Origin of the sequence: Stenotrophomonas beteli, from assembly GCF_001431665.1 — a bacterium.
In the GTDB taxonomy this organism is placed as follows: Bacteria; Pseudomonadota; Gammaproteobacteria; order Xanthomonadales; family Xanthomonadaceae; genus Stenotrophomonas; species Stenotrophomonas beteli.
In genome coordinates this window covers 1-109755 of the sequence record NZ_LLXV01000033.1, presented here as the reverse complement: position 1 = coordinate 109755, position 109755 = coordinate 1, and the positions used below count along the sequence as shown (strand labels likewise).

General features: G+C 66.9%; 110 protein-coding genes, 4 tRNA genes, 1 other RNA gene and 1 pseudogene. 67 read left to right on the top strand and 49 right to left on the bottom strand.

Annotated elements, in window-relative coordinates; translation table 11 throughout:
• Positions 1 to 506: 506 nt before the first annotated feature.
• From ARC23_RS08780 to ARC23_RS08735, 10 genes are all read right to left on the bottom strand, one after another.
• A tRNA-Arg gene (locus ARC23_RS08780) sits at positions 507 to 583 on the bottom strand.
• A gap of 32 nt (positions 584 to 615) precedes the next feature.
• Positions 616 to 692, bottom strand: a tRNA-Arg gene (locus ARC23_RS08775).
• Between the two features lie 58 nt (positions 693 to 750).
• Positions 751 to 827 (bottom strand) — tRNA-Arg (locus tag ARC23_RS08770).
• The gene (locus ARC23_RS20435; protein ID WP_080393054.1) at positions 818 to 1744 is read right to left on the bottom strand and encodes an alpha/beta hydrolase family protein; all 927 of its coding nucleotides are present in this window, start codon (positions 1742 to 1744) and stop codon (positions 818 to 820) included. Before ARC23_RS20435 ends, ARC23_RS08770 begins: the two co-directional genes overlap by 10 nt.
• A complete protein-coding gene (gene thiD / locus ARC23_RS08760) occupies positions 1741 to 2550 on the bottom strand; it encodes a bifunctional hydroxymethylpyrimidine kinase/phosphomethylpyrimidine kinase (protein WP_057496891.1) in 810 nt (269 codons plus the stop codon). Before thiD ends, ARC23_RS20435 begins: the two co-directional genes overlap by 4 nt.
• Positions 2551 to 2685: 135 nt before the next feature.
• Positions 2686 to 3354 (bottom strand): YoaK family protein, encoded by a 669-nt coding sequence (locus tag ARC23_RS08755; RefSeq protein WP_057496890.1) that lies wholly within the window; start codon positions 3352 to 3354, stop codon positions 2686 to 2688.
• Positions 3355 to 3363: 9 nt separating this feature from the next.
• Complete coding sequence (locus tag ARC23_RS08750; RefSeq protein ID WP_057496889.1) at positions 3364 to 3870, bottom strand: hypothetical protein; 507 nt, start codon at positions 3868 to 3870, stop codon at positions 3364 to 3366.
• Complete coding sequence (locus ARC23_RS08745) at positions 3867 to 5267, bottom strand: PhoH family protein (RefSeq protein WP_049460205.1); 1401 nt, start codon at positions 5265 to 5267, stop codon at positions 3867 to 3869. Before ARC23_RS08745 ends, ARC23_RS08750 begins: the two co-directional genes overlap by 4 nt.
• Positions 5268 to 5351: 84 nt before the next feature.
• A complete protein-coding gene (locus tag ARC23_RS08740) occupies positions 5352 to 5831 on the bottom strand; it encodes a peroxiredoxin (RefSeq protein WP_057496888.1) in 480 nt (159 codons plus the stop codon).
• A 92-nt stretch (positions 5832 to 5923) separates the two neighbouring features.
• On the bottom strand, positions 5924 to 6484 hold the full coding sequence (locus ARC23_RS08735; protein WP_005409051.1) for a glycine cleavage system transcriptional repressor: 561 nt from the start codon (positions 6482 to 6484) through the stop codon (positions 5924 to 5926).
• A 163-nt stretch (positions 6485 to 6647) separates the two neighbouring features.
• Between ARC23_RS08735 and dapA the strand changes: the two genes are divergently transcribed.
• Positions 6648 to 7541, top strand: coding sequence for a 4-hydroxy-tetrahydrodipicolinate synthase (gene dapA, locus ARC23_RS08730; RefSeq protein WP_057496887.1), 894 nt, complete (start codon positions 6648 to 6650; stop codon positions 7539 to 7541).
• Between the two features lie 32 nt (positions 7542 to 7573).
• Positions 7574 to 8089: a hypothetical protein gene (locus ARC23_RS08725; RefSeq protein WP_057496886.1), complete on the top strand. Its 516-nt coding sequence runs from the start codon at positions 7574 to 7576 to the stop codon at positions 8087 to 8089.
• A gap of 174 nt (positions 8090 to 8263) precedes the next feature.
• Here ARC23_RS08725 and fdxA read toward each other — a convergent pair whose 3' ends face one another.
• Positions 8264 to 8587: a ferredoxin FdxA gene (gene fdxA, locus ARC23_RS08720; RefSeq protein WP_057496885.1), complete on the bottom strand. Its 324-nt coding sequence runs from the start codon at positions 8585 to 8587 to the stop codon at positions 8264 to 8266.
• Between the two features lie 191 nt (positions 8588 to 8778).
• On the opposite strand from fdxA, the gene ARC23_RS08715 reads away from it, so the two are divergent.
• Positions 8779 to 10203, top strand: coding sequence for a sugar porter family MFS transporter (locus ARC23_RS08715; protein ID WP_057496884.1), 1425 nt, complete (start codon positions 8779 to 8781; stop codon positions 10201 to 10203).
• A gap of 449 nt (positions 10204 to 10652) precedes the next feature.
• On the opposite strand, the gene ARC23_RS08710 is transcribed toward ARC23_RS08715, so the two are convergent.
• Positions 10653 to 10727, bottom strand: a tRNA-Glu gene (locus ARC23_RS08710).
• 53 nt (positions 10728 to 10780) lie between these two features.
• Here ARC23_RS08710 and pcnB point away from each other — a divergent pair.
• From pcnB to pgi, 6 genes are all read left to right on the top strand, one after another.
• Positions 10781 to 12160, top strand: a complete 1380-nt coding sequence (pcnB, locus tag ARC23_RS08705) for a polynucleotide adenylyltransferase PcnB (RefSeq protein ID WP_057496897.1) — start codon at positions 10781 to 10783, stop codon at positions 12158 to 12160.
• Between the two features lie 3 nt (positions 12161 to 12163).
• Entirely contained in the window at positions 12164 to 12649 is a 486-nt protein-coding gene (gene folK, locus ARC23_RS08700; RefSeq protein WP_057496883.1) for a 2-amino-4-hydroxy-6-hydroxymethyldihydropteridine diphosphokinase, read from the top strand.
• Between the two features lie 34 nt (positions 12650 to 12683).
• Complete coding sequence (gene panB / locus ARC23_RS08695; RefSeq protein WP_057496882.1) at positions 12684 to 13499, top strand: 3-methyl-2-oxobutanoate hydroxymethyltransferase; 816 nt, start codon at positions 12684 to 12686, stop codon at positions 13497 to 13499.
• Positions 13496 to 14335, top strand: a complete 840-nt coding sequence (gene panC, locus ARC23_RS08690; protein WP_057496881.1) for a pantoate--beta-alanine ligase — start codon at positions 13496 to 13498, stop codon at positions 14333 to 14335. Before panB ends, panC begins: the two co-directional genes overlap by 4 nt.
• Positions 14336 to 14496: 161 nt before the next feature.
• Complete coding sequence (gene panD, locus ARC23_RS08685) at positions 14497 to 14877, top strand: aspartate 1-decarboxylase (protein WP_008268179.1); 381 nt, start codon at positions 14497 to 14499, stop codon at positions 14875 to 14877.
• Entirely contained in the window at positions 14874 to 16388 is a 1515-nt protein-coding gene (pgi, locus tag ARC23_RS08680; protein WP_057496880.1) for a glucose-6-phosphate isomerase, read from the top strand. Before panD ends, pgi begins: the two co-directional genes overlap by 4 nt.
• Before the next feature lie 107 nt (positions 16389 to 16495).
• Here the strand turns inward: pgi and ARC23_RS08675 are convergent, their stop codons facing one another.
• Together ARC23_RS08675 and ARC23_RS08670 are read right to left on the bottom strand one after the other, a co-directional pair.
• Positions 16496 to 17065 carry a response regulator transcription factor gene (locus ARC23_RS08675; protein WP_057496879.1) on the bottom strand — a complete coding sequence of 190 codons (570 nt, stop codon included), beginning with the start codon at positions 17063 to 17065 and terminating at the stop codon, positions 16496 to 16498.
• The gene (locus tag ARC23_RS08670) at positions 17062 to 18288 is read right to left on the bottom strand and encodes an ATP-binding protein (protein ID WP_057496878.1); all 1227 of its coding nucleotides are present in this window, start codon (positions 18286 to 18288) and stop codon (positions 17062 to 17064) included. The genes ARC23_RS08675 and ARC23_RS08670 overlap by 4 nt, the downstream gene beginning before the upstream one ends.
• 114 nt (positions 18289 to 18402) lie before the next feature.
• On the opposite strand from ARC23_RS08670, the gene ispG reads away from it, so the two are divergent.
• From ispG to ARC23_RS08655, 3 genes are all read left to right on the top strand, one after another.
• A complete protein-coding gene (ispG, locus tag ARC23_RS08665; protein ID WP_057496877.1) occupies positions 18403 to 19668 on the top strand; it encodes a flavodoxin-dependent (E)-4-hydroxy-3-methylbut-2-enyl-diphosphate synthase in 1266 nt (421 codons plus the stop codon).
• Positions 19649 to 20398: a phosphatase PAP2 family protein gene (locus ARC23_RS08660; RefSeq protein WP_057496876.1), complete on the top strand. Its 750-nt coding sequence runs from the start codon at positions 19649 to 19651 to the stop codon at positions 20396 to 20398. Before ispG ends, ARC23_RS08660 begins: the two co-directional genes overlap by 20 nt.
• A gap of 200 nt (positions 20399 to 20598) precedes the next feature.
• Positions 20599 to 21246, top strand: a complete 648-nt coding sequence (locus tag ARC23_RS08655) for a response regulator (protein WP_057496875.1) — start codon at positions 20599 to 20601, stop codon at positions 21244 to 21246.
• A gap of 329 nt (positions 21247 to 21575) precedes the next feature.
• Here ARC23_RS08655 and ARC23_RS08650 read toward each other — a convergent pair whose 3' ends face one another.
• From ARC23_RS08650 to zwf, 5 genes are all read right to left on the bottom strand, one after another.
• Positions 21576 to 22235 (bottom strand): bifunctional 4-hydroxy-2-oxoglutarate aldolase/2-dehydro-3-deoxy-phosphogluconate aldolase, encoded by a 660-nt coding sequence (locus tag ARC23_RS08650; protein WP_057496874.1) that lies wholly within the window; start codon positions 22233 to 22235, stop codon positions 21576 to 21578.
• 232 nt (positions 22236 to 22467) lie between these two features.
• Complete coding sequence (gene edd, locus ARC23_RS08645) at positions 22468 to 24384, bottom strand: phosphogluconate dehydratase (RefSeq protein ID WP_057496873.1); 1917 nt, start codon at positions 24382 to 24384, stop codon at positions 22468 to 22470.
• A gap of 58 nt (positions 24385 to 24442) precedes the next feature.
• Positions 24443 to 25165 carry a 6-phosphogluconolactonase gene (gene pgl, locus ARC23_RS08640; protein WP_057496872.1) on the bottom strand — a complete coding sequence of 241 codons (723 nt, stop codon included), beginning with the start codon at positions 25163 to 25165 and terminating at the stop codon, positions 24443 to 24445.
• Positions 25162 to 26169, bottom strand: coding sequence for a glucokinase (gene glk, locus ARC23_RS08635; protein ID WP_057496871.1), 1008 nt, complete (start codon positions 26167 to 26169; stop codon positions 25162 to 25164). Before glk ends, pgl begins: the two co-directional genes overlap by 4 nt.
• Positions 26166 to 27602, bottom strand: a complete 1437-nt coding sequence (gene zwf / locus ARC23_RS08630) for a glucose-6-phosphate dehydrogenase (protein ID WP_057496870.1) — start codon at positions 27600 to 27602, stop codon at positions 26166 to 26168. Before zwf ends, glk begins: the two co-directional genes overlap by 4 nt.
• A 352-nt stretch (positions 27603 to 27954) precedes the next feature.
• Here zwf and ARC23_RS08625 point away from each other — a divergent pair, with 352 nt between their 5' ends.
• On the top strand, positions 27955 to 29037 hold the full coding sequence (locus tag ARC23_RS08625; protein ID WP_057496869.1) for an ABC transporter ATP-binding protein: 1083 nt from the start codon (positions 27955 to 27957) through the stop codon (positions 29035 to 29037).
• A gap of 117 nt (positions 29038 to 29154) precedes the next feature.
• On the opposite strand, the gene ygfZ is transcribed toward ARC23_RS08625, so the two are convergent.
• Positions 29155 to 30030 carry a CAF17-like 4Fe-4S cluster assembly/insertion protein YgfZ gene (gene ygfZ, locus ARC23_RS08620; RefSeq protein ID WP_057496868.1) on the bottom strand — a complete coding sequence of 292 codons (876 nt, stop codon included), beginning with the start codon at positions 30028 to 30030 and terminating at the stop codon, positions 29155 to 29157.
• Between the two features lie 39 nt (positions 30031 to 30069).
• Here ygfZ and ARC23_RS21295 point away from each other — a divergent pair, with 39 nt between their 5' ends.
• The 10 genes from ARC23_RS21295 (at position 30070) to ARC23_RS08575 (ending at position 37134) form a co-directional block, all read left to right on the top strand.
• Positions 30070 to 30240, top strand: coding sequence for a DUF1674 domain-containing protein (locus ARC23_RS21295; RefSeq protein WP_005409075.1), 171 nt, complete (start codon positions 30070 to 30072; stop codon positions 30238 to 30240).
• A gap of 56 nt (positions 30241 to 30296) precedes the next feature.
• Entirely contained in the window at positions 30297 to 30689 is a 393-nt protein-coding gene (gene sdhC, locus ARC23_RS08615) for a succinate dehydrogenase, cytochrome b556 subunit (RefSeq protein WP_005409076.1), read from the top strand.
• Positions 30686 to 31072 (top strand): succinate dehydrogenase, hydrophobic membrane anchor protein, encoded by a 387-nt coding sequence (gene sdhD, locus ARC23_RS08610; RefSeq protein ID WP_005409077.1) that lies wholly within the window; start codon positions 30686 to 30688, stop codon positions 31070 to 31072. The genes sdhC and sdhD overlap by 4 nt, the downstream gene beginning before the upstream one ends.
• Positions 31073 to 31103: 31 nt before the next feature.
• A complete protein-coding gene (sdhA, locus tag ARC23_RS08605) occupies positions 31104 to 32894 on the top strand; it encodes a succinate dehydrogenase flavoprotein subunit (protein ID WP_057496867.1) in 1791 nt (596 codons plus the stop codon).
• A 66-nt stretch (positions 32895 to 32960) separates the two neighbouring features.
• Entirely contained in the window at positions 32961 to 33746 is a 786-nt protein-coding gene (locus ARC23_RS08600; protein ID WP_005409079.1) for a succinate dehydrogenase iron-sulfur subunit, read from the top strand.
• Between the two features lie 98 nt (positions 33747 to 33844).
• Positions 33845 to 34093, top strand: coding sequence for an FAD assembly factor SdhE (locus ARC23_RS08595; protein WP_005409080.1), 249 nt, complete (start codon positions 33845 to 33847; stop codon positions 34091 to 34093).
• Positions 34044 to 34493 (top strand): hypothetical protein, encoded by a 450-nt coding sequence (locus ARC23_RS08590; RefSeq protein ID WP_057496866.1) that lies wholly within the window; start codon positions 34044 to 34046, stop codon positions 34491 to 34493. Before ARC23_RS08595 ends, ARC23_RS08590 begins: the two co-directional genes overlap by 50 nt.
• Positions 34494 to 34516: 23 nt before the next feature.
• The gene (locus tag ARC23_RS08585) at positions 34517 to 35758 is read left to right on the top strand and encodes a lipoprotein-releasing ABC transporter permease subunit (protein ID WP_057496865.1); all 1242 of its coding nucleotides are present in this window, start codon (positions 34517 to 34519) and stop codon (positions 35756 to 35758) included.
• Complete coding sequence (gene lolD / locus ARC23_RS08580; RefSeq protein ID WP_014036806.1) at positions 35751 to 36464, top strand: lipoprotein-releasing ABC transporter ATP-binding protein LolD; 714 nt, start codon at positions 35751 to 35753, stop codon at positions 36462 to 36464. The genes ARC23_RS08585 and lolD overlap by 8 nt, the downstream gene beginning before the upstream one ends.
• Positions 36465 to 36684: 220 nt before the next feature.
• The gene (locus ARC23_RS08575; RefSeq protein WP_057496864.1) at positions 36685 to 37134 is read left to right on the top strand and encodes a DUF6491 family protein; all 450 of its coding nucleotides are present in this window, start codon (positions 36685 to 36687) and stop codon (positions 37132 to 37134) included.
• 74 nt (positions 37135 to 37208) lie between these two features.
• On the opposite strand, the gene ARC23_RS08570 is transcribed toward ARC23_RS08575, so the two are convergent.
• From ARC23_RS08570 to ftsY, 3 genes are all read right to left on the bottom strand, one after another.
• Entirely contained in the window at positions 37209 to 37478 is a 270-nt protein-coding gene (locus ARC23_RS08570; RefSeq protein ID WP_057496863.1) for an oxidative damage protection protein, read from the bottom strand.
• A gap of 5 nt (positions 37479 to 37483) precedes the next feature.
• Positions 37484 to 38608 carry an A/G-specific adenine glycosylase gene (gene mutY / locus ARC23_RS08565; RefSeq protein ID WP_057496862.1) on the bottom strand — a complete coding sequence of 375 codons (1125 nt, stop codon included), beginning with the start codon at positions 38606 to 38608 and terminating at the stop codon, positions 37484 to 37486.
• Positions 38609 to 38690: 82 nt separating this feature from the next.
• Complete coding sequence (ftsY, locus tag ARC23_RS08560) at positions 38691 to 39977, bottom strand: signal recognition particle-docking protein FtsY (protein ID WP_057496861.1); 1287 nt, start codon at positions 39975 to 39977, stop codon at positions 38691 to 38693.
• A 129-nt stretch (positions 39978 to 40106) separates the two neighbouring features.
• Here ftsY and ARC23_RS08555 point away from each other — a divergent pair, with 129 nt between their 5' ends.
• A complete protein-coding gene (locus ARC23_RS08555; RefSeq protein WP_057496860.1) occupies positions 40107 to 40406 on the top strand; it encodes a flagellar basal body rod protein FlgC in 300 nt (99 codons plus the stop codon).
• A gap of 142 nt (positions 40407 to 40548) precedes the next feature.
• Here ARC23_RS08555 and htpG read toward each other — a convergent pair whose 3' ends face one another.
• Positions 40549 to 42441: a molecular chaperone HtpG gene (htpG, locus tag ARC23_RS08550; RefSeq protein WP_057496859.1), complete on the bottom strand. Its 1893-nt coding sequence runs from the start codon at positions 42439 to 42441 to the stop codon at positions 40549 to 40551.
• Positions 42442 to 43041: 600 nt separating this feature from the next.
• Between htpG and rsmD the strand changes: the two genes are divergently transcribed.
• The 6 genes from rsmD (at position 43042) to ARC23_RS08520 (ending at position 47860) form a co-directional block, all read left to right on the top strand.
• A complete protein-coding gene (gene rsmD / locus ARC23_RS08545; RefSeq protein ID WP_341271524.1) occupies positions 43042 to 43626 on the top strand; it encodes a 16S rRNA (guanine(966)-N(2))-methyltransferase RsmD in 585 nt (194 codons plus the stop codon).
• Positions 43627 to 43652: 26 nt separating this feature from the next.
• Positions 43653 to 44162, top strand: coding sequence for a pantetheine-phosphate adenylyltransferase (gene coaD / locus ARC23_RS08540; RefSeq protein ID WP_049413313.1), 510 nt, complete (start codon positions 43653 to 43655; stop codon positions 44160 to 44162).
• 59 nt (positions 44163 to 44221) lie between these two features.
• A complete protein-coding gene (locus tag ARC23_RS08535; protein WP_004153167.1) occupies positions 44222 to 44713 on the top strand; it encodes a hypothetical protein in 492 nt (163 codons plus the stop codon).
• 132 nt (positions 44714 to 44845) lie between these two features.
• Positions 44846 to 45127 (top strand): YfhL family 4Fe-4S dicluster ferredoxin, encoded by a 282-nt coding sequence (locus tag ARC23_RS08530; RefSeq protein WP_057496857.1) that lies wholly within the window; start codon positions 44846 to 44848, stop codon positions 45125 to 45127.
• Complete coding sequence (ggt, locus tag ARC23_RS08525; RefSeq protein ID WP_057496856.1) at positions 45124 to 46854, top strand: gamma-glutamyltransferase; 1731 nt, start codon at positions 45124 to 45126, stop codon at positions 46852 to 46854. The genes ARC23_RS08530 and ggt overlap by 4 nt, the downstream gene beginning before the upstream one ends.
• Before the next feature lie 118 nt (positions 46855 to 46972).
• Complete coding sequence (locus ARC23_RS08520; protein ID WP_057496855.1) at positions 46973 to 47860, top strand: MBL fold metallo-hydrolase; 888 nt, start codon at positions 46973 to 46975, stop codon at positions 47858 to 47860.
• 96 nt (positions 47861 to 47956) lie between these two features.
• On the opposite strand, the gene ARC23_RS08515 is transcribed toward ARC23_RS08520, so the two are convergent.
• Complete coding sequence (locus tag ARC23_RS08515; RefSeq protein WP_057496854.1) at positions 47957 to 48250, bottom strand: PsiF family protein; 294 nt, start codon at positions 48248 to 48250, stop codon at positions 47957 to 47959.
• Between the two features lie 60 nt (positions 48251 to 48310).
• On the opposite strand from ARC23_RS08515, the gene ARC23_RS08510 reads away from it, so the two are divergent.
• Both ARC23_RS08510 and ARC23_RS08505 read left to right on the top strand, forming a co-directional pair.
• Entirely contained in the window at positions 48311 to 48745 is a 435-nt protein-coding gene (locus ARC23_RS08510; protein WP_238985219.1) for an ArsR/SmtB family transcription factor, read from the top strand.
• The gene (locus tag ARC23_RS08505) at positions 48717 to 49196 is read left to right on the top strand and encodes an SRPBCC family protein (RefSeq protein WP_057496852.1); all 480 of its coding nucleotides are present in this window, start codon (positions 48717 to 48719) and stop codon (positions 49194 to 49196) included. Before ARC23_RS08510 ends, ARC23_RS08505 begins: the two co-directional genes overlap by 29 nt.
• Before the next feature lie 112 nt (positions 49197 to 49308).
• On the opposite strand, the gene upp is transcribed toward ARC23_RS08505, so the two are convergent.
• Positions 49309 to 49941 carry a uracil phosphoribosyltransferase gene (gene upp / locus ARC23_RS08500; RefSeq protein WP_005409099.1) on the bottom strand — a complete coding sequence of 211 codons (633 nt, stop codon included), beginning with the start codon at positions 49939 to 49941 and terminating at the stop codon, positions 49309 to 49311.
• A 170-nt stretch (positions 49942 to 50111) separates the two neighbouring features.
• Between upp and ARC23_RS08495 the strand changes: the two genes are divergently transcribed.
• Genes ARC23_RS08495 through ARC23_RS08480 form a run of 4 tightly spaced genes read left to right on the top strand, consistent with a single transcriptional unit; the run spans position 50112 to position 55777 of the window.
• On the top strand, positions 50112 to 52673 hold the full coding sequence (locus tag ARC23_RS08495) for a TonB-dependent receptor (RefSeq protein ID WP_057496851.1): 2562 nt from the start codon (positions 50112 to 50114) through the stop codon (positions 52671 to 52673).
• A complete protein-coding gene (locus ARC23_RS08490) occupies positions 52673 to 53788 on the top strand; it encodes an NHL repeat-containing protein (protein ID WP_057496850.1) in 1116 nt (371 codons plus the stop codon). The genes ARC23_RS08495 and ARC23_RS08490 overlap by 1 nt, the downstream gene beginning before the upstream one ends.
• Positions 53785 to 55152 carry a purple acid phosphatase family protein gene (locus ARC23_RS08485; protein WP_057496849.1) on the top strand — a complete coding sequence of 456 codons (1368 nt, stop codon included), beginning with the start codon at positions 53785 to 53787 and terminating at the stop codon, positions 55150 to 55152. Before ARC23_RS08490 ends, ARC23_RS08485 begins: the two co-directional genes overlap by 4 nt.
• Before the next feature lie 10 nt (positions 55153 to 55162).
• Entirely contained in the window at positions 55163 to 55777 is a 615-nt protein-coding gene (locus ARC23_RS08480; RefSeq protein ID WP_057496848.1) for an inorganic diphosphatase, read from the top strand.
• 19 nt (positions 55778 to 55796) lie between these two features.
• Here ARC23_RS08480 and ARC23_RS08475 read toward each other — a convergent pair whose 3' ends face one another.
• On the bottom strand, positions 55797 to 56462 hold the full coding sequence (locus ARC23_RS08475; RefSeq protein WP_238985218.1) for a hypothetical protein: 666 nt from the start codon (positions 56460 to 56462) through the stop codon (positions 55797 to 55799).
• 29 nt (positions 56463 to 56491) lie between these two features.
• Here ARC23_RS08475 and ARC23_RS08470 point away from each other — a divergent pair, with 29 nt between their 5' ends.
• Positions 56492 to 57907, top strand: a complete 1416-nt coding sequence (locus ARC23_RS08470; RefSeq protein ID WP_057496896.1) for a cryptochrome/photolyase family protein — start codon at positions 56492 to 56494, stop codon at positions 57905 to 57907.
• 139 nt (positions 57908 to 58046) lie between these two features.
• On the top strand, positions 58047 to 58742 hold the full coding sequence (locus ARC23_RS08465) for an OmpA family lipoprotein (protein WP_010484399.1): 696 nt from the start codon (positions 58047 to 58049) through the stop codon (positions 58740 to 58742).
• A 222-nt stretch (positions 58743 to 58964) separates the two neighbouring features.
• Here ARC23_RS08465 and ARC23_RS08460 read toward each other — a convergent pair whose 3' ends face one another.
• The gene (locus ARC23_RS08460) at positions 58965 to 59996 is read right to left on the bottom strand and encodes a LysR family transcriptional regulator (RefSeq protein ID WP_005416157.1); all 1032 of its coding nucleotides are present in this window, start codon (positions 59994 to 59996) and stop codon (positions 58965 to 58967) included.
• 146 nt (positions 59997 to 60142) lie between these two features.
• On the opposite strand from ARC23_RS08460, the gene ARC23_RS20425 reads away from it, so the two are divergent.
• From ARC23_RS20425 to ARC23_RS08430, 7 genes are all read left to right on the top strand, one after another.
• A complete protein-coding gene (locus tag ARC23_RS20425) occupies positions 60143 to 60370 on the top strand; it encodes a hypothetical protein (protein WP_080393053.1) in 228 nt (75 codons plus the stop codon).
• Positions 60367 to 61137, top strand: coding sequence for an SDR family NAD(P)-dependent oxidoreductase (locus tag ARC23_RS08455; RefSeq protein WP_057496846.1), 771 nt, complete (start codon positions 60367 to 60369; stop codon positions 61135 to 61137). Before ARC23_RS20425 ends, ARC23_RS08455 begins: the two co-directional genes overlap by 4 nt.
• 91 nt (positions 61138 to 61228) lie before the next feature.
• Positions 61229 to 62452 (top strand): efflux RND transporter periplasmic adaptor subunit, encoded by a 1224-nt coding sequence (locus ARC23_RS08450; protein WP_057496845.1) that lies wholly within the window; start codon positions 61229 to 61231, stop codon positions 62450 to 62452.
• A 112-nt stretch (positions 62453 to 62564) separates the two neighbouring features.
• The gene (locus ARC23_RS08445; RefSeq protein WP_057496844.1) at positions 62565 to 65735 is read left to right on the top strand and encodes an efflux RND transporter permease subunit; all 3171 of its coding nucleotides are present in this window, start codon (positions 62565 to 62567) and stop codon (positions 65733 to 65735) included.
• 66 nt (positions 65736 to 65801) lie between these two features.
• Positions 65802 to 66539, top strand: a complete 738-nt coding sequence (locus ARC23_RS08440) for an SDR family oxidoreductase (protein ID WP_057496843.1) — start codon at positions 65802 to 65804, stop codon at positions 66537 to 66539.
• Positions 66533 to 67954: an efflux transporter outer membrane subunit gene (locus tag ARC23_RS08435; RefSeq protein ID WP_057496842.1), complete on the top strand. Its 1422-nt coding sequence runs from the start codon at positions 66533 to 66535 to the stop codon at positions 67952 to 67954. Before ARC23_RS08440 ends, ARC23_RS08435 begins: the two co-directional genes overlap by 7 nt.
• A 150-nt stretch (positions 67955 to 68104) precedes the next feature.
• Positions 68105 to 68368 (top strand): hypothetical protein, encoded by a 264-nt coding sequence (locus ARC23_RS08430; RefSeq protein ID WP_057496841.1) that lies wholly within the window; start codon positions 68105 to 68107, stop codon positions 68366 to 68368.
• Between the two features lie 17 nt (positions 68369 to 68385).
• Here the strand turns inward: ARC23_RS08430 and ARC23_RS08425 are convergent, their stop codons facing one another.
• The gene (locus tag ARC23_RS08425) at positions 68386 to 69240 is read right to left on the bottom strand and encodes an endonuclease/exonuclease/phosphatase family protein (protein WP_057496895.1); all 855 of its coding nucleotides are present in this window, start codon (positions 69238 to 69240) and stop codon (positions 68386 to 68388) included.
• Between the two features lie 232 nt (positions 69241 to 69472).
• Here ARC23_RS08425 and ARC23_RS21205 point away from each other — a divergent pair, with 232 nt between their 5' ends.
• A complete protein-coding gene (locus tag ARC23_RS21205; RefSeq protein ID WP_238985217.1) occupies positions 69473 to 69607 on the top strand; it encodes a cytochrome P450 in 135 nt (44 codons plus the stop codon).
• 184 nt (positions 69608 to 69791) lie between these two features.
• On the opposite strand, the gene hchA is transcribed toward ARC23_RS21205, so the two are convergent.
• Positions 69792 to 70664 (bottom strand): glyoxalase III HchA, encoded by an 873-nt coding sequence (hchA, locus tag ARC23_RS08420; RefSeq protein WP_057496840.1) that lies wholly within the window; start codon positions 70662 to 70664, stop codon positions 69792 to 69794.
• 384 nt (positions 70665 to 71048) lie between these two features.
• Here hchA and ARC23_RS08415 point away from each other — a divergent pair, with 384 nt between their 5' ends.
• Entirely contained in the window at positions 71049 to 72272 is a 1224-nt protein-coding gene (locus ARC23_RS08415; RefSeq protein ID WP_057496839.1) for a cytochrome P450, read from the top strand.
• Positions 72273 to 72316: 44 nt separating this feature from the next.
• Here the strand turns inward: ARC23_RS08415 and ARC23_RS08410 are convergent, their stop codons facing one another.
• A complete protein-coding gene (locus ARC23_RS08410) occupies positions 72317 to 74296 on the bottom strand; it encodes an esterase/lipase family protein (protein WP_057496838.1) in 1980 nt (659 codons plus the stop codon).
• 227 nt (positions 74297 to 74523) lie between these two features.
• Between ARC23_RS08410 and ARC23_RS08405 the strand changes: the two genes are divergently transcribed.
• Positions 74524 to 75318, top strand: a complete 795-nt coding sequence (locus tag ARC23_RS08405) for a hypothetical protein (protein WP_057496837.1) — start codon at positions 74524 to 74526, stop codon at positions 75316 to 75318.
• A 35-nt stretch (positions 75319 to 75353) separates the two neighbouring features.
• On the opposite strand, the pseudogene ARC23_RS21380 reads toward ARC23_RS08405, so the two are convergent.
• The 3 genes and pseudogenes from ARC23_RS21380 to ARC23_RS21075 form a co-directional block, all read right to left on the bottom strand.
• Positions 75354 to 75568: pseudogene (locus ARC23_RS21380) on the bottom strand (hypothetical protein); the annotation flags it as partial.
• A 16-nt stretch (positions 75569 to 75584) separates the two neighbouring features.
• Positions 75585 to 76031 carry a hypothetical protein gene (locus ARC23_RS08400; protein ID WP_057496836.1) on the bottom strand — a complete coding sequence of 149 codons (447 nt, stop codon included), beginning with the start codon at positions 76029 to 76031 and terminating at the stop codon, positions 75585 to 75587.
• Between the two features lie 218 nt (positions 76032 to 76249).
• The gene (locus ARC23_RS21075) at positions 76250 to 76414 is read right to left on the bottom strand and encodes a hypothetical protein (RefSeq protein ID WP_203226350.1); all 165 of its coding nucleotides are present in this window, start codon (positions 76412 to 76414) and stop codon (positions 76250 to 76252) included.
• Between the two features lie 341 nt (positions 76415 to 76755).
• Here ARC23_RS21075 and ARC23_RS08395 point away from each other — a divergent pair, with 341 nt between their 5' ends.
• Positions 76756 to 77055: a hypothetical protein gene (locus ARC23_RS08395; RefSeq protein ID WP_152985237.1), complete on the top strand. Its 300-nt coding sequence runs from the start codon at positions 76756 to 76758 to the stop codon at positions 77053 to 77055.
• A 141-nt stretch (positions 77056 to 77196) separates the two neighbouring features.
• Positions 77197 to 77541, top strand: a complete 345-nt coding sequence (locus ARC23_RS20755) for a hypothetical protein (RefSeq protein WP_152985236.1) — start codon at positions 77197 to 77199, stop codon at positions 77539 to 77541.
• A gap of 255 nt (positions 77542 to 77796) precedes the next feature.
• On the opposite strand, the gene ARC23_RS20750 is transcribed toward ARC23_RS20755, so the two are convergent.
• The 3 genes from ARC23_RS20750 to ssrA all read right to left on the bottom strand — a co-directional run bounded on the left by ARC23_RS20750 (position 77797) and on the right by ssrA (position 79369).
• A complete protein-coding gene (locus ARC23_RS20750; protein ID WP_152985235.1) occupies positions 77797 to 78093 on the bottom strand; it encodes a hypothetical protein in 297 nt (98 codons plus the stop codon).
• 444 nt (positions 78094 to 78537) lie between these two features.
• Positions 78538 to 78702, bottom strand: coding sequence for an integrase arm-type DNA-binding domain-containing protein (locus ARC23_RS21200; RefSeq protein WP_238985221.1), 165 nt, complete (start codon positions 78700 to 78702; stop codon positions 78538 to 78540).
• A 313-nt stretch (positions 78703 to 79015) separates the two neighbouring features.
• Positions 79016 to 79369: a transfer-messenger RNA gene (ssrA, locus tag ARC23_RS20405) on the bottom strand.
• Between the two features lie 219 nt (positions 79370 to 79588).
• On the opposite strand from ssrA, the gene ARC23_RS08385 reads away from it, so the two are divergent.
• Positions 79589 to 80161 carry a hypothetical protein gene (locus tag ARC23_RS08385; protein ID WP_057496833.1) on the top strand — a complete coding sequence of 191 codons (573 nt, stop codon included), beginning with the start codon at positions 79589 to 79591 and terminating at the stop codon, positions 80159 to 80161.
• Between the two features lie 108 nt (positions 80162 to 80269).
• On the opposite strand, the gene smpB is transcribed toward ARC23_RS08385, so the two are convergent.
• Complete coding sequence (gene smpB, locus ARC23_RS08380; RefSeq protein WP_057496832.1) at positions 80270 to 80773, bottom strand: SsrA-binding protein SmpB; 504 nt, start codon at positions 80771 to 80773, stop codon at positions 80270 to 80272.
• Positions 80774 to 80830: 57 nt separating this feature from the next.
• Here smpB and ARC23_RS08375 point away from each other — a divergent pair, with 57 nt between their 5' ends.
• Both ARC23_RS08375 and ARC23_RS08370 read left to right on the top strand, forming a co-directional pair.
• A complete protein-coding gene (locus ARC23_RS08375) occupies positions 80831 to 81256 on the top strand; it encodes a type II toxin-antitoxin system RatA family toxin (RefSeq protein ID WP_057496831.1) in 426 nt (141 codons plus the stop codon).
• A gap of 3 nt (positions 81257 to 81259) precedes the next feature.
• Complete coding sequence (locus ARC23_RS08370; protein WP_057496830.1) at positions 81260 to 81517, top strand: RnfH family protein; 258 nt, start codon at positions 81260 to 81262, stop codon at positions 81515 to 81517.
• A gap of 35 nt (positions 81518 to 81552) precedes the next feature.
• Here the strand turns inward: ARC23_RS08370 and ARC23_RS08365 are convergent, their stop codons facing one another.
• Positions 81553 to 81945: an outer membrane protein assembly factor BamE gene (locus ARC23_RS08365; RefSeq protein WP_057496829.1), complete on the bottom strand. Its 393-nt coding sequence runs from the start codon at positions 81943 to 81945 to the stop codon at positions 81553 to 81555.
• A gap of 103 nt (positions 81946 to 82048) precedes the next feature.
• Here ARC23_RS08365 and fur point away from each other — a divergent pair, with 103 nt between their 5' ends.
• A complete protein-coding gene (gene fur / locus ARC23_RS08360; RefSeq protein ID WP_005409235.1) occupies positions 82049 to 82456 on the top strand; it encodes a ferric iron uptake transcriptional regulator in 408 nt (135 codons plus the stop codon).
• A gap of 58 nt (positions 82457 to 82514) precedes the next feature.
• Here the strand turns inward: fur and ARC23_RS08355 are convergent, their stop codons facing one another.
• On the bottom strand, positions 82515 to 83759 hold the full coding sequence (locus ARC23_RS08355) for an SGNH/GDSL hydrolase family protein (protein WP_057496828.1): 1245 nt from the start codon (positions 83757 to 83759) through the stop codon (positions 82515 to 82517).
• A gap of 96 nt (positions 83760 to 83855) precedes the next feature.
• Here ARC23_RS08355 and ARC23_RS08350 point away from each other — a divergent pair, with 96 nt between their 5' ends.
• Entirely contained in the window at positions 83856 to 84773 is a 918-nt protein-coding gene (locus ARC23_RS08350) for a LysR family transcriptional regulator (protein ID WP_057496827.1), read from the top strand.
• Between the two features lie 72 nt (positions 84774 to 84845).
• Here ARC23_RS08350 and recN read toward each other — a convergent pair whose 3' ends face one another.
• Positions 84846 to 86507: a DNA repair protein RecN gene (gene recN, locus ARC23_RS08345; protein WP_057496826.1), complete on the bottom strand. Its 1662-nt coding sequence runs from the start codon at positions 86505 to 86507 to the stop codon at positions 84846 to 84848.
• Between the two features lie 115 nt (positions 86508 to 86622).
• Between recN and hrcA the strand changes: the two genes are divergently transcribed.
• From hrcA to dnaJ, 4 genes are all read left to right on the top strand, one after another.
• On the top strand, positions 86623 to 87687 hold the full coding sequence (gene hrcA / locus ARC23_RS08340) for a heat-inducible transcriptional repressor HrcA (protein WP_057496825.1): 1065 nt from the start codon (positions 86623 to 86625) through the stop codon (positions 87685 to 87687).
• A 63-nt stretch (positions 87688 to 87750) separates the two neighbouring features.
• A complete protein-coding gene (gene grpE, locus ARC23_RS08335) occupies positions 87751 to 88266 on the top strand; it encodes a nucleotide exchange factor GrpE (protein ID WP_057496824.1) in 516 nt (171 codons plus the stop codon).
• A 181-nt stretch (positions 88267 to 88447) separates the two neighbouring features.
• Entirely contained in the window at positions 88448 to 90370 is a 1923-nt protein-coding gene (dnaK, locus tag ARC23_RS08330) for a molecular chaperone DnaK (RefSeq protein WP_057496823.1), read from the top strand.
• Between the two features lie 154 nt (positions 90371 to 90524).
• Positions 90525 to 91649, top strand: coding sequence for a molecular chaperone DnaJ (gene dnaJ, locus ARC23_RS08325; protein ID WP_057496822.1), 1125 nt, complete (start codon positions 90525 to 90527; stop codon positions 91647 to 91649).
• Between the two features lie 60 nt (positions 91650 to 91709).
• Here the strand turns inward: dnaJ and ARC23_RS08320 are convergent, their stop codons facing one another.
• On the bottom strand, positions 91710 to 92507 hold the full coding sequence (locus ARC23_RS08320) for an AraC family transcriptional regulator (RefSeq protein WP_057496821.1): 798 nt from the start codon (positions 92505 to 92507) through the stop codon (positions 91710 to 91712).
• Positions 92508 to 92580: 73 nt separating this feature from the next.
• Between ARC23_RS08320 and ARC23_RS08315 the strand changes: the two genes are divergently transcribed.
• Positions 92581 to 93780, top strand: coding sequence for an MFS transporter (locus ARC23_RS08315; protein ID WP_057496820.1), 1200 nt, complete (start codon positions 92581 to 92583; stop codon positions 93778 to 93780).
• Between the two features lie 509 nt (positions 93781 to 94289).
• On the opposite strand, the gene ARC23_RS08310 is transcribed toward ARC23_RS08315, so the two are convergent.
• Positions 94290 to 94664, bottom strand: a complete 375-nt coding sequence (locus ARC23_RS08310) for a DUF4124 domain-containing protein (RefSeq protein ID WP_057496894.1) — start codon at positions 94662 to 94664, stop codon at positions 94290 to 94292.
• Positions 94665 to 94744: 80 nt separating this feature from the next.
• Between ARC23_RS08310 and pssA the strand changes: the two genes are divergently transcribed.
• The 3 genes from pssA to rimI are packed head-to-tail and all read left to right on the top strand — an operon-like array spanning position 94745 to position 96521.
• The gene (pssA, locus tag ARC23_RS08305; protein WP_057496819.1) at positions 94745 to 95521 is read left to right on the top strand and encodes a CDP-diacylglycerol--serine O-phosphatidyltransferase; all 777 of its coding nucleotides are present in this window, start codon (positions 94745 to 94747) and stop codon (positions 95519 to 95521) included.
• Complete coding sequence (locus ARC23_RS08300) at positions 95518 to 96027, top strand: hypothetical protein (RefSeq protein ID WP_057496818.1); 510 nt, start codon at positions 95518 to 95520, stop codon at positions 96025 to 96027. Before pssA ends, ARC23_RS08300 begins: the two co-directional genes overlap by 4 nt.
• A complete protein-coding gene (gene rimI, locus ARC23_RS08295; RefSeq protein WP_057496817.1) occupies positions 96024 to 96521 on the top strand; it encodes a ribosomal protein S18-alanine N-acetyltransferase in 498 nt (165 codons plus the stop codon). Before ARC23_RS08300 ends, rimI begins: the two co-directional genes overlap by 4 nt.
• A gap of 75 nt (positions 96522 to 96596) precedes the next feature.
• Here rimI and ARC23_RS08290 read toward each other — a convergent pair whose 3' ends face one another.
• The 4 genes from ARC23_RS08290 to ARC23_RS08275 form a co-directional block, all read right to left on the bottom strand.
• Positions 96597 to 97418, bottom strand: a complete 822-nt coding sequence (locus tag ARC23_RS08290) for an EamA family transporter (RefSeq protein WP_057496816.1) — start codon at positions 97416 to 97418, stop codon at positions 96597 to 96599.
• 133 nt (positions 97419 to 97551) lie between these two features.
• On the bottom strand, positions 97552 to 100380 hold the full coding sequence (locus ARC23_RS08285) for a valine--tRNA ligase (RefSeq protein WP_057496815.1): 2829 nt from the start codon (positions 100378 to 100380) through the stop codon (positions 97552 to 97554).
• A 72-nt stretch (positions 100381 to 100452) separates the two neighbouring features.
• Positions 100453 to 100878 carry a DNA polymerase III subunit chi gene (locus ARC23_RS08280; RefSeq protein ID WP_057496814.1) on the bottom strand — a complete coding sequence of 142 codons (426 nt, stop codon included), beginning with the start codon at positions 100876 to 100878 and terminating at the stop codon, positions 100453 to 100455.
• A gap of 82 nt (positions 100879 to 100960) precedes the next feature.
• Complete coding sequence (locus tag ARC23_RS08275) at positions 100961 to 102439, bottom strand: leucyl aminopeptidase (protein WP_049418513.1); 1479 nt, start codon at positions 102437 to 102439, stop codon at positions 100961 to 100963.
• A gap of 104 nt (positions 102440 to 102543) precedes the next feature.
• On the opposite strand from ARC23_RS08275, the gene lptF reads away from it, so the two are divergent.
• Together lptF and lptG are read left to right on the top strand one after the other, a co-directional pair.
• Positions 102544 to 103626 (top strand): LPS export ABC transporter permease LptF, encoded by a 1083-nt coding sequence (gene lptF, locus ARC23_RS08270; protein ID WP_057496813.1) that lies wholly within the window; start codon positions 102544 to 102546, stop codon positions 103624 to 103626.
• A complete protein-coding gene (gene lptG / locus ARC23_RS08265; protein WP_057496812.1) occupies positions 103623 to 104729 on the top strand; it encodes an LPS export ABC transporter permease LptG in 1107 nt (368 codons plus the stop codon). The genes lptF and lptG overlap by 4 nt, the downstream gene beginning before the upstream one ends.
• Positions 104730 to 104868: 139 nt before the next feature.
• Here the strand turns inward: lptG and ARC23_RS08260 are convergent, their stop codons facing one another.
• Entirely contained in the window at positions 104869 to 105360 is a 492-nt protein-coding gene (locus ARC23_RS08260) for an RDD family protein (RefSeq protein ID WP_057496893.1), read from the bottom strand.
• Positions 105361 to 105416: 56 nt separating this feature from the next.
• Here ARC23_RS08260 and xerD point away from each other — a divergent pair, with 56 nt between their 5' ends.
• Together xerD and ARC23_RS08250 are read left to right on the top strand one after the other, a co-directional pair.
• On the top strand, positions 105417 to 106394 hold the full coding sequence (gene xerD, locus ARC23_RS08255) for a site-specific tyrosine recombinase XerD (protein ID WP_057496811.1): 978 nt from the start codon (positions 105417 to 105419) through the stop codon (positions 106392 to 106394).
• A gap of 99 nt (positions 106395 to 106493) precedes the next feature.
• Positions 106494 to 107279 carry a DsbC family protein gene (locus ARC23_RS08250; protein ID WP_057496810.1) on the top strand — a complete coding sequence of 262 codons (786 nt, stop codon included), beginning with the start codon at positions 106494 to 106496 and terminating at the stop codon, positions 107277 to 107279.
• A 121-nt stretch (positions 107280 to 107400) separates the two neighbouring features.
• Here the strand turns inward: ARC23_RS08250 and ARC23_RS08245 are convergent, their stop codons facing one another.
• Complete coding sequence (locus tag ARC23_RS08245; protein WP_057496809.1) at positions 107401 to 109500, bottom strand: glycosyl hydrolase family 18 protein; 2100 nt, start codon at positions 109498 to 109500, stop codon at positions 107401 to 107403.
• Positions 109501 to 109755: the final 255 nt, after the last annotated feature.

Genomic DNA, 109755 nt, shown 5'->3' with positions numbered 1-109755 from the left:
TTCCCGAAGGAGAGGCGGGGTGGGTCCGGTTGCGGGGGCCGCTGCAAGTACGTCCATGTAAGCTCGGTCGCCGCATCCATGCGGCTCACGCCCCCGCAACCGGACCCACCCCGCCTTCGACAGTTTTCCGCTGCTGTTGGTAGGTGTCGACCTTGGTCGACACGGCAGATCCACGCCATGCGTGGATGCTCTTCGATCAACTGTCGAAATACTCGAACTCGATGGAGATTCATCCACGCATGGCGTGGATCCATCAGATCGCGGAAATCTGTCAGAGGTGGGGCGGTGTCGGAGTGCGGGGTGTCAGCCGCATGGATGCGGCTGCCAAGCCTACATGGACGTACTTGCGGCGTCCCCGCACTCCGACACGGCCCCGCCACCCCACGGAATGCCAGCTTTTGCTGTTGCCGTTGCCTTGGCTTGAAGCATCTGCAGGTGCAGGGCGCAGCCCTGCCGAAAAACACGCATAAAAAAACAGCAGGCCGAGGCCTGCTGTTTCGGTGTAATGGTGCGCCCGGAGAGATTCGAACTCCCGACCGCCTGGTTCGTAGCCAGGTACTCTATCCAACTGAGCTACGGGCGCCAATTACATAAACTTGTTGTGCTGACTGTGTATGGTGCGCCCGGAGAGATTCGAACTCCCGACCGCCTGGTTCGTAGCCAGGTACTCTATCCAACTGAGCTACGGGCGCGCGGTACACAATCAAATTTTAAAACATTTCCAGCGGCGGATGCTGGAAACCTGTCGAGTGGTGCGCCCGGAGAGATTCGAACTCCCGACCGCCTGGTTCGTAGCCAGGTACTCTATCCAACTGAGCTACGGGCGCCCTGCGACAGGAGCGGAATTATGCGGATGTCGGCGCGCACCGTCAACAGTTTTGTGAAAATTTTCACCCAACTGAATGAAAAAGTGGGCGGCCACGGCTTCCGGGGCCTTCAGCCACGCGAAGTGGTCGGCACGCGTACCCAGTTCCTGCGCGGAGAGCACGCACAGCTGCGCGGCGACATTCGGCAGCTTCGCCAGCAGCACATGCATCGATCCGGTGGGCGCCAGCCAGTCGTGTTCCATCAACACCGCCTGTGCGCTGCCATGCACGCGCGCCATCTGCGCATCAAGGTCTTCGTCCATGCCGGCCGCGGCATAGTGGTTGTTCAGGCCCACCCGCGCCCAGTCGGCAATCAGCCCGCGCGCCTCGGTGCCACCGAAGCCGAGGCGACGGCCATGCAGCACGCCCTGACGCTGCGTGATCCACGGCAGGAAGCGATAGACCAGCGGCAGCAGCCAGCCGCGCGGGGGCGGGAAGCCGCGCCAGAACGGTGAGCCGCTGGCGGCCAGCCACAGCCGGTTGAAGTGCTGCGGGTTGCGGCCGGCATGCACGCAGGCCAGCTGCCCACCGAGGCTGTGCCCGCCGATGATCCAGGGCAGGGCACCGGCATCGTCGTCCGCAGCGGCCAGTACCGCTTGGCTGGTGGATAGATCCTGTTCGAGTACTTCGCGATAGCCCCAGTCCTGTGCGCGCGACGGCCGCAGCGAACTGCTGCCGTTGCCGCGCCACTCATGCAGATAGACCGCCACGCCCTTCGCCGCCAGCGCCTGCGCCAGCGGCAGGTAATGGCGCGCGGCCACGCCCAGCGCGGGCAGCCACAGCAGGCGCGCGATGGGCTGTGCAGGCACGCAGGCGATCACTTCGTAGCGATGGCCGTCGTCGCACTGCACGGCGTGGATGCTCGGCGTGAGACTCATGCGTGTGGCGCCGCGCCGAAGTGGTCGAGCACCAGCACCTGGCTGCGGCCCGGCGCGTAGCCCTGCTGCAGGCCGCGAGCAACGTAGTCGATGCCGGCTTCGCAGGCATTGGCCAGGCTCAGCCCGTTGCACAGCTGCGCGGCGATGGCCGAGGCCAGCGTGCAGCCGGTCCCATGCGCATCCAGTGGCAGGCGGGTGTGGATGAATTCTTCGCTGCTGACGCCGTCGAAGTAGCGGTCGATCACTCGGCTGCCTTCCTGCAGGTGGCCCCCCTTGAGCAGCACAGCGCCTGCACCGAGGTCGAGCAGGGCCGCGGCGGCCCGTTCGGCGTCGTCACCGTTGCCGATCTTCCGGCCCACCAGCAGCTCTGCCTCTGGTGTGTTCGGGGTGATCAGTGTGGCCAGCGGAATCAGGCGTTCACGCATGGCCTGCAGTGCGGTGTCTTCCAGCAGGCGCGCGCCGCTGGTGGCGACCATCACCGGATCCAGCACCACGTGCGCCGGACGGTGGCGCTCGAGTACTTCGGCGACCGTGTTGATGACCTCGGCATTGGCCAGCATGCCGAGCTTCACCGCGTGGATGTCGAAGTCGTCGAAGCACGCCGCCAGCTGCGCGCGCAGGAAGCCGATCGGCGGCACATGCACGGCGATGACGCCGCGGGTGTTCTGCGCGGTCAGCGCGGCAATTGCCGAAAGGCCGTGCACACGGTGCGCGGCGAACGCCTTCAGGTCGGCCTGGATGCCGGCGCCACCACCGGAGTCGGAGCCGGCGATGGTGAGGGCGGAGACGGGAGTGGTCGGGCTCATCCGGCGATTGTGCCGTGGTCCCGCAGGGGAGGGTAGTTCCACGCCCTGCGTGGATGCCGTTGATCCGTAAGGCGGGGTCAGATCCCTTTTCCGCAGGAAAAGGGATCTGACCCCCAGGCGCCCGCAGCGCGGCCCTCACCGCCGCCAGCGTGCCCACTGCTGGTACAGCACATAGCCCAGCCCGGTCAGGCCGGTCAGCAGGGCCGGGGCGAGCAGCGCGTCGTACTGCCAGCGCACGAACAGCCAGGCACCGATGACGCCGCCGGCGAGAAAGCCACTGATGATCAGGCCGCTGAGGGTCAACCGCCGCACCTGCAGCGGCAGCCCGCGCAGCAGGTGGCCCAGGCCGATGCCCAGGTCGGTGAACATGCCGCTGAGGTGGGTGGTGCGCACCACCGCGCCACTGAAGGTGGTGGCCATCGCGTTCTGCAGGCCGCAGGCCATGGCGGCGGCCAGTGCGCCCCAGATCTGGTGTTGTTCGAACAGCGGAATGGCGACCAGCAGCAGTGCCGATTCCAATGCCAGCGCCACGCCGTAGCGCCGGCCCAGCTGCAGGGTGCTGTCCTGGATCAGCAGGCCGCTGAGCATCGCGCCCAGCGAGAACGCGATCAGCAGTCCCCACAGGTGGCCGACCGCGCGCCAGTCACCCTGGGCCAGCGCCATGCCGAGCTGGCTGGTGCTGCCGGTCATGTGGCTGACGGCCTGATGCTCGAAGCCAAGAAAGCCGACCACGTTGACCATGCCGGCCACGCACGACAACGCGACCGCGCCAATCCAGACCCAGGTCGGCAGGCGTATTCCCATGACGGGCCCTCAGGGCCCGCCGAGGCCGCCGTTGAACTGCAGCTCGCTGAAGGTGCCGGTGGACGGATCGAACACGGCGCCCCAGAACTGCGCGCCGCCATCGCAGACGCGGATCGCTTCGCGGGCCGGATTGATGCCGCTGTCATCCGGCAGGTGGAAGGCGTTGATGTAGATCAGCCGCTTGCCGGCACTTTCGATGCCGACGTACTGGCGGTCGAAGTCCAGCACCTTCGGCACCTGCGCTTCCAGCGACGACAGCTTCGCCTCCAGCTGGTCGACCTGCTGCCGGCTGGGCGCCCAGTAACCCGACACCCGCCCGGCCTCGCGGCCGGGGCTGGCGCGCGAGCAGGTGTCGAGCACCTGCGCGGCGATGATCGGGCGGGTGACCACCCACGACTGGCCGGTGCGCTCGGCGGTCGGCACGCTGGCCGGGCCGCGCGTGGTGGTGCAGGCACCCAGCGCGGCTGCGAGGATGATCGCAGCGGTGGGCAGCAGCAGGCGGGTGCAGCGGTTCACAACACCTCCGAGGCGTAGTCGGCCAGGCGCGAACGCTCGCCACGGCGCAGGGTGATGTGCGCACTGTGCGGCCAGTTCTTGAAGCGGTCCACCGCGTAGGTCAGGCCCGAGGTGGTCTCGGTCAGGTACGGGGTGTCGATCTGCTCGACATTACCCAGGCAGACGATCTTGGTGCCGGGGCCGGCACGGGTGATCAGGGTCTTCATCTGCTTGGGCGTGAGGTTCTGTGCCTCGTCCAGGATCAGGTAGCGCGACAGGAACGTGCGGCCGCGCATGAAGTTCATCGAGCGGATCTTGATGCGGCTGGCCAGCAGGTCATTGGTGGCCTGGCGGCCCCAGGTGCCGCCTTCCTGGTTGTGCGTGAGAACTTCCAGGTTGTCGGTCAGCGCGCCCATCCACGGCGTCATCTTCTCCTCCTCGGTGCCGGGCAGGAAGCCGATGTCCTCGCCGACGCTGACCGTGGCGCGGGTCATGATGATCTCGCGGTAGCGCTGCTGGTCCATGGTCTGCGCCAGGCCGGCGGCGAGCGCCAGCAGGGTCTTGCCGGTGCCGGCGGTGCCGAGCAGGGTGACGAAGTCGATCTCCGGGTCCATCAGCGCGTTGAGCGCGAAGTTCTGCTCGCGGTTGCGCGCGCTGATGCCCCACACGGCGTGGCTGCCGTGGCGGAAATCATCGACCAGCGACAGCACCACCTTGCCGTCGCCGACCACGCGGCTGACCCGCAGTTCGACCTCGTCTTCGCCGGGCAGGTAGACGTACTGGTTCGGATACCACTCCTCGCCGTCCTGCGCCTGGATTTCGTAATGGCTGCGGCCCTTGTCGCTCCAGCTGCGCAGGTCATCGCCGTGGCGCTTCCAGAAGTCTTCCGGCAGCTCGGTGGCGCCGGTGTAGAGCAGGCTGAAATCATCCAGCGCACGGTCGTTCTCGTAGTCCTCGGACACGATGCCGGCGATGGCGGCCTTGATCCGCAGGTTGATGTCCTTGGAAACGAACACCACCGGCAGGTCCGGGGTTTCTTCCTTCAGCGCCAGGATCGCGCCGAGGATGGCATTGTCGGGAATGACCTTGCCAAAGCTCTTGCCCGCGTCGAAATGGCTGGTCTGGAAGCGCAGCTTGCCGGCGCTCTGCTTGCCGCGCAGCTGCAGGCCATTGGGGCGCTGCAGCGGAATGCCGTCGGCCAGGTTGTCCAGGCCCGATTCCTGCACCAGCTCGTTGAGGAAACGACTCACCTGGCGGGCGTTGCGGCTCGCTTCGGAGGTGCCCTTCTTGCCGTTGTCCAGCTCCTCGATCACCTGCATGGGCAGGTAGACGTCGTGCTCCTCGAATTTGAACAGCGCGGTGGGATCGTGCATCAGCACGTTGGTATCCAGCACGTAGATGCGCTTGCCTCGGGTCATCGTCGATTCCTGGTTACGGACAGGGAAAAACCACCACGGCCTGCTGCGGGGCAGGGTGATGGCGGACACGGTGGGCAGTGGGACTCACTTGGACTGGGAGGCCTTCAGTTCGTCGAGAACGGCATCGGCATGGCCGGCGACCTTGACTTTGCGCCAGGACTGCACGATGCGGCTGTCGGGGGAAATCAGGAAGGTGCTGCGTTCGATGCCACGTACCTGCTTGCCGTACATGTTCTTCAGCTTGATCACGTCGAAGGCGCTGCACAGCGCTTCGTCGCCATCGCTGACCAGCGGGAAGTTGAAGCCCTGCTTGGCGCAGAAGTTGTCGTGCGACTTCACCGAGTCACGCGAGACGCCGAGCACGACCGCACCGGCCTTCTTGAACTTCGGCAGCAGTGCGTTGAAGTCGATGCCTTCGGTGGTGCAGCCGGGGGTGCTGTCCTTGGGGTAGAAGTACAGCACCAGCCACTGGCCGGCGTAGTCGGCGAGGGTGGCCTGGGCGCCGCCGGACAGTGCCAGCGGCAGGGAGAGGGTGGTGCTGTCCAGGGTGTCGCCGTTGTTCATGAGGTCCTTCTGTCGAGCCTGGGTTCTTTCTACGACAATTGCATGAAACGCCACGCGCCTGTGAGAGGCGCGCGAAAAAATCAGGAATTCATTCAGAACTTCATCGGGTCCATGATCGCGTCCAGGTTCAGGTGGTCGCAGAACTCGAGGAAATCGTCGCGCAGCGCGGCGATGTGCATGTTGGCCGGCACGCCGATGGTGACCTGCGCGCTGAACATCTCCGCACCGGTCTGCATGGCGCGGTAGCGCGTGCTCTGCAGGTTCTCGATGGTGATGCCCTGGCGGTCGAAGAAGTCGGCCAGCTGGAACAGGATGCCCGGCTTGTCGGCGGCGATCACCTCGACGATGTAAGGCAGCAGGTTGGACTGTGCCTGCTTGGCCGCGGTGCGGTACCAGACCAGCTTCAGGCCTTCCTCGCGCTCGAGCCGGGTCAGCATCGCTTCCAGCTTGGCGACCGAGTCCCACGAGCCGGTGGCCAGGGCGGTGACCGAGACGTCGCGGCCGACCGTGGCCAGCCGTGCGTCCACCAGGTTGCAGCCGCTGTCGGCGATGCGTCGGGTGACGGACAGCAGGGGGGACTCCGGATGCGTCGTATAGGCGTTGATCAGGAGGTGGTTTTCGCTCGGCGCGGGGCGCGGGGTGGTGTCGGTCAAGGCGATTCCGGGTAATGCATGCGTGAGTCTGAATGCCCGCCAGAGGCGGGGATCCACCGGTGTCCAGCATACTTGCCCGTGCTTTCGCGCCGCAAGTAACATTCAGGTCGCCCCCGGCCTGTCGTGGCGGGCGTTTCCCTTTCCAGCCAAGAGCAGCACGTCCTTGTCCCTTTCCGGCCTCATCACCGCGCTGGCGACCCCTTTCCGGGCCGACGGCGCCCTCGATCCCGACGGTTGGCAGCGCCTGCTGCATCTGCAACTGGAAGGTGGCGTCCATGGCGTTGTCGTTGCCGGCTCGACCGGTGAAGCGGCCACGCTCACCGAGGCCGAGTACGACCTGTTGCTGGCCAGCGCGGTCGAACGCATCGGCGGCCGTATTCCGGTCATGGCCGGTACCGGCCTGTCCGGTACCGCCAAAACCATCGAACAGACCCGTCGTGCCGCGGCACTGGGTGCCAGCCACGCGCTGGTGGTCACGCCACCCTACGTGCGGCCGACCCAGGCCGGCCTGATCGCGCATTACCGCGCGGTGGCCGACCAGGGCGGGCTGCCGGTGGTGCTGTACAACGTGCCCGGCCGTACCGGCTGCGACATGCAGCCGGAGACTGTGGCGGAGCTCGCCAGCCATCCCAACATCGTCGGCATCAAGGAAGCGGTGGGCGATACCGGCCGCGTGCAGGCGCTGCTGGCCCTGCGCAGCCCGCAGTTCGCCGTGCTCAGTGGCGATGACGGCACCGCCGCGCGCTCGATCCAGGCCGGTGTGGATGGTTTGATCTCGGTGGGTTCCAACGTGCTGCCGGGCGCCTACCGCCGGATGTGCGAACTGGCCGCCGCCCATGACCACGAAGCCACCGGGTCGTGGGATGCGCGCCTGCAGCCGTTCCATGACTTCTGCGGTGTCGAACCGAACCCGATTCCGGTCAAGGCGCTGCTGCGCCGCCTCGGCATCGGTCACGATCTGCGACTGCCGCTGCTGCCGCTGTCGGCATCGCACCACGCGGCGGCCGATCATCTTGCCGGCGACATCGCCGCCCTCGAAGCCCTTTCCAGCCACTGACCTTTCGTCTTGGTCTGATCCAGGAGATTCACATGCGTCAATCCGTTTCCACCGTCCGCGTCCTGTCCTATGCCCTGCTTGCGGTGGCCGTCGCCGCCGGCACCACGGGCTGCTTCAAGCGTGGCGTCAAGGGCGACTACGCCCTGTCCCCGGAAATGCGTCCGCTGGAAGTGCCGCCGGACCTGAACCTGCCGGCCACCACCGGTGACAACAAGGTGCCGACCCTGGCCTCGGCGACCAAGCCGGCGGCCCCGGCTGCTGCGGCCCCGGCCGTGGGCAACACCGGCTTCACCATCGCCGGTGGCAAGGATGAAGCCTTCGCCAAGGTCGGTACCGCGCTGGAAGGCGTGGAAGGGGTGACCATCGCCAGCCGCGCACAGCTGCTGGGTTCCTACGATGTGGCCTATGAAGGCAGCAACTTCCTGGTCCGCGTGGTCGCCGTCGATGCCGGCGCCTACATTTCCGCGGTCGACCCGCGTGGCCTGCCGGCCACGGCCGAAGCGCCGGTGAAGCTGATCGCCGCGCTGAAAGCGAAGCTGGCACAGTAAAAACTGGTCCGTCCGGCCGTGGTAGAGGCCGGCCTTGGTCGGCGCTTCTGTGCCAACCAAGGTTGGCACCTGCCGGATCGCAAGGTTGGCATACCGGATCGCGCGGTTAGCGTTTGCCGAAGAACAGAAAAGGGCGCCCGTCGGCGCCCTTTTCGTTACCGCCGTGGGCGCTTCTCAGCGCTCCAGCAGCTTCAGCTTGTCCGGCTTGCCATCCCACTCGCCAGCGTCGGCGGGCGGGTCCTTGCGCACGGTCAACACCGGCCACTCGCGCGACAGCTCGGCGTTGAGCGCGACGAAGCCTTCCTGGCCGGCCGGGACGTCGTCCTCCGGGAAGATCGCATTGACCGGGCACTCCGGCTCGCACAGGGTGCAGTCGATGCACTCATCCGGGTCGATCACCAGGAAGTTCGGGCCTTCGTGGAAGCAATCCACGGGGCACACTTCCACGCAATCGGTGTGTTTGCACTTGATGCAGTTTTCGGTGACGACAAAGGGCATGGGCTGGGGGTGGATCGATTCCTGAACCCGTCAATTCTAGAACAGGTTGGGCCCCGGTGTCGGCGCGGGGCGTAAAACGGGCGTCTGGCAGGCTCGGCTGCGCCCCCGTTGGCGACCGGGTGGGGCCTGTGCGACGCTGCGGGCGCCCGGTCGCCGCAGGTGGCCGCCTTCCCTTCCCAGCAGGATCGTCCATGTCCCAAGCCCAGCCCGGCATCGCCTCCCAGGGCGGCGAGAACATTGCGTTCATCGTCCTCATCAGCTGTGTGGCCACCCTCGGTGGATTCCTGTTCGGTTTCGACAGTGGTGTCATCAATGGCACGGTCGACGGCCTGCGCCAGGCGTTCAATTCCAGTGAGGCGGCGCTCGGCTTCGAAGTCGCCTCGATGCTGCTGGGCTGTGCGATCGGCGCGTTCCTGGCGGGCTGGCTGGGTGACCGGCTGGGCCGTCGTGGCGTGCTGATCGTGTCGGCGCTGCTGTTCCTGGTGTCGGCGCTGGGCGCCGGCGCCGCCCATGCCTCCTGGTCGTTCATTGCGGCCCGGGTGCTGGGGGGCTTTGCGGTGGGTGCGGCCAGCGTGATGTCGCCGGCCTACATCGCCGAAGTCGCCTCGGCACGCTACCGGGGACGGCTGGCCACGGTGCAGCAGATGGCCATCATCTGTGGCCTGTTCGCCGCCTTCCTCAGCAACTACCTGCTGGCGCGTGCCGCCGGTGCGTCCACCGAGCCGTTGTGGCTGGGCCATGAAGCCTGGCGTTGGATGTTCTGGATGCAGGCGCTGCCCTCGGCGCTGTTCCTGCTGTTGCTGCTGGTGATTCCGGAAAGCCCGCGTTTCCTGGTGCTGAAAGGCCGGCAGGCGCAGGCGAGGGCGGTGTTGTCGCGCCTGTATGGCGAGGTGGCAGCCGCCGCCAAGCAGGCCGAGATCGAGGCCAGCCTGGCCCAGGACCAGCACAAGCCACGCTTCGCCGACCTGCGCGACCAGGTCACCGGCAAGCTGCGTCCGATCCTGTGGGTGGGCATCGGCCTGGCGATGTTCCAGCAGCTGGTCGGCATCAACGTGGTGTTCTATTACGGTGCGGTGCTGTGGCAGGCGGTTGGATTCTCCGAAGGCGACGCGCTGCTGATCAACGTGCTGTCCGGTGCGCTGAGCATAGGCGCCTGCCTGCTGACGGTGGTGCTGATCGACCGCATCGGCCGCAAGCCGCTGCTGTGGGTCGGTTCGGTCGGCATGTCGGCGGCGCTGGTGCTGATGGTGGTGGCGTTTGCCAGCGGCAGCCTGGTGGGTGGCCGCCTGCAGTTGTCCGATGGCATGGGGCGGCTGGCGCTGGTCGCGGCCAATGTCTACGTGGTGTTCTTCAACATGTCCTGGGGCCCGGTGATGTGGGTGATGCTGGGCGAGATGTTCCCCAACCAGATCCGCGGCCCCGCGCTGGCGGTGGCCGGCGCGGCGCAGTGGACCTCGAACTTCGCAATCACCGTGACCTTCCCGATGCTGCTGGCCGGCATCGGCCTGGCCGGCGCCTATGGCATCTACGCGGTTGCGGCCATCCTCTCGGTCTTCTTCGTGGTCCGCTACGTGCGCGAGACCAGGGGCAAGGAGCTGGAGCAGATGGAAGGCTGACGGCGACTGGCTTCGGTTGCATTCCGTTGGCGCCTGCTTGTCCAGAGTGTGAGGGGGCATGCCGCCCTCTCCAGTACACGCAAAAGCCCATCCATGGTGCTCGATGGCGCCATCCATGGCGCCAACGGTCCTGGAGAGGGCGGCCCGCCCCCTCCTGACAGTTTCATGGTGCGTGCGGATGCGGCGAAGCGCTGGTCGGTTGTTGCCGCAGCTCGCGGGAAACTGTCCAGAGCCGGTGGGGTCACCCAGGGCAGGACCGTTGGCGCCAAGGATGGCGCCATCGAGCCCCCATGGATGGGTTCACGGCGTGTCCTGCCCTGGGTGACCCCACCGGCTCAAGCCGATTGCAGGCAGGCACCAAAGCGACCAGGCCGACCGATGCCAATGCAGACCCCGGAAAACAGAAAAGCCCGCACAAGGCGGGCTTTTTCGGTTCCTGCTGCGGCGACTGGCGCTCCCTAGGGGACTCGAACCCCTGTTTTAGCCTTGAGAGGGCCACGTCCTAACCACTAGACGAAGGGAGCGTAACTGGTGTCGCTGCCGAGGCAGGAGCGCTAGTATATGCACCTCGATGCCATTGGGCAATCCCGAAACTTCAACCGGAAGCGCCAACATCATTTCCCCTGCTACATCACCGTTCAGCCTGCGCGTCATCCCGCGCGACCAGCACACCATCTCCCGCAAGGAGATCAGCCCGAATGCCCTGCGCGTGCTCTACCGCCTGCGCGATGCCGGCTTCGGTGCCTACCTTGTCGGCGGCGCGGTGCGCGATCTGCTGGTCAATGGCCAACCCAAGGATTTCGACGTGGCCACCGACGCCACGCCCGAGCAGGTCAAGCAGCTGTTCCGCAACTGCCGCCTGATCGGCCGCCGCTTCCGCCTGGCCCATGTGGTGTTCGGCCGCGAGATCATCGAGGTCGCCACCTTCCGCGCCAACAGCGATGACGGCAGCGGCGACCGCGAGATGGAAAACGGCATGCTGGTGCGCGACAACGTGTACGGCACCATCGAAGACGACGCCGTGCGCCGCGACTTCACCTGCAACGCCCTGTACTACGCCATCGAGGACTTCTCGGTGCGCGACTACACCGGCGGTTTCGAAGACGTGCAGGCACGCCTGATGAAGCTGATCGGCGACCCCGAGCAGCGTTACCGCGAAGATCCGGTGCGGATGCTGCGCGCGGTGCGCCTGGCGGCCAAGCTTGGCTTCCAGATCGAAGAGGGCACCGCTGCGCCGATCCCGCATCTGGCCGGCCTGCTCAACGAAGCGGCCCCGGCGCGCCTGTTCGAGGAAGTGCTCAAGCTGTTCCTGTCCGGGCACGGCGTGGCCAGCTTCGAGGGCCTGGAGCGTTATGGCCTGCTCGACGTGCTGTTCCCGGAAAGCGCCAAGGCGCTGAAATCGAACCGGACCGGTGCACTGCGCCGCATGCTGGTGGAAGGCCTGGCCAATACCGATGCACGCGTGGCCAATGATGAGCCGGTGTCGCCGGCCTTCCTGTTCGCCCTGCTGCTGTGGCCGGCGTTCTGCCGTGCACAGGCGACCCTGCTCAAGCAGGGCGTGGCACCGGAAGAGGCGCAGCGCCGTGCTGCCGACCGCGTCACCGTGCAGCAGCTGAGCACCATCGCACTGCCGCGACGCTTCTCGCTGCCGATGCAGGAGATCTGGCTGCTGCAGTCGCGCTTCGGCTCGCGCCAGCGCAAGCGCGTGTTCCGCACCCTGACCCATCCGCGTTTCCGTGCCGCATTCGACTTCCTGGTCCTGCGCCAGGTGGCCTCGGCCGAGCACGAAGCCGACGTGGCGTTCTGGCGCGAGGCACAGGCGCAGTCCGGGCATGAGCTGGAATCGTCGCTGGATGCGATGCACAGCGAAGCTGGCGACGAAGAGGGCGGGGTACCGCGCAAGCGTCGCCGCCGCCGTCGCCGCACGGGGGCTGCCGCCGGCAGCGCCGCCGAGTAAGCCATGATCCATGCCTGGATCGGGCTGGGCGCCAACCTGGGCGATGCCGCTCACACCGTCCGCGCGGCCATCGCCGCGCTGGACGACCTGCCGGCAACACGGCTGCTGCACGCCTCACGCCTGTATGCCACGCCGGCCTGGGGCAATGAGGACCAGCCGCCGTTCGTCAATGCCGTGGCCGCGGTGGCCACCGATCTGCCTGCGCTCGAATTGTTGCAGGCCCTGCTGGGGCTGGAGCGCCGGTTCGGCCGCGTGCGCGATCCGGCGGTGCACTGGGGCCCGCGCGCGCTGGACCTGGACCTGCTGCTGTATGGCGTGCAGGTAATCGATCAGCCCGGGCTGCAGGTGCCGCATCCGTACCTGCATGAACGTGCTTTCGTCCTGTTGCCGCTGGCCGAAATCGCGCCGGAACTGGCAATTCCTGGCCACGGTCGCGTGCAGGATGCTGTAATGCGGGTGGATGCCTGCGGGATCGCGCCGATAGGGTGATAATGCCCGGGTTATCTCCCCCGGTTATCAACACATGAGCACCCACGCAGACAGCAAGCCCTGGACCGTTCCCGCCTTGGCCGAGGCCAAGCGCAATGGCCAGAAGCTGGTCATGTTGACCGCCTACGACGCCGGCTTCGCCCGCACCTTCGACGCCAACGGCGTTGACCTGATCCTGATCGGCGATTCGCTGGGCATGGTGGTGCAGGGTCATGATTCGACGCTGCCGGTGACCGTGGCCGACATGGTCTACCACACCCGCGCCGTGGCCCGCGTGCTGCAGCGTGCATTGCTGGTGGCCGACCTGCCGTTCGGCGCCGATGCCACTCCGGAACGCGCGCTGGATGCTTCGCTGCAGCTGCTGCAGGCCGGCGCCGAGATGGTCAAGATCGAAGGTGCCGGCTTCAAGGTCGACATCATCCGCTACCTGGTCGAGCGCGAGATTCCGGTCTGCGCGCACCTGGGCCTGACTCCGCAGTCGGTGCTGCGCCTGGGCGGCTTCAAGATCCAGGGCCGTGGCGATGCCGCCCGCCAGCTGGTGGAAGATGCGCAGGCCGTGGCCGCGGCCGGCGCCAGCATCATGGTGCTCGAATGCGTGCCGACGCCGGTGGCGGCCGAGGTCACCGCTGCGGTCGACGTGCCGACCATCGGCATCGGTGCCGGCCCGCACTGTGACGGCCAGGTGCTGGTGCTGCACGATTTCCTTGGCCTGGACAGCGGCCATCGCCGTCCCAAGTTCGTCAAGGACTTCCTGGCCGAAGGCGGTTCGGTGGCCGGTGCCACCCGCGCCTTCGCCGACGCCGTGCGCGACGGCAGCTTCCCCGACGAACAGCACGCCTACGCCCAATGATCCAGACCTTCAACGAACTTGGCGCATTGCGCGAACAGATTGCCCAGTGGAAGCGCGAGGGCCTGCGCGTGGCGCTGGTGCCGACCATGGGCAACCTGCATGGGGGCCACCATTCGCTGGTGACCCTGGCCCGCCAGTACGCGGACAAGGTGGTGGCGAGCATTTTCGTCAACCCGACCCAGTTCGGGCCGAACGAGGATTTCAGCCGCTACCCGCGCACGCCCGAGGCCGACGTTGCCGGGCTGGAGCAGGCCGGCTGCGATGCGGCCTGGCTGCCCAGCGTCGAGGTGATGTACCCGCTGGGCGTGGACAAGACCACGCAGATGCACGCGCCGGGTGTCAGTGAGGTGCTGGAAGGCGCCAGCCGGCCGGGCCATTTCGATGGCGTGTGTACGGTGGTCGCTCGGCTGTTCCTGCAGGTCCAGCCGGACGTGGCCGTGTTCGGCCGCAAGGACTATCAGCAGCTTGCCGTCATCAAGCAGATGGTGGCGGAGCTGTCCTTCCCGATCCAGATCGTCGGCGCGGAGATCGTGCGCGACGACGATGGCCTGGCCAAGAGCTCGCGCAACCAGTACCTCAGTGCCGAACAACGCCCGCATGCGACCGCCATTCACCGCACCCTGCTGGGCATGCGCGAAGGCTATGTGGCCGGGCACACGCGGGCGCAGATCGAAGCGGACGCCACGGCCGCGCTGCAGGCTGCCGGTTTCCAGGTGGATTACGCAGTACTGCGCACGCCGGAGCTGGCCGAGCCGAGCTTTGACGGCGGTGGCCGGGTGGCGCTGATCGCCGCGCGGCTGGGTACGACCCGGCTGATCGACAATCTGGAATTCTGAGTTCCGGCGGCGCCGCGCGATGCATGGGGGGCAGATCCGTTTTCCAAGGGAAAAGGATCTGCCCCCGGTTTCACCGCCTACCTGAACAGGTTGCCGGCCGTGATGCCCCGCGCTGTGCGGGTGCTAGAATCCGCTCTTTCCTTTGCCGTTGCAGCGCCCCCATGCACCTGTCCCTGCTCAAGACCAAGATCCACCGCGCCACCGTCACCCATTCCGAGCTGAACTACGAAGGTTCCATCGCCATCGATGACAACCTGCTGGCAGCCACCGGCATCCGCGAGTTCGAGCAGGTGCACATCTGGGACGTGACCAACGGTGCGCGCTTCTCGACCTATGCCATCCGCGCCGAAGCCGGCAGCGGCGTGGTCTCGCTCAACGGTGGCGCCGCGCGCCACGTGCAGGTCGGTGACATCATCATCATCGCCGCGTTCGCCAGCATGACCGAGCAGGAAGCCGACAGCTTCAAGCCGAAGCTGGTATACGTTGATGGCAGCAACCAGATCACCCACACCAACGACACGATCCCGACCCAGGCCGCATGACAACGAACAACGGATTCGACTCGCTGCATTCCCACGCCCAGCGCCTGAAGGGCGCCAGCATTCCCAGCCTGCTCGCCGCCGAACCCGGCCGCGTCCAGGACCTGGCGCTGCGGGTCGGTCCGTTGTACGTCAACTTCGCACGGCAGAAATACGATGCCGCAGCGCTGCAGTCGCTGCTGGCATTGGCGGCCGATCGTGATGTCGGCGGCGCCATCAACCGCCTGTTCCGTGGTGAACAGGTCAACCTGACCGAACGCCGTGCGGCGCTGCATACCGCACTGCGTGGCGACGTGGTCGATGCGCCGGTGGCGGCCGAGGCCTATGCCACTGCGCGCGGGATCCGCCAGCGCATGGGCGCGCTGGTGCGCGCGCTGGAAGGCAGCGGCGTGACCGATGTGGTCAGCGTCGGCATCGGTGGTTCCGATCTGGGCCCGCGGCTGGTGGCCGATGCGCTGCGCCCGGTCACCGGTGCGCGCCTGCGCGTGCATTTCGTATCGAACGTGGACGGCGCGGCCATGCAGCGCACGCTGGCCACGCTGGACCCGGCCAGGACCGCCGGCATCCTGATCTCCAAGACCTTCGGTACCCAGGAAACCCTGCTCAACGGCCAGATCCTGCACGACTGGCTGGGCGGCAGCGAGCGCCTGTATGCCGTCAGCGCCAATCCCGAGCGCGCCGCCAAGGCCTTCGCCATCGCCGCCGAGCGCGTGCTGCCGATGTGGGACTGGGTCGGTGGCCGTTACTCGCTGTGGTCGGCAGTCGGTTTCCCGATCGCGCTGGCCATCGGTTTCGAGCGCTTCGAACAGCTGCTCGAAGGTGCGGCGCAGATGGATGCGCATGCGCTGGACGCACCACTGGAGCGCAACCTGCCGGTGCTGCATGCGCTGACCGATATCTGGAACCGCAACCTGCTGGGCTGCGCCACGCATGCGGTGATGACCTACGACCAGCGCCTGGCGCTGCTGCCGGCCTACCTGCAGCAGCTGGTGATGGAAAGCCTGGGCAAGCGCGTGCAGCGCGATGGCCAGCCGGTCACCACCGATACCGTGCCGGTGTGGTGGGGCGGGGCGGGCACCGATGTGCAGCACAGCTTCTTCCAGGCGCTGCACCAGGGCACCAGCATCATTCCGGCCGATTTCATCGGTTGCGTGCACAACGACGATCCCTACACGATCAATCACCAGGCGCTGCTGGCCAACCTGCTGGCACAGACCGAAGCGCTGGCCAACGGCCAGGGCAGTGATGATCCGCACCGCGATTATCCGGGTGGCCGCCCGAGCACGCTGATCCTGATCGATGCGCTGACGCCGCAGGCGCTGGGTGCGCTGATCGCGATGTACGAGCACGCGGTGTATGTGCAGTCGGTGATCTGGAACATCAACGCCTTCGACCAGTTCGGTGTCGAACTGGGCAAGCAGCTGGCCAGCGGCCTGCTGCCGGCGCTGCAGGGCGAGGATGTGGCCATTGCCGACCCGATGACCCGCGAGATCCTGGCGCAGCTGAAGCGCTGAGATATCTGTAGAGTCGAGCCATGCTCGACCGTCTTGTACGCGCAGTCGAGCATGGCTCGACTCTACAGGCCGCTAGCCGGGCCATGCCCGGCGGATACCACGCTGCGTCAGCGGCTCGGGTCGCGTTCCGGGCTCGGCCGCTTGGCCAGCTTGCGCTGCAGTGAACGCCGGTGCATGCCCAGCAGCCGCGCCGCCGCCGACACGTTGCCGCCGGTCTCGTGCATCGCCTGCTGGATGTGCTCCCACTGCAACCGGCTGATCGGCGTCATCGCGTCGGGCACTTCCATTTCGCCATCGTCGGCCGGTCCGTCATCCTCCTCGCCCAGGGCGCGCAGGATCATCGGTACCGTGGCCGGCTTGGGCAGGTAATCGTCGGCACCGAGCTTGATCGCTTCCACCGCCGTAGCGATGCTGGCATAACCGGTCACCAGCAGGATCCGCATGTCGGCTCGCAGGGCGCGCAACGGCTGGATCAGTGCCAGGCCCGAGTCGCTGCCCAGCTTCAGGTCGATCAGCGCGAACGCCGGTGGCTGCTGGCGCGCCAGTGCCAGCGCGCTGGCGGCATCCTGCGCCGTCTGTGTTTCCAGCCCCTTGCGGGCCAGGCTGCGCTGCAGGGTCCTCAGGTACAGCTCGTCGTCGTCGACCAGCAGGCCCAGGGTGGAGTGGTGAAGGCTCATGGGGTGTCCTCGCGTGGGGCCAGCGGCAGGCGGAAGCCGACGCGGCTGCCGGCCCCCTGGGCCGGGCGCATCCACATCTCGCCGTCGAGGCGTTCGATGGTGGCATGGGACAGGGCCAGGCCGACGCCCATGCCCTCGCTCTTGCTGCTGCCGAACAGCTTGCCCGGCAGCACGGCGGCACGGGCGTCGAAGCCATGGCCGTAGTCGCGGACTTCGCCGATCAGGTCGTCGCCTTCGATGCGCAGGTCCAGGTCCACGCGTGGCCGGCCGGCTTTCTCGCCGGCATCGGCGGCGTTATTGAGCAGGACCATCAGCAGGTGGCCCACGCCCGGGTCGAGTGGCAGCCGCAACGGGGCATCGTCGTTACGGTGCAGGTCGATGGTCGGCCGCACCAGGCGCCATTGCTCCAGTACCTGCTGGGCGCTGGAGTGGCTGCGGCCCGGTGCGTCGGCCGAGGCCGGAGCAGCCAGCGCCAGCACGCGTTCCCGGCACTGCACCAGCAGTTCGCGCAGGGTTTCCATGTCCTCGCGCACTTCGGGCTCTTCGCTGCGCTCGGCCACGTCGTCGGCGAGCAGGGTCATGGTCGCCAGCGGCGTGTTCAGTTCGTGCGCCACCGAGGCGGCATGGGTGGCCAGGGCGACGATGCCCTCGTTGCGGGCGAAGCGTTCGCGCAGCGCCGACAGCTCCAGTTCGCGCTGGCGCAGGGCCAGCGCCAGGCGCGTGGAGAAGGCCAGTACCACCGCTGCGGAAATCAGGAAGTTGGCGACCACGCCCCAGCGGTTGAGATCCTGGGCGCGGAAATAGCCGTCCGGCAGCGACTGCCCGAAGATCCCGCTGGCGGCGTAGCCGAGCAGGCAGGCCAGCGCCACCGCCAGCGCCCAGCGCAGGGGCAGGGCGAACGCGGCCAGCGCGATCAGGATCAGGAACAGCGAGCTGAACGGGTTGGCCATGCCGCCGCTCCAGCCGACCATCCAGGTCAGGATGATCACATCCACCAGGATGTGCCCGAATGCGGTCAGCGGTGCGGTATCGGCAGCTTCCGGCCGCAGCTGGGTATAGATGTTGAACAGGGTCAGTACCGCCACGCCGGCCCACAATGGCAGTTGCGGCAATGGCAGGCCCAGCACCCAGGTGGCGACCAGGATGGTGGCCGCCTGGCCGCCTACGGCAAGCCAGCGCAGGCTGCACAGGGTACGCAGAAACGGGGCGTCGGGACCGGTCATTCACGCTCATCCTATGCGTTCACGGGCGGCCGTGCCTGCGACAATCGGCCGCAGTCGTGCCGCCGGCTGAATGCGAGTCACCCGGAATGCGGGGGCGGGCGGTAGAATGCGCCCATGCACGACGCCGTTACCCGACCGACTCCTCCCTCCGATGCCACCTCCTGGCCCCGCCGCCAGACCCATGCCGTCCAGATCGGCGGGGTCACCGTAGGCGGAGGCAAGCCGGTCGTGGTGCAGTCGATGACCAACACCGATACCTCCGACGTGGCCTCCAGCGTGAAGCAGGTGGCCGAGTTGTGGCGTGCCGGTTCGGAAATGGTGCGGTTGACCGTCAACACCGTGGAAGCCGCTGCGGCCATCCCGCGCATCGTCGACAAGCTGGCGATGATGGGCATCGAGGTGCCGTTGATTGGTGATTTCCACTACAACGGCCACCAGCTGCTCAGCGCCGAACCGGCGTGTGCCGAAGCGCTGGCCAAGTACCGCATCAACCCGGGCAACGTCGGCTTCGGCAAGAAGAAGGACCTGCAGTTCGCCCAGCTGATCGAGTTCGCCATCCGCTTCAACAAGCCGGTGCGCATCGGCGCCAACTGGGGCTCGCTGGACCAGGCCCTGGCGGCGAAGCTGATGGACGAGAACAACCTGCGCGAGCAGCCCTGGGACGCCGGCCGCGTGCTGCGCGAGGCGCTGATCCGCTCCGCGCTGGACTCGGCCGAGCAGGCGGTGGAGCTCGGCCTGCCGCGCGATCGCATCGTGCTGTCGGCCAAGGTCAGTGGCGTGCAGGAACTGATCGCGGTGTACCGCGACCTGGCCCAGCGCTCCGACTTCGCCCTGCATCTGGGCCTGACCGAGGCCGGTATCGGCAGCAAGGGCATCGTCGCCTCGGCGGCGGCGCTGAGCGTGCTGTTGCAGGAAGGCATCGGTGACACCATCCGCATCTCGCTGACCCCGGAACCGGGCCAGTCGCGCACGCAGGAAGTGATCGTCGCCCAGGAACTGCTGCAGACCACCGGCCAGCGTGCTTTCACTCCGCTGGTCACGGCCTGCCCGGGCTGCGGGCGCACCACCTCCGAGTTCTTCCAGGAGCTGGCCAAGGTGGTGCAGAACCACGTGCGTGAAAAGATGCCGTTGTGGAAGATCCAGCATCCCGGCGCGGAAAACATGACGCTGGCGGTGATGGGCTGCGTGGTCAACGGGCCCGGTGAATCGCGCCATGCCAACATCGGCATTTCGCTGCCGGGTACTGGCGAGGCGCCGTCGGCGCCGGTGTTCGTCGATGGCGAGAAGAAGGTGACCCTGCGTGGCGAGAACATCGCCCAGGACTTCGTCGCCCTGATCGACGATTACGTCGAACGTACCTATGTCCGAAGCGCCGGATAAGCCTGCGATTCTCGCTGCGCCGGAGTCCGCCTCCGGTTTCCGCCACTGGATGGCGCGCAATGCCTGGCGCCTGGTCCTGCTGTTTGGTGGCGTGCTGCTGCCGCTGGCGGGCTTCGTCGCACTGGCCGATGAAGTGCACGAATTTGAATCGTTCCATTTCGATGCGCCCCTGCTGTGGCAGATGCACGGCCTGCATTCGCCGCTGCTGGACCGATTCTTCGTGCTCATCTCGAAACTGGGCTACGAGTGGTTCCTGATCCCGGCCGACGTGCTGATCATCGGCGTGCTGCTGGGCTGCCGGCGCTGGCGTGAAGCCACCTTCGTGGCCGTCAGCTTCGTCGGTTCGGCCCTGCTGAACATGGGCAGCAAGCAGTTCTTCCAGCGCGAGCGGCCCAGCCTCTGGGAGTCGATCGCGCCGGAGTCGACGTTCAGCTTCCCCAGCGGCCACGCGATGGGCTCGATGACGCTGGCGGTGACCCTGGTCCTGCTGGCCTGGAACACCCGCTGGCGCTGGCCGGTGCTGCTCCTGGCCCCGGCGTTCAGCTTGCTGGTCAGCTTGTCCCGGGTCTACCTGGGGGTGCATTACCCCTCCGATATCCTGGCCGGATGGTGTGCCGCGCTGGTTTGGGTGGTAGGGTGCTATCTGGTCATGTTCAGTCGTCGGCACCCGTGGCGACGTCACGGCTCGCCGCCAGCGAAGGCCAGCGAAGCATCATCACAGGGGGAGTGACGTGGATGGCCCCCGGCGGGCGTCTACGTGATAGATCAGTTGTTTCGAAACAGCAGGTTCTGCAAGACAGGGGGCAAGCTCAACGCGTGGTTATGTGATGCGCAAGGCAGAATGCCGGCGCCGCATTCCGAGCGCGCTTGCGGGGTATCGGCACCCTGCCTAGCTTGACCTGCAATGGCCGCATTCGAAGAGGTACGTGAATGACGATTCGAGTCTACCTGGTGGATGACCACGCACTGGTCCGCACCGGGATGAAGATGATTCTGTCGGGGGAAGCCGACATCGAAGTGGTGGGCGAAGCCGAAACCGGCGAAGACGCGCTGCGCGATGTCCGCCAGTTGTTGCCGGACGTGGTGCTGTGCGATCTGCACCTGCCGGGTGTCAGCGGCATGGAGGTGACCGAGCGCATCGTCCGCAGCCACCGCAATACCCGCGTGGTGATCGTGTCGGTGCTCGAAGACGGCCCGCTGCCAAAGCGCCTGCTTGAAGCCGGTGCGGCCGGCTACATCGGCAAGGGCTGCGACGCGCAGGAACTGCTGCGCGCGGTGCGCGATGTGGCGGCCGGCCGCCGCTACCTCGGCACCAGCATTGCGCAGAACCTGGCACTGTCGACCGTGGAGGGCAACGGTTCGCCGTTCGACAGCCTGTCGCCGCGCGAGCTGGAAGTGGCGCTGCTGCTCACCCAGGGCCTGCGCCAGGAGGACATCGCACGGCGCCTGAGCCTGAGTGCGAAGACGGTGAACACGCACAAAGCGCGCTTGTTCGAGAAGATGGGGATCCACGACAACATCGCGCTGGCGCGCATGGCCAGCCAGTACGGGCTGGTGGATCCGGCACGGCCGCTGTGAGGGATTCGGCCAACGGCGAAGCCCCTCGCGGTGTGCGGCAGGATTCGTGGGGTTGGCCCTGCGGAGGGATTGCGCAGGGGACGCCGTGAATCCATCCCTGGAGGCTCGGGCGCGCCATCCATGGTGGTTACGCCCCTGCGCAATCCCTCCGCAGGGCCACGGACAGTTTCCGTGCGCCGCCACCACGGAATGAAGAAGGAAGAGCAGGAGCGGGTCGCGCGCTTTGCGCGCTCGTCGCCCGGGGTCGGATCCCTTTCCCGGTGGGAAAGGGCTCTGACCCCTGATGATGCCGGAGCCGAGCATGGGCTCGGCTCTACAGCTGCGTCGGCTCAGTGACCGCGCACGCGCTTGATGATCTTCGCGGCATCGGCGGCGCTGGCGCGCACCTTGTCCCATTCGCCGCCGGCAATCCAGTTGCCCGGTACCATCCACGAACCGCCGATGCAGACCACGTTCTTCTGCTCCAGGTATTCGGCGGCGGTGTTTTCGGTGATGCCACCGGTCGGGCACAGCTTGAGATCGGCGACCGGGCCGGCCAAGCCCTTGATCATCGCCAGCCCGCCCACGGCCGTGGCCGGGAACAGCTTGCACACGCGGAAGCCGCGCGCATACAGCGACAGCAGTTCGGTCGGCGTCGCCGCACCGGGCACCACCGGAAGCGGTGCCGTCGCCAGCGCATCGGCCAGTGCCGGCGGCGTACCCGGGGTCACCAGGAAATCCGCGCCCGCGTCGATGGACTGCTGCATCTGCTGCACGGTCAGCACTGTACCGGCACCCACCACCACATCAGGCAGCTCGCGCTTGAGCATCGCCAGCGCTTCCATCGCCACCGGCGTACGCAGGGTCAGCTCGATCGCCGGCAAGCCGCCTTCCAGCAGCGCGGCACTCACCGCACGCGCCTGGTCCAGCGTATGAATCGTCACCACCGGCAGGATGCCCGCCGCACGCAACAGCTCCGCCGCCTTCACCTGATGTTGTTCGATACCCATAGCTCTGCTTCTGCCTTTGCTTCCGAATTTGATTTTCAATGATCACTTCGCGGCGTTGATGCGCCGGAAAGTGTGACGCGGCGGAGGACAGGCCGTCGCCAGGACCGTTCGCGCCATGGATGGCGCGAACGAGCCTACAGGGACGTATTTACGGCGTGTCCTGGCGACGGCCTGTCCTCCGCCGCCACCAGCACACTCACCGCCGCAACACACCCGCAACGCTCCTCAACCCTCAGGCATCCTTCGCCTCATGCGGCGCCGCCGCCGCCGCGGCATCGTGCCCCAGCTCGTATTCCGCGTCGTACTCCCATGGCCCGCCATCGGCCGCTGCCGGCCCGCAGGAAATCGAAATCGCGCCCTGATCGGCCGGGCCCACCACGCGACGGTTGATCGCGAACAGGTTGCGGCCCAGGTCATGCGCCGCCGGCGCGGTGTTCGGCGCCAGCGAGCGCGCCGCCCATTCGGCCGCATCCACCAGCACTTCCAGCGTGCCGGCCTCGCCATCGAGGCGGATCATGTCGCCCTCGCGCACCTTGGCCAGCGGGCCGCCCCGTGCCGCTTCCGGGGTCACATGGATCGCCGCCGGAATCTTGCCCGAGGCGCCGGAGAGGCGACCGTCGGTGACCAGCGCCACGCGCCGGCCCTGGTTCTGCAGCAACCCCAGCAGCGGCGCCAGCGAATGCAGTTCCGGCATGCCGTTCGCGCGCGGGCCCTGGTAACGCACCACCGCCACGAAATCCTGCGGCAGCAGGCCGCCGGCATGCAGCTTGTTCAGCACCTGCGGCGCATCGACCACCACCGCCGGTGCTTCGATCGTGCGGTACTGCGGCTTCACCGCCGACAGCTTGATCAGCGACTTGCCCAGATTGCCGCGCAGCAGTCGCAGGCCACCCTGGTGTTCGAACGGATTGTCGACGCCACGCACCACCTCGTCATCGGCGCTGCGTTCCAGGCCCGGCAGGTAGACCAGCTGGCCGTCGCGCAGCTGCGGCTCGCGGGCGTAGTCGGCCATGCCGCCACGGGCCACGCTGACCAGGTCGCCGTGCATCAGGCCGGCCTTGATCAGTTCGCCGAACACGAAGGCCGGGCCACCGGCAGCGGCGAAGCGGTTCACGTCGGCTTCGCCGTTCGGATAGACGCGGGCCAGCAGCGGAACCAGCTGCGACAGCTCGTCGAAATCGTCCCAGGTCAGCACGATGCCGGCTGCGCGGGCCACGGCGATCCAGTGGATGGTGTGGTTGGTCGAGCCGCCGGTGGCCATCAGCGCGATGACCGCGTTGATGATCGCGCGCTCGTCGATGATCCGGCCCAGCGGGCGGAAGTCGTCGCCCAGCGCAGTGATGTCCAGTGCGCGTTCGGTCGCTTCGCGGGTCAGTGCATCGCGCAGCGGCGTGCCTGGGTTGACGAACGACGCCCCCGGCAGCTGCACGCCCATCGCTTCCAGCAGCACCTGGTTGGAGTTGGCGGTGCCATAGAAGGTGCAGGTGCCGGCACCGTGGTACGAGGCGGACTCGGCCTCCAGCAGTTCTTCGCGGGTGGCTTCACCGGCGGCGTAGCGCTCGCGCACTTCGGCCTTCTGCTTGTTGGGGATGCCCGGCGTCATCGGGCCGGCCGGCACGAACACCGCCGGCAGGTGGCCGAAGGCCAGCGCGCCGATCAGCAGGCCGGGCACGATCTTGTCGCACACACCGAGGTAGACGGTGGTGTCGAACATGTCGTGGCTGAGCCCGATCGCGGTGGCCTGGGCGATCACATCGCGCGAGAACAGCGACAGTTCCATGCCGCCGCGGCCCTGGGTGACGCCGTCGCACATCGCCGGTACGGCGCCGGCGACCTGCGCAGTGGCGCCCAGTTCGCGCGCAACCGCGCGGATCTGTTCGGGGTAGGTCTCGAACGGCTGGTGTGCCGACAGCATGTCGTTGTAGGCGGTGATGATGCCCAGGTTCGGCGTCACGCCGCCGCGCAGGCGGCTCTTGTCGGTGCCGCCGCAGGCAGCGAAGCCGTGGGCGAGGTTGCCGCAGCTCAGGCGGCTGCGGAACGGGCCGTCACGCAGGGAGGCGTCGATTGCCGCAAGGTAGGCGGCGCGCGAGGCGGCGCTGCGGCGGATGACGCGCTCGGTGATGGCATGCAGTTGCGGATGGAGGCTCATTGGCTACCGGCGTTCGTGGTGGCGAGAGGCAAGCGGCGGCAAGGCACCGCCGCCGACGTCAATCAGCCCAGTGGACGCGCAGGCGCGCGCCATCCAGGTTGATCGCATTGAGGATCGGGTACTGCTGGGCGTCATTGCTGTCCAGCGCCTGGCGCAGCACCTGCAGCTTCTGCTTGCCACGCAGCAGCAGCAAGCGCTGGCGGCATTGGCGCAGGCCATGCGGGGTCAGCGTGATGCGCAGCGGCCACTGGTTGGCACCCGGGCAGCCGGTGGCATCCAGCGCGGCGTAGGGCAGGGTGCTTTCCAGGGCGCGGGCCAGGTCCTTAGAGCCCGGGAACAGCGAGGCGGTGTGGCCGTCATTGCCCATGCCCAGCGCGACCACGCTCGGCGGCTGGCTGTGCTGGGCCTGCAGGTTGGCGGTGTAGACACATTCCGGCAGCGGCTTGCCGATCCGCACCAGCGGATCGAAATGGGCACCGTCGGCGCGCTTGAGCAGGTGCTCGCGCACCAGCCAGGCGTTGCTGTCGCGGTCCTGCGGCGACAGCCAGCGCTCATCGGCCAGGCTCACTTCAACCCGGTCCCAATGCACGTCCAGTTCGGCCAGGGCCTGGTAGACCGGCGCCGGCGTGGTGCCACCGGAGAGCAGGATGCGGGCGCGGCCCACTTCATTGATGTCGTGGTTGAGCGTCTGCGCCATCTCGGCGGCTACCGCCTCGATCCAGCCATCGGCATCGCCATGGGAGATGAAGTCGATGCGGTCGTCGTGGAAAGCGGGGGTCATGCGGCAACTCCTGGTGCGTCACGTTCGGCGTCGGCGGCGTAGGCAGCAGCACCCAGCAGCCCGGCGTGGGGGTGCATCACCGCCAGCGACGGTACCCGCGCCATGATTGAAGAGAAGCGGCCCTTGTGCTCGAAGCGCTGGCGGAAGCCGGAGTGCTGCAGCGAGTCGAGCATCTTCGGAGTCAATCCGCCGGTCAGGAACACGCCGTCCCAGGCGCCCTGGGTGAGTACCAGATCGCCGGCAATGGCGCCGAACACGGCGCAGAACACATCCACGGTGCGCATCGCCTGCGGATCACCGTGCAGGGCGCGGGCGGTCACGTCCACCGGCTGCAGCTGGCCCGGGTCGATGCCGGCCATCTCGCACACGGCGCGATGGATGTTGACCAGGCCGGGGCCGCAGATCAGGCGCTCGTTGGAGACGCGGCCGAACTGTTCGGAGAGGATCTCCAGGATGCGGATCTCCTCCGGCGTTCCCGGCGGGAAGCTGACATGGCCGCCTTCGGTTTCCAACGGGTAGCAGCGGCCGTGGCGCAGGATCAGGCCGCCGACACCGAGGCCGGTACCCGGACCGATCACCGCATAGTTGCGCGGCTGGCCCGGCTTGCCCGGCACCCAGGCGGCGCCGCCGACCTGGACCACGTCCTCGGGCTGCAGCAGCGAGATCGCCATCGCCTGTGCGGCGAAGTCGTTGATCAGGTGCAGCTCGTCGAACCCGAGCATGGCGGCGGTGCGGCTGCGCGAGATCACCCACGGATGGTTGGTGATGCGCGCTTCGTCACCATCCACACGTCCGGCCACTGCGAACACGCCGCGGCTTGCCGTGGCGCCGATCTGCTCCAGATGGTGGCGCGCGGCATCACCGAGCGAAGGGAACTCGGCCACCGCGTACTCGCGGATGCTGTCCTTAAGCAGCGGCGCGTCCAGCGAGGTGTCGGCCAGGGCGAAGCGGGCGTTGGTACCGCCGATGTCGGCAACCAGCACCGGCTGTGAGCCGGCACTCATGCCGACGCTCCGCTGTCGGGTGCGTCCACGCCCTGCGGCAGGAACTCCGTGGCGTTGCTCGGGCCCCACTGGCCGGCGGGGTAGGGTTCCAGCGGCAGCTTGGCCTCCTTCCACGCATCGGCGACGCTGTCGATCCAGGCCCAGGCCGCGCGCACTTCGTCGTCGCGCACGAACAACGTGTGGTTGCCGTTGAAGGCATCCAGGAACAGGCGTTCGTAGGCGATGCGGCGATGCAGGCCGGTCGGCACCGACAGTTCCAGTTCCAGCGGATGCAGTTCCAGTGCGCCCCATTCCGGGCCGGCCAGGCTGCTCATCAGGCCCAGCTCGATGTTCTCCTGCGGCTGCAGCTGGAACACCAGGCGGTTGGGCGCGGCCTGCGCACGCTGCGGGCGTTCGAACAGCCAGTGGGTGACCGGCTTCAGCGTGACCACCACGCGGGTGGTGCGCTCGGGCAGGCGCTTGCCGGTGACCAGGTGGAACGGCACGCCGCTCCAGCGCCAGTTGTCGATGTGCGCGGTGACGCCGGCGAAGGTTTCCACGTCGCTGCCTTCCGGCGGCTGGTAGGCCTGCGCCGGCTGGCCGTTGATGGTGCCGGCGGTGTAGCGGCCGCGGATGCTGTCACGCGCGGCGTGCTTGGCACCCAGCGGACGCAGGGCGCGCAGCACCTTGACCTTCTCGTCGCGGATGCGGTCGGCTTCCAGCGAGGCGGGCGGTTCCATCGCCACCATGCACAGCAGCTGCAGGATGTGGCTCTGCACCATGTCGCGCAGCGCGCCGGAGCGGGCGTAGTAGGCGTCACGGCCGTCCACGCCTTCGCTCTCGGCCACCAGGATGTGCACCGATTCGATGTAGTTGCGGTTCCACACCGCTTCCAGCAGCGTGTTGCCGAAGCGCAGCGCGATCAGGTTCTGCACCGCGGCCTTGCCGAGGTAGTGGTCGAGGCGGAACACGCGGTCCTCGTCGATCCACTGGCCGATGGTGCTGATGATTTCCTCGGCGCTCTCGCTGTCGCTGCCGATCGGCTTCTCCAGCATCAGCCGTGCCGGCGCGGCCAGGGCGCCGCCCTTGGCCAGGCCTTCGCAGGTGGAGATGTACAGGCCCGGCGGGATGGCCAGGTAGCTGACGCACCTGCGGTGCACCAGGTCGGAGACCGCGGCGGCGACCGAGTCGACGTCGCGCAGGTCGACCGAGCGGTAGTCGATGCGGCGCAGCAGGGCGCCGATGTCGTCCTGCGTGGCCATCGGCATGGCCTGTTGCAGGCGTGGGCGCAGGATGTCATGGAACGCTTCGGTGTCATGCCCGGACAGGGCCAGCGCACGGATGCGGAAGTCCTCCGGCAGCAGGCCGTCGCCAAGCAGGCGAAGCAGCGAAGGGAACAGGTAGCGCTGGGCCAGATCACCTGTGGCACCGAACAGGAAGAGGGTGTCGTGCATCGCTCGAGTTTCAGATCCGGGTGACATCGTTGTCAATCGCTTCATGGCTGGGTTCGGGGGACATCCGCGCAACTGCCTGTCCGAGGCTCGTCTGGGACGTTTTCCGGGGCTCCGGAAGAACGTTCCTTTCGAAACCACTGCCTCCGCGGACGCTTCGTTCTTCCGCCGACGCAGATCGGTGCGCACCGATCATCGGATAGTGCCACGTGAAAACGTTTACATGGCAGAATGGGCAACTGTATTCGATTGCAGTGCTCGCCGTCATGCGGCAAGCGCGCAATCATCACTGCCATCGGGAGGGCCGAGGCAGTCCCAAAAGACAGCCCGGCTTCGGGCGGACCGGATAGGTGATATGGCAAAAGTGCAGTTGCAGGGTGTGCGCAAGGTCTATGACAACGGCCAGGTCGCGGTGAAGGACGCCACCTTCGAGGTCGCCGACGGCGAGCTGATGGTGCTGGTCGGCCCGTCCGGCTGTGGCAAGTCGACCCTGCTGCGGATGGTGGCCGGCCTGGAAGAGATCAGCGGTGGCACGCTGACCATCGGCGACCGCGTGGTCAACGACGTGGCGCCGAAGGATCGCGACATCGCCATGGTGTTCCAGAGCTACGCGCTGTACCCGCACATGACCGTGGCCGAGAACCTGGCCTTTGGCCTGAAGCTGCGCGGCCATGACAAGGCCACCATCGACAAGCGCATCGCCGAGGCGGCGCAGACGCTGGGCCTGACCGAGATGATGGACAAGCTGCCCAAGGCGATGTCCGGTGGCCAGCGCCAGCGCGTGGCACTGGGTCGTGCGCTGGTGCGCGAGCCGGCGGTGTTCCTGCTCGACGAGCCGCTGTCCAATCTCGATGCCAAGCTGCGCCACAGCGTGCGCACCGAGATCGCGCAACTGCACCGCAAGCTGGGCACCACCATGATCTATGTGACGCATGACCAGGTTGAAGCGATGACGCTGGGCCAGCGCATCGTGGTGCTCAAGGACGGCGTCATCCAGCAGATTGACACGCCGATGGCCCTGTACGACCGCCCGGCCAATCTGTTTGTCGCCGGTTTCCTCGGCAGCCCGGCGATGAACGTGCTGCGCGGCACGCTGCAGGGCGATGCCGGCGGCGTGACCGTGGTCGACGGGCAGTGGCGTGCGCCGCTGGGGCAGGCCACGATCGATCCGGCGTGGCTGCAGAAGCCGATCGCGGTGGGCGTGCGTCCGGAGCACCTGCAGCCGGCCGCTGCCGACGATGCGCATGCGTTCACCGCGCGCATCGAAGGTATCGAACCGGTCGGCAACGAGATCTTCGTCAACCTCAGCAGTGGCCAGCATGCACTGACCATGCGCGTGGCGCCGCAGTCGCTGCCGGGCGTGGGCGAGGACATCCGCGTGGCGATCCACCCGCAGGGCCTGCATTTCTTCGATGCGGAAAGCGGCGAACGTCTGTAAGCGGCGGTAGCGCCGGGCCATGCCCGGCGTCATGAACGACGTGCGGACCAGCGGTCCGCACTCACCCGATTTTGTAGAGCCGAGCCCACGCTCGGCTGCTTCATCAGGGGTAAAACCTCAGCGCGCCAGGCCGTCCAGCAGCGGCACCCGCTGCGCGACCACGCCGCCCACCTGCAGCTCCGCATCACTGGTTTCCAGCGGCAGCACCGCCAGTGCCAGATCGCCGGCCACGCTGGCAATGCTGCCCAGCGCTGCGCCGTCCTGCAGCACGCCATCGCCGGCCCGTGCCGGTGCCGCAGTGTGCAGCAGCTGCACCGCGCGCTTGGCCTTGCCGAGGAAGTGGGTGCGGGCCACGATTTCCTGGCCCGGGTAGCAGCCCTTCTTGACGCTGTAGCCATTCAGGCGGTCCAGACCCAGCTGTTGCGGGGTCCACACCTCGCGCTGGCTTTCTTCCAGCCGCGGCACGCCGTAGCGCAGATCGGCTTGGCGCCAGGCCAGGGCGAACGCGGCCTCATCGGTTTCGCTGCCCGCTGCAAAGGCATCGGCGGCGCCAATGCGCAGGGTTCGCGGCAGGGCATCGCTGCCCAGGTCCAGCTCCCAGCCATCACCTGCGGCCTGCGCAGTCGCAGCGCCGCTGGCGGCCTCGGGCGCAGTGAAAGCCCCGGCCACCGCCAGATCGTCGCGCACCTGCACCTTCACCTTGCGGCGGAACACGAAGCGCTGCAGTTGCGACGCAATCGCATCGGCATCGCCATCCGCCAGCACCAGCATCACGTGGTCGTCGGCCAGCCGAAGCAGCTGGAACACCGCCAGGGTACGGCCCTTGGCGCTCAGCCAGGCACTCCACTGCCAGTGCTGCAGGGGCAGGGCGGTGACATCGCTGCTGAACTGGGCGTGGGCAAAGACAGCCGCATCCGGGCCCTGCAGGCTCAGCAGCTGGTGGCCGGGCAGGCGCGGATATCCGACGAAAGCAGGGGGCAGGTTGTCAGGCACGTGAACGAGGTCTAAAATTTGTGCGTTGCGAGACCGAACATGATAGGCCAAACAACCCCCACTCCCGACGACGAATCTGAAGCCCCGCTGGTCCCTGCGGCACCCGTGCCCGTGGAACAGGAAAAAGCAGAGGAATTCGGCGGCCGCGGCGGACTTGATCCGGTGCGGTATGGCGATTGGGAGAAAAACGGACGCTGCATCGATTTCTGATCAGCATTGAGCCAACGCGGCCGCGTGCCGCCCAGCCGAGACAACGAGCCCAGCGAATGGCGACCAGACAACGCCCACTTTCCCCGCACCTTCAGGTGTATCGCTGGCAGATTCAGATGGCCACCTCGATCCTGCATCGAGCCACTGGCGTCTTTCTGTCTGTTGGTGCCCTCATCATCGCTGCCGGCCTGCTGGCCCTGATGATGGGGCCCGAGTCCTGGAACTGCTTCACCGGCCATGCCGGGGCCTGGTATGGCCGCGTGTTCCTGTTCGCGTGGACATGGTCGTTCGCCTATCACCTGTGCAATGGCATCCGCCATGTGGTGCAGGACTTCGCCATCGGCTTCAGCATCCCCGCCTTCATCCGCAGCAGCTGGCTGTCGGTCACCGGCAGCCTGGTGATCACCCTGCTGGTGTGGGCCTATGTGATGTTCGGAGGTGCCGCGTGAGCAAGTTCCGTACCCCGTTGAAGAACGTGCGCGGCCTGGGTTCGGCCAAGACCGGCACCGAGCACTTCGTGCACCAGCGCCTGACCGCCGCCGCCCTGGTGGTGCTGGGCATCTGGTTCCTGGTCTTCGTGCTGGGCCTGCTGGGCTCGGACTACGCCACCGCCGCCGCCGCCGTGGCCAAGCCGTGGAACGCGGTGCCGCTGATCGGCCTGCTGATCGCCATGTTCTGGCACGCGCAGCTCGGCATGCAGGTCGTGCTGGAAGACTACATCCACGAATCGCTGCTGGCCCTGGTGCTGCAGACCGCGGTGAAGTTCGTCGCCGTGCTCGGCATGATCGTCAGTGTGTTTGCGGTGGGCCGCATCGCCCTCGGCGTTGCCTGAGCCCAGGCACCTACACAGGAATCCAGATTAGATGTCCGCTTACAAGATCACCGAACACAAGTACGACATGGTCGTGGTCGGCGCCGGCGGTGCCGGCCTGCGCGCCACGTTCGGCCTGGCCGCCAAGGGCCTGCAGACCGTGTGCCTGACCAAGGTCTTCCCGACCCGTTCGCACACCGTTGCCGCCCAGGGCGGTATTTCGGCCGCACTCGGCAACATGGGCGAGGACGACTGGCGCTACCACTTCTTCGACACCATCAAGGGGTCGGACTGGCTGGGCGACCAGGACGCCATCGAGTACATGTGCCGTGAGGCCATCCCGGCCATCATCGAGCTCGAACACTACGGCGTGCCGTTCTCGCGCACCGCCGAAGGCAAGATCTACCAGCGTCCGTTCGGTGGCATGACCACCAAGTACGGCGAAGGCCCGGCGGCGCAGCGTACCTGCGCGGCGGCCGACCGTACCGGCCACGCGATGCTGCACACCCTGTACCAGCAGTCGCTGAAGCACGATGCGCGCTTCATGATCGAGTACTTCGCGCTCGACCTGATCTTCGATGAGGAAGGCGCCTGCCGCGGCGTGCTGGCCCTGGACATGTCCGACGGCACCCTGCACCTGTTCCGCGCCCAGGGCGTGGTACTGGCCACCGGCGGCTACGGCCGTGCCTACTTCAGCGCCACCTCGGCGCACACCTGCACCGGCGACGGTGGCGGCCTGGCCATGCGTGCCGGCATCGCCATGCAGGACATGGAGTTCGTGCAGTTCCACCCGACCGGCATCTACGGCGCCGGCTGCCTGATCACCGAGGGTGTCCGCGGTGAAGGTGGCATCCTGCGCAACAGCAGCGGCGAGCGCTTCATGGAGCGCTACGCGCCGCACTACAAGGACCTGGCCTCGCGCGACGTGGTCAGCCGTTCGATGACCATCGAGATCCGCGAAGGCCGCGGCGTCGGCGAGCACAAGGACCACATCCTGCTCGACCTGACCCACCTCGGCCCGGGCGTGATCGACGACAAGCTGCCGGGCATCGCCGAAAGCGCCCGCATCTTTGCCGGCGTCGACGTGCACAAGCAGCCGATCCCGGTCATCCCGACCGTGCACTACAACATGGGCGGCATCCCGACCAACTACCACGGCGAAGTGGTGCAGAAGGTCGGCGACAACGACAATGCCGTGGTGCCGGGCCTGTACGCCATCGGTGAAGCGGCCTGCGTGTCCGTGCACGGCGCCAACCGACTGGGCTCGAACTCGCTGCTGGACCTGGTGGTGTTCGGTCGTGCGGTGGCCAACCGCTGCGCCGAGACCATCAAGCCGGGCGCATCGCACAAGCCGCTGCCGGCCGATGCCTGCGACAAGGCGCTGGGCCTGCTGGACAAGCTGCGCCACGCCAACGGCGATACCCCGACCTCGGTCATCCGCGATCGCATGCAGCGCACCATGCAGGCCGACGCGGCCGTCTTCCGCACCAGCCAGACGCTGAAGGAAGGCTGCGAGAAGATGGACAAGATCTTCGACTCGTTCCAGGACGTGAAGGTCTCCGACCGTTCGCTGGTCTGGAACTCGGACCTGATCGAGACCTACGAGCTGAACAACCTGCTGCTCAACGCGGTGGCGACGATCAACTCGGCCGAACAGCGCAAGGAAAGCCGTGGTGCGCATGCGCACGAGGACTATCCGGACCGCGACGACGTCAACTGGCAGAAGCACACCCTGGTCAGCGTCGACGAGAAGGGCAAGTGCAGCTTCGACTACCGTCCGGTGCACATGTACACGTTGACCGACGACGTGTCCGTGGTGCCGCCGAAGCCGCGCGTGTACTGATCCGACCCCGCCTACCATGCAATCCGCGCCCAAGGGCGCGGGCCGCCTGAGCCAACGAGAGCAGCCATGGCCGAGTTTTCACTCCCCAAGAATTCCAAGATCACGAAGGGCAAGCACTTCCCCGTCAAGAACGGCGGCAAGAACGTGCGCACCTTCAAGATCTACCGCTGGAGTCCGGACGACGACAGCAACCCGCGCACCGATACCTATGAAGTCGATCTGGACGCCTGTGGCCCGATGGTCCTGGACGCCCTGATCAAGATCAAGAACGAGATCGACCCGACCCTGACCTTCCGCCGCTCGTGCCGCGAAGGCATCTGTGGTTCGTGCGCGATGAACATCGACGGCACCAACACCCTGGCCTGCACCCGAGCCATCTCGGACTGCGGCAAGAAGGAAGTGCCGATCTACCCGCTGCCGCACATGAACGTGGTCAAGGATCTGGTTCCGGACCTGACCCACTTCTACGCGCAGTACGCCTCGATCAAGCCGTGGATCCGCACCCAGACCCCGGCACCGCCGGACCGTGAGCGCCTGCAGTCGCCGGAAGACCGCAAGAAGCTGGACGGCCTGTACGAGTGCATCCTGTGCGCCTGCTGCTCGACCAGCTGCCCGAGCTACTGGTGGAACGGCGAGCGTTACCTGGGCCCGGCGATCCTGCTGCAGGCCTACCGCTGGATCATCGACTCGCGCGATGAGGACACCGGTGCGCGCCTGGACGATCTGGAAGATCCGTTCAAGCTGTACCGCTGCCACACCATCATGAACTGCGCCCGGACCTGCCCGAAGGGCCTGAACCCGGCGCTGGCGATTGCCGAAATCAAGAAGCTGATGATGGAACGCCGCGCCTGATCAGGCCTGGCGGTACCCGGTAGAGCCACGCCACGCGTGGCTGTGCCACCCCAGTAGAGCCACGCCATGCGTGGCTTTGCTGTATCTGGAGAAGCACGATGGAAGAAGATGTTCTGCTGAAGAAGCTTCGCTGGCGCTGCCGCCGCGGCATGCGCGAGCTGGACCAGCTGTTCGGCCGTTACCTGGACCACGAATGGAGCACTGCGCCGACCGAAGAGCGCGAGGTTTTCCTGTTCCTGCTCGATTGCGAGGACGATAAGTTGTGGCGCTGGTTCATGGGCTATGAGGCCTGCCCACATGCGCATGCGATCCCCCTCATGCAGAAGATCCTCGCCCTCAAGCCTTGAGTGGCGCCCTTCGCGGCTGCAGGCCGCCGCCCAGTTGGCGGTGCTGCTGGCCGCGCCGTGGCTGCTGCGCGCGTCGGATCTGCCGCCGCGGCTGTTGACGCCCGCAGTGTTGCTGGCCTGGGGCATCGGGTCGGCCGAACTGGCCTGGCACCAGCGCAGGCCGCGGGTGCAGGTGCTACTGCCTGCGCTTCCCGGGCCACTGCAGGTGGCCGGGCAGGACATCGATGCACCCCGCCTGGTGGTGCGCGGCCCCTGGCTGCTGTTGCTGTGGCGTGCGGGCCGGCGCCGCCGGCGCCTGCTGTTCTGGCCCGATGTGCTCGATTCCGGGCAGCGACGTGAACTGCGACTGGCCGTGGCCGCACGCAGCGTTTCCCGTCGGCCCCGGTCAATGGCACCATAAGCTGAATTGACTGGCGTGCCTGCATGTTCAAACCCATTCCCGTGGCGATCGGCCTGCGCTACTTGCGTGCCAAGCGCCGCAACGGCTTCATCTCCTTCATCTCGATGGCATCGATCCTGGGCATCGCGCTCGGCGTTACGGTGCTGATCACCACCCTGGCGGTGATGAGCGGTTTCCAGAAGGAAATCCGCAGCCGCCTGCTGCAGATGACCGCGCACACCACCATCAGCCGCGACGGCGAGCCGATGCCGGACTGGATGCGGGTGGTCGACGTGGCCAGGAAGGACCCACGCGTGGCCGGCGCCGCACCGTACATCGAGATCCAGTCGATGATCAGCGGTCCGCGTGTGCAGGGCGCGATCATCCAGGGCATCGATCCGGCGCTGGAGCCGAAAGTCTCGGTGATCGACAAGAAGGTCACCAAGGGCAGCTATGACAGCCTCAAGCCGGGCAGCTTCAACCTGCTGCTGGGCAAGGAGCTGGCGATCTGGCTCGGCGTGGACGTGGGCGACCAGGTGCTGGTGACGTTCGCCGAAGTGCAGGGCACGCCTGCCGGCGCGGTACCACGGATGAAGCGCTTCACCGTCAGCGGCATCTTCGAGGCTGGCTACAACGAGGTCGACCGGGGGGTCGGCTTTGCCAACATGAAGGATCTCGAGCGCGTGCTGCGCAGCGACGGTGCCACCGGCGTGCGGTTGAAACTTCACGACATGGACCGCTCGCTGGAAGTGGGCGTGGACCTGGCGCAGAGCCTCGGCGGTGCCTACCGGGTGAGTGACTGGACCCAGCAGAATGCCAACCTCTACCACTCGCTGCGCATGGAGAAGGTGGTGATGGGCATCCTGCTGTCGCTGATCATCGCCATGGGCGCCTTCAACCTGGTGTCCTCGCAGGTGATGCTGGTGACCGACAAGCAGGCCGACATCGCCATCCTTCGCACCCTCGGCCTGACCCCGGGCGGAGTGATGCAGGTGTTCATGGTGCAGGGTTCGCTGATCGGCATCTTCGGCACGCTGGCCGGCCTGATCGGCGGCATCACCCTGACCCTCAATCTGGAGCGCATCCTGGGCGCCATCGAGAGCGTGTTCAACGTCAAGCTGCTGCCGGAGGATGTGTACTACATCACCGGCCTGCCGACTGACATGCAGACCGGCGACGTGGTGGCGATCACCGTGGTCGCGCTGCTGATGAGCTTCCTGGCCACCCTGTATCCCGCCTGGCGGGCAGCACGCACCCAGCCGGCGGAGGCCCTGCGTTATGAATAAGGTCTTCAATCGCGGCGATGAAGTGATCCGTGCCGAGGCACTGGGCAAGACCTACGCCGAAGGACGCATGCAGACCCCGGTGTTCGATGGCCTGGACCTGACCGTGACCGCCGGCGAAACCGTGGCGATCATCGGTGCCTCCGGTGCCGGCAAGAGCACGCTGCTGCACCTTCTGGGTGGGCTGGACATTCCGACCGCAGGTGAGGTTTACGTGACCGGCCAGCGCATGTCGGCGCTGTCGGACACCGCGCGTGGCCTGCTGCGCAACCAGGCGCTGGGCTTCGTCTACCAGTTCCACCATCTGCTGCCCGAGTTCACCGCGCTGGAAAACGTGATGATGCCGGTGCTGCTGGCCGGTACCGCCGTGGCCGAGGCGAGCAGCCGGGCCACCACGCTGCTGGAGGCGGTCGGCCTCGGCCATCGCCTGGACCACAAGCCGGGCGAGCTGTCCGGTGGTGAGCGCCAGCGCGCCGCTGTGGCCCGTGCGCTGGTCAATCATCCGGCCTGCGTGCTCGGTGACGAGCCGACCGGCAACCTGGATGACCGCACCGCTGGCACCGTGTTCGAGCTGATGCTGGAACTCAACCGCGCCCGCCACACCAGCCTGGTGCTGGTCACCCACGACCGCAGCCTGGCGCGTCGCCTGGACCGGGTGCTGGAACTGCGCGAAGGGCGCCTGCACGCGCTGGCCCACGCTGACGTCTGAGGCGCTGGCCCGCTTTGGTAGAAGCCGACCTTGGTCGGCTGTTCCTGCAGGGCAGGCGCCCACCAAGGTTGGCGGCTGGCGGAATCCGGAGCCTTGGGCCTGCTTTGGTGGAGGTCGACCTTGGTCGACCGCCGACCGGCGCCTGAATGGGGCTGCCGGTCGTCGCGCCGGCGTTGCTGCCCCAAGCGCATGATGGCGATAGTTCCCCGAGGAGATCGCCATGAAGACCCCGCTCCTGATGGCCGGACTCTGCCTGGCGCTGGCCGCCTGTGCGACCACCGGCCGGCTCAGCAGCACCGAGAAGCTCAACCTGTACCGTGCCCACGCCGGCGCGCCGCAGAACGACATGCAGTTCTTCGGCACCCTCAATGGCTGGACCGAGCTGGGTGACAGCGCGCTTGCGGTATGGACGCGTCCCAGCGAGGCCTACCTGCTGGAGTTGAGAGGGCCCTGCCAGGACCTGCCATATGCCACCGCCATCGGCCTGACCAGCCAGATGAATCGTGTTTCGGCGCGTTTCGACAAGGTGCTGGTGCGCGACCCTGCCGGCGGCCCGCGCATGCCCTGCTTCATCGACAGCATCCGCAAGCTGGACGTGAAGGCGCTACGCGCCTCCGAGCAGGAGCTGCGCCAGGCGCAGGTGCAGGAGCGCGAGGAAAACACGAAATAGCGTGGTAGTGCCGGCCGCTGGCCGGCATCGCGCAGACGCCAGGGTGCCGGCCAGTGGCCGGCACTACCTGCGTCTCAGGCTTCCGGGGTGAAGCCGGCCGGCTTTTCCGCATCCTTTTCGAACAGGAACTTGACCAGTTCGCCTTCCAGGAACGCGCGATGCTGCGGCGTGCGTGGCGACAGCCGGTTCTCGTTGATCAGCATGGTCTGATGCGCCAGCCATGCAGCCCAGGCCTGCTTGCCGATGCTGTTGAAGATGCGCTGGCCCAGTTCGCCGGGATAGGGCACGAAATCCAGGCCCTCGGCATCGCGTTGTTCGTACTGGCAGAAGACGGTTCGGGACATGGCGTTCACTCGTGGTTGCGGGATTTCTTGGACGTGCGCTTCGGCGCCTTGATGCTGGCGCCATCGAGCAGCTTGCGGATCGGCGCCGGCAGGCCCAGCGCCGGCAGCTCATCGGCAGCCACCCAGCGCAGCGTGGGTTCTTCCACGCGCAGACCGTGCACCTGCCGCGACAATACCTGCAGGTGCAGCTTGTAGTGGCTGAAGGTGTGCTGCAGCACCGGCAGTTCTTCGGCGTCTTCCAGCGAGCCTTCGACATGCGCGTCGAACCAGTCCTGCAGCTCGCTGCCGGCCTCGGCCTGCGGCAGCGTCCACAGCTGCGCCCAGATGCCGGTGTCCGGCCGCTTCTGCAGCAGCACGCGCTGCTGGTTGTCACGCAGCAGCAGGGCCACCGCTTCGCGCTCGGGCAAGGTCTTGCCCGGCCTGGGCGTGGGCAGATCGGCGGTGCGGCCTTCGCGGCGTGCCACGCAGTTGTCCTGCAGCGGGCAGATCACGCAGGCCGGTTTGGCGCGGCTGCACACGGTCGCGCCCAGGTCCATCTGCGCCTGGGTGTAGTCGGCCATGCGCCCGGCCGGGACCTGCGCCACGTGCGCCTCGGCGATCGTCCACAACTGCTTCTCGATGGCCGGCAGGCCCGGGAAGCCATCGATGCCGTGGTAGCGGCTGAGCACGCGCTTGACGTTGCCGTCGAGGATCGCGAACGGGTCGTTCCAGGCCTGGCTGAGGATCGCCCCGGCGGTGCTGCGGCCGATGCCGGGCAGGGCATGCAGCGCGTCGAAATCGCGCGGCAGGTCAGCGCCGTGCTGCTCCACGCAGCGCTTTGCGGCGGCATGCAGGTTGCGTGCGCGGGCGTAGTAGCCGAGCCCGGCCCACTGTGCCATCACCGCGTCGTTGCTGGCGGCGGCGAGGTCGGGCAGGGTCGGGAAGTGTTGCAGGAACCGCTGGAAATACGGGATGACCGTGGCCACCTGGGTCTGCTGCAGCATGATTTCCGACAGCCAGACCCGGTACGGGCTGCGCGGGTGCTGCCAGGGCAGGTCGTGGCGGCCGTGGTCGTCGAACCAGGGCAGCAGGCGGGTAACGAACCCGTCGGTCTGCGTGGTTCCGGCGCTGGCGTGCGGCTGGCGGGGCATCGGCGTTCCGGAGCTGGGCAGCCAGCCATGGAGCGGCTCTACCAGATGTCAGTAGAGCCACGCCATGCGTGGCTGCGGTGTATCAGGCGCCCAGTGCTTCGGGCAGCAGGGCGTCGACGAAGGCTTCCGGATCGAACACGCGCAGGTCTTCCGGGCGCTCGCCGATACCGGCGAACCGGATCGGAATGCCGAACTCGCGGGCCAGCGCGAACACCACGCCGCCCTTGGCGGTGCCGTCCAGCTTGGTCACCACCAGGCCGGTCACGTTCACCGCAGCATTGAACTGGCGCAGCTGCGACAGCGCGTTCTGGCCGGTAGTGCCATCGATCACCATCAGCACTTCGTGCGGCGCGGTGGGATCGATCTTGCCGAGTACGCGGCGGATCTTGCCCAGCTCGTTCATCAGGCCGGACTGGGTGTGCAGGCGGCCGGCGGTGTCGGCGATCAGCACCGAGGTGCCACGGGCCTTGCCGGCCTGCAGCGCGTCGTACGCCACCGATGCGGCATCGGCGTTCTGTCCCTGCGCGACCACGGCCACGCCGTTGCGCTCGCCCCAGGCCTGCAGCTGGGCCACTGCGGCGGCACGGAAGGTATCGCCGGCGGCCAGCATCAGGCTGTGGCCGTCATCCTTGAAGCGCTTGGCCAGCTTGCCGATGGTGGTGGTCTTGCCGACGCCGTTGACGCCGACGGTGAGCACCACGAACGGCTTGGCATTGCGGTCGATCAGCAGCGGCTTGGCCACTGGCTGCAGGATCGCGATCAGCTCGGCGCGCAACGCGGCCAGCAGCGCATTGGCGTCGGCGAACTCGCGCGACTTCATGCGCTTGCGCAGGCCCTCCACCAGATCGGTGGTGGCACCCACGCCGACGTCGGCGGTGATCAGTGCGGTCTCCAGCTCGTCCAGCAGGTCGTCGTCGAGCTTGGGGTTGCGCGAGAACAGGCCACCAAAGCTGCGCGCGATGACGCTGTTGCGCAGGCGTTCGCGCCAGCCGGGCTTGCCGGCCGGGGCCGGAGCGGCATCGACCAGCACCGGCAGATCGGCGGCCGGGGCGACCGGCGCCTCGGCCGGAACGACTGGAGCCAGCGGGGCAAGCACGGCGGCCGCGGCGAGCGCTTCGGCCTGCACGTCTTCGCTCGCACTGACCGGCTGAGCCGCCGGTACGGCGGGCGCTTCAGCGACGGGCGCCGGTACGGGGGCCGGTTCCGGTGCAGGTGCGACGGCTTCGGCCACTGGTGCGGCGGGCGCGTCTTCGACCGGTGCGGCCGACGGGAACGCCGCCGCCAGCTCTTCAGCCGAGTAGTGCTGGGTCTTGGGCGCCTCCGTTGCGGGGGCATCCTGGGGCTTCTTGCGGCGGAAAAAACTGAGCATTGGCAAAAGGCGCTGAAATCAGGGGGATATGCTACCACTCGGGCCTGTCGGGCCGATGTGGACTCAAGGTCGCGGCGTGCCGGCCGTTAACCGGTCAGGAGGGCTGCGGCGTGCAGCCTGGAGACCGCCATGGACAACGTGATGGGAACCGCTCTGGGGGGCATGCGCGCGGCCCAGCAGGGCGTGCAGGTGGCCGCGCACAACGTGGCCAACCTGGCGACCCCCGATGCCCGGCGCCTGCAGGTACAGCGCAGTGCCGCCGAGCAGGGCGGGGTGGCGACGGCGGTGACCACCACCGACCCCGATCCGGGCGCACCGCTGGGCGATCTGCTGGCGGCCAAGGCCGAAGTAGTGGCCTTCGCCGCCAATGCCACGGTGATCCGCCGCCAGGACCAGATGCTGGGCTCGCTGCTGGATCGCGAGGCCTGAACAACCCGTCCTGGTAGAGGCCAACCCTGGTTGGCACGCGCGACGCCCGATAAATGCCAACCTTGGTTGGCACTCATGGAGCAGTCGAGCATGGCTCGACTCTACAGAAGCGCGTCACCAGGGTTGGCCTCCACCTGGTCGATCAGGCCGACAGCTCCAGCAACAGCTTGTTCAGGCGCGCCACATAGGCACCCGGGTCCTTCAGGCTGTCACCGGCGGCCAGCGCGGCCTGGTCGAACAGCACCCGGCCCAGGTCGTCGAAGCGCGCACCGTCGGCTTCGGCATCCAGCTTGGCAATCAGCGGGTGGCCGGGGTTGATCTCCAGCACCGGCTTGCTGTCCGGTACCTTCTGCCCGCTGGCTTCCAGGATCTGGCGCATCTGCAGGCCCAGGTCCTGCTCGCCGATGGCCAGCACCGCCGGCGAGTCGGTCAGGCGGTGCGACACGCGCACTTCGGCCACGTCATCGCCCAGTACGGTCTTCAGGCGTTCGACCAGGCCCTGCTTTTCCTTGGCGGCGGCTTCCTGTTCCTGCTTGTCCGCTTCGCTTTCCAGCGCGCCCAGGTCGAGGTCGCCACGGGCGATATCGACGAAGCCCTTGCCGTCGAAATCGGTCAGGTAGCCCATCAGCCACTCGTCGATGCGGTCGGTCAGCAGCAGCACTTCCACGCCCTTCTTGCGGAACACTTCCAGGTGCGGGCTGTTGCGCACCTGGCTGTAGCTCTCGCCGGTCAGGTAATAGATCTTGTCCTGGCCTTCGGCCATGCGGGCGATGTAATCGGCCAGCGACACGGTCTGCGCATCACCCTCGCCACGGGTGGAGGCGAAGCGCAGCAGCCCGGCCACCTTCTCGCGGTTGTTGTAGTCCTCGGCCGGGCCTTCCTTCAGCACCTGGCCGAATTCCTTCCAGAACGTGGCGTACTGCTCGGGCTTGTCGGTGGCCAGCTTTTCCAGCATGTCCAGCGAGCGCTTGGTCAGCGCCGATTTCATCGAATCGATGACCGGGCCGGACTGCAGGATTTCGCGCGAGACGTTCAGCGACAGGTCGTTGGAATCGACCACGCCCTTGATGAAGCGCAGGTACAGCGGCAGGAACTGCTCGGCCTGGTCCATCACGAACACGCGCTGCACGTACAGCTTCAGGCCCTTGGGCGCATCGCGGTGGTACAGGTCGAACGGCGCGCGGCCCGGCACGTACAGCAGCGAGGTGTATTCCAGCTTGCCTTCGACCTTGTTGTGGCTCCATGCCAGCGGGTCGCTGTGGTCGTGCGCCACGTGCTTGTAGAACTCGGTGTACTCGGCGTCGCTGATCTCGGTGCGCGGCCGGGTCCACAGCGCGCTGGCGCGGTTGACGGTCTCCCATTCGGCGGCAGCGCCTTCTTCGCCACCTTCCTTCGGCATCTGGATCGGCAGGCCGATGTGGTCGGAGTACTTCTTCAGGATGCTGCGCAGGCGCCAACCGTCGGCGAAGTCGTGCTCGCCGTCCTTCAGATGCAGCACGATGCGGGTACCGCGCTCGGCCTTGTCGACGGTGGCCACTTCGAAATCGCCTTCGCCACGCGAGGTCCAGCGCACGCCTTCGCCAGCGGCCAGGCCGGCGCGGCGCGAGGTCACTTCCACTTCGTCGGCAACGATGAAGGCGCTGTAGAAGCCGACGCCGAACTGGCCGATCAGCTGCGAATCCTTCTTCTGGTCGCCGGACAGCTGGCGCAGGAAATCGCCGGTGCCGGACTTGGCGATCGTGCCGAGATGGGCAATCGCCTCGGCGCGGCTCATGCCGATGCCGTTGTCTTCGATGGTGATGGTGTGGGCGGCGGGGTCGAAGCTGACGCGCACGCGCAGCTCGCTGTCACCTTCGAGCAGGGCCGGCTGGGTCAGGGCCTCGAAGCGCAGCTTGTCGGCGGCGTCGGCGGCGTTGGAGACCAGCTCGCGCAGGAAGATTTCCTTGTTGGAGTACAGCGAGTGGATCATCAGCTGCAGCAGCTGCTTGACTTCGGTCTGGAAGCCAAGGGTTTCGGTCTGGGTGGTCTCGGTCATCGATAAGGCTCCGTTTGCAATGCCGCGCCAGCGCGTGCGGCCTCGCCAAGGGGTATGGCTGATTGTCCCGAAATCAAGGGGTTGGTCGGCAGGGCTGCGCCCTGCACCCGCAGAGGCCAGAGCAACAGCAACTGCAACAGCAACAGCGTGCATTTCGTGGGATGGCGGGGCGGTGTGGGTTGGCAGGACACGCCGTAAACCCATCCATGGGGGCTCGATGGCGCCATCCATGGCGCCAACGGTCCTGCCAACCCACACCGCCCCGCCTCTGACAGGTTCCCGCGGCTGTTGGTGGGTGTCGACCTTGGTCGACACATCTGTCAGATATCGATACATCAGATGGGGTCAGATCCGTTTTCCTGTGGAAAACGGATCTGACCCCGCCTGTATGTCGAGCATCGGATCGCGTCTGGGGTAGAGCCCCCTGAGTCAGGGGGCGGCCGCGAAGCGGCGGGGGTATGGAAGCTGGTAAGTGGGGCCCGCGTTTCGCGCAGCGAAGCGTGGGAGCGACAGCGCGCATGCGTTGGCGCGTCCCCGGGCGCCGCCCGGCCGAACTACAATCCCGCTCATGCTGAATTTCTCGAACAACCCCCGCCGGGGATGCCGATGAGCGGCCGTGGCGGCAATGACGGCCAGGTCCGCATCATCGGCGGTCGCTGGCGCAATACCCGCCTGCCGGTCCCGACCCTGCCGGGGCTGCGGCCCAGCAGTGACCGCGTGCGCGAGACCCTTTTCAACTGGTTGATGCCCAAACTGGGCGGCGCGCGGGTGCTGGACCTGTTCGCTGGCAGTGGTGCACTGGGCTTGGAGGCGGTCTCGCGTGGTGCCGCCCACGCCACCCTGGTCGAGCGCGACGCGCAGCTGGGACGCAACCTGACTGCGGCCGTGGCCAAGCTGCAGGCCGCCGACCAGATCACCGTCGTGCAGGCCGATGCCCTGCGCTGGCTGCAAGGGGCGCAGGCGCAGCAGGCCGACCTGGTCTTCATCGACCCACCGTTTGCCGATGGCCTGTGGCAGGACGTGCTGGCCCAGCTGCCGCGGCACCTGGCCGCCGACGCCTGGCTCTACCTGGAATCGCCGGCCGGCCACGTGCCGGTGCTGCCGCCAGACTGGCTGCTGCACCGCGAGGGAGGCACCCGCGAGGTGCGCTTTGCCCTGTACCGCCGCGCCACTGCTACACTTTGACCTCATCTGAACATCTGCTACCGCCCATGACCGTGGCCAACCGCCGCATTGCCGTCTACCCCGGCACGTTCGACCCGATCACCAACGGTCACATCGACCTTGTGAGCCGGGCCGCGCCGCTGTTCGAAAAGGTCGTGGTGGGCGTGGCGCAGAGCCCGTCCAAGGGCCCGGCGCTGCCGCTGGAGCAGCGCGTGCAGCTGGCGCGGGGCGCGCTGGGCCATCACGGCAACGTCGAGGTGATCGGCTTCGATACGCTGCTGGCCCATTTCGTACGCTCGGTCCAGGGCGGCGTGCTGCTGCGCGGCCTGCGCGCGGTGTCCGACTTCGAGTACGAGTTCCAGATGGCCAGCATGAACCGCCACCTGATCCCCGAGGTCGAGACCCTGTTCCTGACCCCGGCCGAGCAGCACAGCTTCATTTCGTCCTCGCTGGTCCGCGAGATCGCACGCCTGGGCGGCGACGTGTCCGGTTTCGTACCGGCCGCGGTGCTCGAAGCCCTGCGCAAGGTCCGCGAAGCGAAGGCGGCACAGCAGTAAGTCCGCAGTACCGGCACCCCATTACGTACACCACCACGCACCATTCCGGGAGGAAACCCATGAACACCACCATGCGCGCGATGCTGATCGCTTCGTTGGCCCTGGCCTTCACCGCCTGCAAGAAGGAAGAGGCCGCTCCGGTCGACGAAGCCAAGCAGGCCCTGGTCGCTCCGTCCAAGGATGACGATGCAGGCTGGAAGAAGTACCTGCAGGAAGTGGCGATCCAGAACATGGGCAACATCACCAACAGCCCGTTCCTGTACTACCTCTCGCCGGAATCGGACCCGGACTTCCAGGCCAAGTACGAGCGCCAGACCGAGAGCGCGACCCAGGCCGTGGCCCGTGGCGTGCAGCCGGGCAACATGCTGGCCTTCGGTTCGTCGGCCTCGGGCAAGATGGCTGACATGATCCAGGCCGTGTTCAAGGACGTGTCGCCGGATTCGATGAAGGGCGTGCGCGTCGTCTTCATCGGCCAGTCGGCCGACAACGCACGCGTGCAGGCTGCGATCCAGCCGACCGGTGCCGAGTACATTTTCGTCGAAGCCAAGTAAGACCGAGCCATGGCGGCCATGTTCCGGCATGGCCCGGGCGGTGACCCGCAAGGGCACTGCTGATGACCTGACCGGCCCGCGCGCCCGCGCTGGCCGGTCCTTTGTCCCAAGGCGCGGGCGAGGAGTATCGCCATGTCGCTGAAAATCAACGAGCTCTGCGTCAATTGCGACGTATGCGAGCCGGCCTGCCCGAACCAGGCCATTGCGATGGGTGAAACCATCTATGTGATCGACCCTGCCCGCTGCACCGAATGCGTGGGCCATTTCGACGAACCGCAGTGCGTGGTCGTCTGCCCGGTCGAGTGCATCGATCCGGACCCGGAGATCGTGGAAACGCAGGACCAGCTGCTGGCCAAGCTGCGCCAACTGCAGCACGATCACCCCGAACTCTACGCGGAGCCCCCATCCGAATGAAGACGCTGATCGTCCGTCCCCTGTTGCTGCTTGGCCTGCTGCTGAGCCCGATCGCCTGGGCCGACAGCACGGCCCGTGCCGAACGCCCCGATGGCGCAGCCATCGCCAGTGGCCATGCGCTGGCCACCCAGGCGGGCATCGACATCCTGGCGCAGGGCGGCAACGCCTTCGACGCCGCGGTGGCGGTCTCGTCCACGCTGGCGGTGGTCGAGCCGATCAGCTCCGGCCTCGGCGGCGGCGGCTTCTTCCTGCTGCATGACGCAGCCACCGGCAAGGACGTGATGCTGGACGCGCGCGAGACCGCACCGGCCGCAGCAACCCCGCAGGCCTTCCTCGACAAGCAGGGCAACCTCGACCGTGACCGTTCGGTCAACGGCGCTTGGTCGGCGGGTATTCCCGGCCTGCCGGCGGCCCTGGTCGAGCTGTCGGCCAGGCACGGCAAGCTGCCGTTGTCGGCTTCGCTGCAGCCGGCGATCCGCATCGCGCGCGAAGGTTTCCCGGTGTACGACCGCATGGCCAAGGGCTATGCCTCGCGCCGTGAGGTGATGGAGCGCTATCCCGGTACCCGCGAGGTGTATCTGCGCAACGGCAGGCCGATCGCCAGCGGTGACCTGTTCAAGCAGCCGGAACTGGCGCAGACGCTGGAGCGCCTGGCCACCGGCGGCTTCGACGGCTTCTACAAGGGCCAGACCGGCAAACTGCTGCTGGACGGTGTGAAGCAGGCGGGTGGCAAGTGGACGGCCGAGGAACTGGCCGGTTACCGGGTCAAGCAGCGCGAGCCGATCGTGTTCCACTACAACGGCTGGAAGATCACCACCGCGCCGCCGCCGTCGTCCGGTGGCATCGCGCTGGCCAGCATGCTGCAGATCCTGGAGGGCTGGGACATCAAGCAGATGGACCCGGCGCACCGCACCCACCTGGTGGTGGAATCGATGCGCCGCGCCTACCGCGACCGTACGTTCTTCCTCGGCGATCCGGACTTCGTGCAGATCCCGCAGAAGGTGTTGACCAGCAAGGACTACGCACAGGGCCTGCGCGCGACCATCCATCCGGAGAAGGCCACGCCCAGCGACCTGCTGTCGGGCAACCCGACGCCGCTGGAAGACGACGAGACCACGCATTTCTCGATCATCGACCGCGACGGTAACCGCGTCGGCGCCACCCAGACCGTCAACCTGCTGTACGGCTCGGGGCTGATTCCCAAGGGCACCGGCGTGCTGCTGAACAACGAGATGGACGACTTCGCGCTGAAGCCGGGCACGCCCAATGCGTTCGGCGTGATGGGCTATGAAGCCAATGCGCCGAAGGCGGGCAAGCGCATGCTCAGCTCGATGACGCCGACCTTCATGGAGAACGCCGACAAGGTGGTGGTGCTGGGCACCCCGGGTGGCAGCCGCATCATCACCATGGTGCTGCTGGGCATCCTCGGCTACGACGACGGACTGGATGCGCAGCAGGTTGCCGCGCTGCCGCGCTACCACCACCAGTGGCTGCCGGACCTGATCGAAGCCGAGGACGATGCGTTCGACGCGGCGACGGTGAAGCAGCTGCAGGCGATGGGCCACAGGATCGACCTGCCCGGCAACGTGGCCGCGGGCGGCCGCGGTTCCAGCCATGTGTGGGGCAACCTGCAGACCGTGGAATGGGATCGCAAGGCGAACCGGCTGTTCGGCGGCAGCGACCCGCGCAACCCGGTGGGCAGCGCCCAGGTTGTGCCGGCACGCTGATCCGGCCGTGCCGGCTGCTGGCCGGCAATCCGGTTGATACTGAAACCCCGCCTTTGCCGGCGGGGTTTTCTGTTGCCGTCTAGCGATTATTTAACGGGCCGGCGCCGATAATCGACACATGAAACTCTGGTCTATTCGTGGAAACTCGCAGCGTCTCGATGGCGGCGCGATGTTCGGCAACGCGCCGCGCGCGTTATGGGAAAAATGGGCGGCACCGGACGAGCTCAATCGCATCGAGCTGGCCTGCCGTGCGCTGCTTGCCAGCCCGCTGGAAGGCAGGACCGTGCTGTTTGAAACCGGTATCGGCGCGTTCTTCGATCCGCGCATGCGCGAGCGCTACGGCGTGCAGGAAAGCCAGCACGTGCTGATCGATTCTCTGCGCGAAGCCGGCTTCGAGCACGAGGATATCGACGTGGTGGTGCTCAGCCACCTGCACTTCGATCATGCCGGTGGCCTGCTGGCGGCATGGAGCGAAGGGCGTGAGCCGGAACTGCTGTTCCCCAATGCGACTTATGTGGTCGGTGCGCAGCATTGGCAGCGCGCCGTGCAGCCGCATCCGCGCGACCGGGCCAGTTTCATTCCTGAGCTGCCCGGCCTGCTGCAGGCCAGTGGCCGCTTGGAAGTAGTGGAGGGGGAGTACTCGAAGGCGCTCGGCCGCAGCGTTCGCTTCAGCTACAGCGATGGCCACACGCCGGGGTTGATGCTGGCCGAGATCGTCGGCCACGCGCACGCCGGCGAAGATGCGCACGGCGGGGTGGTGTTCTGCGCCGACCTGATCCCCGGCCGCTCATGGGTGCACGTACCGATCACCATGGGCTACGACCGCAACGCCGAACTGCTGATCGACGAGAAGCGGCAGTTCCTGGAAGACAAGCTGGCGCGCAACGTGCGGTTGTTCTTCACCCACGACCCGCAGGTGGCGTTGGCGCAACTGGGCAGGGATGACAAGGGACGTTTCGTGACCCTGCACGAACAGGGTGAACTGAAGGCCCGCGCGCTGGGGTAAGGGTAGAGCCGAGCCTGCGCTCGGCTGCTCCTCTGAACGGTCATGCACGTTACCGATGCCTGAGCCGAGCTTGGGCTCGGCTTCACGTCGCTGCCATTAGGACGCTTTCAGGCAGCTGCTCATGAAGGTCTTGCGCGCATCACCGGCCAGCTTCTTGGCACCCGCGTCGGCATTGCACTTGCGCATGCGTTCCTGCGGAGTTGTCGCGGCCTTGGTATCGGCGGCGTGGCCGCTGAGGCAGGAGCTCTGCGCCGTCTTGTAGGCGTCACCTTTCAAGCCCTTGTTCTTGGCCGAGCACTCGGCCATGCGCTGCTGCTGCGGCGTGGTGGCGTTGGCCGCCAGGGGCAGGCTGACCAACAGGACAGCGGCCAGCAGGAAAGAAGCTTTCATCGACAGCACTCCAAGCGGTGGCGGGTGCGCGGAGCATTGGCCTGCGGGTAGCAAGACCACGTGAAGAATCATGCCCCGGCCGCGCCTGCTTGCAGCGGCATTCAGATCGGCGTATTACTTAGCCATATGGGTAAGTATGATCCCGCCATCCAAGACGTGTTCCAGGCACTGGCCGACCCCACCCGATGCGCGATCGTCGCCACGCTGGGGCAGGGGCCGCGCACGGTGTCCAGCTTGGCCGAGCCGTTCGACATGGCCTTGCCCTCGCTGATGAAACATCTGGCCGTGCTGGAGCGCAGTGGCGTGGTGCGCAGCCACAAGCAGGGGCGCACGCGCACCTGCGAACTGGTGCCGGAACGGTTGGCCCAGGCCGAGCAATGGCTGGCCGGGCAGCGTGCCGCATGGGAAGCGCGTGCCGACCGCATGGTCAATTTCGTCGAAACCCTTCACCAACAGGAGCAGGCCCATGGCCGTAGACGCAGGCAACAACCCTGACACCGACTTGGTCATCAGCCGCGTGCTGAATGCACCGCGTGCCGCCCTGTGGCGGGCCTGGACCGATCCGGAACTGCTGCGCCAGTGGTGGTGCCCGAAGCCGTGGACCACCGAGGTGCGAGCGTTCGACCTGCGCCCGGGCGGGGCCTTCCACACCTTCATGCAGGGCCCTGACGGCGGCAGCAGTGACAACCCGGGCAGCTTCCTGGAGATCGTGCCGCAGCAGCGCCTGGTGTTCACCTCGATGCTGGGCGCGGGCTGGCGGCCGCAGGCACCGTGGCTGGGCTTCACCGCCATCATCACGCTGGAGGACGAGGGCCAGGGCTGCCGTTACACCGCACGGGTGATGCACCCGGACAGGGCCCTGCGTGAACAGCATGAGCAGCTGGGCTTCTTCGATGGCTGGAACACCGCCATCGGCCAGCTGGAAGCGTTCGCGGCCGGCCTGTAGGCCGGAATGCGGGGTGGTGGGGTCAGAGCCCTTTCTGCGAAAGGGATCCGACCCCCGCGATGTTGGGGTCAGATCCCTTTCGCAGAAAGGGCTCTGACCCCTGTTCGCCGGATCAGCCGACGCGGGTACCGAAGATGCGGTCGCCGGCATCGCCCAGGCCCGGCAGGATGTAGCCCTTGTCGTTGAGCTGGGCATCGATGGCCGCGGTGTAGATCTCCACGTCCGGGTGCACGGCCTTGACCGCCTCGATGCCTTCCGGCGCGGCCACCAGGAAGATGCCCTTGATGCGGCGGGCGCCGGCACGCTTGAGCATGTCGATGGTGGCGATCAGGGTGCCGCCGGTGGCCAGCATCGGGTCCAGGATCAGCGCGTCGCGCTCTTCCAGGCGGCCGGTCAGGCGCTCGAAGTAGGGCACCGGCTGCAGGGTTTCCTCATCGCGCTGCAGGCCCACCACGCTGACACGGGCGGCCGGGATCAGCGAGAGCACGCCACTGAGCATGCCCAGGCCCGCGCGCAGGATCGGCACCACGGTGATCTTGGCGCCCGCGATGCGCTGCACCGTGACCGGACCGGCCCAGCCGGGCAGGGTGTGCGGCTCGGTGTCCAGGTCGGCGGTGGCCTCGTAGGCCAGCAGGGTGCCCAGCTCGTTGGCCAGTTCGCGGAAATCCTTGGTGCTGAGCGCAGCGTTGCGCATCAGGCCGATCTTGTGCTGCACCAGCGGGTGGCGCACTTCGACGATCTTCATGGTCGGGGAAGGGGAATCAGGAGAGAGGACGCCATTTTGCCGGATTGGGGTGCCCAACCCCAAACCGGGCCCGCTGCCGTCGTACATGAAATGTGCAGGCACGTGTCACGGCCATGCAACCTTGCGGACATACCGTGCAGACCCATTCTTAACAGGAATGGGGATTCCCAGTGCATATCAAGACTCCGTTGGCCGTTGCCATCACCCTGACCCTGGCAATCGGCGCCGCGGCACCGCTGCAGGCCGCCGGGCAGCAGGCGGTCGCCGCCACCGGCGCGGTGGCCGCTGACGCGGTCGACCTGGACCGCATCGAAGTACGCGCCCAGCTCGAATCGCAGATCCGCGCGGTCGACCTCAAGCGCAGCGGCGACGCCATCGAGGACGCCGTATCCTCCGATGCACTGGGACAGTACCCCGACAAGAACGTGGCCGAATCGCTGCAGCGCCTGCCGGGCATCAGCGTGACCCGCGACCAGGGCGAGGGCCGCTTCGTGGTGATCCGTGGCCTGGATGCCAATCTCAACAGCGTCAGCGTGGATGGCATTGCCGTGGGCACGCCCGAGGATTCCAGTCGCGCCGCTCCGTTGGATGTGATCCCGTCCGATTCCACCGAGCGCCTGCGCGTGGTCAAGTCGCCGACCCCGGACATGCCCGGCGATGCTATCGGTGGTGCCGTGCTGGTGGAGTCGGCCTCGGCCTTCGACCGCGACGGCCGCAGCCTGCGCGGCAAGATCGAAGGCAGCCACCAGCAGCTGTCCGGCGAGACCAGCCCCAAGGCCGCCTTCAACTACAGCGAAGTGTTCAACGACACCTTCGGCGTGGCGCTGGGCGTGAACTACCAGAAGCGCACGTTCGAGTCCGACAACACCGAAGTGGAGTACGACGGCGAGGATGACGCCGCACCCGGTGATGTCACCGCGATCAATCTGCAGCACCGCAAGTACGAGATCGAGCGCAAGCGCATCGGCGCCAACCTCAACCTCGACTGGCGGCCGAACGACGACAGCAAGTACTACCTGCGCACGCTCTACAGCCAGTTCGACGATGCGGAGACCCGCCAGCGCGTGATCTTCAACTTCGACGACGCGAAGATGGTGCAGACCGGTACCGACCAGTACCGCCTGGATGGCATGCCGAAGGATTCGATCGACAAGCGCATGCGCTACCGCACCAAGAAGGAAAACACCTTCGCGGCCAGTCTCGGTGGCGAGAACAAGCTGACCAACGCGGTGGTCGATTACCGGATCGGCTACACCCGCACCGAGGAGCGGGTGAACGACGAGATGGAGGCGCGCTTCAAGCTCAACGGCAAGGCCTTCAACGGCACGCTTGACCAGCGCAGCCGCCTGCCCAGCTACAGCTTCGACAACCCGCAGTGGCTGGACAACAGCAACTATGCGTTCGACCGCTTCGTGCTCTCGCCCAAGCAGGTGAACGACAAGGAGCACAGCGCGCAGGTCAACGTACGCTTCGACGGTGACAGCAGCAGCATCAAGTTCGGCCTGCTGGGACGCTGGCGCGACCGCGACGTGAATGTGGACGAGCGCGAACTGCGCGTCGGCCCGAAGGTGGCGCTGTCGAGCTGGAGCACCTCCTCGCCCGAACACCGCCACGGCAACCTGGGTGACGGCATGGATTCGGCCGCGATGCGCGCCTTCTGGGCCGCCAACGGTGGCCAGTACAGCGCCCGCCCGCAGGACGTTGGCGGCAACGCGATGACATCGCTGGAAGAGGACTACGTTGCCAGCGAAGACATCTTTGCAAGCTACGCGATGGGTACCTGGGACGTGGGTGCGCTGCGTATCATTGGTGGCGTGCGCGTGGAAAACACCCAGTTCAAGGCGGTTGGCAACCAGGTGGACGTGGCAGCCAACGGCCGCAGCTTCAGCGTGACCCCGCGCGTGGCCAACAGCAGCTATACCAACGTGCTGCCGGGCCTGCACCTGCGTTATGACGCCGCCGACGACTGGGTGCTGCGCGCCTCGGCCAACAAGACCGTATCGCGCCCGTCATTCGGCGACGTCTCGCCGCGCGTGGGCTGCAGCCGCGGTGACGAGGAAGTGCGCCTGGGCAATCCGGAACTGGACCCGTACGAGTCGAAGAACATCGACCTGTCGGTGGAGAAGTACATCGGAAGCACCGGCATCGTCTCGCTGGGCCTGTTCCACAAGTCCATCGACGGCTACATCGTGGAAACCGTGCGCACCAACGACCCGGCTTACGGCGGCTTCGACGTGACCCAGCCGATCAACGGTCGCAAGGCCACCGTGCGTGGTGCCGAGTTCAACTGGCAGCAGCAGCTGGCCTTCCTGCCTTCCGGGCTGGATGGACTGCTGGTCGGTGCCAGTGGCACCTGGCTGGACACCAAATTCGATGCCGGCATCAAGGACCGTGCAGGCGAGGATTTCACACTGCCGCGCGCCTCCAAGCATGTCTACAGTGCACACATCGGCTATGAAAAGTACGGTGTGAGCACGCGCCTGGCGGCGGTATACCGCAGCGAGTACCTGGACAGCATCGGCAAGGGCCGCGCGTTCGACATCTATGTTGCACCCAACACCCAGCTCGATTTCTCGCTGGATTACAAGTTCACCCCGCGGGTGAGCATGTACTTCGAGGCGCAGAACCTGCTGGACAAGCCGCTGGAGCTGTACCAGGGCACGCGTTCGCGCACCCTGCAGATGGAAGAATATGGCCGCACCTATGCGCTCGGCCTGAAGGTGGCACTGTGATGGCGCGTGGCATCACTGCCCTGGCCGCCGCGCTGGCCGTTGCACTAGCCGCCGGCTGCGCACCGTCCGCCGGCGACGATCCTGCCCTGGCCGCGACGCCAGCGAAGGCCAGCGGCGAGCGCACGGTGACCACCATCGCCGAGGCGTTCCTTTCGCCGATGACGCCGGCCGACAACATCGACTCGCCGGCGGCCTGGCGCGCGCCGGACGGCGCGCTGTGGCTGATCGCCACCGCCAAGGCGACCGACAAGCTGGTGGTCTACGACGGCAGCACCGGCCAGCACCTGCGTGATGTAGGCAGCAGCGGCACCGCACCGGGGCAGTTCGACCGCCCAAACGGCATCGCGGTGACCGACGACCTGCTCTGGATCGTGGAGCGCGACAATCACCGCGTGCAGGTGCTGAGCCTGCCGGACTTCGCGCCACTGGCGACCTTCGCTGCGGACGACCTGCGCAAGCCGTACGGGCTGTGGGTCGACCGCCGTGCCGATGGCTACAGCGTCTACGTCACAGACTCCTGGGACAACGGCGAGGATGCGCAGGGGCGTGACATCCTGCCGCCGCTGGCCGAGCTGGACAAGCGCGTGCGCCAGTACCACGTGACCCGCAACGGTGCAAAGGTCGAGGCGAAGCTGGTGGCCAGCATCGGTGACACCACCGCGGCCGGTGCACTGCGCGTTGTCGAGTCGATCTGGGGCGATCCGGAGAATGATCGCCTGCTGATTGCCGAGGAAGACGAGAGCTACGCCAGCGAGTTCAAGGTCTATACCCTGGCAGGCCGCTTCACCGGCACCACGTTCGGCCGCGATGTGTTCAAGGCGCAGGCCGAGGGCGTGACCCTGCGTACCTGCGGCAAGGATGGCTGGTGGATCACCACCGAACAGGGCAAGCAGCGCAGCGTGTTCCACCTGTTCGATCGCCACACGTTGAAGCCAGTGGGCGCCTTCCAGGGCAATACCGTGGCCAACACCGATGGTATCTGGATGATGCAGCAGCCGAGCGCGCGCTTCCCGCACGGTGCGCTGTACGCGGTGCATGACGACCAGGGCGTGGTGGCCTTCGACTGGGAGAGCATCGCCAAGCAGCTGGCGTTGCCGCTGGAGTGCGGCGCATGAGCCGGCGTTGCGTGACGCGCACGCTGGCGTTGGGCCTGCTGCTGGCCTTGCCGTGGCTGTCGTTCGCGGCGGCCGAACCGAATACCCAGGTGCCGGCGGGCAGTCGCCACTACGCGGCAACAGCGGTGCCGGACCGTATCGTCGCCTCGCCCGCAGCCGATCCCAGCCACGGTTTCGCGGTGGCGTGGCGCACCGATGGCAGTGTGCAGGCGCCTTGGCTGGAAATTGCCCTGGCCGGTGATTCACCGGCCATCGAGGGCATCCGCCAGGTGCGCGCCACAACCCGCACGCTGCAGACCGAGAATGGCCTGTCGCACCACCACCGCGCCGACATCTACGGCCTGCAGCCGGATACCCGGTATGTCTACCGCGTGCAGGGCAATGGCAGCTGGAGCGCCTGGAATCAGCTGCACACGCTGGCTGCGCCCGACCAGCCGCTGACCCTGTTGTACTTCGGCGACACCCAGAACAAGAACGTCAGCCATGTCAGCCGGATCGTGCGTGCCGCGCAGAAGGCAGCACCGCAGGCGCGCATGAGCCTGTTCGCGGGCGATCTGGTCAGCGGCGGCGACAACATGGACGACAGCGAGTGGGGCGAGTGGTTTGCTGCTACCAGCTGGCTGGCGCAGGAAACGCTGGTGGCGCCGGCCATCGGCAACCACGAGTATTTCGAGGAGTTCGAGGACACTCCGCAGGAACGCCGCGTACTGGGCCGGCATTGGCCGGTGACGTTCGCGTTGCCAGGCAATGGCGCCGCCGCAGCGCAGCAGACCAGTTACTGGTTCGATGCGCAGGGCGTGCGTGTGGCCGTGGTCGATGGCACGTCCGCACTGGACCTGGGCACCGCCAAGGCACAGGCACAGTGGCTGGACAAGGTGCTGGCCGGCAACCGGCAGCCGTGGACCATCGTGCTGCTGCACCAGCCGTTCTACTCGCCGCGCGAAGGGCGTGAGAACGCAGCACTGCGCGACGTGCTGCTGCCGGTGGTGCGCCGCCACAAGGTGGATCTGGTGCTGCAGGGCCACGACCACACCTACGGTCGCCGGGGTGAAGGGCAGGCTGCGACGCCGCAGTACGTGGTGACCGTCGCCGGGCCGAAGCAGTACCGCCTTTCCGACGAAGCGCGCAGGACGATGGATCCGGTGGCCGAGGACACCCAGCTGTTCCAGGTGCTGCATATCGATCCGCAGCACCTGCGCTATGAAGCACGCACCGTGACCGGCCGTCTCTACGATGCTTTCGAACTGCGCCGTGATGCCAACGGTGGCAAGCAGCGCACGGAGCTGACAGAAGGCCGCATCACGCCACGCGACTGCCCACGCGCGCAGACCGCCAAGGGTCGCGCCGACCGCTGCTGGGAATGAGGAGATGCCGATGACGACGCCCCGCCGCATCCTTCCGCTCGCCGCCGTGGGTACCGCAATGCTGTTGCTGGCCAGTGCGGTGACCGCCGCCGGTACCGTGCTGCATCCGTTCCTGGTCGCCCAGCCGGCGCAGGCGCCGCAGGAGGTGAATCTGGCGGTGGAGATTCCGGCCGGCAGCTTCACCAAGTACGAGATCAAGGAAGACGGCCTGGTCCATGTGGACCGTTTCCAGTCGATGCCGGTGGCCTATCCGGCCAACTACGGTTCGATGCCGCGTACCCTGGCCGGTGACAACGATCCGCTGGATGCGCTGGTGCTGACCCGCGAGCCCCTGCATCCGGGCGTGATCGTGCGCTTCCGGCCGATCGGCTATCTGAAGATGATCGACGGCGGCGAGCACGACGAGAAGATCATCGGCGTGCCGACTGACAAGGTGGATCCGAGCTACGCCGGCATCCACGATCTGGCCGATCTGCCGGCGATCGAACGGCAGCGTATCGAGGCGTTCTTCCGCGTCTACAAGGACCTGCCGGCCGGACGCAACCCGGTGCAGCTCAACGGCTGGGGCAATGCGGCCGAGGCACGCGCGCTGATCAGCGAGGCGATGCAGCGCTTCAACCGGTAGATCCACGCCCTGCGTGGATTCAGGCCAGCAGCGTCTCGATGAATGACTCGGCCTGCAGGCGGTCGCCCAGTACCCGGGCCACCGCCTGTACGGCTGCCTCCTGGTGCTCGGCGCGGATTCCGCCTTCGTCGTCGTCGTTGTAGAGATCATCTCCGGCTTGCAGATACACGGTGCCGGCCGCGGCCAGAATGGCCATCAGGGTCGGCAGGTCGTCGACGAGTGTGTCCTCCTCCCATCGTCCGCCGCCATGGCGTGCGAACAGCACGCGGCCATCGTTCACGTCGAGGATGAAAGGATCGGCGCCGAGATCGGCCACCACCAGCCAGTTGGCGGGCCAGTCCTTGATCGCCTCGCCGCTGACGCCATGCCATCGATAGCCGGCCTGATGGCTCCACAGGCGTCGCAGCGGTGGCACCCACACCTCGAGCCCGGGGATGGTGATGCCGGCATGGCCAACCCTGGCGTTGATCTCGCGCCCCAGTGGCCCGACCTGCGCGTAGAAGCGCGCCAGCACCGATGGCAGCGGGAACGGGCCGTCCCAGTCACGTTCATCCTGGGCCTGCAGCAGGCCGAAGCGGGCGAAGGGAGCGTGCAGCTCATCCATGGCGCGGGTGTTCCAATAGCGGGTCCGGCAGCCTAGCAGACGCGCGCCGCGTGCAATGCCTTCACCGCCGCTGGCTATCATGTGCGCCGTCCAGAACGAAGGCGATGCACGTGTCGGTAGCGTTGGTGTGGTTCCGCCGCGATCTGCGGCTGCAGGACAATCCGGCCCTGCAGGCCGCGCTCGATGCCGGCCATGAGGTGGTACCGGCCTACATCCATGCGCCGCATGAGGAAGGCGAGTGGGCACCGGGTGCGGCCTCCGATGCGTGGCGCCACCGATCTCTGGCGGCGCTGGATGCCGACCTGCGCGCACGTGGCTCTTCGCTGGTGCTGCGCAGTGGCGACAGCCTGCCGACCCTGCAGGCGCTGATCGAGCAGACCGGCGCCGACGCGGTGTACTGGAACCGCAAGTACGAACCGGCCACCCAACCACGCGACGCCAGCATCAAGCGCACGCTGCGCGAACAGGGCATCGACGCGCAGAGCTGCAATGGCAGCCTGTTGTTCGAGCCCTGGGACGTCGCGACCCAGCAGGGGCAGCCGTACAAGGTATTCACCCCGTACTGGCGCAACGTACTCAGTCATTGGCGCCTGCCCGCCTTGCAGGCCGCACCGAAGGCACTGGCGGCGCACACGGTGGACAGCCTCGCACTGGATGATCTCCAGCTGGCACCGACGCTGGACTGGGACACCGGCTTCTGGGAGCACTGGCGGCCGGGCGAAGCCGGTGCGCTGGAGGCGCTGTCCGTGTTCGAGGACGGCGCGCTACGCGGTTATCGCCAGCAGCGCGACCTGCCGGATCGCGTGGGTACCTCGCGGCTGTCGCCGCACCTGCATTTCGGCGAGATCGCGCCGTGGCGCATTGCCCATGCGCTGGAAGGCCTGCGCAGTGCCGGTACCGACGCCGACATCGACGGCTACCTGCGCCAGCTCGGCTGGCGTGATTTCGCCTACCACCTGCTGCATCACTTCCCGAAAACGCCGACCGACAACCTCAACCCGCGCTTTGACCGTTTCCCGTGGGCCACACCGAGTGACGCGCAACTGCACGACTGGCAACGCGGCAACACCGGCGTGCCGATCGTCGATGCCGGCCTGCGCGAGCTGTGGCACACCGGCTACATGCACAACCGGGTGCGGATGATCGTGGCCAGCTATCTGTGCAAGCACCTGCGCGCGCACTGGCTGCATGGCGCACGCTGGTTCTGGGACACCCTGGTCGACGCCGACCTGGCCAACAACACCATGGGCTGGCAGTGGGTGGCGGGAACCGGTGCCGACGCCGCACCGTATTTCCGTGTGTTCAACCCGGTCACCCAGGCCGAGAAGTTCGACCCGCAGGCCCGCTACATCAGCCGCTGGGTGCCCGAACTGGCGGCGCTGCCGGTGAAGGCGCGCTTCGCTCCCTGGCAGCATCCGTTGCTGCTGGCGGCACACGCGCCGGACTATCCACGCACGCCACTGGTGGATCTGGCTGCGGGCCGCGACGCCGCGTTGGCGGCTTACCGCCAGTCGGGGGCAGGGTAAAGGACGACCTGAGCGGCCTGGTCAGTTAGCTGAACGCGGCCCTGTCGGCGTGCCCGATCATCATTCCGGCATCGCATCGGGCTGTTTATTCTCTTTGCGCCCGCAGGCCGCCGGCCGACCGGAAACCAAGGAGAACCTCATGATCCGTAACACCACCCGCAACGTCGCACTGGCCCTGATGAGTGCGGCCGTCCTGTCGGCCTGCGCCACCGGCGGCTCCTACGTACAGAGCGACCAGTACGGCAACCCGACCGAGCAGCAGAACCGCACCGGTCGCAACGCCCTGATCGGTACCGCCATCGGCGTGGCAGCCGGCCTGTTGACCGGCGACAGCGCCACCGAGCGTCGCCAGCACGCGCTGATCGGTGCCGGTATCGGCGCACTCAGCGGCGCCGCCGTCGGCCAGTACCAGGACCGCCAGGAACGCGCGCTGCGTGAGCGCACTGCCAACACCGGCATCGATGTGCAGCGCCAGGGTGACAACATCATGCTGAACCTGCCGGACGGCATCACCTTCGACTTCGGCAAGTCGACGCTGAAGCCGCAGTTCTATGGCTCGCTGAACGGCGTGGCAGGCACCCTGCGTGATTACAACCAGACCATGATCGAAGTGGTCGGCCATACCGACAGCATCGGCAGCGATGCGGTCAACAACCGCCTGTCCAAGGAACGTGCCGACTCGGTGGCGCAGTACCTGATCGGCCAGGGCGTGCAGAGCGTGCGTATCGAAACGCTGGGCGCCGGCAAGTCCTACCCGATTGCCGACAACAGCACCGATGCCGGCCGGGCCAAGAACCGCCGCGTCGAGATTCGGGTGATTCCGCTCAAGCAATAACGCGTAGCGTTATTGCTTGAGCTGGTCCGGCCCTCGGCCGGAACGAAAATGCCGCCCTTGCAGGCGGCATTTTCTGTAGGTGCCGAGCTTGCTCGGCACGCCGATAGCGCATGTACAGCCGAGCCACGCTCGACTCAGCAGAAGCAGTCGAGCATGGCTCGACTCTACAGAAACCGGCATCGCGCGCCCGGGTGGAGCCACGCCATGCGGGGATACTCCCGGTTACGCCGCCGAAGCGGCCACCTTTTCCAGGATGCGCTTGCCGCTGCTTTCCAGCGCCGCGTCTTCCTGCGCCTTCTGCTGCTGCGCCAGCTTCGCGCCCGGGCACTGCGCCAGCATGTAATTGGCGTCAAAGTTGAGCTTCTCGACCAGGAAGTCGACGAACGCCCGCACCTTCGGCGAGACCAGGCGGCCGCCGGCGAATACCGCGTTGAAGTCCACTTCCGGACCGGTCCAGCCTGCCAGCACGCGGCGCACCATGCCCGATTCGACGAATGGCTTGGCCATCACGTCGCCGGTCAGCAACAGGCCTTCGCCACACACCAGCGCACCGTTCAACGCAGACATGTCGTTGGCGGTCATCAGCGGCGTCACCGGGAAGTCGCGCAGCTCGCCGCCGTTCTCGCCCAGCTGCCAGGTGAAGCGTGGCGAGTTGCCGGTGTGGTACGGCTTGCGCATGGCCAGGATGCGATGGAACTGCAGTTCTTCCGGATGCAGCGGTTCGCCATAGCGTTCGATGTAGGCCGGGCTGGCGAACACCTGCGTACGCAGGCTGCCCAGCTTGCGCGCCACCAGGTTGGAATCGGGCAGGGCACCCACGCGCAGCGCCAGATCTGCTTCACCTGCAATCAGGTCCAGCTTCTCGTTGCCCATATGCATGTCCAGGCGGATCTCTGGATACTGCGCATGGAACTGGCCCAGCAGTGGGGCGATCCAGGTGATGCCGATTGAATAGGGCACGGTGAAACGCAGCCAGCCACGCGGGCCGGACTGCAGCTGGCTCACCGCGCTCTCGGCTTCTTCCAGCTCGCGCGCAATGCGCTGGCAATGTTCGTGGTAGATCGAACCGGCTTCGGTCAGGCCGAGGCGGCGCGTGGTCCGGTGCAGCAGGCGCGCACCCAGGCGCGTTTCCAGTTCCTGCACTTTGCGGCTGACCGTGGTCTTGGGCAGGCCGAGCGATTTGGCAGCGGCAATGAAGCTGCCTTGCTCGACCACTTTGACGAAGATCAGCGTCTCGTTGAGATCGTGGGACATGGTCGGGATCCTGGACGTCGGGGATGGGACAATCGTGACAGAACGATTGGACCGGGAGCGGGATGATTATTCCCCTTAATCAGGACTAATCAAGTAAAGGTTTGAGGTCTATCGTGGCGCCATTCGTTAATTGGAGCCCGTCCGCCATGAGCCTGCGCAACATTCTTGCCCGACTCCGGAACGCCGGCCAGAACACCCTGGACCTGGCGATGACCGTCGAAGCCCGTCCGAGTTCCTTGGTACACAAGGACTTTCGTGAGTTTACCGCGCCCATGCGTCAGCAGCGTGGCGGTGCCATCCGCCGGGCTCCACATAAGGGTGACCGCCTGCGCCGGATTGGGACTATCCCGGATTTGGGAGGAAATGTCCCGTGAATGGGATACTGACGCCCGAAGTCCTGGTCCTGGGCGGTACCGGCGCCGTCGGCCAGGGCGTGGTGGGCGCGCTGCTCGAAGCGGGCAGTCCGGTGCTGGTAGTGGGCCGCGATCCGGGCCGGCTGGCCGCGCTGCACGAGCAGTTCGCCGATGAGCCCGGCCTGGAGACGCTGCTGGGTTCGCTCAGCGATGACGGCTCGGCGCGTGCCTTGGCCGAACGCATCGCGCAGCGTCCGCGTCCGCTGGCGGCAGTGATCGCCGCAATGGGCGGCCCCTACCGTCGCGGCCGGGTGACCGACCGCAACGGCGATGAGCTGCTGGGGGCGATGCAGGCCGATCTGATGCCGCACGTGCACGCGGTGCGTCACCTGCTGCCGCTGCTGCAGGACAACGTGCATGCGCGCCGCTACGTGATGATCGGCAGCCCGGCCAGCGCCAAGCCATGGGCGGGCTACGGCGAGACCTCGATCACCACCGCCGCGCTGCGCATGTATGCGCAGGTGGTGCACCAGGAAGCGCAGGCGCTGGGTGTGCGTGCGCAGATGCTGGAAGTGTGCAGCCCGGTGTGTACCCCGGCCAACGCCGCCAACGCCTGCATTGAATGGCCCAGCTCGCTGCTGGTGGGGCGCCGCGTGGTCTCGCTGCTGGATGGTTGCCGCGACAACCGCGCCATCGTCCGCTGCGACAGCAGCGATGCCGAACTGCCACGCGGCCTGCTGCACCTGGAAGTTCCTCCACTGTGGCGCGACACCGCAGGCGTTGCTTGACCTCGACCATGGTTGAGGTCGCAGTATTCGCCGCCGATTTCTGCAACACGTTCTCATATAGCTGTACCACCCCTCCGTACGGATGCATGCCATGACTTCCCCCAATACCACCCCACATCGTTTCGGCCATCGCATCGCGATGGTCGGCGTGTCGATCCTCGCCGCGGCCGTGCTGGCGGCCTGCAGCGGCGGCCATGCCGAAGAAGCCGGTGCGCCGCCGCCGCCGCAGGTCAGCGCCGCGCCGGTGCTGGTCAAGCAGGTCAGCCAGTGGGACGAGTTCAGCGGCCGCGTCGAAGCGGTACAGAGCGTTGAGCTGCGTCCGCGCGTGTCCGGCTACATCGACAAGGTCAACTATGTCGAAGGCCAGGAAGTGAAGAAGGGCGAAGTGCTCTTCACCATCGACGCGCGCAGCTACCAGGCCGAGTACGATCGCGCGGCCGCTGAACTGGCCCGGGCCCGCACCCAGGCCACGCTGGCGCGCAGCGAGTCCGAGCGCGCCAAGCGGCTATCCGAGCAGCAGGCGATCTCCACCGAGACCGCCGAACAGCGTCGCGCGGCCGCCGACCAGTCCGGTGCCGCCGTGCAGGCCGCGCAGGCGGCGCTGGACGCGGCCCGCCTCAACCTGGAGTTCACCAAGGTGCGTGCACCGATCGATGGCCGTGCCGGCCGCGCGATGGTCACCGCCGGCAACCTGGTCACCGCCGGCGACAGCGCCAGCGTGCTGACCACGCTGGTCTCGCTGGATACCGTGTTCGTCTACTTCGATGCCGACGAAAGCACCTTCCTGCGCTATGCCCAGATGGCGCGCAAGGGCGAGCGCCCGAGCGAGCGTGACAGCGCACTGCCGGTGAAGGTCGGCCTGTCCGGTGAAGAAGGCTACCCGCACGCGGGCAAGGTCGACTTCCTCGACAACCAGGTGGCCCGCAGCACCGGCACCATCCGCGTCCGCGCACTGCTGGACAACGCCGACCGCCAGTTCACGCCGGGCCTGTTCGCCCGTGTGCAGCTGCTCGGCAGCGGCCAGTTCCAGGCCCTGCTGATCGACGACAAGGCCGTGCTGACCGACCAGGACCGCAAGTACGTGTACGTGGTCGACAAGGATGGCAAGGCGCAGCGCCGCGACATCCAGCTCGGCCGCACTGCCGAGGGCCTGCGCATTGTCGAGCACGGCCTGGCCGCCGGTGACAAGGTGATCATCGACGGCGTGCAGAAGGTCTTCATGCCGGGCATGCCGGTGCAGGCCAAGGCGGTGGCGATGCAGCCACAGCCGGCGCCGGCACCGGGCCGCGATGCCACCGCTGCCTTGAAGCACTGATCCGCGTCCCCGCTTAGCTGCCGGCGCCAGCGGCAGCCGTCCCTGCCTTCGTCATCCCGGCGAGGGGCAGGGTGGCTGTTGCCCGCCGAACGCCTTTCCCAGGAATTCCTCCATGGACTTTTCCCGTTTCTTCATCGACAGGCCGATCTTCGCGGCGGTGCTGTCGATCGTGATCTTCGCCGCAGGCCTGATCACGATTCCCATCCTGCCGATCAGCGAGTACCCGGAAGTGGTGCCGCCGTCGGTGGTCGTGCGCACGGTCTATCCGGGCGCCAACCCCAAGGTCATTGCCGAGACCGTTGCCACGCCGCTTGAAGAGGCGATCAACGGCGTCGAAGGCATGATGTACCTGAAGTCGGTGGCCGGCTCGGACGGCGTGCTGCAGATGACCGTCACCTTCCGCCCGGGCACCGATCCGGACGCGGCGGCGGTGAAGGTGCAGAACCGCGTGGCGCAGGCGCAGGCACGCCTGCCCGAGGACGTGCGCCGCCAGGGCGTGACTACGCAGAAGCAGTCGCCGACCTTCCTGATGGTGGTGCACCTGACCTCGCCGCAAGGCAAGTACGACACCCTGTACCTGCGCAACTACGCCCGCCTGCATGTCAAGGATGCGCTGGCGCGTATTCCGGGGGTGGGTGACGCGCAGATCTTCGGTGGCGGCGACTACGCCATGCGTGCCTGGCTGGACCCGGACAAGGTGGCTTCGCGCGGCCTGACCGCCAGCGACGTGGTGCGCGCCATGCGCGAGCAGAACGTGCAGGTGTCGGCCGGCCAGCTTGGCGCCGAACCGCTGCCGGACAGCAAGTTCCTGACCCTGATCAACGCCCAGGGCCGGCTGAAGACCGAGAAGGAATTCGGCGACATCGTGCTCAAGAGCGGCACCGATGGCGAGATCGTGCGCCTGTCCGATGTGGCCCGCCTGGAGTTGGGTGCGGGCGACTACACTCTGCGCTCGCAGCTGGACGGCAAGAACGCAGTCGGTATCGGTATCTTCCAGTCGCCGGGTGCGAACGCGCTGGAAATCCGCGACCAGGTCATCTCGACGATGGACGAGATGCAGAAGACGATGCCGGCCGACGTGAAGTACGAAGCGGTGTATGACACCACCATCTTCGTGCGCGACTCGATCAAGGCCGTGGTCTCCACGCTGCTGGAAGCCATCGCGCTGGTGGTGCTGGTGGTGATCCTGTTCCTGCAGACCTGGCGTGCCTCGATCATTCCGTTGATCGCGGTGCCGGTGTCGGTGGTGGGTACCTTCGCCGCGCTGTACCTGCTGGGCTTCTCGATCAACACGCTGAGCCTGTTCGGCCTGGTGCTGGCGATCGGCATCGTGGTCGACGATGCGATCGTGGTGGTGGAGAACGTCGAGCGCAACATCGAAGAAGGGCTGTCGCCCACCGCCGCGGCCCACCAGGCCATGCGTGAAGTGTCCGGCCCGATCGTGGCGATCGCGCTGGTGCTGTGTGCCGTGTTCGTGCCGATGGCGTTCCTGTCCGGGGTCACGGGCCAGTTCTACAAGCAGTTCGCCGTCACCATCGCGATCTCCACGGTGATCTCGGCGATCAACTCGCTGACCCTGTCGCCGGCCCTGGCCGCGCGCCTGCTGAAGGCCCATGGTGCGCCGAAGGACGGCCCGAGCCGCCTGATCGACCGCCTGTTCGGCTGGGTGTTCCGTCCGTTCAATCGCTTCTTCAAGTCCAGCTCGGAGAAGTACGAGCGTGGCGTGGCCCGCATCCTCGGCCGTCGCGGTGCGGTGTTCGTGGTCTACGCGATCCTGCTGGTCGGTACCGGCGTGATCTTCAAGCTGGTGCCGCCGGGCTTCATCCCGACCCAGGACAAGCTGTACCTGATCGCCGGCGTGAAGCTGCCGGAGGGCTCGTCGATCGCGCGCACCGATGAAATGCTGCGCAAGGTGGCCAAGATCGCCCAGGAAACCGACGGCGTGGCCCACACCATCTCGTTCCCGGGCCTGAACGCGCTGCAGTTCACCAATACGCCCAATACCGGTGTGGCGTTCATTCCGCTCAAGCCGTTCGCCGAGCGTCATGGCCGTACCGCCGCGCAGATCAATGCCGAGATCAACCAGAAGATCGCGGGCCTGCAGGAAGGCTTTGCCTTCGCGATGATGCCGCCGCCGATCCTCGGCCTGGGCAACGGCAACGGCTACCAGATGTTCATCGAGGACCGCGGCAACCTGGGCTACGGCGCACTGCAGAATGCCGTGCAGGCCATGCAGGGCACCGTTGCGCAGACGCCGGGCATGGCCTTCCCGATTTCCAGCTACCAGGCCAACGTGCCGCAACTGGATGCCGAGGTGGACCGCGTCAAGGCCAAGGCACAGGGCGTGCAGCTCACCGAGCTGTTCGACACCTTGCAGACCTACCTGGGCTCGGCCTACGTCAACGACTTCAACCAGTTCGGCCGTACCTGGCAGGTGATCGCGCAGGCTGACGGTCCGTTCCGCGAGACGGTCGAAGACATCGGCAAGCTGCGTACCCGCAACGACCGCGGCGAAATGGTGCCGATCGGTTCGATGGTCACCATCAAGCAGACCTTCGGCCCGGACCCGGTGCTGCGCTTCAACGGCTACCCGGCAGCGGACCTGGCCGGTGAAGCCGACCCGCGCCTGCTGTCCTCGGCCGAGGCGATGAACAAGCTGACCGAGATCGCCGGCAAGGTACTGCCGGTGGGCATGACCACCGAATGGACCGACCTGAGCTATCAGCAGGCCACCCAGGGCAAGGCCGCCTTCATCGTGTTCCCGGTGGCGATCATGCTGGCCTTCCTGGTGCTGGCCGCCCTGTACGAAAGCTGGTCGCTGCCGCTGGCGGTGATCCTGATCGTGCCGATGACCCTGTTGTCCGCGCTGTTCGGTGTGTGGCTCACCGGTGGTGACAACAATGTGTTCGTGCAGGTCGGCCTGGTGGTGCTGATGGGCCTGGCGTGCAAGAACGCGATCCTGATCGTCGAGTTCGCCAGAGAGCTGGAGATGGGCGGCAAGGGCATCGTCGAGGCCGCGCTGGAAGCCTGCCGCCTGCGCCTGCGCCCGATCGTGATGACCTCCATCGCGTTCATCGCTGGCACCGTGCCGCTGGTGCTGTCGCATGGCGCGGGCGCCGAAGTGCGCTCGGTGACCGGCATCACCGTGTTCGCCGGCATGCTGGGCGTGACCCTGTTCGGCCTGTTCCTCACCCCTGTGTTCTACGTGGCCCTGCGCAAGTTCGTCACCCGCAACGGCGGTGGCCAGCTGGTACAACACGGTGAACCGACCATCCATCACTGACATGGAACCCCGTCGCCGCCGGTCAATGGCCGGCGGCGGCTTCCCCCCCTCACAAGGCATGCATCCATGAATACCCATCAGAACAAGATCGCGCTGGTCACCGGCGCCACCCGTGGCATCGGCCTGGAAACCGTGCGCCAGCTGGCCCAGGCGGGCGTGCACACGCTGCTGGCCGGTCGCAAGCGCGATACGGCGGTGGAGCTGGCACTGAAGCTGCAGGCTGAGGGCCTGCCGGTCGAAGCCCTGCAACTGGACGTGACCGACGCAGCCAGCATCACCGAGGCGGTCGAGCAGGTGCGCCAGCGCCATGGCCGCCTCGACATCCTGGTCAACAACGCCGGCATCATGATCGAGAACCCGGCCCAGGCGCCGTCGGAGCAGTCGCTGGAAACCTGGAAGCGCACCTTCGACACCAACGTGTACGCACTGGTGGCGGTCACCCAGGCCTTCCTGCCGCTGATCAAGCAGGCCAAGTCCGGGCGCATCGTCAACGTCTCGAGCATGCTCGGCTCGCAGACCCTGCATGCCGACCCGGCGTCGGGCATCTACGATTTCAAGATCCCGGCGTACAACGCGTCCAAGGCCGCAGTGAACAGCTGGACCCTGAGCCTGGCCTACGAACTGCGCAACACGCCGATCAAGGTCAACACCGTGCACCCGGGTTACGTGAAGACCGACATGAACGGTGGCAACGGCGAAATCGAAATCAGCGAAGGCGCACGTTCCAGCGTGGAAATGGCGTTGATCGGTGAAGCCGGTGCCAGCGGCAGCTTCACCTACCTGGGCGAGGTGCTGCCATGGTGATCCGCACGTTGGCGGTGGCCGTCTCCAGCCTGGTGCTGGCGGGCTGTGTCAGCGTCGGCCCCAATTACAAGGCACCCGTGCAGGAGCCGGTGGTCCTGCAGGGGGCCCAGCAGCCGGTGTTCAGCACCGCCTCGCCGGTAGCCAGCTGGTGGGCACAGTTCGATGATCCGGTGCTCGAAGAACTGGTACACGGTGCACTGTCGGACAACCTCGACCTGCGCGTGGCCGTGGCCCGCGTCAGCCAGGCCCGTGCGGTGTTTGTCGAAAGCCGTTTCGACCAAGCCCCGCACATCACCGCCGGCGGCAGCTACGATCGCCGCAAGCAACCCGATCCGCAGCTGGGTGGGCAGCGGGTGTTCAGTGAAAGCTACCAGCTCGGCTTCGACGCCGGCTGGGAGCTGGATCTGTTCGGCCGCAAGCGCCGTGCCGCCGAAGCCGCGCGCGCCGACCTCGACGCCGAACAGGCCAACCTGGCCGATGCACAGGTGCTGGTCGCCGCCGAAGTGGCACGCAACTACTTCGAGCTGCGCGGTACGCAGAAGCGCATCGCGGTGGCCCAGCACACGCTGGTCAACCTGCGCGATACGCAGAAGCTGACCGAGGCGCGCTGGGAGCTGGGCGCTGGCAGCGAGCTGGATGTGCAGAGCAGCCGTGCCCGCTTGAAGGCGATCGAGGCCGACATCCCGCTGCTGGAAGTGGCCGAGACGCAGTCACGCAACCGCCTGGCGGTGCTGCTGGGCCAACGCCCGGAAGTCCTGGCCGACATGCTGGCACCGCATGAGGTGCCCGCTTTCGCCAAGGCACTGCCGCTGGGTGATACCCGCGAACTGCTGCGCCAGCGCGCCGACGTGCGTGTGGCCGAGCGTCGCCTGGCGGCTGCCACGGCACGCGTGGGTGTGGCTACCGCCGATCTGTTCCCGCGGCTGTCGCTGTCCGGCTTTGTCGGCTTCCTCGGCGGCGATGCCAGCGGCCTGGTCAACGGCAACAACAAGGCGTGGTCGCTGACGCCCTCGCTGAGCTGGGCGGCCTTCGATTTCGGCACCGTGCGCGCGCGGCTGCGGGCCAGCAAGGCCGAAGCCGAAGGCGTGGCCGCACAGTACGAGCAGGCCGTGCTGCTGGCGCTGGAGGACACCGAGAATGCACTGACCCGTTACTCCAAGCAGCAGGCCCGGTTGGCGATCGTGGTTGAACAGGCGCAGGCGGCGCGGCGGGCCGAGTCACTGGCGCAGATCCGCTATCGCGAGGGCTCGGAAGACTTCCTGACCCTGCTGGACGCGCAACGCACGCAGCTGGCCGCTGATGACGCGTTGGCTGCGGCCGAAGCCGAAGTCAACGTCAGTGTGGTCGGCGTGTACAAGGCGCTGGGCGGCTGGGGGCAGTCGCCGCAGCCGCCCCGTGTGGCGCAGGTGCAGTAAGCCGGGAGGGGCGGTGGCCGAGGCCGTCGCCCCTTCGAGCCCGGCCCGATGTCCCGGGCCGTGGTGCAGTTCACAGTCGTGTCGCTTCTGACTCTGCCGAAACGCCGCCACCCCGTGTAACTAGTGGGACGGCCCTTGGGAGGAAAGGCAATGGCAGACGAAAAGCGAGACACCCAGCGCATGTTGTTCGGCGATCCCGGGCTGCCCGGCGCCGGGCTGTCGGTGGCGGTCGTGGCGTTGATGGTGCTGGCGACGCTGGCTGCGGCGGTCGGCTTCCTGCGGCTGGTCGACTCGATGCTGGGCCTGGGCCTGATCGGGATCGCCGTGTTCCTGGCCATCGGCGCCCGGATCTGCCAGGCCCGCGATCAGCACCAGGCACTGTACCGGCTGTTGTCGCGGCGGCCACCGCTGTAGCCGCCGTGACAGCAGGTTCAATGGTTCGGCCAGTCCAGTTCCACCACCAGCGGGAAGTGGTCCGAAGGCAGCACGCCCTTGATGCGGCGGTCATCGGTGAGGAAGCTGCGTGCGTGGAAGCCACGCGCCAGTACCCAGTCAAGCTGCACGGTGGGCGTGCCGGTGAAATCATGGAACGTCAGGCGCGGACCCTGGGGCGTTGCCACCTGGGTCCGGGTGTCCTGCAGCACGCGGGTGAACGCCTTGTAGGTCTCGCCTCCCGGTTCGCTGTTGAAGTCGCCGGTCAGTACCACCGGCAGATCCGGCGGCAGCGTCGCCAGGCGCGCTGCGATCAGCTCGGCCCCCTTCACGCGGCGTGGCTCGTCCTCGGCGCGATAGGGCAGGTGGGTATTCATGAAGTAGAAGCGGCGACCGTCGTCAAGGCGGCGGAACACCGCCCAGGTGACCATGCGCGGGTACAGGTTGCCCCAGGTGATGCTGCCGGCAACCTCGGGAGTATCCGACAGCCAGAAGTTGCCTGACGATTCCACGCTCAGGCGCGTGCTGTCGTAGAACACGCCCATGTGTTCATCGCCCTTGCCACCGCGGCGACCTTCGCCGAACCAGCGATAGCCCGGCAGATGCCGGGCAAGGTACTCGGCCTGTTCCTGCACCAGTTCCTGGGTGCCGATCACCGCAGGATGGGCATCGAGAATGACCTTGACCATCGCGTCGCGGCGGTCCGGCCAGCGCTTGCCCGGCTCGGTATCGGCTGGCGTGCGGACATTGAACGACATCACCTTCAGCGGCGCCGGGGCTGCGGCCCAGCTGATGGCAGGTAGAGCAAAGGCCAGCAACGCGACCAGTGCCGGGCAACGGAAACGCGACAACATCGTGGAATCCCTCCATTCCATGAAAACGGTTTCATGCAGCATCGCACGAATCGGGCGGGGGCGGATGTGCCTGCACTGGCGGTATCGGCGGCTTGCCTCCGGCGCATTCAGGCCGGTCTTCATCGCGCCTTGACCCGGGCGCGCGCGGCTGCGTGCTGGAACGGCGGTGCGCGGGCCTTTGCCCGGGCAGTCGCAACCGTCAATCCATGATGGAACCACAAGGAGACGTGCCATGACACGACTGATTCGTGCGTTCTTCCAGCATCACTCCCCCGACTTCTGGGAGGCGCCGGGCAGCTTCGACCCGGACCGCGGGTTGCCCGAGCGTCGGCAGTCCAGCAAGGGCGCCTGTGTCCCGTTCGGATAGTCCTCCCGCGCCTGCGTCGGCAGCGCGGTCGGGCACGCCCAGCTGCTGCTGTTCTGCGCGCTGGTCACGCGTGACTTCGAGTTGCAGGTGCAGGCCCATTTTGCGTATCCGGCCGACTTCGTCGGCCGGCTGATCCCGCGCGGCTGAGCCGCGCGCGCCGCATGCAGCGCGTCAGCGGCCGTGTTCAGCGCCCGGCCAATGTGTCCAGCAGCGTGCGTGCGGCCAGTTTGCCCAGCGCATTGCCGGCCAGCGGACTGTCGCCGGTCAGCAGCAGGCGGTCCTGCAGCACGCTGCCATCGATACCAGCGTTGACGACCTGCACCCCCTGCTGCGCGAGGCGCTCGCCGAAGAACCAGCGCAGCTGTCCCGGCATGTAGCCGATCTCCGGTGTCTGCCTGTCCATGGCGTCGGGGAAGGCGCAGATACGGTAGCCACGGAACAGTGAGCCACCATCGGCTTCGTCGACGCCTGCCGCCAGCAGCGCGGCGGGGCCATGGCACAGAGTGATGATGTGCCGCTGCTGGGCCATCGCCCAGTGCAGGGTGGCTTTCACTGCGCGGCTGTCGGGCAGGCCGAGCAGCGCGCCATGGCCGCCGGGAATGAACACCGCGGCATAGTCCGAGTCCGCGCCGAGGGCCGCCACCACGTCATCCAGGCACAGCGGCTGGCGGAACCGCGCCTGGTAGCGTTCATACAGCCCGCCGATCTCCCTGTCCTCGTGCGGAAACGCCCACCACTCGAACTTGACGGGGTTGCCGGACAGCGTCGCCACATCGATATCCAGCCCGGCCTTGTCCAGGTGATACATGGGCAGCAGTGTTTCCACCGGATGATTGCCGGTGGAGAACAGATGACCATTGGCCGTGGGCAGGTAGCGCTCATCAGCACCGATCATCAGCACTTTCCAGCGTCCATCGCGGCGCGCGTCGGGATAATCGGCGCCGGACAGATTGCTCAGTGCCGAGGTGAACTGTGAAAGCGAATAAGGCGAGGGGAAAAAGGCATCGCGCTCGGCCGGATCGGGACGGGGCTGGCGGCTGGAATCCTGCGCATTCATGGCTGTCTCCGTGTGGCAATGTGCGGCCAGCATAAAGGTGCGCCTGCACAAGCAGGATGAGGGTTTGCCTGCGGTATTCACGCTGCAGCATGCTGCACCGCGCCACCGGTGCGGATTGGACAGCGCGATTATGTCGTGTTATCTAACCCGGGCCGGATAATCCCGGCATAACCACACCGCAAGCACAATCAAAGGAGTGATCATGAAAAGATTCGCCCGAGCATTGCGCGTCAGCCTCAACATCCATCCGACCGAAAAGAGCAGTGTGTGGACGGTCTGGCAGATCTGGGTAGAGTTCTGATTCCCCGGGTTTCGGCCCGGATCTGATCTGCAGCAGGACGAAGGGACTCGTCTTCGAGTCCCTTCTTGCCGGAGGCGTACTTCATGCAAGGGACGTCGAATGAAGGCAGCACCGTCGCTGCCGAGCGCTTGGCCGCACGCGTGGAGCGCGAGGGACCGGTGCTGAAGCTGGACACGGGCGGGGTCGGGGTATTCTGCCCTGAGCTGGCCGGAAAGATCGACAAGGAAAATTCCGAGCATCTGTTCGTGATCGAATCGCTGGCGGACCTGTTCCGGCGGCATGAGCGCGTGCGTTGGACCGAGGTGCGCAGCCTGATCGCTACGCGCAGTGCTGAACTCACCGGGGCGGGCACCTTGCAGGTGCTGCAGTCGCGCATGCGGCTGGCACTGGACGCACTCTGTGATGTCGAACAGGACGCGACGCCGGCCATCTGGAAGGTGATGGCCCATCCGTTGGTTCCAATGGTCATCGACGGATTGGATGCGCGGGGCGTGGCCGCCATCGAGCGCGCACTGCATCTTCGCTACCGCATCCAGGTCGAGCAGGTCATCCATCGCCGCGACCTGCTGCGCAATTTCCTCATCAACCGCGCCGAGTCGCGCGTGATCCACGCCGAGCTGAAACGGCGCGTGCGCGCGGGCCATTCCCATCTGGATTACGCACAGTCGCTGCTGTCGCTGCATGAACGCATCGGCCTGGACAAAGTCACCTACCTGGTCACCGTGCAGTTGATCGCCATTTCCGGCGTGCCAGGCATGATGGCGGCCTGCCTGCTGCTGGCATTGCAGATGCACCCGCAATGGCGGCAGCGCATCGAAGACGAGTTTGCGGCGCTGTCCGATGCCGAGATCCACGCACTGCCGATGGCGCGTATTCCCTGCACCATGCGGTTCCTGAAAGAGGTGATGCGGCTGTACTCCACGCCGTTCAACAACCGCCGGGTTGCCGCCTGTGATCTTGAAGTGGAAGGGCAGGTGATCGCCGAAGGCACCGTGTTCGAACTGAGCTCGTTCATCCAGCATCGTTCGGCCAAGTACTGGGACGACCCGCTGCGGTTCGACCCGGACCGCTGGCTGCCCGAACGGCGCAAGCGTACCGCCGGCATCTACGTGCCCTACGGTTTTCCCACGCGTTCGTGTGTCGGTTCGGCGGTGGGCAATGCGCAGCTGGTGCTGCTGTGCGCGTTGCTGGCGCGCGAGTACCGCTTCACGCCAGGCAGCGGCTACCGGCCGGAGGTGCGCATGGAGGGCTTCGCGATTCCGGCCGCGTTGCACGGCACGTTCTCGCGCCGCGCACCGGCCGCCTGAGCGCAGGGGGCAGGGGCCGGCTGGTTGCTGCCCCGCCCGTGCGCCTACATGTCCTCATGCAGGATGCGGCGCAGCTCGACGATGGCTGGCGTGGCTTCCTGCACGCTGTGGCCGGACACGATCACCTTTTCCGAATCCGCACGCGGCAGGTGCGAGCTCCAGTACGGCACCAGTCCATCATCGGTCTTCTCCAGCGGGCCCTCCGCGCTGGCGCGGGCGATGATCGAGTGGTAGCGCACCTTTGGTGACATCGGCAGATCGGCGACCGCGCGCACGAACGGGTCGTCCTTGTCCAGGTTCTGGATGCTGTTCATCTGGTAGCCGTGCTTGCCATCACTGCGATCGATCTGGCCCTCGTTGGCCAGTGTCGCCACGTCCTCCAGCACGGTCAGCGGCAGCCGTACCAGGCGGCCGATCCAACGGCCCAGGCGGGTACCGGCCACGTCGGTGCCGCGATGCGGCGTGGCGATGAACACCACCCGCGATACCTCCGGCTCCGGCACGAAGGTCAGCACCGGCGCGCCCTTGGTGCGCAGAAGCTCGCGCTGGGCAGGCGTCATCTGCGCGGTGGCCAGCAGGGTGTCGACCAGGTGGTCGCCGGAAGAGGACACCATCAACCGCGCGATCACCCCGCCCATGCTGTGCCCGACCAGCACCATGTCATGCGAGGCCTGCGCCTTGCCGCTGGGGTCGAAGTGCTTGAACACTTCGGCCAGGGTGTGGCGCATCGCATCGTGGCTCATCGCGATGGGTATGTTGGTCGGGTAGTAGAACTGCCAGACCTGGAAGTCGCGGCGGATCTCATCGTCGCGCATCAGTTCATTGGCAACATTCACCCAGGCTTCCGGGCTGCTGGCCAAGCCGTGGATCATCAGCAGCACGCGGCGGTTCGGGTCGTACGGCTGCATCATGTACAGATGCGGCGAATCGATGCCACCCTTGCCACCGAACAGCGAGCGCAGCGACTGGTGGCTGAAGTTGGAGCGTGCCAGCCACAATGCGTAGCCTGCGGTGAAGTTGGCCGCCAGCGGCACCTGCTGGCCATGCAGGGTGACTTCCGAGACCTGGTAGGGATCGTGGATTTCCAGCTCCGGCGAATCATCATGCAGCACTTCCCACAGGTTCTTCCCCGAGAAGCGCAGCAGCACGCTCATCGACGGCGAGGGCATCTCGCTCCAGCTGCGCTGTGCCGGCGCTGTCGAAGACCCGGCGGCCGGCGCGGTGCTGGCATCGGGATCTTCCATCACCGCCACCAGCTCGGCACCGAAGCCATCGCGCCGGTGCACGCTGCGCAGGGTGCCGGTGAAGGACAACGACGCGGCCGGTACCAGCTCGGTCGGGGTGCGGGTATCCAGCGGCGAGGCGTCATCCGCCGGCGCCAGGACGAAGGTCCAGCGCCCCAGCTGGAAATGGCTGGCATCGTTGCGCACGCGGCCGGTGGCATAGGCGTTGTACAACTGCACCGAGGCTTCCTGCACGGCCAGGTTGTAGTAGTCGCGTACCTGGGTCTGGCGGTCTTCGAAGCCGCGCTGGTTGGCCGTGCGCTCGGTGAAAAACAGGTACGCGTAGGCCTGCCGCGCAACCTGCATCCAGGCATCCAGGCGCGGCTGGAACTCGGCATCCAGTTCAGTGACGGCGGTCTTGGCGCGGCCCGAGGCCGAGTACTCGCGTTTCGGCGCGGGCAGGGTCATGGCGTACTGCAGCCACAGCTCGGCCAGGCTGGAGCGCTTGTCTTCCTCGCGCACCACGATGCTGCCTTCCATCGCCTCGATGCAGGGCAGGCCGGGCTTGGCACAGACGCCCTCATCGAGCCCGGCCACGCGCAGCGTTTCCATCGTTGCCGAACTGAGCTTGCCAGTGGTGAGGATGTCGCCGCGCTTGAGTGCGATGTACTGGCCCGGCGTGACCGAGGCGACCTGCACCGATGGCCCGAACTGGCGCAGCGTCGCGCAGCCGCCCAGGCCGAGCAGCACGGTGATGATGAGGGTCGTGCGGCCGATGAAGCCCAAGCCCGTGGTAGCCATACGATCCTCCTGCGCGCTGGCGCCACTGTAGCGGCCGGCCTGTCAAAGCGGAATATCCCGGGCGGTCGGTTTGGGGCACGAGACTGTCGCCAGAAGGGCGATTCAGGTGCTTCCGTGTGACACTGGGTGAATGGGGGGGCTCTGCCGTGGTCGTCACACCGGGGCCACGCGACGATTCCGCGGAGCTGTCTGCCCTGATAATGTGCTCCACCGTTAGGGGGATATCCATGCGCAGCATCTTGCTCACCATCGCCATCACCGCTGCGTTCACGTGCTCTGCGGCCGACAACAGATCGCGGGAAACATGTGACCTGCAGCTCGAGGGTGTTGGTTCGATACGGTTACAGGGAAATGTCCTGTCTGTCACCGATATGCTCGCAGCGTCACTGGGGCCCAAGGATGAGTTCGAGAGCAATGCCGCCTACCAGCAGCGCGCGGACAAGGTGCTGCAGGCGAGCCCGATTGCCAACGGCATGATCTGTTTCAGGCAGGATTCGGCGGTCACCACGTTATACGATGCGGACCGGCAGCGCCTGACCGTGTATCTCATCAACAAGTCGTTGAATCTCACTGGTGCCAAAAACGACAGCAAGATCTACTATGCAATGCCGCTTACTCGGAAAATTCTGAAGCGCGAGAAGTATCGGGCCGAAAACGCATTCGGGGCCGGGGCGATGGTGGATAAAACGGTACTCCAGACGGTCAACGTCGCGTTCTCCAAGAAGGATATAGACGCATTAGCCTCCAGTGAAGAAGTCATCAATACTGGCGCCGCGTTACGGTTGGAGCTCGATGCCAGCCCGGAGCTGGCGCGATCGCTTAATAACAACACCTCGTTGGTCTACCAGATCGAGCTGATCGAACCTTTCGTGCTTGCCTCCCGCCGCTGGACACCGCCCTTGCTCAGCAGCCCATTCGAAAGTGTAGATCAACAGACGCTGTTCCCTGCGCGGTTGATTGCTGTTTCGGTGCAGAACGAGAAGACGGGTGCCATCGTAGCCACCGTGCCGATGGCTCACTAGAGTCAGCGCCGCTGGCTGCAGTTCAGGTCACCCCATTACCGGCTGAACTGGCACTTCACCGTAGCCGAATAGCCCTTCGGTGTCGGCATGCTCGTTGTCCTCGGTCACCGACCAAGCCTTGGCCAGGCGCTTGGAATCGACACCGTTCAAGTACACGAAGAGGCTCGAACGTGCCGCCTGGCTTCTTGGCCGGGTTGGCCGCCTGCAGCGCATCGATGGCTTCGGCCGCACTGAAATTCGTCCCGGCCTTCTGATGGGAGCAGGAATCAGAACGCCGGTTCGATTACCGGGAACTCTTCAGCGGAGGAGTAGAGGCGATACGCCTGCGTGGCGCCGGCGCGGACGTTGATTTCAGTCGATCGCCGGCGGGTATTGTTGGTCTTCTCCGATTGCAGCACGCCACACAGGCCCCGCCCCTGGACAGGCGTGGCGGTCAGTACGTGGCGCCCCTCGGCCAGAGCCAGGGACAGGCGCTCAGCGGGGTCGAGATGTGCGGCCATCTTCCCGTCGACCATGACGCCCAAGTAGCAGCCGCTGCCCACGAATCCGACGTCGCGGGTGACCGTGACGGTACCGGTGGGTTCACCCTGGGCATCGATCGGGAAAATGCGCGCGGCCGGTGCGTCCTTGATCTGCTCGGGCGACGCCTGCTTGGTGGGCATGCAGCCGGACAGTGCGGCAATCAGCAGGGCAGGGACGAGCCGTGGCTTCATCACAGTTCTTCCTTGGCGGAGATCGGGGTCTCGATGGCCGGAATGATGCAATGAAAAGGGCCTGGAGTTAAAGCTCCCAGGCGTGCAGGCACAAAAAAGCCGAAGCTCCTGATTGAAGAGGAGATCCGCCTTCTTGCGGCCTCGACAGGCCATACAGATGGTGGAGGTGGGCTCTACCGTAGTTGAGCCTTATGCCTTTGCACGACGTAGTCTCCAGCCTATGCAGCGTCGGCGATACCCCCATCCATACCCCCGGTTTCGCCCGTCTGGTCGCGCCCGCCCGGCTTCAACCCACGCAGCCACTCGACCCACACCTCGGTGCTGGGCACGTCGTAGTCCCAGCGCTTGCCCATGAAGGACAGGCCGTGGGGCGGATCGGTCACGATGCATCGACCGAGTTGTCGGCCATCCCGCGCATCACTTCCAGGCAATCTCCGACGTGGATCATGCGGCGACCCTCCGCCAGCGCCAGCGCAGCCCATTGCAGACGGTCCAGCAGACCCTGATCAGCAATACCTTCCCGGTTGGCGGCGTGACGATGGGGCCGGCGGTTCGCTTGCCAGCAGCATTGCCATGACGCCGCCCAGGCTCGTGCAGATGAACCGTTGGCCGGCCATCTGCGGGCTATTTCGGGATGGGCGTCTCAGATTCACTTTTTTGACCTCGCGAGTATTTCGGCTACTGCTTCCTCAACCATGGGGTGTAGTCGATGCCGTGCGTATACGTGGTGGTGGTCGAGCTGAGGAGCCTCGAAGGGGCGCCCGTGGCGGCATATGCCTATGCAAGCGTCTACTGCAATGACCGGGCCTATGCGGTGAAACGCGCAGATTCACGTCTCGCGATGCTCTACAAAGAACGAGAGGTTGTCTCGGTGAGGAGGGTCATGCGCGGCATGCAGGCCCGGGTTGTTCCTGCCTGGGTTCCCGTTATCGAGGCGTCGCGGATCAACAAGAACAAGATCGCCTTCATCCTGCGGACGTCATTGGAGAGCCGCATCGGAACGCCGAATCCTGAATGGGCTTAGTTCACTCAGCCGTGGCACCTTGGCCGGTAGATATTTGCGGCCCGGCGACGTCCGCCTGGCTGGCCGTCGGCGGTGCCAGGTGGCGTGATGCTGGCGCATCGACGTAGATCATCGATACAAGTAGCCCAACGGTGAACAACGATGAAGTTGATCAAGAATATGCTGGTTGCTGCGGCATTGTGTGCTTTAGCGGGCAGTGCACTGGCACAAAGTGCCGATCCGAACGAAGAGGCGGATGCGAAGGAGAGGGAGCAGATCAAGAAGTTCTTTGAAATGGAGCCTGTTCCCCACAGCACGATGAAGCGTTGGTCCGATACTAGTCCTGACGGAACCGTTTGCCAGAGCGTCCCGGATATTCCGCATTGCGAAGCGCCGCGAGTACAGTCCGCTACTCAGATCCTTGAATACACGGTTGTCTGCACAACGAAGGCTGGGGTCGTCACTCGGGACAAGAAGGCTCGAAAGGTTCCCGCTGAGTGTCGATAGCAATGCAGGAGGTCCCGGCGGACGCCGGGTCCTCTTTTTCTGACGGGATAGTCCAGCTTTGCCCGATGGTGGCGGACGACCAGGGCGAGGCATCCTGACCTTGCCAGATCAGGGGCCGCAGGCAGCTCAGCCCCGGTGGAGACAGACATGGAGCAAAGAGAAAGGCCCCTGCGTTTGGTCGGGGCCTTTGTCATTGGTACGTTAGATGAGTGTTGCCGAGCTGTGCCGACGGCACGCCTGAAGTTGGTTGCGTCGCTATTTGAGGTAGCTGGTGAGCGCCTTGCTCACTTCCCTGTCCACGTAACTCAGATAGTCGAGCAGATGCTCAGAACAATCGGCATCGGCGCCAGATGCTTCGCAATCCGTATATTTCTTGTACAACGCCTGTGCCTCTGGCGTTTTTCGTACTGTTTCTCGGATTTTGTCGGATGCGGAATCCGGATCGACTTCGGGGTCAGGGTCGCTTGCGAGGACTGCTCCAGGCAGCGCAAGGGCGATGAGTGAAGCGACGCTCAGCAGCCATTTCGAAGATGCCATTTTCATGATCGTCATTTCTCCTTACCGGCGGCGTGGTGGCCTCCTGGCACAAGTGCCCCGTATACGAGGCGATGCATCAAGAATCCGTGAAGATTATCGCTCTCGTATTGGCTCCCGGTGAATGGGTGGGCTGGATCCGGGGCCGCAGGCATCTCGACCCGGGGAGGCGTGAGCAGCGCCGCGCCGGCACCACGTCCGAACGATTAATCCAGGTCGCCGCCGTGTTCGCAGGATCTGCGACAGCCGGTCGTGTTCTTCCGGCCATGTATTCGTCCCACAGCTTCCGCACCGCCCCCAATTCCCTCTGGCTGGGTCCAGACGGGTGAGCGCTGGGCGCTCTGGTACAACGGCCGCGAGACGGCCAACGTCACGCGCGATGGCGATCCAGGGGAACACGTCATTGCTGAACCACGCTTCGACCATTGCGCGGTACTTTGGAACCCAGTCGCGCTTCGCCAGTCATTCCCGCGCAATGACCTCGAACGTGTTGGCGCCCAGCTCCGCCCGAGCCACGGCCGCCGCCTTTTTAGGCTCGGCCGGATCTACCCCACGCGCCAGCAGCTGCCGCGCGTCGTCTCGTCGCTGTCGGGCGAGAGCCAAGGGCACGTCCGGATAGACGCCCAGGGCGAGCCGTTTCTCCCTTCCGCCGAAGCGCTGCTTGAGCCGCCACCAGCGGCTGTCCTTGGGGAGATGTCCAGGTAGAGGCCGCCGCCATCGAAGATCTTCTGGGTGCGCTCCGTTGCTTTGGCCTTGCGAATGGCCAAATCGGTCAGTGGGGCATGTGTCTTTCAGGTCCGGGCTTCTGTCCCAAAATATGTCCCCACCGTCTCACGGCCTGCAACGAATTGACGCGAACCAGGCCGGAAAGTAAAAAAGCCCGGAAACCCTTGTGATGCGGGGGTTTCCGGGCTTCTCCGGCCCTTGACGGACCGTTCGTTGGTGGAGGTGGGCGGAATTGAACCGCCGTCCGAAGGCACTCCATCCCCAGCACTACATGCTTAGCTCGCCGTTGGATCTCGTCCCCGAACAGCACGGCGCGCAAAGCGCATCCGGGAACCAGCCTGTTGTGTTCTAGTGCCGGACTGACAGGCAGCCGTCCAGCGCGATTCCATGATAGTGACTCTACACCGCGAGCATGGACACAAGCGGTTTCGAGGCTTAGGCCTTAAGCGGCCAGAGCGTAGTTGTCGTCGTTGGCAACTAGAGTTTTGCAGCTGGATTTACGAGGAAAGCTACCCCCTCGGCATGCGCCAGGCGACTTCACAACCCCCGTCGAAACCAATGCACCCCCGGTTTCTACAGTGCTGCAAGGTACAGGGCCGAATCCGTGTCACCACGGGCAGGGCCTGCCCAACGGTTGCAATGCTACGGCAAAATACCTGAACAGTCACCTTGGCAATCCACAACTCGTTGTAGAGCCATGGTCATAGCGGATTGCTAACCTCCCTGGCACGAATTTGCGACACACTGGCCATCACGATCCAGGCCAGGACAGACACGGAGACTGTGGGTGACCGATGCAAGCCAACAACGCAGCCTGCGAGAGCTGGTCGGCCCCGTCGGCGCTGACTACCAGCGGCGGGCGCTGCCGCCCGGCTGGGTCTGGGCGGTGCTGGCGGTGTTGCTTGCGGCCACCGGCCTGACCGAACTGCCGGCCACGGCGGCCGCGGCGCTGGTCGCCAGTGCGGTGGTGGTGCACTGGTCGCAGCGCGGTCGCATCCATTGGCTGGGGTGGCGCCTGCCGGGCCTGGCAGTGTTGGCGGCCCTGCTGTGGGGGCCGGAAGTGCTGTCGCAGTGGTTCGAGCATGGCCTGGCTGTGGTCCTGATGTCGCTGGCCAGCCTCAGCATCGGCGTGCATGTGTGGCAGTCGCGGCAACTGGCGCGGCAGCTGCAGGGCGCGGCCGACTCGCTGGATGACGCCCAGTTGCTGGCCCTGCTCCCGGCCGACGCGGCCCAGCTGGCGCAGCGGTGGCGTGCCGGCGATGACCGCCATGCGCCGGAACTGGCGGTGGTGATGCATCTGGCGGTGATGCATGCCGCGCTGGCGCCGCGCCTGCGCGGGCAGGGCATGCTGGTCGGCTGACCGGCGTGCGCGCCCATGGCGCCGAGCCTGCGCCCGGCGGCTATTTCCGAAGCCGAGCATGGCTCTACAGAAAGCCAGGGCAGCCGGGCATGGCCCGGCATTGCAGCCTTACGCGTCGCGGTTGCCGCGACGCATCACGCGCTGCTTCTCGATTGCCCAGTCGCGGTCCTTGGCGGCATCGCGCTTGTCGTGGTTCTGCTTGCCCTTGGCCAGCGCGATCTCGAGCTTGATCTTGTTCTTGCTCCAGTACATCGCCGTGGGCACGATCGTGTAGCCATCGCGCTCGACCTTGCCGATCAGCTTGTCGATCTCGTTCCGGTGCAGCAGCAGCTTGCGCTCGCGGCGGTCTTCGGCCACCACGTGGGTGGAGGCCTGGATCAACGGAGTGATCTGGGCACCGATCAGGTAGATCTCGCCGCGCTTCACGTAGGCGTAGGCGTCGATGATGTTGCCGCGGCCGGCACGGATCGATTTCACCTCCCAGCCCTGCAGGGCCAGGCCGGCCTCGAAGCGCTCTTCGATGTGGTACTCGTGGCGGGCACGCTTGTTCAGCGCGATGGTCTTGGTGGCCGTCGCGTTCTTTGCTTTATCCTTGCCGCTGTTCTTGCTCATTTCCGTATTGTCTCCGATTCGGGCCCGCCCGGTCGATTGCCGAAACGTCCTGTATTCATGCCTACTATCCGCCGCAGCGCCCTGGTCGAACATTCGGCCGCGCGCATGTTCGACCTGGTCAACGACGTCCAGGCCTATCCGCACCGTTTCCGCTGGTGCTCGGCTGCCCAGATCCTGGAGCAGGGCGAGGACCGGCTGGTGGCGCGCCTGGACCTGGGCCTGGGCTCGTTCAGTACCTGGTTCCAGACCGAAAACACCCTGCGGCGCCCGCACAGCATCGACATGCAGCTGCGCGATGGCCCGTTCAAGCAGCTGCACGGCCGCTGGGAATTCCATGCGCTGGCCGAAGACGCCTGCAAGGTCACCCTGACCCTGGAGTTCGAACCCAGCTCGCGCCTGCTTGGTCCGGCGCTGGCGATCGGTTTCCAGGGCCTGGCCGATCGCATGGTCAACGATTTCGTCCGCGTTGCCGACGAAGGTTGAGCGATGATCGAGGTCGAGGTGGTGCTGGCGTGGCCAAAGCAGGTGCTCTCGCGCCGTCTGCAGCTGGACGAGGGCGCGACCGTGGCCGATGCCATCGCGGCGGCTGGGCTGGACGGCAGTGCCGATTGCCCGGCGGTGGCCGTACATGGCGTGCTGGCGCGTCCGCAGCAGCCGCTGCTGGATGGGGACCGCATCGAGCTGCTGCGCCCGTTGCTGGCCGACCCCAAGGACAACCGCCGGCGTCGCGCGCTCGGCGGTTGATTGCCACACCCCGTCCTTGCGGACGGGCAGGCGCCTCAGCGGCCCTTCTTCTTCTTGTCCTTCGGCAGGTTGCGGCCGAACTGGCGCACGGTCTGCTGGGCCAGGGCCTTGTCGTTGCCCGGGAAGTAATCGCCTTCCCAGCGGGTCACGTTGTCATTCTCGAAGAAAACGGTGAAGTTCTTCACCTCGGTACGGCCCAGGCGGTTCACGCGCTGGCTGGAGGTGTAGTCCCAGCGCTGGGCGTGGAACGGGTCGGGAATGGACGGGGTGCCCAGCAGCGCAGTGACCTGCTGCTTGCTCTGCCCGACCTGCAGCTTGGCCACGGCATCTTCCCGGATCAGGTTGCCCTGATAGATGGGTTGCTTGTAGATGATGCCGCACCCGGTGGTGGACAGGGCGACGGCGGCGACCAACAGGAGATTGCGCATCGGGACTGGCGGTTGGGGAAATCAAACCGATGATACACTCCCGGCGTGCCACCGCGACCCAATCCGAGGCAGCTGGCGCTAAATCGCCAATGAACGGAGACCTATGGAAACCCACGACCTGCGTAAAGTCGGCCTGAAGGTGACCCATCCGCGGATGCGGATCCTGGCGCTGCTCGAGCAGCGCAATGCCCAGCACCACATGACTGCCGAAGACATCTACCGCCAGCTGCTCGAGCATGGCGACGAGATCGGTCTGGCGACGGTCTACCGGGTGCTGACCCAGTTCGAGGCCGCCGGCCTCGTGCTCAAGCACAATTTCGAAGGCGGCCAGGCCGTCTACGAGCTGGACCGTGGCGGCCACCACGACCACATGGTGGACGTGGACAGCGGCAAGATCATCGAGTTCGAAAGCCACGAGATCGAGGAGCTGCAGCGCAAGATCGCGGCAGATCACGGCTACGAGCTGGAAGAACACTCGCTGGTGCTGTACGTGCGCAAGAAGCGCAAGTAAGCCGTTCCGGCCAGCTGGATACGACGGAACCCCGGGCTTGCCCGGGGTTTTTCATTGCTTACGGTAGATCCACGCCATGCGTGGATGGCCCCATCAGCGCCTCCAGATCTACCGCCTCGGCCATCGCCCGGTTGCCGGCGTCGCCAGGATGCAGGTGGTCGCCGGAGTCATAGGCGGCGGCCATCCGCGACGGATCGGCCGGGTCGCGCAGGGCAGCATCGAAGTCGACCACCGCATCGAACGGGCTGCCCACGCGCAGCCACGCATTGAGCTGCTGGCGCAGCGCGTCCTTGTCCGGGTGGTAGTAGTCGTCCAGTGGCGTGCCGGGCAGGGCGCCGGCGAACGGTGGCAGGGTCGCACCCAGAATACGCAGGCCCCGCTGATGTGCCTGCTCGGCCAAGGCGCGGTAGCCGGCCTGCAGCTGCGCCAGCGTGGGCCGGGCCTGGTTACGGGCGAAGGCCGTACCGGGCCAGCTGATGTCGTTGATGCCGATCAGCACGATCACGCTGCCCACGCCGGGCTGATCCAGTGCGTCACGCTGCAGGCGGGCCAGAACCGACTCGCCCATGCCGTCGCGCAGCAGGCGGCCGCCGGAGATGCCCGCGTTGACCACTGCCACGCCATGCGGTGCCAGCCGCGCGGCGAGATGGTCGGTCCAGCGCTGGTCCTGGTCCAGGCTGGCGGTTGCGCCGTCAGTGATCGAATCGCCGATCACCACCACGCTGCGCGCGCCGGGGGCCGCTTCAACCTCGATACCACTCAGGAACAAGCGGGCGGTCGTGGGAGAGGCCCGATCCAGCCCGGGCGACCTGCTCTGGTCACCGGGGGCGACCCAGCTGGTCTGGCGGCCATCCCAATGGAACGTCCGAACCGCTGTCGGCCCAGGCACAAAGACGCTGACCTGCAACGCCTGGCGGTGGTCCGTGGCCAGTGCCAGCGGGTCGCTCAGCCGTTCCTGGCCGGGGCTGATCAACACCCCGGGCTGGCCGTCGAAACTGAGCGCCTGCGGTGTGGCGCCGGCCTGTGCGGCCACGCTGGCCGCCCCGACGCGCAACGGCTGCGTGCCATAGGCATTGCTCAGCCGCACCCGCAGCCGGGGCCCGCCCAGGCTGATGCGTGCGGTCTGGCGGAAGGTCTGGTCCTGCAGTGTGGCCGGCACCAGCGTCGGGAACAGGAAATCGGCGTCCCAGACCGGTTGTGGGCTGGCTTGCCAGCTGGTGACCCAGTGCGGGGCAGGGGCGGCACGGGTGGCGCCGGACAGGGTGAGCAGGGTGGTGGCAGTGAGCTGGCAGAGGCGGTTCATCGGGCGATCCCGGGTGGAGTGGCGGCATGGTGATTCCAGACTCACCTGTGAACTAGACTGCGCAGAGACAATCATCTGTGAAGTGAATTCACCGCCATGGCACGCTCCGACATCAACCGATCCGGCGAACTGGAAGTGTTCGTGCGCGTGATCGAGACCGGTGGCTTCTCCGCCGCCGCCCGAACGCTGGACATGACCCCGTCGGCGGTCAGCAAGCTGGTGGCGCGGCTGGAGCAGCGGCTGGGCACGCGCCTGCTGCAGCGGTCCACCCGCCAGCTGCAACTGACCCCGGAAGGCTGCGCGTTCTACGAGCGTGGGTTGCGTGTGCTGGCTGATCTGGACGAGGCCGAGCGCTGCGCCAGCGCCCATGCCGAGCCACGTGGGCGGCTGCGGGTCAATTCCAACGTGCCGTTTGGCCAGCATTTCCTGCTGCCGCTGCTGCCGCGCTTCCTTGGCGGCAACCCGCAGGTGGGCGTGGACCTGACCTTGAACGACGAGGTGATCGACCTGCTGGAGCAGCGCACCGATGTGGCAGTGCGGGCCGGCCCGTTGAAGAGTTCCAGCCTGGTGGCGCGGCGGCTTGGGGCGACGCGGATGATGATCGTGGCCGCACCGGCCTATGCGCAGCGTCACGGCCTGCCGGCCGACGTCGAGGCGCTGCACTCGCACAACCGGCTGGATATCGGCCATGCGCGGGCGATGCAGGGCTGGCCGCTGCTGCAGGATGGACGCGAGCGGATGCTGCTGCCCAGTGGCAACGCCCGCGCCAGCAATGGCGATGCGCTGCGCCAGCTGGTGCTGGGCGGGTTGGGACTGGCACGGCTGGCAGCGTTCCAGGTGCAGGCCGACATCGCCGCCGGACGCCTGCTGCCGGTGCTGGAAGCGGCCAATCCGGGTGACCTGGAAGAGGTGCACGCGGTGTTCCTGGGGCAGGGCGGCTACCTGCCGCTGCGGGTACGCGCCTTCCTCGATTTCCTGGTGGAGAACGTCGACCTGGCGCGGCCGCTGGGGTGAGCTGGCATTCTACATGCCGGTTTCGTTCGGGATGTTCCTGTAGAGCCGAGCCCACGCTCGGCTCCCCCGGCCTCAGGCCTGCAGCAGCTTGCGCGCGGCGGCGCGCGCTTCCTTGCTGACTTCCACGCCGCCGAGCATGCGCGCCAGCTCTTCTTCGCGCGCCTTGCTGTCCAGCTTTTCCACGGCGCTCTGGGTCATGCCTTCCACCGGCGCCTTGCTGACCCGGTAATGGGCATGGCCCTTGGAGGCGACCTGCGGCAGATGGGTCACGCACAGCACCTGGCGCTTCTCGCCCAGTGCGCGCAGCTTCTGGCCGACGATGTCGGCCACCGCGCCACCGATGCCTGAATCCACTTCGTCGAACACCATCGTCGGCACCGCGTCCAGATCCAGCGCGGCCACTTCAATGGCCAGCGAGATGCGTGACAGTTCACCGCCCGAGGCCACCTTGCGCAGGGCGCGCGGCGGCTGGCCGGCGTTGGCGGCGACCAGGAACTCCACGCGTTCGGCGCCCTGCGGGTCGGGCTTGCCGGCGTCCTGGGGTTCCAGCTCGATCAGGAACTGGCCGCCGCCCATGCCCAGCTCGGCGATGATGCTGGTGGTGGTGGCCGACAGTTCGGCGGCGGCGCTGCGGCGGCTGGCGGTCAGCACTTCAGCCTGCACGCGCCAGGCGGCGGCGGCCTTGTCGATCTCGCCGGCCAGGCGCTGCAGGCGCTCATCGGCACCGCGCAGTTGCTCCACTTCGGCATGCATGCGCTCGCGTTGCGCGCCCAGCTCGTCCATCGGCACGCGATGCTTGCGGGCCAGGTCGTGCAGGCGACCGAGGCGGCGCTCGTTCTCCTCGAACTGCTCCGGGTCGGCGTCGAGGTCGTCATGCACCCGGTCCAGCAGCGACAGGGCTTCATGCAGCTGGATCGAGGCGTTCTCGATCAGGCCGTCCACCTCGCCCAGGCGCGGGTCGTGCTCGACCAGCCGCGACAGCTCGTGGCGCACCTGCTGCAGCAGGTCCAGCGCGGAGCTGCCGTCGTCACCGTTGAGCTGGTTGCTGGCCGCCTGGCAGGCGCTCAGCAGGGCGCTGGCGTGGGCCTGGCGGCGGTGGCTGGCACCCAGTGCGGCGATCGACTCCGGTTCCAGGTCCTCGCGGTCCAGTTCGCGCAGCTGGTGCTCCAGGAAGCCGATCCGGTCACTCACGTCGCCCTGTTGCGACAGCGCCAGCGACTCATCGACCAGCGCCTGCCAGGCCGCGGCGGCGCGGCGTACCTGGCGGCGCGCGTCCTCGTTGCCGGCATAGGCGTCGAGCAGGGCCAGCTGTGACGGGCGCGTCAGCAGGGCCTGCTGCTCGTGCTGGCCGTGGATCTCCACCAGCAGCGCGGCCAGGTCGGCCAGCTGCGCCAGGGTGACCGGACGGCCATTGATCCAGGCCCGCGAACCGCCGTCGGCGCGGATCACGCGGCGCAGCTGGCACTGTTCCTCGTCGTCCAGCTCGTTGTCGGCCAGCCACTGGCGCGCGGCCTGCAACTGGTCCAGTGCGAATTCGGCGGAAAGTTCGGCGCGGGCGGCGCCGTGGCGGACCACGCCGCTATCGGCGCGCAGACCGGACAGGAAGCCCAGCGCGTCGACCATCAGCGACTTGCCGGCGCCGGTCTCGCCTGAAACGACGGTCATGCCGGGCCCGAACTCCAGTTCGGTGGCGCGGACGACGGCGAAATCCTTGATCGAAAGATGTCTGAGCATGGGTAAGGGGGTATCAGCAGCCGCGCAACGCTAGCACGCGCGCGGGGGAGGTCCAATGACTTGCCAAGGTGATGCGTCGCCATTATCTAGTGTCCGTGTCTCACAGGTTGATTCCATGCACGGTTCTCCCGACCAGCTTGCCCCACGTGCGCGCCATCTGCTGCGCACGCTGATCGCGCGCTACATCCAGGATGGTGAGCCGGTCGGCTCGCAGACGCTGGCGCGCGTGGCCGGCCTGGAGGTCAGCCCGGCGACCATCCGCAACATCCTCGGCGACCTGGAAGACCTGGGCCTGCTGGCGTCGCCGCATACCTCGGCCGGGCGCGTCCCGACCGCGCATGGCTACCGGGTGTTCGTCGACAGCCTGCTGCAGATGCAGCCGCCGGGCGAGGGCGAGCTGGCCCGGTTGCGCCAGGAGCTGGCCGGCGGCGGCAGCACCCAGGCCCTGCTCGGCAGCGCCTCGGAGCTGCTGTCGGCGATGAGCCACTTCGTCGGCGTGGTCAGTGCGCCGCGGCGTGAGCAGTTCGCCTTCCGCCAGATCGATTTCGTGGCGCTGGACGGGCGCCGGGTGCTGGCGATCCTGGTATTTGCCGACAACGAGGTGCAGAACCGGGTCATCGAGACCCGCCAGGAGTTCGCGCCGGGGCAGCTGGAGCAGGTCGCCAACTACCTCAACGCCCATTTCGCCGGCCTGCCGATGGTCGAGATCCGCACCCGCCTGCTGCTGGAGCTGCGCGATGCCCGCTCCGAGCTGGAGCAGCTGCTGGCGCACAGCATCGAGCTGGCCGAGCAGGCCCTGCAGCCGCCGGCCGATGACATGCTGGTGGCCGGGCAGACCCGGCTGATGGGGGTACAGGACCTGTCCGACCTGGAGCGCCTGCGCGAACTGTTCGAGCTGTTTTCCAGCAAGCGCGAGATCCTGCAGCTGCTGGAGCGGACCATCCAGGCCCCGGGCGTGCGCATCTTCATCGGCGAGGAGACCGGGATGATGCCGCTGCAGGGGGTCTCGCTGGTCACTGCGCCCTATACCGCCAACGGCCAGGTGCTGGGCGTGCTGGGCGTGATCGGCCCCAAGCGGATGGCCTACGACCGCATGATCCCGCTGGTGCAGGCCACCGCCGACGTGCTCGGCGCGGCCTTTTCGCCGGCCGGTCGAACTCCTGGAACATCCGACGCTTGAAACGCAGCATCCCGCCCACACTAGGGTGGGTGGAGGCGGGCTGTGACCGCCAGGGACCCAGACATGAACCACGAAAACCCCGATATCGAATCCCAGCAGAGCGCGGCCGATGCAGCGGCTGCGGCCGGCGTCAGTGACGAAGTGGAGCGCCTGCGCGCCGAGATCGAGCAGGTCAAGGCCGACGCCCTGCGTGAGCGCGCCGACCTGGAAAACCAGCGCAAGCGCGTCGCCCGCGACATCGAGCAGGCCCGCAAGTTTGCCAACGAGAAGCTGCTGGGCGAGCTGCTGCCGGTGTTCGACAGCCTGGATGCCGGCCTGAAGGCTGCCGGTGACGACCCGCACCCGCTGCGCGAGGGCCTGGAGCTGACCTACAAGCAGCTGCTGAAGGTTGCCGCCGACAACGGGCTGGTCCTGCTCGACCCGACCGGCCAGCCGTTCAACCCGGAACACCACCAGGCCATCAGCCAGGTGCCGGCCCCGGGCGCCGCACCGGGCACCGTGGTGACCGTGTTCCAGAAGGGCTACCTGCTCAACGAGCGCCTGCTGCGGCCGGCGCTGGTGGTGGTGGCCGCCGACTGACCCTGCCGGGCCGGGCGGCGGGAATGACCTGCGACCCGGCCCGACGCTGAACGCGCCGGGCGACCGGAAACACAGCGTTCGGGGGATGGCTTGAATGTTCCACGGGCCTCCCCCACATCGTATTCATCCACCGGCCGAACGGCCGGACTGACCCCAACAAGCATCCTCAGGAGTCTCCCCCATGGGCAAGATCATTGGTATCGACCTCGGCACCACCAACTCGTGCGTGGCGATCATGGACGGCGGCAAGGCCCGCGTCATCGAGAATTCGGAAGGCGATCGCACCACCCCGTCAATCGTCGCCTACACCAAGGACGGCGAAGTCCTGGTCGGCGCCTCGGCCAAGCGCCAGGCCGTCACCAACCCGAAGAACACCTTCTACGCGGTGAAGCGCCTGATCGGCCGCAAGTTCACCGACGCCGAAGTGCAGAAGGACATCGCGCACGTCCCGTACAGCATCCTGGCCCATGACAATGGCGATGCCTGGGTGGCCACCAGCGACGGCAAGAAGATGGCCCCGCAGGAAATCTCGGCCAAGGTGCTGGAGAAGATGAAGAAGACCGCCGAGGACTTCCTCGGTGAGAAGGTCACCGAAGCGGTCATCACCGTGCCGGCCTACTTCAACGACAGCCAGCGCCAGGCGACCAAGGACGCCGGCCGCATCGCCGGCCTGGACGTCAAGCGCATCATCAACGAGCCGACCGCGGCCGCGCTGGCCTATGGCCTGGACAAGGGCGACAACAAGGATCGCAAGATCGTGGTGTACGACCTGGGCGGCGGCACCTTCGACGTCTCGGTGATCGAGATCGCCAACGTTGATGGTGAAAAGCAGTTCGAAGTGCTGGCCACCAACGGTGACACCTTCCTGGGCGGCGAAGACTTCGACAACCGCGTCATCGAGTACCTGGTTGAAGAGTTCAACAAGGACCAGGGCATCGACCTGCGCAAGGATCCGCTGGCCCTGCAGCGCCTGAAGGATGCTGCCGAGCGCGCCAAGATCGAGCTGTCCAGCGCCCAGCAGACCGAAGTGAACCTGCCGTACGTCACCGCTGACGCGTCGGGCCCGAAGCACCTGAACATCAAGCTGACCCGCGCCAAGCTGGAAGCGCTGGTGGAAGACCTGATCAAGAAGTCGATCGAGCCGTGCCGCGTTGCCCTGAACGATGCCGGCCTGCGTTCGAGCGACATCAGCGAAGTGATCCTGGTCGGTGGCCAGACCCGCATGCCGAAGGTGCAGCAGGCGGTGACCGAGTTCTTCGGCAAGGAACCGCGCAAGGACGTCAACCCGGACGAAGCCGTGGCACTGGGTGCGGCGATCCAGGGCGGCGTGCTGGGCGGCGACGTCAAGGACGTGCTGCTGCTGGACGTGACCCCGCTGTCGCTGGGCATCGAGACCATGGGCGGCGTGTTCACCAAGATCATCGAGAAGAACACCACCATCCCGACCAAGGCCTCGCAGGTGTTCTCCACCGCCGAGGACAACCAGTCGGCCGTGACCGTGCACGTGCTGCAGGGTGAGCGCGAACAGGCCCGCTTCAACAAGTCGCTGGCCAAGTTCGACCTGTCCGGCATCGAGCCGGCCCCGCGCGGCCTGCCGCAGGTGGAAGTGTCCTTCGACATCGACGCCAACGGCATCCTGCACGTGTCGGCCAAGGACAAGAAGACCAACAAGGAACAGAAGGTCGAGATCAAGGCCGGTTCGGGCCTGTCCGAGGAAGAGATCGCACGCATGGTCGCCGACGCGGAAGCCAACCGCGAAGAAGACAAGAAGTTCCAGGAGCTGGTGCAGGCCCGCAACCAGGCCGACGCCCTGATCCACGGCACCCGCAGCGCCATCACCGAGCACGGCAGCAAGGTCGGCGGTGATGTCATCGGCAAGGTCGAGGCGGCGCTGGCCGACCTGGAAACCGCGATGAAGGGCGACGACAAGGCACAGATCGAAGCCAAGTCGAAGGTGCTGGAAGAAGCCGGCCAGTCGCTGTTCGCTGCCGCTTCGGCCGACCAGGGCGGTGCCCCGGGTGCCGACGCCGGCACCGCTGGCAAGGGCAACGACGACGTGGTGGATGCCGAGTTCACCGAAGTCAAGGACGACAAGAAGTCCTGATCCGGACCGACACGGGACGCTGCCTGGCAGCGTCCCGTTGTCGCATCAGGGTCCTGACCGCCACCCGGCGTGTCGGGGCGCCCGACGCAAGAGCGGACCTGGTTCCGCTCTTCCGCTTTGACGAATCCCGACTTTCCGGAATGCGATCCACGATATGAGCAAGCGCGATTACTACGAAGTGCTGGGCGTTGCCCGCACCGCCAGCGACGAAGAACTGAAGAAGGCCTACCGTCGTTGCGCGATGAAGTTCCACCCGGACCGCAACCCGGGCGATACGGCCGCCGAAGCCTCCTTCAAGGAGTGCAAGGAAGCCTACGAAGTGCTGTCCGACGGCAACAAGCGCCGCATGTACGACAGCCATGGCCACGCCGCGTTCGAGCACGGCATGGGCGGTGGCGGTCCGGGCGGCCCGGACATGAACGATATCTTCGGCGATATCTTCGGCAACATCTTTGGCGGTGCCGGCGGCGGGCCGCGCCAGGCCCGTCGCGGCGCCGACATCGGCTACGTGATGGAGCTGGACCTGGAAGAAGCGGTACGCGGCGTCGAGCGCCGCATCGAGATCCCGACCCTGGCCGAGTGCGGCGACTGCGATGGCAGTGGCTCGGAAGACGGCAAGGTCGAAACCTGCAATGTGTGCCATGGCCGCGGCCAGGTGCGCATCCAGCGCGGCATCTTCGCCATGCAACAGGCCTGCCACAACTGCGGCGGCCGGGGCCAGATCATCGCCAAGCCGTGCAAGACCTGCCACGGCAACGGCCGTGTCGAGGAAGACAAGGTGCTGTCGGTGAAGGTGCCGGCGGGCGTCGATACCGGCGACCGCATCCGCCTGCAGGGCGAGGGTGAAGCCGGCCCGGCCGGTACGCCGCCGGGTGACCTGTACGTGGAAGTGCGTGTGCGCGAGCACGCCATCTTCCAGCGCGATGGCGACGACCTGCACTGCGAAGTGCCGATCCGCATCTCGCAGGCGGCACTGGGCGACACCGTGCGCGTTGCCACGCTCGGCGGCGAAGCGGAAATCCGCATTCCGGCCGAGACCCAGACCGGCAAGCTGTTCCGCCTGCGCGGCAAGGGCGTGCGTTCGGTGCGCAGCCGCAGCGAGGGCGACCTGTACTGCCGCGTGGTGGTGGAGACGCCGGTCAACCTCACCAACGAGCAGCGCAAGCTGCTGGAGCAGTTCGAAGCCACCTTCGTCGGCGAGGAAGCGCGCAAGCATTCGCCGAAGTCGGCCACCTTCATGGATGGCGTGAAGGGCTTCTGGGACCGGATGACGTCCTGAGTTTTTCAACGGAAGCGTTGAACGTTAGCGCCGGGCCATGCCCGGCGTTTTCGTTTGCGCTCAGCGGAAAAACGCCGCTGGCGTCTGTCCCAGCTGGCGCTTGAACATGCTGGTGAACGCACTGGGGCTGTCATACCCCATCGCCAGTGCCACATCGATGACCTTCTCGCCGACCGCCAGCCGTTCCAGTGCGGCCAGCAGCCGCGCCTGTTGCCGCCACTGGCCGAAGGTCATGCCCAGTTCGCTGGCGAAGTGGCGCTGGATGGTTTTCACGTCCACCTCCAGCGCCTGCGCCCAGTCCTGCAGCGTGGCGTCATCGCCGGGGTGCTTCTGGATGTGCTGGCAGATCCGCTGCAGGCGCGGGTCGGTCGCCGCAGGCAGATGCAGTGGCAGCACGTCCATGCGATGCAGCTCATCCAGCAGCAGGCGCACTACGCGGCCATCGCGGCTGTCTTCGATGTGCTCGCCCTTGATCAGCGTGGCCGCCTGCAGCAGCTCGCGCAGCAGCGGCGCCACCTGCACCGCGAACGGTTCGGCCGGCAACTGCGGCGCGAACAACGGATCGATGTACAGGCTGCGCATGTGCACGGCCGCGATGCAGTCCACCGCGTGCACCATGCCGGCCGGCATCCAGATCGCACGGGTCGAGGGCACCACCCAGCGGCCCACTTCCGAGCGCACCACCATCAGCCCCGAGATGGCATACACCAGCTGGTGGCGCTGGTGCTTGTGGCCTGCGATGTGGGTACCGGCCGGGTACTGGGTGACCCGATAGGTGACCGGGCGGTGCTGCGGGACTTCGCGCCAGGGCGCCGCAGGATCGACGTCGCTGGCAATGTCCTTTTTGCGATAGGCCATGACCCGAACGCGGCAGAAGGGAGGGGGGAGGCAACCGTAGCATGCGTGGCTCGCCCCCAACCTGACTGTATCCATGTCGACCCTGGCTTCTCCCGCAACCACCTCACGCCCGGTGGCCCCCGGCGTGCTGGCTGCCATTTCCACCTCGCATGTCGTCAATGACATGATGCAGTCGCTGATCCTGGCCATCTATCCGGTCATCAAGGGCGGCTTCAATCTCAGCTTCACCCAGATCGGCCTGATCACGCTGACCTACCAGCTCACCGCCTCGATCTTCCAGCCGTTGATCGGCATGGCCACCGACCGCCGCCCGGCGCCGTACTCGCTGCCGATCGGCATGGCCTCGACCTTGTGCGGCATGCTGCTGCTCGGCTTCGCACCGAACTACGCGGTGGTGCTGATGGCAGCGGCGATGGTCGGCATCGGTTCGGCCATCTTCCATCCGGAGGCCTCGCGCATCGCGCGACTGGCCTCGGGCGGCCGTCACGGCTTCGCGCAGTCGGTGTTCCAGGTGGGTGGCAATTTCGGTACCGCGCTCGGCCCGCTGATTGCCGCGGCAGTGATCGTGCCGTATGGCCAGCACGCCGCGTCGTGGTTCGCCGGCGCCGCCCTGATCGGCATCGCACTGCTGACCTATGTCGGGCGCTGGTATGCGCTGCACCTGGGTACGCCGCGTCCGGCCAGCACCGCGTCGATGGCGCCGAGGCATCCGCCGCGCACCGTGGCCAAGGTGCTGGCGATCCTGCTGGTGCTGATCTTCAGCAAGTACTTCTACATGGCCAGCATCGGCAGTTACTTCACCTTCTACCTGATTCACCACTTCGGCATTCCGGTGGCGCAGGCGCAGCTGCACCTGTTCGCATTCCTGGTGGCCTCCGCAGCCGGTGGTTTCCTGGGTGGCCCGCTGGGTGACCGCATCGGCCGCAAGCCGATCATCTGGACCTCGATCCTGGGCGTGGCACCGTTCGCGCTGATGCTGCCGCATGCCGATCTGCTGTGGACCACGGTACTGGCGGTGCTGATCGGCTTCGTGTTGTCCTCGGCGTTCTCGGCCATCGTGGTGTATGCGCAGGAGATGATGCCGCACCGCATTGGCATGGTGTCCGGCCTGTTTTTCGGCTTTGCCTTCGGTATGGGCGGGCTGGGCGCGGCCGTGCTGGGCCTGCTGGCAGACGAGACCAGCATCGAATACGTCTATCAGCTGACCGCGTTCCTGCCGCTGCTGGGCATCGTGGCGGCGTGGCTGCCGCCGTCGCGGCCTGCTGCTCACTGAGGGGATTTGGTTTGCAGGGCTTGCAGCCCTGCACCCGCAGAGGCAACTGCAACAGCCGAAGCGCGCTATCCGTGGATTGGCGGGGTGGGTCCGGTTGCGGGGGACGCCGTGAATACGTCCCTGTAGGCTCGGTCGCGCCATCCATGGCGCTCACGCCCCCGCAACCGGACCCACCCCGCCTTCGACAGTTTCCTGCGAGTCGTCGGAATGGCTCCTGGGGTCAGATCCGTTTTCCGCAGGAAAACGGATCTGACCCCGGATTCAATTCGAGATCTGACCGATTTCATCCACGCATGGCGTGGATCTACTGGCCACCGGCCAACTGTCGAAGGCAGGGCACTGTGGGTTTGCGGGGTGTGAGCCGCATGGATGCGGCGACCAAGCCCCCATGGATGGGTTCACGGCGGCCCCGCAAACCCACAGTGCCCTGCCATCCCTCAGGACGCCGCTTTGGCATTTGACGTTGCCGTTGCTTGAAGCAGGTGCAGGGCGCAGCCCTGCCGATACCCTCACTCCGCCGGGCAGTACGCCTTGATGGCCGCTTCCGCCAATCCCTTCTGCGCGCTGCGCTGTTCCGGGGTCAACGGGGTATCGGCCTTGCCATCGCCATCGGTGTCCTGCATCACCTGGCCACCGCCGTCCAGCAGGGCCAGGTTGGCCCGGGCCGTGCTGCACTGCTCGGGGACCGGCGCGGCCGGGGCCTCGCTGCTGGCTGCGGCCTGCGGGGTGCGCGCCTGCTCGCGGGTCTCGTACTTCCTGCCCGCCGGAGGGGTCTCCGAGTACTGCGTAACGCCATTGGCGTCCTTCCACTTGTACACCGGGCCGGCCACGGCGTTGGCACTGGCCAACAGCAGCAGGCATCCAAGGCTGGACAGGGCACGCATGGCAAACTCCGCAGAATGGGCGTAGAACGCCGATTGCAGCATTGGCGCCGACAGCTGGCAAGTCGATTAAACTGGATTCCATGGACCCGATCACACCGCCGCCGCGCTCGCGCACGATTTACCTGCTGCCCAACCTGTTCACCACGGCCGGCCTGTTCGCGGGCTTCTACGCGATCATCGCTGCCGCCAACGGCGATTTCGTCAACGCCAGCATTGCGGTGTTCGTGGCCGCGGTGATGGACGGGCTGGACGGGCGCGTGGCGCGCCTGACCGGTACCAGCAGCGAGTTCGGCGTGCAGTACGACTCGCTGGCCGACCTGGTCAGCTTCGGCATGGCGCCGGCGCTGGTGATGTATCACTGGTCGCTGTCGTGGTTGAAGTTCGATGACCCGCTGCTGGGCCGCGTCGGCTGGGCGGTGGCATTCCTGTATGCCGCGTGCGCGGCCCTGCGCCTGGCCCGCTTCAACACCCAGGTGGCGGTGGTCGACAAGCGCTGGTTCGTCGGCCTGGCCAGCCCGGCTGCGGCCGGCCTGATGATGTCCTTTGTCTGGGCCTTCGCCGACGGCAATCTGGGCTGGGACGGCAACCAGCTGCGCTACGTCGCGCTGGCGGTGACCCTGGTGGCCGCGCTGTTGATGGTCAGCCGCATCCGCTTCTGGAGCTTCAAGGGCGGTGCCGCCAAGGACGGCCGTCCTGACCGTGTGCCGTTCCTGGTGCTGGCGCTGGTGCCGGTGGCCATCGCCATCGCGGTGATCGACCTGCCGCGCGTGCTGTTCGCGGTCGGCATCCTGTACGCCCTGTCCGGCCCGGTGATGTGGGCCGTGCAACGCCTGCGCAAGAAGCCCGAGGCCGCGTGAGCCAGGACCTGCCCGTGCTGTGGTCGCCGGCCCAGCAGGCCTGGCTGCAGGCCATGGGCTACACCGTCTACCACGACGGCCAGCTGGCTGCCGAGCTGGATGCCGCGCTGCAGCTGAGCGTGGCCAACGCCGAAGCCCATGCTGCGCCGCCGGCCGCGCCGGCGCGCGTAGACGCCAGCGCCGTGCACGAACGCCCTGGCGGCGCCGCACCTGTGGCGCGGCCGGAACGTCCGGCACCGCCGCGCCGCGAGCCTCCGGTCACCGCCCCGGATACCGCACCGGCGACGGCACGTCCCTTGCCCAGTGGCAACGCGCGGCAACCCGCGGTGCGCCTGCCGGACCGGCTGCAGATCGCCTTGCTGCGTGCGTCCGGCTGCAACCCGAACGACCCGGCCACCCAGGCGCTGATGGACAGCTGGCCGCTGGAACAGCTGCGCCGCGATCCGGCAGCCAAGCGCGCGCTGTGGCCACAGCTGCGTGCGCTGCGCAAGCGGGGCACAGCATGAGCGCGGTCAGCCAGCCGGGGCCGGTGCGCCTGCGCGCGCTGCGCGAGAGCGATCTCAACGCGGTGATGGCGATCGAGCTGCGGGGCTATCCGTTCCCGTGGACCCGTGGCATCTTCATCGACTGCCTGCGGGCCGGCTATCCGGGCCTGGCGATGGAGCGCGACGGTCAGCTGATCGGCTATGGCGTGATCAGCCTTGCCGCCGATGAGGCACATGTGCTGAACATCTGCATCGATCCGCTGGCGCAGTCGCGTGGCCTTGGCCGCCAGCTGCTGCGCGCGCTGGTCCAGTTGGCCCGCGACCGGGGCGCGCAGCGGGTGTTCCTTGAGGTGCGCCCGTCGAACACGCCGGCGCTGGCGCTGTACCACAGCGAAGGTTTCAACGAGATCGGTCGCCGTCCTCGCTATTACCCGGCCGCACAGGGGCGGGAGGACGCGGTGGTGATGGCCATCGAACTGGTCGGCGACGACCTGCAGGCGATGCCGCCCCTGTAACCGAAGCGGGTTGCCGGCCAGCGGCCGGCACTATCGATGGATCTCCGCTGCCGTCGACACATCGCCTGACGCTGCTCACGCCAACCGCAACGCCAGCACGCCCGCCACGATCAGGGCCGCCGCCACCCAGCGTGCGCGCGGAATGCGTTCGCGCAGCACCAACACCGAGTTCAGCAGCGCGAACAGGATCGAGGATTCACGCAGCGCCGAGATCATCGCCACCGGCGCCTGGGTCATCGCCCATAGCGCCATTGCATAGGACGCCGTGGTGCCGATGCCGCCGGCCAGACCCAGCCGCCAGTGCTGGCGCGCATAGTCCAGCAGCGCTGTGCGCCGGGTATGCAGGGCCCACAACGGCAACGGAATACCCGACAGCAGGAACAGCCACAACGTGTAGCTGAGCGCGTTGCCGGACTGGCGTGCGCCCTGCGCATCGACCAGGGTGTAGGTGGCGATCATCGCGGCGGTCAGCATGGGCAGTCGCAGTTGGCCGCCGCGCGCACCCCATGCCATGCACAGGATGCCGGTACTGACCAGCAGCACGCCCAGCCAGGCCGCCGGTGGCAGCCGCTCGCCGAGCACGGTGCCCGCCAGCGCGACCAGGATCGGCGCACTGCCGCGCATCAGTGGATAGGCCAGGCTCATATCGACCCGCTGGTAGCAGCGGGCGACCAGGCCGTAGTAGGTCACCTGCAGAAGCACCGATGCACCCAGCCAGGGCCAGCTGTGCGCGGCCGGAACCGGCAGGAAGGGCAGGGCGGCGGCCGACAGCAGCGCCGCGCTGCCGGTGACCAGCACGGTGCCGAGGAACTTGTCCGGCCCGCGCTTGACGATCGCATTCCAGCTGGCATGCAGTGCCGCGGCCACGAGAACCAGCAGGAAAATGGAAAGCGGCATCCGGTGATGATGCCATGCGCGGCAAATGGAAACGCCGGGCATCGCCCGGCGTTTCCGATTCCGCTTCGGTGGGTGCCAACCTCTCCCGCCGTGGTAGGTGCCAACCTTGATTGGCACGCACCAGAGCGCGGCGTTACAGCTTCGCGCGCTGCTCGCGCAGGCCGGCCAGCTGGGTATTCCAGTCGGCCAGGCGAACGCGTTCCTGCTCGACCACCGCCGGTGGCACCTTGTCGGTGAACCTGGCCAGCTTGGTCTCGCTCTTCTCCTTCTCCGCTTCGACGCGGGCGATTTCCTTGTCCAGGCGCGCGCGCTCGGCATCAAGATCGACCAGGCCTTCCAGCGGCACCAGCAGCTTCAGCTCGCCCACGATCGCGGCGGCGGCCGGCGGCGCGCTTTCGCCCTCGGCCAGCCACTGGATGCTGTCCAGCTTCAGCAGGAACGACAGCGAGGCACTGAAACGTTCGATGCGCACGCGGTCCTGCTCCAGGCCGGCCTGCAGGCGCAGCGGCACCAGCCTGGATGGCGCGACGTTCAGTTCGCTGCGCACGCGGCGCACCGCACTGATCACCGCCTTCAGCCATTCCACGTCGGCCTCGGCCTGGGCGAAGTCGCCGGCGAATTCGGCGGCGGTCGGGTAAGGGCGCAGCGACAGCGTTGTTTCGGCCAGGCCCAGGCGCGGCGCCAGCTGCTGCCACAGCTGTTCTGTGATGAACGGCGTGAGCGGGTGCAGCAGGCGCAGCAGCGCTTCCAGCACGTACAGCAGGGTGTGGCGGGTGCTTTCGGCATCAGCCGGGTCGCCGCCGTTCAGTGCCGGCTTGCTCAGTTCCAGGAACCAGTCGCAGAACTCATTCCACGCAAATTCGTACAGGCATTGCGCCAGCAGGTCGAAGCGGTAGTTGGCGTAGTGGCCCTGCGCCTCGGCGGACACCGCGGCCAGGCGCGCCAGGATCCAGCGCTCGGCATCGGTACGCGGGGTCGGCGCGCCGGTGAACGCGGCACCCTCGGTGTTCATCAGGGTGAAGCGGCTGGCGTTCCACAGCTTGTTGCAGAAGTTCTTGTAGCCCTCGGCGCGGTTCATGTCGAACTTGATGTCGCGGCCATGGGTGGCCAGCGCAGCGATGGTGAAGCGCAGCGCATCGGCGCCGTGTGCCGCAATGCCGTCCGGGAATTCCTTGCGGGTGGCCTTCTCGATCTTCTCCACCATCTTCGGCTGCATCAGTCCGCCGGTGCGCTTGGCAACCAGGTCGTCGATGCTGATGCCGTCGATGATGTCCAGCGGGTCGAGCACGTTGCCCTTGCTCTTGGACATCTTCTGGCCCTGGCCGTCGCGGATCAGGCCGGTGAAGTAGACGTCCTTGAACGGGATCTTCCCGACCAGGTTGTCGGTGGCCATGATCATGCGTGCCACCCAGAAGAAGATGATGTCGAAGCCGGTGATCAGCACCGACGACGGCAGGTAGCGGTCGAAGCCGCGCTCGGCCATCGCCTGTTCGTTCGGCCAGCCCAGGGTGGAGAACGGCCACAGCTGCGAGGAGAACCAGGTCTCCAGCACGTCGCTTTCCTGGTTCAGCACCACGTCGCTGCCCAGGTTGTGCTTCGCGCGCACTTCCGCTTCGCTGCGACCGACGTAGCAGCTGCCGGTGGCGGCATCGAACCATGCCGGAATGCGGTGGCCCCACCACAGCTGGCGGCTGATGCACCAGTCCTGGATGTTGTTCATCCAGTGGCGGTAGGTGTTGATCCAGTTCGGCGGCACGAAGGAAATGCTTCCATCCTCGACCAGTTCCAGGCCGCGCTTGGCCAGGTCGTCCATCTTCACGAACCACTGGTCGGTCAGGTACGGCTCGATCACCTGGCCGGTACGGTCGCCGCGCGGCACCTGCAGCTTGTGCGCCCTGGTCTCGACCAGGATGCCCAGGTCTTCCAGCTCGGCCAGCACGGCCTTGCGCGCGGCGTAGCGGTCCAGGCCCTGGAATCGCTCCGGCGCGTTCTCGTTCAGCGCCGCCACCGGGGTGAACAGGTTGATCATCGGCAGGTTGTGGCGCACGCCGACTGCATAGTCGTTGAAGTCATGCGCCGGGGTGACCTTGACCACGCCGGTGCCGAACGCGCGGTCCACGTAGTCGTCGGCGATCACCGGGACGCGGCGGCCGGTCAGCGGCAGCACCACGTTCCTGCCGATCAGGTGCGAATAGCGCTCGTCTTCCGGGTGCACCATCACCGCGGTATCGCCCAGCAGGGTTTCCGGGCGGGTGGTGGCCACCACCAGGTAGTCGCGGGTTTCGCGCAGGGTTTCCACGCCGTCGGCATCGCGCTCGACGTGTTCGTAGCTCAGGCCCTCATCCAGCGTGTAGGCGATCGACCACAGGAAGCCGTCTTCCTCGGCGCTCTCCACTTCCAGGTCGGAAATGGCGGTCTTCAGCACCGGGTCCCAGTTGACCAGGCGCTGGCCGCGGTAGATCAGGCCCTGCTCGTACCAGCGCACGAAGGCTTCGTTGACCGCCGCCGACGGTTGCGGGTCCATGGTGAAGGTGCTGCGCGACCAGTCGGCGGAGGTGCCGAGGCGGCGCATCTGGCGCTCGATGGTGTCGCCGGACTGCTGCTTCCACTCCCAGACTTTGCCGATGAAGCCTTCGCGGCCCAGCGAATCGCGGGTCTCGCCCTTGCCTTCCAGCGCCAGGTTGCGGCTGACCACCATTTCGGTGGCGATGCCGGCGTGGTCGGTACCGACCTGCCACAGCGTGTCGTAGCCGCGCATGCGGTGGTAGCGCACCAGTGCGTCCATCAGCGTCTGCTGGAACGCGTGGCCCATGTGCAGGGTGCCGGTCACGTTCGGCGGCGGCAGCAGGATGGTGTACGGCTCGCCCGTGCCGGACGGCTTGAAGTGGCCGGCCTTCTCCCAGGCCTCGTAGAGGTCGGTCTCGAAGGACGTCGGGTCGTAGCTGGAGGCGAGTTGGGTCATGCGGGGGAACCAGGAGGCAATCGTTGAAGGATCAGGGCGCGGCGGCGGCCCATCAAGGGGGCCGGGCCGCGCTTACATGTCGTGCTTGTTCAGGTCGTAACCGGCGGCCTTGTACTGGCGCCAGCGTTCGCGCAGCGGTTCGCGCGCTTCCGGATCAGCCGGCACCACTTCCAGCACGCGTTCGCACTGGCCCAGCCAGGGCGCGTCGCGCAGGTTGATCACCAGCGGGCGTGCCGGTGCCTCGGTGCCGGGCACGGCGATCAGCACCAGGGCTTCATCCTCGTCCATGTCTTCGCCGGCGATCTGGTGCGGGATGTAGGCATCGTTGTCGAACGCCCACAGCAGCTCGTCCAGTTCCTCGGCCTGGGCCTGGTCGCGGGCCAGCACCAGGGTGAACAACCCGGCGTCGTTGGCCTTGCGCGCCAGCTCGCAGACCAGGCGCAACGGCTCGGTCAGGAAGCGGGGCTTGGCGATCAGGTAGAAGTCGGCGCGGGGCATGGCAGGGTCCGGGTCAGGCAGGGGCCCGGCATTGCCGGGCGAGGCCCCGGCCGGCGGGGGCCGGCCAGGGTCGGGTACGGCATCAGGCGCGGGCGGCCTGGTCCAGCAGCCACTGGCTCAGCAGGCCGACCGGGCGGCCGGTGGCCATGCCACGCTTGCCTTCATCGCTGGCGACGCCGGCGATGTCCAGGTGGGCCCAGCGCTGGCCTTCGGTGAAGCGCGACAGGAAGCAGCCGGCGGTGATCGCGCCGGCCCAGCGGCCGCCGATGTTGTAGACGTCGGCGAAGGTCGAATCGAGCATCGGCTGGTACTCGTCCCACAGCGGCAGGCGCCAGGCGCGGTCGAACACCTGCTCGCCGGCGGCCAGCAGCTCGCTGGCCAGGTCGTCGTGCTTGCTCATCAGGCCGGCGGTCTGGTGGCCGAGGGCGACCATGCAGGCACCGGTGAGGGTGGCGACGTCGACCAGCGCGGCCGGCTCGAAGCGCTGTGCGTAGGTCAGCGCGTCGCACAGGATCAGGCGGCCTTCGGCGTCGGTGTTGCCCACTTCGATGGTCTTGCCCGACATCGAGGTGATCACGTCGGACGGACGGTAGGCATTGCCATCGATGGCGTTTTCCACCGCCGGGACCACCACCACCAGGTTCAGCGGCAGCCTGGCCTTGACCGCCGCGACGAAGGTGCCGATGACGTTGGCGCCACCGCACATGTCGTACTTCATCTCCTCGATGCCGCCCTGGGTCTTCAGGTTGACGCCACCGGTATCGAAGGTGATGCCCTTGCCGACCAGCACGTAGGGCCTGGCGTCGCCGGCACCGGTCCACTTCAGCACGACCAGGCGCGGGCGGTTGGCCGAACCGCGGGCCACGGCCAGCAGCGAGCCCATGCCCAGCGCTTCCATCTGGTGCTCGTCGAGAATCTCGGCGTCGGCACCGTCGTGCTCGGCGGCGAACTTCACGCCCACCTCGGCCAGGTAGGCCGGGGTGCAATAGTTCGGCGGCAGGTTGCCCAGCTCGCGGGCGAACTCGACACCGGCGGCGATGGCCTGGCCCTGGGCCAGCGCCTGGGCGTCGTCACCGGCGATGGCCAACTGGGCAAGGCCGGCGTCATCGGCCTTCTTCTTGCCCAGGGTGGCGGTGTAGCGGTAGGCGGCGTGATCGGCGGCGATCACCGCCTGGCGGATCGCCCAGGCCGCATCGCGGTCCTTGATGGCCACCTCGGACAGGGTGAACAGCGCGCTGCGGGTGGCGCCGGCCTTCAGCGCACGCACGGCGTCGCCGACGGCCTTCAGGTACTGCGGCACGCCAAAGCGGGCCGCATCGCCCAGGCCGACCACCAGCACGCGCGGGGCGCTCACGCCCGGCAGGTCGTGCAGCAGGGTGGTGGCGCCGGTCTTGCCGGACAGGTCGCCGCGCTGGGCCAGGGCGGCCAGGCGGCCACCGCTGGCGGCGTCCAGGGCCTGCGCGGCCGGGGTCAGGGTATGGTCGGCGTACGCGCCGACCACCAGGCAGTCAACGCTGGCGGCCGCCGGAGCGAGGTGGTTCAGGGTGAATTCGAGGGCCATTGAGCAGATTCCATTGGCGAGTCCGTACAATCGCAGGCCGTTTACGCCCAGACAGTAGACTGGGCGGCAACGCGAACGAACCCCAGAGTTTAAACCACCGCCCCATGCTGAAGCTCGACCGATACCTGCTGGGCGATTTCGTCCAGAGTTTCCTGGCTACCCTGATCGTCCTGCTGGTGGTCAGCGTGGGCGGCGTGCTGGTGGACATCCTCGGCAACATCGCCGACGGGCGCCTGCCGGCCAAGCTGCTGTTCTCGCAGCTGGGCCTGCAGTTCATCGCCTATCTGCCGCTGATCCTGCCGCTGGCGCTGATGCTGGGCCTGCTGCTGGCCATCGCCCGCCTGTACCGCGACTCGGAAATGGCGGTCATCACCGCGATCGGGGTCGGCCCCAAGCGCCTGCTGCGGCCGCTGCTGATGCTGGTGGTTCCGGTGGTGCTGCTGGTCGGCGCCTGCTCGCTGTGGCTGGGGCCGTGGGCCGGCCGGGTGGCCGAGCAGATGATCATCGAGGCCAACCGCAGCGTGCTGATGGCCGGGCTGGAGCCGGGCCGTTTCACCCCGCTGCCCAATGGCGGCGTGGTCTACCTGTCCTCGATCTCGCCCGACGGCACCCAGCTGGGCAAGGTGTTCCTGCAGCGGCAGAAGGACGACCGCCTGGAAGTGGTGTCGGCCAACAGCGGCCGCATGTACTTCGAGGGCACCCGCCAGCGCTTCCTGGAGCTGGATGACGGCCACCAGGTGGAAGGGCCGGTGGCCGGCGCGCTGGATTACCGGCTGGCGACCTTCGCCCGCAACGACGTGGCCCTGCCCGATGGCGCACAGGCCCGCACCGAGGATGATCCCGAACTGATGCCGACCCTGAAGCTGATCGGCGATGCACGCCCGCAGGCGCAGGCACAGCTGCACCGCCGCCTGGCGCCGCCGCTGATCGCGCTGGCCTTTGCCCTGCTGACCGTGCCGCTGGGTCGAAGCTCGCCGCGCCAGCAGCGCTATGGACGCATGATGCTGGCCCTGATGGCCTACATGGTGGGCACCAACCTGATGTTCATCGGCAGCGGCTGGATCGCCAACGGCAAGATTCCGGCCGCGCTCGGCCTGTGGTGGCTGACCCTGCCGCTGCTGGCGCTGGCGATCTGGATGTATGCACGTGATGGCCGCCTGGGCCGCCCGAAGGGAGCCCGCGCATGAGGCTGCGCCCGATGCGTTTCGACCTGTACCTGGGGCGTTCGGTGTTCACCACCGTGCTGCTGACCTGGGCGGTGCTGGTGGGCCTGGACGTGGTGATGGCCTTCTCCGGCGAGTTCAAGGACATCGGCAAGAACGGCTACACGCTGGGCCACGCTGCTGCCTGGGTGCTGTACACCGTGCCGCGCCGTGCCTACACCTTCTTCCCGACCGCTGCGGTGATCGGCTCACTGATGGGCCTGGGCCAGCTGGCGGCGACCTCGGAGCTGACCGCGCTGCGCGCGCTGGGCCTGTCGCGCAAGCGCCTGAGCGTATCGGTGGCAATCGCCCTGTCGCTGCTGACCGCAGTGATGGTGCTCAGTGCCGAGACGCTGGGGCCGTGGGGCCAGGACCGCGCCGATGCACTGAAGACCAGCGCCAAGTGGGGGCTGGATATCTCGACCACCCGTTATTCCGGGCTGTGGGCACGCGAGGGCGATACCTTCCTCAATGCGCAGAGCGGTGAGGAGCAGCTGGTGGGCGACAAGGGAACCCGGTTGATCCTGCGCGACGTGCGCCTGTACCGCGTCGCTGAGGATGGCCAGATCGCCTCGTTGACCCACGCCGCCACGGTCGAGCACGACAAGGATGGCTGGGTGCTGACCGGGGTGCGCCGCGATACGTTCGGTGAACGCTCGGCCACCCGCCAGGAAGTGGCACGTGAACCCTGGAACTCGACGCTGGACCCGGCCGCGCTGGCGACCGGCATCGCCAAGCCGCGCAACCTCAGTGTGGCCGAGCTCAGTACCAGCATCGCCTACCGGCAGCGCAACGGGCTGGACGCGCGCGATTTCGAGGACGTGTACTGGAGTCGCTGGTTCTACCCGGTGAACGTGCTGGCGCTGTGCCTGGCCGCCGTGCCGTTCGCGTTCGGTTCGCTGCGCAGTGGCGGCATGGGCAAGCGCCTGTTCCTTGGCATCCTGTTCGCGCTGGGCTTCTGGTTGCTGCAGCTGTTCTTCGGCCGCATGGCCGGCGCGCTGAAATTCGATTACCGCATTGCCTATGCGCTGCCGCCGATCGTGATGCTGGCGGTGTCCGGACTGTTGTTCCGGCGCAAATCGGGCTGATTCTGGTAGCGCCGGGCCATGCCCGGGCGACCAGCCGCCCGGCCCAGCGTGCTGGATCCTGTAGAGCCGAGCCCATGCTCGGCTGCTTTTTACGGACCGCCTGCCAGCCGAGCATGGGCTCGGCCCTACAGGTCGTGCATCACCGCTTCGGCGTGCGCACCAGGCGGGTGCCGCTGGCGCGGTCGTGCCAGGTCAGGCGTTGGCGATCGACCCACGCCCACCAGAATCCCAGCCCGCCCAGCAGCAGCGACAACGTGCCCACCGCGAAGCGCAGCCACAGCTGCCTATGCTGCAGCGGGGCGCCATCGCTGGATTGCAGCTTCAACCGCCATGGCCGCATGCCCAAGGTCTGCCCACCACGGCGCCAGCTGGCCGTGGCGTACCACCCCGTGATCATCCAGCACACCGCCCACAGCAGCCACTGCCATGCGCTGAACGGTGCGATGTTCTCGCGCTGCGCGTGCCCGCTGAAGGTGTAGCCCAGGGTGAACAGCGTACCGGCCAGCATCCACAACGCCAGCACCGGCAGCGCGTCATAGACCATCGCCAGCAGGCGCCACAGCAGCAACGCACGTGGGCGGGGCATCTCGGTGGTGGCCGCAGCGGCGGCCTCGGTGGCAGGGCGGGGCATGCGCCGAGCATACGCAATGCTGGCCGCGTCCGCAGTCACGCTCGTATCCTGCACGCATGGCTCCTGTTTCCACCCCCGCCGAACGCCGCCAGCTGGTGCAGCAGCTGCCGGAACTGCGCGCCGACGACTGCACGCGCATCCAGCGTTTCCTCGATGCGATCTGGGCCGAGAACGGCCTGGCCCGCGCCACCCTCGACAGCTACCGGCGTGACCTGGAAGGGCTGGCGCGCTGGCTGGACGGGCGTGACGGTGGCCTGGCCGGCATCGAGCGCCCGGGATTGTTCGACTACCTGGCCTGGCGCACCCGCCATGGCTGGTCGCCGCGCAGCAATGCACGGCTGCTCTCCGCCTTGCGCGCGTTCTTCGCCGATGGCGTGCGCCGCGGCGAACGCAGCGAGGATCCCAGCGCGCTGCTGGATCCGCCCAAGCTGCCACGATTGCTGCCCAAGGCGCTGGCCGAAAGCCAGATCGACGCGCTGCTGGCGGCGCCGGACATCGACAGCCCGCTGGGCCTGCGCGACCGCGCCATGCTGGAGCTGATGTACGCCGCCGGCCTGCGCGTGAGCGAGCTGGTGCTGCTGCCGGCCACTGCGGTCAACCTGCGCCAGGGCGTGCTGCGGGTCACCGGCAAGGGCAGCAAGGAACGGCTGGTGCCGCTGGGTGAGGAATCACAGCACTGGCTGGAGCGTTACCTGCAGCAGTCGCGGCCGCAGCTGGTCGGCAAGGGCAAGGTGCAGGCATTGGCCGATGGGCAGACGCCGTTGTTCATCGAGCCGACGCTGCATGCGCTGACCCGCCAGGCCTTCTGGCACCTGGTCAAGCGCCACGCGCAGGTGGCCGGTATCGATCCTGCGCGGATCAGCCCGCATGGCCTGCGCCACAGCTTCGCCACCCATCTGCTCAACCGCGGCGCCGACCTGCGTGCGTTGCAGATGCTGCTTGGGCACAGCTCGCTGTCCACCACCCAGATCTACACCCTGGTGGCGCGCGAACACCTGCAGAAACTGCACGCCCGGCATCATCCGCGCGGCTGAGCGAGGGCCTGAACCTTGCCTTGCGCCGTGCGCGGCATCGCGGTCCGGCACGGGAGGCTGTGTCAGAATCCGGGGTCTTCTTCTGTCGCGGATCGTTCCATGCTCCGATTTGCCATCGCCGCCGTGTTCGGCGCGCTCAGCCTGACCGCGTGTGCCCAGCCGGCCCCGCCCGCCCCCCAGGCGCCTGCTGCTGCCGCAGCCAAGGTCGCTCCGGCCGCCAACGGTTCGGCCGAACAGGCCGTGCGTGCCGCGCTGACTGCGCTCAACCCCGGCTTCGAGGTGGACTACATCGGGGCCGCGCCGTTCCCCGGTTTCCGCGAGGTGGTGGTCTCCGGCCAGTTGCTGTACGTATCCGATGATGGCCGCTACCTGTTCCAGTCGCAGCCCTACGACACCCGTGCCAAGGGCCCGGCCAACAGCGAGGGCCTGCTGGGCTATCGTCGCAGCCTGCTGGCCAAGGCCAACCACGGTGACCGCATCGTGTTTGCCGCGCCGAATGCCAAGTACACCATCAGTGTGTTCACCGATATCGAATGCGGCTACTGCCGCAAGCTGCACCAGGACATCGCCGAGCTCAACCGCAACGGCATCACCGTCGAGTACCTGGCGTTCCCGCGCATGGGGCTGGGCAGCAAGGACTACACCGACATGATCTCGGTCTGGTGTGCAGCGGATCGCCGCCAGGCGCTGACCAATGCCAAGCGTGGTGGCAATGTGCCGGCCAGGAACTGCACCAACCCGGTGGCGATGCAGTACGCACTGGGCCAGCAGTTGGGCGTGAACGGCACGCCGGCGATCTTCGCGCCGGACGGTACCCAGCTGGGCGGTTACCTGCCGCCGGCACAGCTGCGTGCGGCGCTGGAAAAGCTGTCGGCCAAGCGCTGATCGCCGCCGACCTTTTCCTGTAGAGCCGAGCCCATGCTCGGCTGCGCAACCATCAGCCGAGCATGGGCTCGGCTCTACAGGTGGGAAGCCGGGGATGCGTGTCGCATCCCCGGCTTTTTTCTTACTTCAGGCCATCACTGACCGCCTTGGTCAGCGTGCCCTGCGCATCGTCACCGCTGAACTCCCAGACGAATGCACCGCCCAGGCCCTGGGTCTTCACGTAACCCATCTTGCGGGTGATGTTGGCCGGGGTATCGAAGCTCCACAGCGTGCTGCCGTTGTAGATCCAGGTGGCACCGGCGGTATTGTCGGTGTAGCCCGGCCACGCCAGGTTCTTCAGCACCTTCCAGTCTTCGATGCCGGCTTCATACGTGCCCGGAGCGGCGCCGGTGGCGGTCTGGTAGAGGCCGTTGTTGGCGTTGGCCACCCCGGTCCAGCCACGCCCGTAATAGCCGATGCCCAGGTTGAGCTTGGCCGCCGGCACGCCACGGCTGATGAAGGCCTCGATGGCGTCGTTGCTGTTGTACAGCTTCTGGTCGCCGGTGGACGGGTCATTCGGCGAATCGAACAGCGCCGACTGGTGGTTGGTCTTCGCATCCCACGCGCCGTGGAAGTCGTAGGTCATCACGTTGATGTAGTCCAGGTACGGGTGGTACGCGGCCGGATCGGTGACGCGGATCTTGTCGATGCCCGCACCCACCGCCACCGTCAGCAACAGGCCCGGACGCACCGCATCGAGCTGGCGGCGGAACTCGGCCATCAGCGCGGTGAAGTTGGCGTTGTCTTCCGGCTTGCCGCATTCAATACCGCACGCCACCGGGTATTCCCAGTCGATATCGATGCCGTCGAACACGCCCAGCGCGGCACCGGCACCACCGGCACCGTCGGTCACCGGCAGGTTGCCCTTGATGTAGGCGTCGATGCACGAGGCGACGAACGCTTGGCGGTTTTCCGGGCGCGCCGCGCTGGAGAAGCCACGCGACCAGGTCCAGCCGCCCAGCGAGATCAGCACCTTCATGCCCGGATATTTGGCCTTGAGCTGCTTGAGCTGGTTCCAGTTGCCGCGCAGCGGCTGGTCCCAGGTATCGGCGCTGCCGCTGACACTCTCGGCGGCGCTGAAGGCCTTGGTGTAATCGGCGAAGGCATCGCCACCGGCACCGCTGTTCGGATCCGACGGCTGGGTGATGCCCACCTCGCAACGGTTGTTGCGCACGTTGCCGAACGCGTAGTTGATGTGGGTCAGGCGTGCGGCCGAACCGCTGCTGTCGATGTTCTTGACCCGGTAGTTGCGCCCGTAGATGCCCCACTGGGTGAAGTAGCCGATGACCCGCTTGCCGGTGGTGCCGCCGTCACCGGCCAGCGTGGTGGCGCTGATCTCGGTGCCCTGCGCCGACGCATTGCCGGCGTTGTCGCGGGCACGTACGCGGTAACGGTAGGTGGTCGACGCCGTCAGCCCGCCATCGACGTAGCTGGCACTGGATGGTGAACCGACCAGGCTGCCATTGCGGTACACGTCATAGCCGGCCACGCCGCTGCCGCCGGTGTTATCGGTTGACGGGCTCCAGCTGAGCGCGATGCTGTTGGCGGTACGGGTGCCGACCGCCAGCCCGCCCGGCACGCTTGGTGCGGTGGTGTCGCCACCGGCGGCGTTGACGGTGATGGTGATCGTCGCGGTGCTGGTAGTGGCGTTGTTGTTGTCGGTGGCCACTGCGCGCAGGGTGTGGCTGCCGGCGCTGGCATTGGCCCAGCTGGCCGCATACGGTGCACTGGTGGCGACGCCGAGCGTGCTGCCGTCGCGGAAGAACTCGACCTTGGCGACGCTGCCGTCCGGATCACTGGCGGAGGCGGTCACGTTGACCGTGCTGCCGGCACTGAAGGTGGCGCCATTGGCCGGCGAGGTCAGGCTGACCACCGGCGGCTGGTTGCTGCCGCTGCCATCACAGGCGCCGAGGTTGGTGTAGTAGGGCGCGCCGGCCGGATGGTCCGGCGGCGCGTTCCAGATGTCCTGGTTCGCCCGATAGAGGACGCCTCCTTTCTGCAGGGTATCGCCGGCCCGGTAGATCTTGGCCTGGTCCCACTGGGCCACCCCGGCACAGCTGGCGGCCTGCGCCAGGCCGGGCAGGGCAGCGGCACCGGCGGCCACGGCAAGCAGCCAGGCCAGGCGGCGGGGACGACAGCTTCGGGTCGCACGTTCGGCACTGCGCACAATCGGGTCGTACATGGGTAAGTCTCCGATCAAAGGGCGCGCGGGCCCCGATGGCGCCGCGCGTGACGCAGGTCCGGGCGTCGCCCGGGAAGACGACGGAGGGGCCGGACGGAGGCACCTGGGAGGCCGGGGAGAGAGTCCGGCACCAGGTAGGGACAACGTTGTCATCAATTGCGTGGTCAATCCGTGAGCAAGCGCATGGTTCGGGGATTTGGGCGGAAAGCGGCGCTGCGCGCGGTCGGCGGCCATCGGCGGAGCCCCTCGTGGCTG

Excerpts from the sequence above, each read along its gene's own strand:
- ARC23_RS20435 (WP_080393054.1), bottom strand. The coding sequence starts at position 1,744 with ATGAGTCTCACGCCGAGCATCCACGCCGTGCAGTGCGACGACGGCCAT.
- thiD (WP_057496891.1), bottom strand. The coding sequence starts at position 2,550 with ATGAGCCCGACCACTCCCGTCTCCGCCCTCACCATCGCCGGCTCCGAC.
- ARC23_RS08755 (WP_057496890.1), bottom strand. The coding sequence starts at position 3,354 with ATGGGAATACGCCTGCCGACCTGGGTCTGGATTGGCGCGGTCGCGTTG.
- ARC23_RS08745 (WP_049460205.1), bottom strand. The coding sequence starts at position 5,267 with ATGACCCGAGGCAAGCGCATCTACGTGCTGGATACCAACGTGCTGATG.
- ARC23_RS08740 (WP_057496888.1), bottom strand. The coding sequence starts at position 5,831 with ATGAACAACGGCGACACCCTGGACAGCACCACCCTCTCCCTGCCGCTG.
- ARC23_RS08725 (WP_057496886.1), top strand. The coding sequence starts at position 7,574 with ATGCGTCAATCCGTTTCCACCGTCCGCGTCCTGTCCTATGCCCTGCTT.
- fdxA (WP_057496885.1), bottom strand. The coding sequence starts at position 8,587 with ATGCCCTTTGTCGTCACCGAAAACTGCATCAAGTGCAAACACACCGAT.
- ARC23_RS08715 (WP_057496884.1), top strand. The coding sequence starts at position 8,779 with ATGTCCCAAGCCCAGCCCGGCATCGCCTCCCAGGGCGGCGAGAACATT.
- folK (WP_057496883.1), top strand. The coding sequence starts at position 12,164 with ATGATCCATGCCTGGATCGGGCTGGGCGCCAACCTGGGCGATGCCGCT.
- panB (WP_057496882.1), top strand. The coding sequence starts at position 12,684 with ATGAGCACCCACGCAGACAGCAAGCCCTGGACCGTTCCCGCCTTGGCC.
- panC (WP_057496881.1), top strand. The coding sequence starts at position 13,496 with ATGATCCAGACCTTCAACGAACTTGGCGCATTGCGCGAACAGATTGCC.
- panD (WP_008268179.1), top strand. The coding sequence starts at position 14,497 with ATGCACCTGTCCCTGCTCAAGACCAAGATCCACCGCGCCACCGTCACC.
- pgi (WP_057496880.1), top strand. The coding sequence starts at position 14,874 with ATGACAACGAACAACGGATTCGACTCGCTGCATTCCCACGCCCAGCGC.
- ARC23_RS08675 (WP_057496879.1), bottom strand. The coding sequence starts at position 17,065 with ATGAGCCTTCACCACTCCACCCTGGGCCTGCTGGTCGACGACGACGAG.
- ARC23_RS08670 (WP_057496878.1), bottom strand. The coding sequence starts at position 18,288 with ATGACCGGTCCCGACGCCCCGTTTCTGCGTACCCTGTGCAGCCTGCGC.
- ispG (WP_057496877.1), top strand. The coding sequence starts at position 18,403 with ATGCACGACGCCGTTACCCGACCGACTCCTCCCTCCGATGCCACCTCC.
- ARC23_RS08660 (WP_057496876.1), top strand. The coding sequence starts at position 19,649 with ATGTCCGAAGCGCCGGATAAGCCTGCGATTCTCGCTGCGCCGGAGTCC.
- ARC23_RS08655 (WP_057496875.1), top strand. The coding sequence starts at position 20,599 with ATGACGATTCGAGTCTACCTGGTGGATGACCACGCACTGGTCCGCACC.
- ARC23_RS08650 (WP_057496874.1), bottom strand. The coding sequence starts at position 22,235 with ATGGGTATCGAACAACATCAGGTGAAGGCGGCGGAGCTGTTGCGTGCG.
- edd (WP_057496873.1), bottom strand. The coding sequence starts at position 24,384 with ATGAGCCTCCATCCGCAACTGCATGCCATCACCGAGCGCGTCATCCGC.
- pgl (WP_057496872.1), bottom strand. The coding sequence starts at position 25,165 with ATGACCCCCGCTTTCCACGACGACCGCATCGACTTCATCTCCCATGGC.
- glk (WP_057496871.1), bottom strand. The coding sequence starts at position 26,169 with ATGAGTGCCGGCTCACAGCCGGTGCTGGTTGCCGACATCGGCGGTACC.
- zwf (WP_057496870.1), bottom strand. The coding sequence starts at position 27,602 with ATGCACGACACCCTCTTCCTGTTCGGTGCCACAGGTGATCTGGCCCAG.
- ARC23_RS08625 (WP_057496869.1), top strand. The coding sequence starts at position 27,955 with ATGGCAAAAGTGCAGTTGCAGGGTGTGCGCAAGGTCTATGACAACGGC.
- ARC23_RS21295 (WP_005409075.1), top strand. The coding sequence starts at position 30,070 with ATGATAGGCCAAACAACCCCCACTCCCGACGACGAATCTGAAGCCCCG.
- sdhC (WP_005409076.1), top strand. The coding sequence starts at position 30,297 with ATGGCGACCAGACAACGCCCACTTTCCCCGCACCTTCAGGTGTATCGC.
- sdhA (WP_057496867.1), top strand. The coding sequence starts at position 31,104 with ATGTCCGCTTACAAGATCACCGAACACAAGTACGACATGGTCGTGGTC.
- ARC23_RS08600 (WP_005409079.1), top strand. The coding sequence starts at position 32,961 with ATGGCCGAGTTTTCACTCCCCAAGAATTCCAAGATCACGAAGGGCAAG.
- ARC23_RS08595 (WP_005409080.1), top strand. The coding sequence starts at position 33,845 with ATGGAAGAAGATGTTCTGCTGAAGAAGCTTCGCTGGCGCTGCCGCCGC.
- ARC23_RS08590 (WP_057496866.1), top strand. The coding sequence starts at position 34,044 with ATGCGCATGCGATCCCCCTCATGCAGAAGATCCTCGCCCTCAAGCCTT.
- ARC23_RS08585 (WP_057496865.1), top strand. The coding sequence starts at position 34,517 with ATGTTCAAACCCATTCCCGTGGCGATCGGCCTGCGCTACTTGCGTGCC.
- lolD (WP_014036806.1), top strand. The coding sequence starts at position 35,751 with ATGAATAAGGTCTTCAATCGCGGCGATGAAGTGATCCGTGCCGAGGCA.
- ARC23_RS08575 (WP_057496864.1), top strand. The coding sequence starts at position 36,685 with ATGAAGACCCCGCTCCTGATGGCCGGACTCTGCCTGGCGCTGGCCGCC.
- ARC23_RS08570 (WP_057496863.1), bottom strand. The coding sequence starts at position 37,478 with ATGTCCCGAACCGTCTTCTGCCAGTACGAACAACGCGATGCCGAGGGC.
- mutY (WP_057496862.1), bottom strand. The coding sequence starts at position 38,608 with ATGCCCCGCCAGCCGCACGCCAGCGCCGGAACCACGCAGACCGACGGG.
- ftsY (WP_057496861.1), bottom strand. The coding sequence starts at position 39,977 with ATGCTCAGTTTTTTCCGCCGCAAGAAGCCCCAGGATGCCCCCGCAACG.
- ARC23_RS08555 (WP_057496860.1), top strand. The coding sequence starts at position 40,107 with ATGGACAACGTGATGGGAACCGCTCTGGGGGGCATGCGCGCGGCCCAG.
- htpG (WP_057496859.1), bottom strand. The coding sequence starts at position 42,441 with ATGACCGAGACCACCCAGACCGAAACCCTTGGCTTCCAGACCGAAGTC.
- rsmD (WP_341271524.1), top strand. The coding sequence starts at position 43,042 with ATGCCGATGAGCGGCCGTGGCGGCAATGACGGCCAGGTCCGCATCATC.
- coaD (WP_049413313.1), top strand. The coding sequence starts at position 43,653 with ATGACCGTGGCCAACCGCCGCATTGCCGTCTACCCCGGCACGTTCGAC.
- ARC23_RS08535 (WP_004153167.1), top strand. The coding sequence starts at position 44,222 with ATGAACACCACCATGCGCGCGATGCTGATCGCTTCGTTGGCCCTGGCC.
- ARC23_RS08530 (WP_057496857.1), top strand. The coding sequence starts at position 44,846 with ATGTCGCTGAAAATCAACGAGCTCTGCGTCAATTGCGACGTATGCGAG.
- ggt (WP_057496856.1), top strand. The coding sequence starts at position 45,124 with ATGAAGACGCTGATCGTCCGTCCCCTGTTGCTGCTTGGCCTGCTGCTG.
- ARC23_RS08520 (WP_057496855.1), top strand. The coding sequence starts at position 46,973 with ATGAAACTCTGGTCTATTCGTGGAAACTCGCAGCGTCTCGATGGCGGC.
- ARC23_RS08515 (WP_057496854.1), bottom strand. The coding sequence starts at position 48,250 with ATGAAAGCTTCTTTCCTGCTGGCCGCTGTCCTGTTGGTCAGCCTGCCC.
- ARC23_RS08505 (WP_057496852.1), top strand. The coding sequence starts at position 48,717 with ATGGCCGTAGACGCAGGCAACAACCCTGACACCGACTTGGTCATCAGC.
- upp (WP_005409099.1), bottom strand. The coding sequence starts at position 49,941 with ATGAAGATCGTCGAAGTGCGCCACCCGCTGGTGCAGCACAAGATCGGC.
- ARC23_RS08490 (WP_057496850.1), top strand. The coding sequence starts at position 52,673 with ATGGCGCGTGGCATCACTGCCCTGGCCGCCGCGCTGGCCGTTGCACTA.
- ARC23_RS08485 (WP_057496849.1), top strand. The coding sequence starts at position 53,785 with ATGAGCCGGCGTTGCGTGACGCGCACGCTGGCGTTGGGCCTGCTGCTG.
- ARC23_RS08480 (WP_057496848.1), top strand. The coding sequence starts at position 55,163 with ATGACGACGCCCCGCCGCATCCTTCCGCTCGCCGCCGTGGGTACCGCA.
- ARC23_RS08475 (WP_238985218.1), bottom strand. The coding sequence starts at position 56,462 with ATGATAGCCAGCGGCGGTGAAGGCATTGCACGCGGCGCGCGTCTGCTA.
- ARC23_RS08465 (WP_010484399.1), top strand. The coding sequence starts at position 58,047 with ATGATCCGTAACACCACCCGCAACGTCGCACTGGCCCTGATGAGTGCG.
- ARC23_RS08460 (WP_005416157.1), bottom strand. The coding sequence starts at position 59,996 with ATGTCCCACGATCTCAACGAGACGCTGATCTTCGTCAAAGTGGTCGAG.
- ARC23_RS20425 (WP_080393053.1), top strand. The coding sequence starts at position 60,143 with ATGAGCCTGCGCAACATTCTTGCCCGACTCCGGAACGCCGGCCAGAAC.
- ARC23_RS08450 (WP_057496845.1), top strand. The coding sequence starts at position 61,229 with ATGACTTCCCCCAATACCACCCCACATCGTTTCGGCCATCGCATCGCG.
- ARC23_RS08445 (WP_057496844.1), top strand. The coding sequence starts at position 62,565 with ATGGACTTTTCCCGTTTCTTCATCGACAGGCCGATCTTCGCGGCGGTG.
- ARC23_RS08440 (WP_057496843.1), top strand. The coding sequence starts at position 65,802 with ATGAATACCCATCAGAACAAGATCGCGCTGGTCACCGGCGCCACCCGT.
- ARC23_RS08435 (WP_057496842.1), top strand. The coding sequence starts at position 66,533 with ATGGTGATCCGCACGTTGGCGGTGGCCGTCTCCAGCCTGGTGCTGGCG.
- ARC23_RS08430 (WP_057496841.1), top strand. The coding sequence starts at position 68,105 with ATGGCAGACGAAAAGCGAGACACCCAGCGCATGTTGTTCGGCGATCCC.
- ARC23_RS08425 (WP_057496895.1), bottom strand. The coding sequence starts at position 69,240 with ATGTTGTCGCGTTTCCGTTGCCCGGCACTGGTCGCGTTGCTGGCCTTT.
- ARC23_RS21205 (WP_238985217.1), top strand. The coding sequence starts at position 69,473 with ATGACACGACTGATTCGTGCGTTCTTCCAGCATCACTCCCCCGACTTC.
- hchA (WP_057496840.1), bottom strand. The coding sequence starts at position 70,664 with ATGAATGCGCAGGATTCCAGCCGCCAGCCCCGTCCCGATCCGGCCGAG.
- ARC23_RS08415 (WP_057496839.1), top strand. The coding sequence starts at position 71,049 with ATGCAAGGGACGTCGAATGAAGGCAGCACCGTCGCTGCCGAGCGCTTG.
- ARC23_RS08410 (WP_057496838.1), bottom strand. The coding sequence starts at position 74,296 with ATGGCTACCACGGGCTTGGGCTTCATCGGCCGCACGACCCTCATCATC.
- ARC23_RS08405 (WP_057496837.1), top strand. The coding sequence starts at position 74,524 with ATGCGCAGCATCTTGCTCACCATCGCCATCACCGCTGCGTTCACGTGC.
- ARC23_RS08400 (WP_057496836.1), bottom strand. The coding sequence starts at position 76,031 with ATGAAGCCACGGCTCGTCCCTGCCCTGCTGATTGCCGCACTGTCCGGC.
- ARC23_RS20755 (WP_152985236.1), top strand. The coding sequence starts at position 77,197 with ATGAAGTTGATCAAGAATATGCTGGTTGCTGCGGCATTGTGTGCTTTA.
- ARC23_RS20750 (WP_152985235.1), bottom strand. The coding sequence starts at position 78,093 with ATGACGATCATGAAAATGGCATCTTCGAAATGGCTGCTGAGCGTCGCT.
- smpB (WP_057496832.1), bottom strand. The coding sequence starts at position 80,773 with ATGAGCAAGAACAGCGGCAAGGATAAAGCAAAGAACGCGACGGCCACC.
- ARC23_RS08375 (WP_057496831.1), top strand. The coding sequence starts at position 80,831 with ATGCCTACTATCCGCCGCAGCGCCCTGGTCGAACATTCGGCCGCGCGC.
- ARC23_RS08370 (WP_057496830.1), top strand. The coding sequence starts at position 81,260 with ATGATCGAGGTCGAGGTGGTGCTGGCGTGGCCAAAGCAGGTGCTCTCG.
- ARC23_RS08365 (WP_057496829.1), bottom strand. The coding sequence starts at position 81,945 with ATGCGCAATCTCCTGTTGGTCGCCGCCGTCGCCCTGTCCACCACCGGG.
- fur (WP_005409235.1), top strand. The coding sequence starts at position 82,049 with ATGGAAACCCACGACCTGCGTAAAGTCGGCCTGAAGGTGACCCATCCG.
- ARC23_RS08355 (WP_057496828.1), bottom strand. The coding sequence starts at position 83,759 with ATGAACCGCCTCTGCCAGCTCACTGCCACCACCCTGCTCACCCTGTCC.
- ARC23_RS08350 (WP_057496827.1), top strand. The coding sequence starts at position 83,856 with ATGGCACGCTCCGACATCAACCGATCCGGCGAACTGGAAGTGTTCGTG.
- recN (WP_057496826.1), bottom strand. The coding sequence starts at position 86,507 with ATGCTCAGACATCTTTCGATCAAGGATTTCGCCGTCGTCCGCGCCACC.
- hrcA (WP_057496825.1), top strand. The coding sequence starts at position 86,623 with ATGCACGGTTCTCCCGACCAGCTTGCCCCACGTGCGCGCCATCTGCTG.
- grpE (WP_057496824.1), top strand. The coding sequence starts at position 87,751 with ATGAACCACGAAAACCCCGATATCGAATCCCAGCAGAGCGCGGCCGAT.
- dnaK (WP_057496823.1), top strand. The coding sequence starts at position 88,448 with ATGGGCAAGATCATTGGTATCGACCTCGGCACCACCAACTCGTGCGTG.
- dnaJ (WP_057496822.1), top strand. The coding sequence starts at position 90,525 with ATGAGCAAGCGCGATTACTACGAAGTGCTGGGCGTTGCCCGCACCGCC.
- ARC23_RS08320 (WP_057496821.1), bottom strand. The coding sequence starts at position 92,507 with ATGGCCTATCGCAAAAAGGACATTGCCAGCGACGTCGATCCTGCGGCG.
- ARC23_RS08315 (WP_057496820.1), top strand. The coding sequence starts at position 92,581 with ATGTCGACCCTGGCTTCTCCCGCAACCACCTCACGCCCGGTGGCCCCC.
- ARC23_RS08310 (WP_057496894.1), bottom strand. The coding sequence starts at position 94,664 with ATGCGTGCCCTGTCCAGCCTTGGATGCCTGCTGCTGTTGGCCAGTGCC.
- pssA (WP_057496819.1), top strand. The coding sequence starts at position 94,745 with ATGGACCCGATCACACCGCCGCCGCGCTCGCGCACGATTTACCTGCTG.
- rimI (WP_057496817.1), top strand. The coding sequence starts at position 96,024 with ATGAGCGCGGTCAGCCAGCCGGGGCCGGTGCGCCTGCGCGCGCTGCGC.
- ARC23_RS08290 (WP_057496816.1), bottom strand. The coding sequence starts at position 97,418 with ATGCCGCTTTCCATTTTCCTGCTGGTTCTCGTGGCCGCGGCACTGCAT.
- ARC23_RS08285 (WP_057496815.1), bottom strand. The coding sequence starts at position 100,380 with ATGACCCAACTCGCCTCCAGCTACGACCCGACGTCCTTCGAGACCGAC.
- ARC23_RS08280 (WP_057496814.1), bottom strand. The coding sequence starts at position 100,878 with ATGCCCCGCGCCGACTTCTACCTGATCGCCAAGCCCCGCTTCCTGACC.
- ARC23_RS08275 (WP_049418513.1), bottom strand. The coding sequence starts at position 102,439 with ATGGCCCTCGAATTCACCCTGAACCACCTCGCTCCGGCGGCCGCCAGC.
- lptF (WP_057496813.1), top strand. The coding sequence starts at position 102,544 with ATGCTGAAGCTCGACCGATACCTGCTGGGCGATTTCGTCCAGAGTTTC.
- lptG (WP_057496812.1), top strand. The coding sequence starts at position 103,623 with ATGAGGCTGCGCCCGATGCGTTTCGACCTGTACCTGGGGCGTTCGGTG.
- ARC23_RS08260 (WP_057496893.1), bottom strand. The coding sequence starts at position 105,360 with ATGCCCCGCCCTGCCACCGAGGCCGCCGCTGCGGCCACCACCGAGATG.
- xerD (WP_057496811.1), top strand. The coding sequence starts at position 105,417 with ATGGCTCCTGTTTCCACCCCCGCCGAACGCCGCCAGCTGGTGCAGCAG.
- ARC23_RS08250 (WP_057496810.1), top strand. The coding sequence starts at position 106,494 with ATGCTCCGATTTGCCATCGCCGCCGTGTTCGGCGCGCTCAGCCTGACC.
- ARC23_RS08245 (WP_057496809.1), bottom strand. The coding sequence starts at position 109,500 with ATGTACGACCCGATTGTGCGCAGTGCCGAACGTGCGACCCGAAGCTGT.